The organism is Thermococcus waiotapuensis (assembly GCF_055384795.1).
In genome coordinates this window covers 168,338-279,612 of the sequence record NZ_AP042429.1, presented here as the reverse complement: position 1 = coordinate 279,612, position 111,275 = coordinate 168,338, and the positions used below count along the sequence as shown (strand labels likewise).

111 protein-coding genes, 1 tRNA gene, 2 rRNA genes and 2 pseudogenes (2 of these 116 running past the window's edge) are annotated in these 111,275 nt (G+C 54.0%); 55 read left to right on the top strand and 61 right to left on the bottom strand.

Annotated features, from left to right (window positions below; genetic code table 11):
• From ACZ47M_RS01470 to ACZ47M_RS01450, 5 genes are all read left to right on the top strand, one after another.
• On the top strand, positions 1–368 hold the 3' end of the coding sequence (locus tag ACZ47M_RS01470; RefSeq protein ID WP_315340832.1) for an aminotransferase class V-fold PLP-dependent enzyme. 814 nt of this gene lie to the left of the window's left edge; the window shows 368 of its 1,182 coding nt (coding positions 815–1,182); the start codon falls outside the window, past its left edge; its stop codon occupies positions 366–368.
• A gap of 90 nt (positions 369–458) precedes the next feature.
• Positions 459–1,118, top strand: coding sequence for a DUF257 family protein (locus ACZ47M_RS01465; RefSeq protein WP_315339460.1), 660 nt, complete (start codon positions 459–461; stop codon positions 1,116–1,118).
• The gene (locus ACZ47M_RS01460) at positions 1,115–1,798 is read left to right on the top strand and encodes a DUF257 family protein (protein WP_315339459.1); all 684 of its coding nucleotides are present in this window, start codon (positions 1,115–1,117) and stop codon (positions 1,796–1,798) included. Before ACZ47M_RS01465 ends, ACZ47M_RS01460 begins: the two co-directional genes overlap by 4 nt.
• Positions 1,799–1,803: 5 nt before the next feature.
• A complete protein-coding gene (gene pbp11 / locus ACZ47M_RS01455) occupies positions 1,804–2,124 on the top strand; it encodes a tRNA-binding protein Pbp11 (RefSeq protein ID WP_315339458.1) in 321 nt (106 codons plus the stop codon).
• A gap of 9 nt (positions 2,125–2,133) precedes the next feature.
• Complete coding sequence (locus tag ACZ47M_RS01450; RefSeq protein ID WP_315339456.1) at positions 2,134–2,976, top strand: TatD family hydrolase; 843 nt, start codon at positions 2,134–2,136, stop codon at positions 2,974–2,976.
• A gap of 118 nt (positions 2,977–3,094) precedes the next feature.
• On the opposite strand, the gene rtcA is transcribed toward ACZ47M_RS01450, so the two are convergent.
• The 3 genes from rtcA to ACZ47M_RS01435 all read right to left on the bottom strand — a co-directional run bounded on the left by rtcA (position 3,095) and on the right by ACZ47M_RS01435 (position 5,560).
• A complete protein-coding gene (gene rtcA / locus ACZ47M_RS01445; protein ID WP_394356282.1) occupies positions 3,095–4,123 on the bottom strand; it encodes an RNA 3'-terminal phosphate cyclase in 1,029 nt (342 codons plus the stop codon).
• Between the two features lie 61 nt (positions 4,124–4,184).
• On the bottom strand, positions 4,185–5,027 hold the full coding sequence (locus tag ACZ47M_RS01440) for a hypothetical protein (protein WP_315339455.1): 843 nt from the start codon (positions 5,025–5,027) through the stop codon (positions 4,185–4,187).
• Between the two features lie 20 nt (positions 5,028–5,047).
• Positions 5,048–5,560, bottom strand: a complete 513-nt coding sequence (locus ACZ47M_RS01435) for a metallophosphoesterase (protein WP_315340828.1) — start codon at positions 5,558–5,560, stop codon at positions 5,048–5,050.
• Positions 5,561–5,747: 187 nt separating this feature from the next.
• Here ACZ47M_RS01435 and ACZ47M_RS01430 point away from each other — a divergent pair, with 187 nt between their 5' ends.
• The 9 genes from ACZ47M_RS01430 (at position 5,748) to ACZ47M_RS01390 (ending at position 15,999) form a co-directional block, all read left to right on the top strand.
• Positions 5,748–6,239, top strand: coding sequence for a hypothetical protein (locus tag ACZ47M_RS01430; RefSeq protein ID WP_315339453.1), 492 nt, complete (start codon positions 5,748–5,750; stop codon positions 6,237–6,239).
• A gap of 5 nt (positions 6,240–6,244) precedes the next feature.
• Positions 6,245–9,853 (top strand): MCM2/3/5 family DNA replication licensing factor, encoded by a 3,609-nt coding sequence (locus tag ACZ47M_RS01425; RefSeq protein ID WP_315339452.1) that lies wholly within the window; start codon positions 6,245–6,247, stop codon positions 9,851–9,853.
• Positions 9,854–9,897: 44 nt separating this feature from the next.
• Positions 9,898–10,329, top strand: coding sequence for a translation initiation factor IF-2 subunit beta (locus ACZ47M_RS01420; protein ID WP_315339450.1), 432 nt, complete (start codon positions 9,898–9,900; stop codon positions 10,327–10,329).
• A gap of 117 nt (positions 10,330–10,446) precedes the next feature.
• A complete protein-coding gene (locus ACZ47M_RS01415) occupies positions 10,447–12,015 on the top strand; it encodes a carboxyl transferase domain-containing protein (protein ID WP_315339447.1) in 1,569 nt (522 codons plus the stop codon).
• A 10-nt stretch (positions 12,016–12,025) separates the two neighbouring features.
• Positions 12,026–12,394, top strand: a complete 369-nt coding sequence (locus tag ACZ47M_RS01410) for an OadG family protein (RefSeq protein WP_315339445.1) — start codon at positions 12,026–12,028, stop codon at positions 12,392–12,394.
• 2 nt (positions 12,395–12,396) lie between these two features.
• A complete protein-coding gene (locus ACZ47M_RS01405) occupies positions 12,397–12,852 on the top strand; it encodes an acetyl-CoA carboxylase biotin carboxyl carrier protein subunit (RefSeq protein WP_315339443.1) in 456 nt (151 codons plus the stop codon).
• 5 nt (positions 12,853–12,857) lie between these two features.
• Entirely contained in the window at positions 12,858–14,051 is a 1,194-nt protein-coding gene (locus ACZ47M_RS01400) for a sodium ion-translocating decarboxylase subunit beta (RefSeq protein WP_315339441.1), read from the top strand.
• A gap of 58 nt (positions 14,052–14,109) precedes the next feature.
• On the top strand, positions 14,110–14,952 hold the full coding sequence (locus ACZ47M_RS01395; RefSeq protein WP_315340826.1) for a CBS domain-containing protein: 843 nt from the start codon (positions 14,110–14,112) through the stop codon (positions 14,950–14,952).
• A gap of 36 nt (positions 14,953–14,988) precedes the next feature.
• A complete protein-coding gene (locus tag ACZ47M_RS01390; protein ID WP_315340824.1) occupies positions 14,989–15,999 on the top strand; it encodes a homoserine dehydrogenase in 1,011 nt (336 codons plus the stop codon).
• On the opposite strand, the gene ACZ47M_RS01385 is transcribed toward ACZ47M_RS01390, so the two are convergent.
• Positions 15,986–16,396 carry a hypothetical protein gene (locus tag ACZ47M_RS01385; RefSeq protein WP_315339439.1) on the bottom strand — a complete coding sequence of 137 codons (411 nt, stop codon included), beginning with the start codon at positions 16,394–16,396 and terminating at the stop codon, positions 15,986–15,988. The two genes, ACZ47M_RS01390 and ACZ47M_RS01385, sit on opposite strands and share 14 nt — an antisense overlap.
• Positions 16,397–16,453: 57 nt before the next feature.
• Here ACZ47M_RS01385 and ACZ47M_RS01380 point away from each other — a divergent pair, with 57 nt between their 5' ends.
• Entirely contained in the window at positions 16,454–16,978 is a 525-nt protein-coding gene (locus ACZ47M_RS01380; RefSeq protein ID WP_315339437.1) for an ASCH domain-containing protein, read from the top strand.
• On the opposite strand, the gene ACZ47M_RS01375 is transcribed toward ACZ47M_RS01380, so the two are convergent.
• The 8 genes from ACZ47M_RS01375 to ACZ47M_RS01340 form a co-directional block, all read right to left on the bottom strand.
• A complete protein-coding gene (locus tag ACZ47M_RS01375) occupies positions 16,969–17,649 on the bottom strand; it encodes a ZPR1 zinc finger domain-containing protein (protein ID WP_315339435.1) in 681 nt (226 codons plus the stop codon). The genes ACZ47M_RS01380 and ACZ47M_RS01375 overlap by 10 nt on opposite strands.
• Positions 17,650–17,721: 72 nt before the next feature.
• Positions 17,722–18,144, bottom strand: coding sequence for a cell division protein SepF (locus ACZ47M_RS01370; protein ID WP_315339433.1), 423 nt, complete (start codon positions 18,142–18,144; stop codon positions 17,722–17,724).
• Between the two features lie 96 nt (positions 18,145–18,240).
• Positions 18,241–19,071, bottom strand: a complete 831-nt coding sequence (gene rrp42 / locus ACZ47M_RS01365; protein ID WP_315339431.1) for an exosome complex protein Rrp42 — start codon at positions 19,069–19,071, stop codon at positions 18,241–18,243.
• On the bottom strand, positions 19,064–19,813 hold the full coding sequence (gene rrp41 / locus ACZ47M_RS01360) for an exosome complex exonuclease Rrp41 (protein WP_315339429.1): 750 nt from the start codon (positions 19,811–19,813) through the stop codon (positions 19,064–19,066). Before rrp41 ends, rrp42 begins: the two co-directional genes overlap by 8 nt.
• Entirely contained in the window at positions 19,810–20,574 is a 765-nt protein-coding gene (gene rrp4 / locus ACZ47M_RS01355) for an exosome complex RNA-binding protein Rrp4 (RefSeq protein ID WP_315339428.1), read from the bottom strand. The genes rrp41 and rrp4 overlap by 4 nt, the downstream gene beginning before the upstream one ends.
• Positions 20,571–21,281, bottom strand: coding sequence for a ribosome assembly factor SBDS (locus ACZ47M_RS01350; RefSeq protein WP_315339426.1), 711 nt, complete (start codon positions 21,279–21,281; stop codon positions 20,571–20,573). Before ACZ47M_RS01350 ends, rrp4 begins: the two co-directional genes overlap by 4 nt.
• Positions 21,282–21,292: 11 nt before the next feature.
• Positions 21,293–22,075, bottom strand: coding sequence for an archaeal proteasome endopeptidase complex subunit alpha (gene psmA / locus ACZ47M_RS01345; protein ID WP_315339424.1), 783 nt, complete (start codon positions 22,073–22,075; stop codon positions 21,293–21,295).
• Between the two features lie 56 nt (positions 22,076–22,131).
• Positions 22,132–22,359, bottom strand: coding sequence for a hypothetical protein (locus ACZ47M_RS01340; RefSeq protein ID WP_315339422.1), 228 nt, complete (start codon positions 22,357–22,359; stop codon positions 22,132–22,134).
• Positions 22,360–22,685: 326 nt separating this feature from the next.
• On the opposite strand from ACZ47M_RS01340, the gene ACZ47M_RS01335 reads away from it, so the two are divergent.
• On the top strand, positions 22,686–23,852 hold the full coding sequence (locus ACZ47M_RS01335) for an MFS transporter (protein WP_315339420.1): 1,167 nt from the start codon (positions 22,686–22,688) through the stop codon (positions 23,850–23,852).
• A gap of 11 nt (positions 23,853–23,863) precedes the next feature.
• Here ACZ47M_RS01335 and ACZ47M_RS01330 read toward each other — a convergent pair whose 3' ends face one another.
• Positions 23,864–24,448, bottom strand: a complete 585-nt coding sequence (locus ACZ47M_RS01330; protein WP_315340822.1) for an indolepyruvate oxidoreductase subunit beta — start codon at positions 24,446–24,448, stop codon at positions 23,864–23,866.
• Positions 24,449–24,531: 83 nt separating this feature from the next.
• Between ACZ47M_RS01330 and ACZ47M_RS01325 the strand changes: the two genes are divergently transcribed.
• On the top strand, positions 24,532–25,218 hold the full coding sequence (locus ACZ47M_RS01325; RefSeq protein WP_315339418.1) for a class I SAM-dependent methyltransferase: 687 nt from the start codon (positions 24,532–24,534) through the stop codon (positions 25,216–25,218).
• Between the two features lie 3 nt (positions 25,219–25,221).
• Here the strand turns inward: ACZ47M_RS01325 and lysS are convergent, their stop codons facing one another.
• Positions 25,222–26,802: a lysine--tRNA ligase gene (lysS, locus tag ACZ47M_RS01320; RefSeq protein WP_315340820.1), complete on the bottom strand. Its 1,581-nt coding sequence runs from the start codon at positions 26,800–26,802 to the stop codon at positions 25,222–25,224.
• A gap of 128 nt (positions 26,803–26,930) precedes the next feature.
• Between lysS and ACZ47M_RS01315 the strand changes: the two genes are divergently transcribed.
• Both ACZ47M_RS01315 and ACZ47M_RS01310 read left to right on the top strand, forming a co-directional pair.
• Entirely contained in the window at positions 26,931–27,803 is an 873-nt protein-coding gene (locus tag ACZ47M_RS01315) for a PhoI (RefSeq protein ID WP_315339416.1), read from the top strand.
• A 43-nt stretch (positions 27,804–27,846) separates the two neighbouring features.
• Positions 27,847–28,456, top strand: a pseudogene (locus ACZ47M_RS01310) (hypothetical protein).
• Here the strand turns inward: ACZ47M_RS01310 and ACZ47M_RS01305 are convergent.
• The 15 genes from ACZ47M_RS01305 to herA form a co-directional block, all read right to left on the bottom strand.
• The gene (locus ACZ47M_RS01305; RefSeq protein ID WP_315339414.1) at positions 28,450–29,016 is read right to left on the bottom strand and encodes a DUF366 family protein; all 567 of its coding nucleotides are present in this window, start codon (positions 29,014–29,016) and stop codon (positions 28,450–28,452) included. The pseudogene ACZ47M_RS01310 and the gene ACZ47M_RS01305 sit on opposite strands and share 7 nt — an antisense overlap.
• A 252-nt stretch (positions 29,017–29,268) precedes the next feature.
• Positions 29,269–32,298 (bottom strand): 23S ribosomal RNA (locus ACZ47M_RS01300).
• Positions 32,299–32,405: 107 nt separating this feature from the next.
• A tRNA-Ala gene (locus ACZ47M_RS01295) sits at positions 32,406–32,483 on the bottom strand.
• Positions 32,484–32,536: 53 nt separating this feature from the next.
• Positions 32,537–34,022, bottom strand: a 16S ribosomal RNA gene (locus tag ACZ47M_RS01290).
• The 16S and 23S rRNA genes sit together here with 1 tRNA gene alongside, the layout of an rRNA operon.
• A 376-nt stretch (positions 34,023–34,398) precedes the next feature.
• The gene (locus ACZ47M_RS01285) at positions 34,399–35,241 is read right to left on the bottom strand and encodes a ribose-phosphate diphosphokinase (RefSeq protein WP_315340818.1); all 843 of its coding nucleotides are present in this window, start codon (positions 35,239–35,241) and stop codon (positions 34,399–34,401) included.
• A gap of 67 nt (positions 35,242–35,308) precedes the next feature.
• Positions 35,309–36,010 (bottom strand): DUF1614 domain-containing protein, encoded by a 702-nt coding sequence (locus ACZ47M_RS01280; RefSeq protein ID WP_315339413.1) that lies wholly within the window; start codon positions 36,008–36,010, stop codon positions 35,309–35,311.
• Positions 36,007–36,363 (bottom strand): ASCH domain-containing protein, encoded by a 357-nt coding sequence (locus tag ACZ47M_RS01275; RefSeq protein WP_315340815.1) that lies wholly within the window; start codon positions 36,361–36,363, stop codon positions 36,007–36,009. Before ACZ47M_RS01275 ends, ACZ47M_RS01280 begins: the two co-directional genes overlap by 4 nt.
• A gap of 5 nt (positions 36,364–36,368) precedes the next feature.
• Positions 36,369–36,974: an archaeal proteasome endopeptidase complex subunit beta gene (gene psmB / locus ACZ47M_RS01270; protein ID WP_315339411.1), complete on the bottom strand. Its 606-nt coding sequence runs from the start codon at positions 36,972–36,974 to the stop codon at positions 36,369–36,371.
• Positions 36,975–37,028: 54 nt separating this feature from the next.
• On the bottom strand, positions 37,029–37,745 hold the full coding sequence (locus ACZ47M_RS01265; protein WP_315339409.1) for an ABC transporter ATP-binding protein: 717 nt from the start codon (positions 37,743–37,745) through the stop codon (positions 37,029–37,031).
• On the bottom strand, positions 37,742–38,752 hold the full coding sequence (locus ACZ47M_RS01260; RefSeq protein WP_315339407.1) for a FecCD family ABC transporter permease: 1,011 nt from the start codon (positions 38,750–38,752) through the stop codon (positions 37,742–37,744). The genes ACZ47M_RS01265 and ACZ47M_RS01260 overlap by 4 nt, the downstream gene beginning before the upstream one ends.
• Before the next feature lie 36 nt (positions 38,753–38,788).
• Entirely contained in the window at positions 38,789–40,117 is a 1,329-nt protein-coding gene (nurA, locus tag ACZ47M_RS01255; protein ID WP_315339405.1) for a DNA double-strand break repair nuclease NurA, read from the bottom strand.
• Entirely contained in the window at positions 40,117–42,768 is a 2,652-nt protein-coding gene (gene rad50, locus ACZ47M_RS01250; RefSeq protein ID WP_315339403.1) for a DNA double-strand break repair ATPase Rad50, read from the bottom strand. Before rad50 ends, nurA begins: the two co-directional genes overlap by 1 nt.
• The gene (gene mre11 / locus ACZ47M_RS01245; protein ID WP_315339401.1) at positions 42,765–44,123 is read right to left on the bottom strand and encodes a DNA double-strand break repair protein Mre11; all 1,359 of its coding nucleotides are present in this window, start codon (positions 44,121–44,123) and stop codon (positions 42,765–42,767) included. Before mre11 ends, rad50 begins: the two co-directional genes overlap by 4 nt.
• Positions 44,120–44,416, bottom strand: coding sequence for a hypothetical protein (locus ACZ47M_RS01240; protein ID WP_315339399.1), 297 nt, complete (start codon positions 44,414–44,416; stop codon positions 44,120–44,122). The genes mre11 and ACZ47M_RS01240 overlap by 4 nt, the downstream gene beginning before the upstream one ends.
• 16 nt (positions 44,417–44,432) lie before the next feature.
• Positions 44,433–46,202 carry a DNA double-strand break repair helicase HerA gene (gene herA, locus ACZ47M_RS01235; RefSeq protein WP_315339397.1) on the bottom strand — a complete coding sequence of 590 codons (1,770 nt, stop codon included), beginning with the start codon at positions 46,200–46,202 and terminating at the stop codon, positions 44,433–44,435.
• 186 nt (positions 46,203–46,388) lie between these two features.
• On the opposite strand from herA, the gene rimI reads away from it, so the two are divergent.
• Positions 46,389–46,889 (top strand): ribosomal protein S18-alanine N-acetyltransferase, encoded by a 501-nt coding sequence (gene rimI / locus ACZ47M_RS01230; RefSeq protein WP_315339396.1) that lies wholly within the window; start codon positions 46,389–46,391, stop codon positions 46,887–46,889.
• Complete coding sequence (gene endA, locus ACZ47M_RS01225) at positions 46,889–47,395, top strand: tRNA-intron lyase (RefSeq protein ID WP_010479192.1); 507 nt, start codon at positions 46,889–46,891, stop codon at positions 47,393–47,395. Before rimI ends, endA begins: the two co-directional genes overlap by 1 nt.
• Positions 47,396–48,007: 612 nt before the next feature.
• Here the strand turns inward: endA and ACZ47M_RS01220 are convergent.
• The 3 genes from ACZ47M_RS01220 to ACZ47M_RS01210 all read right to left on the bottom strand — a co-directional run bounded on the left by ACZ47M_RS01220 (position 48,008) and on the right by ACZ47M_RS01210 (position 50,660).
• A complete protein-coding gene (locus ACZ47M_RS01220; RefSeq protein ID WP_315339392.1) occupies positions 48,008–48,316 on the bottom strand; it encodes a hypothetical protein in 309 nt (102 codons plus the stop codon).
• Between the two features lie 9 nt (positions 48,317–48,325).
• Positions 48,326–49,213: a hypothetical protein gene (locus ACZ47M_RS01215; protein ID WP_315339390.1), complete on the bottom strand. Its 888-nt coding sequence runs from the start codon at positions 49,211–49,213 to the stop codon at positions 48,326–48,328.
• 259 nt (positions 49,214–49,472) lie between these two features.
• Positions 49,473–50,660: a glycine C-acetyltransferase gene (locus ACZ47M_RS01210; RefSeq protein WP_315340812.1), complete on the bottom strand. Its 1,188-nt coding sequence runs from the start codon at positions 50,658–50,660 to the stop codon at positions 49,473–49,475.
• Positions 50,661–50,854: 194 nt separating this feature from the next.
• Here ACZ47M_RS01210 and ACZ47M_RS01205 point away from each other — a divergent pair, with 194 nt between their 5' ends.
• Both ACZ47M_RS01205 and ACZ47M_RS01200 read left to right on the top strand, forming a co-directional pair.
• The gene (locus tag ACZ47M_RS01205; protein WP_394356255.1) at positions 50,855–53,659 is read left to right on the top strand and encodes an AAA family ATPase; all 2,805 of its coding nucleotides are present in this window, start codon (positions 50,855–50,857) and stop codon (positions 53,657–53,659) included.
• A 5-nt stretch (positions 53,660–53,664) separates the two neighbouring features.
• Positions 53,665–55,155, top strand: a complete 1,491-nt coding sequence (locus ACZ47M_RS01200) for a replication factor C large subunit (protein ID WP_315340810.1) — start codon at positions 53,665–53,667, stop codon at positions 55,153–55,155.
• Positions 55,156–55,253: 98 nt separating this feature from the next.
• On the opposite strand, the gene taw22 is transcribed toward ACZ47M_RS01200, so the two are convergent.
• Genes taw22 through moaA form a run of 4 tightly spaced genes read right to left on the bottom strand, consistent with a single transcriptional unit; the run spans position 55,254 to position 58,125 of the window.
• Positions 55,254–56,267, bottom strand: coding sequence for a tRNA (guanine(37)-N1)/4-demethylwyosine(37)-methyltransferase Taw22 (gene taw22 / locus ACZ47M_RS01195; RefSeq protein ID WP_315339387.1), 1,014 nt, complete (start codon positions 56,265–56,267; stop codon positions 55,254–55,256).
• Complete coding sequence (locus tag ACZ47M_RS01190; RefSeq protein WP_315339386.1) at positions 56,203–56,589, bottom strand: DUF835 domain-containing protein; 387 nt, start codon at positions 56,587–56,589, stop codon at positions 56,203–56,205. Before ACZ47M_RS01190 ends, taw22 begins: the two co-directional genes overlap by 65 nt.
• The gene (locus ACZ47M_RS01185; RefSeq protein ID WP_315339384.1) at positions 56,555–57,154 is read right to left on the bottom strand and encodes a hypothetical protein; all 600 of its coding nucleotides are present in this window, start codon (positions 57,152–57,154) and stop codon (positions 56,555–56,557) included. Before ACZ47M_RS01185 ends, ACZ47M_RS01190 begins: the two co-directional genes overlap by 35 nt.
• A gap of 47 nt (positions 57,155–57,201) precedes the next feature.
• Positions 57,202–58,125: a GTP 3',8-cyclase MoaA gene (gene moaA, locus ACZ47M_RS01180; protein ID WP_315340808.1), complete on the bottom strand. Its 924-nt coding sequence runs from the start codon at positions 58,123–58,125 to the stop codon at positions 57,202–57,204.
• Between the two features lie 135 nt (positions 58,126–58,260).
• On the opposite strand from moaA, the gene ACZ47M_RS01175 reads away from it, so the two are divergent.
• Together ACZ47M_RS01175 and ACZ47M_RS01170 are read left to right on the top strand one after the other, a co-directional pair.
• Positions 58,261–59,019 (top strand): hypothetical protein, encoded by a 759-nt coding sequence (locus ACZ47M_RS01175; RefSeq protein WP_315339383.1) that lies wholly within the window; start codon positions 58,261–58,263, stop codon positions 59,017–59,019.
• On the top strand, positions 58,985–60,400 hold the full coding sequence (locus tag ACZ47M_RS01170; RefSeq protein ID WP_315340805.1) for a ribonuclease FAU-1 family protein: 1,416 nt from the start codon (positions 58,985–58,987) through the stop codon (positions 60,398–60,400). The genes ACZ47M_RS01175 and ACZ47M_RS01170 overlap by 35 nt, the downstream gene beginning before the upstream one ends.
• Before the next feature lie 277 nt (positions 60,401–60,677).
• Here the strand turns inward: ACZ47M_RS01170 and radB are convergent, their stop codons facing one another.
• Positions 60,678–61,397, bottom strand: coding sequence for a DNA repair and recombination protein RadB (gene radB / locus ACZ47M_RS01165; protein ID WP_315339381.1), 720 nt, complete (start codon positions 61,395–61,397; stop codon positions 60,678–60,680).
• 9 nt (positions 61,398–61,406) lie between these two features.
• Positions 61,407–62,042 carry an MBL fold metallo-hydrolase gene (locus ACZ47M_RS01160; protein ID WP_315339379.1) on the bottom strand — a complete coding sequence of 212 codons (636 nt, stop codon included), beginning with the start codon at positions 62,040–62,042 and terminating at the stop codon, positions 61,407–61,409.
• 64 nt (positions 62,043–62,106) lie between these two features.
• On the opposite strand from ACZ47M_RS01160, the gene ACZ47M_RS01155 reads away from it, so the two are divergent.
• The 5 genes from ACZ47M_RS01155 to ACZ47M_RS01135 are packed head-to-tail and all read left to right on the top strand — an operon-like array spanning position 62,107 to position 65,885.
• Positions 62,107–63,273 (top strand): eCIS core domain-containing protein, encoded by a 1,167-nt coding sequence (locus ACZ47M_RS01155; protein ID WP_315339377.1) that lies wholly within the window; start codon positions 62,107–62,109, stop codon positions 63,271–63,273.
• Positions 63,230–64,384, top strand: coding sequence for a threonine synthase (gene thrC / locus ACZ47M_RS01150; protein ID WP_315339375.1), 1,155 nt, complete (start codon positions 63,230–63,232; stop codon positions 64,382–64,384). The genes ACZ47M_RS01155 and thrC overlap by 44 nt, the downstream gene beginning before the upstream one ends.
• A gap of 5 nt (positions 64,385–64,389) precedes the next feature.
• Entirely contained in the window at positions 64,390–65,181 is a 792-nt protein-coding gene (locus ACZ47M_RS01145) for a DODA-type extradiol aromatic ring-opening family dioxygenase (RefSeq protein WP_315340802.1), read from the top strand.
• Between the two features lie 33 nt (positions 65,182–65,214).
• Entirely contained in the window at positions 65,215–65,475 is a 261-nt protein-coding gene (locus ACZ47M_RS01140; protein WP_315339374.1) for a hypothetical protein, read from the top strand.
• Complete coding sequence (locus ACZ47M_RS01135) at positions 65,460–65,885, top strand: type II toxin-antitoxin system VapC family toxin (protein WP_315339372.1); 426 nt, start codon at positions 65,460–65,462, stop codon at positions 65,883–65,885. Before ACZ47M_RS01140 ends, ACZ47M_RS01135 begins: the two co-directional genes overlap by 16 nt.
• Before the next feature lie 3 nt (positions 65,886–65,888).
• Here the strand turns inward: ACZ47M_RS01135 and ACZ47M_RS01130 are convergent.
• Positions 65,889–66,065: pseudogene (locus ACZ47M_RS01130) on the bottom strand (alanyl-tRNA editing protein); the annotation flags it as partial.
• An 89-nt stretch (positions 66,066–66,154) separates the two neighbouring features.
• Between ACZ47M_RS01130 and ACZ47M_RS01125 the strand changes: the two are divergent.
• From ACZ47M_RS01125 to ACZ47M_RS01115, 3 genes are all read left to right on the top strand, one after another.
• Entirely contained in the window at positions 66,155–66,598 is a 444-nt protein-coding gene (locus ACZ47M_RS01125) for an aminoacyl-tRNA deacylase (protein ID WP_315339371.1), read from the top strand.
• Positions 66,599–66,785: 187 nt separating this feature from the next.
• Entirely contained in the window at positions 66,786–68,132 is a 1,347-nt protein-coding gene (locus ACZ47M_RS01120; protein WP_315339369.1) for a cyclic 2,3-diphosphoglycerate synthase, read from the top strand.
• A 126-nt stretch (positions 68,133–68,258) separates the two neighbouring features.
• A complete protein-coding gene (locus tag ACZ47M_RS01115) occupies positions 68,259–68,675 on the top strand; it encodes an EamA family transporter (protein WP_315339367.1) in 417 nt (138 codons plus the stop codon).
• A gap of 27 nt (positions 68,676–68,702) precedes the next feature.
• On the opposite strand, the gene ACZ47M_RS01110 is transcribed toward ACZ47M_RS01115, so the two are convergent.
• From ACZ47M_RS01110 to ACZ47M_RS01100, 3 genes are read right to left on the bottom strand one after another with little or no spacing between them, the layout of a single operon-like run.
• Complete coding sequence (locus ACZ47M_RS01110; RefSeq protein ID WP_315339364.1) at positions 68,703–69,083, bottom strand: DUF2283 domain-containing protein; 381 nt, start codon at positions 69,081–69,083, stop codon at positions 68,703–68,705.
• 45 nt (positions 69,084–69,128) lie between these two features.
• On the bottom strand, positions 69,129–69,542 hold the full coding sequence (locus ACZ47M_RS01105; RefSeq protein ID WP_315339362.1) for a secondary thiamine-phosphate synthase enzyme YjbQ: 414 nt from the start codon (positions 69,540–69,542) through the stop codon (positions 69,129–69,131).
• Positions 69,499–70,440, bottom strand: coding sequence for a thiamine-phosphate synthase family protein (locus tag ACZ47M_RS01100; protein ID WP_315340799.1), 942 nt, complete (start codon positions 70,438–70,440; stop codon positions 69,499–69,501). Before ACZ47M_RS01100 ends, ACZ47M_RS01105 begins: the two co-directional genes overlap by 44 nt.
• A gap of 118 nt (positions 70,441–70,558) precedes the next feature.
• Here ACZ47M_RS01100 and pyrB point away from each other — a divergent pair, with 118 nt between their 5' ends.
• From pyrB to ACZ47M_RS01070, 6 genes are all read left to right on the top strand, one after another.
• The gene (gene pyrB / locus ACZ47M_RS01095) at positions 70,559–71,485 is read left to right on the top strand and encodes an aspartate carbamoyltransferase (protein WP_315339360.1); all 927 of its coding nucleotides are present in this window, start codon (positions 70,559–70,561) and stop codon (positions 71,483–71,485) included.
• Positions 71,486–71,941 (top strand): aspartate carbamoyltransferase regulatory subunit, encoded by a 456-nt coding sequence (pyrI, locus tag ACZ47M_RS01090; protein WP_315339358.1) that lies wholly within the window; start codon positions 71,486–71,488, stop codon positions 71,939–71,941.
• Positions 71,942–71,978: 37 nt separating this feature from the next.
• Positions 71,979–72,785: a hypothetical protein gene (locus ACZ47M_RS01085; RefSeq protein ID WP_315339356.1), complete on the top strand. Its 807-nt coding sequence runs from the start codon at positions 71,979–71,981 to the stop codon at positions 72,783–72,785.
• Positions 72,782–73,360, top strand: a complete 579-nt coding sequence (locus tag ACZ47M_RS01080; protein WP_315339355.1) for an AAA family ATPase — start codon at positions 72,782–72,784, stop codon at positions 73,358–73,360. Before ACZ47M_RS01085 ends, ACZ47M_RS01080 begins: the two co-directional genes overlap by 4 nt.
• Before the next feature lie 78 nt (positions 73,361–73,438).
• Complete coding sequence (locus ACZ47M_RS01075) at positions 73,439–74,014, top strand: hypothetical protein (protein WP_315339353.1); 576 nt, start codon at positions 73,439–73,441, stop codon at positions 74,012–74,014.
• Between the two features lie 68 nt (positions 74,015–74,082).
• On the top strand, positions 74,083–75,138 hold the full coding sequence (locus ACZ47M_RS01070; protein ID WP_315339351.1) for a DUF835 domain-containing protein: 1,056 nt from the start codon (positions 74,083–74,085) through the stop codon (positions 75,136–75,138).
• 31 nt (positions 75,139–75,169) lie between these two features.
• Here the strand turns inward: ACZ47M_RS01070 and glmM are convergent, their stop codons facing one another.
• Both glmM and ACZ47M_RS01060 read right to left on the bottom strand, forming a co-directional pair.
• Complete coding sequence (gene glmM / locus ACZ47M_RS01065; protein ID WP_315339350.1) at positions 75,170–76,525, bottom strand: phosphoglucosamine mutase; 1,356 nt, start codon at positions 76,523–76,525, stop codon at positions 75,170–75,172.
• Between the two features lie 131 nt (positions 76,526–76,656).
• Positions 76,657–77,430, bottom strand: a complete 774-nt coding sequence (locus ACZ47M_RS01060; RefSeq protein ID WP_315339349.1) for a BtpA/SgcQ family protein — start codon at positions 77,428–77,430, stop codon at positions 76,657–76,659.
• Positions 77,431–77,520: 90 nt separating this feature from the next.
• Between ACZ47M_RS01060 and ACZ47M_RS01055 the strand changes: the two genes are divergently transcribed.
• Complete coding sequence (locus ACZ47M_RS01055; RefSeq protein ID WP_315339347.1) at positions 77,521–78,114, top strand: PH domain-containing protein; 594 nt, start codon at positions 77,521–77,523, stop codon at positions 78,112–78,114.
• A gap of 7 nt (positions 78,115–78,121) precedes the next feature.
• Here the strand turns inward: ACZ47M_RS01055 and ACZ47M_RS01050 are convergent, their stop codons facing one another.
• Positions 78,122–80,032, bottom strand: a complete 1,911-nt coding sequence (locus ACZ47M_RS01050) for a S16 family serine protease (RefSeq protein ID WP_315339345.1) — start codon at positions 80,030–80,032, stop codon at positions 78,122–78,124.
• 166 nt (positions 80,033–80,198) lie between these two features.
• Between ACZ47M_RS01050 and ACZ47M_RS01045 the strand changes: the two genes are divergently transcribed.
• The 3 genes from ACZ47M_RS01045 to ACZ47M_RS01035 are packed head-to-tail and all read left to right on the top strand — an operon-like array spanning position 80,199 to position 82,499.
• Positions 80,199–80,744, top strand: a complete 546-nt coding sequence (locus ACZ47M_RS01045) for a universal stress protein (protein ID WP_315339344.1) — start codon at positions 80,199–80,201, stop codon at positions 80,742–80,744.
• A gap of 9 nt (positions 80,745–80,753) precedes the next feature.
• Positions 80,754–82,040: an ArsB/NhaD family transporter gene (locus ACZ47M_RS01040; protein ID WP_315339343.1), complete on the top strand. Its 1,287-nt coding sequence runs from the start codon at positions 80,754–80,756 to the stop codon at positions 82,038–82,040.
• 9 nt (positions 82,041–82,049) lie between these two features.
• Positions 82,050–82,499 carry a universal stress protein gene (locus ACZ47M_RS01035; protein WP_315339342.1) on the top strand — a complete coding sequence of 150 codons (450 nt, stop codon included), beginning with the start codon at positions 82,050–82,052 and terminating at the stop codon, positions 82,497–82,499.
• Here ACZ47M_RS01035 and ACZ47M_RS01030 read toward each other — a convergent pair.
• Both ACZ47M_RS01030 and ACZ47M_RS01025 read right to left on the bottom strand, forming a co-directional pair.
• Positions 82,496–83,806, bottom strand: coding sequence for a TldD/PmbA family protein (locus ACZ47M_RS01030; protein WP_315339341.1), 1,311 nt, complete (start codon positions 83,804–83,806; stop codon positions 82,496–82,498). The two genes, ACZ47M_RS01035 and ACZ47M_RS01030, sit on opposite strands and share 4 nt — an antisense overlap.
• The gene (locus ACZ47M_RS01025; RefSeq protein ID WP_315339340.1) at positions 83,806–85,170 is read right to left on the bottom strand and encodes a TldD/PmbA family protein; all 1,365 of its coding nucleotides are present in this window, start codon (positions 85,168–85,170) and stop codon (positions 83,806–83,808) included. Before ACZ47M_RS01025 ends, ACZ47M_RS01030 begins: the two co-directional genes overlap by 1 nt.
• Before the next feature lie 180 nt (positions 85,171–85,350).
• Between ACZ47M_RS01025 and ACZ47M_RS01020 the strand changes: the two genes are divergently transcribed.
• Together ACZ47M_RS01020 and ACZ47M_RS01015 are read left to right on the top strand one after the other, a co-directional pair.
• Positions 85,351–87,681 carry an alpha-amylase family glycosyl hydrolase gene (locus ACZ47M_RS01020; RefSeq protein ID WP_315339338.1) on the top strand — a complete coding sequence of 777 codons (2,331 nt, stop codon included), beginning with the start codon at positions 85,351–85,353 and terminating at the stop codon, positions 87,679–87,681.
• A 39-nt stretch (positions 87,682–87,720) separates the two neighbouring features.
• The gene (locus tag ACZ47M_RS01015) at positions 87,721–88,356 is read left to right on the top strand and encodes a hypothetical protein (RefSeq protein ID WP_315339337.1); all 636 of its coding nucleotides are present in this window, start codon (positions 87,721–87,723) and stop codon (positions 88,354–88,356) included.
• A 118-nt stretch (positions 88,357–88,474) separates the two neighbouring features.
• Here ACZ47M_RS01015 and ACZ47M_RS01010 read toward each other — a convergent pair whose 3' ends face one another.
• The 4 genes from ACZ47M_RS01010 to ACZ47M_RS00995 are packed head-to-tail and all read right to left on the bottom strand — an operon-like array spanning position 88,475 to position 91,554.
• Positions 88,475–88,618 (bottom strand): hypothetical protein, encoded by a 144-nt coding sequence (locus ACZ47M_RS01010; protein WP_315339335.1) that lies wholly within the window; start codon positions 88,616–88,618, stop codon positions 88,475–88,477.
• On the bottom strand, positions 88,608–88,901 hold the full coding sequence (locus ACZ47M_RS01005; protein WP_315339333.1) for a DUF2103 domain-containing protein: 294 nt from the start codon (positions 88,899–88,901) through the stop codon (positions 88,608–88,610). Before ACZ47M_RS01005 ends, ACZ47M_RS01010 begins: the two co-directional genes overlap by 11 nt.
• A gap of 31 nt (positions 88,902–88,932) precedes the next feature.
• Positions 88,933–90,639 carry an archaeosine synthase subunit alpha gene (gene arcS, locus ACZ47M_RS01000; RefSeq protein ID WP_315339332.1) on the bottom strand — a complete coding sequence of 569 codons (1,707 nt, stop codon included), beginning with the start codon at positions 90,637–90,639 and terminating at the stop codon, positions 88,933–88,935.
• A gap of 9 nt (positions 90,640–90,648) precedes the next feature.
• Positions 90,649–91,554, bottom strand: coding sequence for a coiled-coil protein (locus tag ACZ47M_RS00995; protein ID WP_315339331.1), 906 nt, complete (start codon positions 91,552–91,554; stop codon positions 90,649–90,651).
• 148 nt (positions 91,555–91,702) lie between these two features.
• Between ACZ47M_RS00995 and ACZ47M_RS00990 the strand changes: the two genes are divergently transcribed.
• Positions 91,703–92,056, top strand: coding sequence for a cupin domain-containing protein (locus ACZ47M_RS00990; protein ID WP_315339330.1), 354 nt, complete (start codon positions 91,703–91,705; stop codon positions 92,054–92,056).
• A gap of 20 nt (positions 92,057–92,076) precedes the next feature.
• On the opposite strand, the gene ACZ47M_RS00985 is transcribed toward ACZ47M_RS00990, so the two are convergent.
• Entirely contained in the window at positions 92,077–93,351 is a 1,275-nt protein-coding gene (locus ACZ47M_RS00985) for a tRNA (N(6)-L-threonylcarbamoyladenosine(37)-C(2))-methylthiotransferase (RefSeq protein WP_315339328.1), read from the bottom strand.
• 48 nt (positions 93,352–93,399) lie between these two features.
• Positions 93,400–93,915 (bottom strand): CDP-2,3-bis-(O-geranylgeranyl)-sn-glycerol synthase, encoded by a 516-nt coding sequence (locus tag ACZ47M_RS00980; RefSeq protein ID WP_315340797.1) that lies wholly within the window; start codon positions 93,913–93,915, stop codon positions 93,400–93,402.
• Positions 93,916–94,013: 98 nt separating this feature from the next.
• Between ACZ47M_RS00980 and ttuA the strand changes: the two genes are divergently transcribed.
• Entirely contained in the window at positions 94,014–94,925 is a 912-nt protein-coding gene (gene ttuA / locus ACZ47M_RS00975; RefSeq protein ID WP_464883414.1) for a tRNA-5-methyluridine(54) 2-sulfurtransferase, read from the top strand.
• A 45-nt stretch (positions 94,926–94,970) separates the two neighbouring features.
• On the opposite strand, the gene ACZ47M_RS00970 is transcribed toward ttuA, so the two are convergent.
• From ACZ47M_RS00970 to ACZ47M_RS00960, 3 genes are all read right to left on the bottom strand, one after another.
• A complete protein-coding gene (locus ACZ47M_RS00970; RefSeq protein WP_315343607.1) occupies positions 94,971–96,929 on the bottom strand; it encodes an alpha-amylase/4-alpha-glucanotransferase domain-containing protein in 1,959 nt (652 codons plus the stop codon).
• Positions 96,930–97,010: 81 nt separating this feature from the next.
• Positions 97,011–97,637, bottom strand: coding sequence for a diacylglycerol/polyprenol kinase family protein (locus ACZ47M_RS00965; protein WP_315343610.1), 627 nt, complete (start codon positions 97,635–97,637; stop codon positions 97,011–97,013).
• Positions 97,615–98,304 carry an HAD family hydrolase gene (locus ACZ47M_RS00960; RefSeq protein ID WP_315343613.1) on the bottom strand — a complete coding sequence of 230 codons (690 nt, stop codon included), beginning with the start codon at positions 98,302–98,304 and terminating at the stop codon, positions 97,615–97,617. Before ACZ47M_RS00960 ends, ACZ47M_RS00965 begins: the two co-directional genes overlap by 23 nt.
• Before the next feature lie 69 nt (positions 98,305–98,373).
• Here ACZ47M_RS00960 and ACZ47M_RS00955 point away from each other — a divergent pair, with 69 nt between their 5' ends.
• From ACZ47M_RS00955 to mfnA, 3 genes are read left to right on the top strand one after another with little or no spacing between them, the layout of a single operon-like run.
• Positions 98,374–98,604, top strand: a complete 231-nt coding sequence (locus ACZ47M_RS00955) for a TIGR00304 family membrane protein (RefSeq protein ID WP_315343616.1) — start codon at positions 98,374–98,376, stop codon at positions 98,602–98,604.
• Positions 98,605–98,619: 15 nt separating this feature from the next.
• Positions 98,620–99,798 (top strand): cation:proton antiporter, encoded by a 1,179-nt coding sequence (locus tag ACZ47M_RS00950; protein ID WP_315343618.1) that lies wholly within the window; start codon positions 98,620–98,622, stop codon positions 99,796–99,798.
• Positions 99,799–99,831: 33 nt separating this feature from the next.
• Positions 99,832–100,992 (top strand): tyrosine decarboxylase MfnA, encoded by a 1,161-nt coding sequence (gene mfnA / locus ACZ47M_RS00945; RefSeq protein WP_315343621.1) that lies wholly within the window; start codon positions 99,832–99,834, stop codon positions 100,990–100,992.
• A gap of 66 nt (positions 100,993–101,058) precedes the next feature.
• Here mfnA and ACZ47M_RS00940 read toward each other — a convergent pair whose 3' ends face one another.
• Positions 101,059–101,916: a cation diffusion facilitator family transporter gene (locus ACZ47M_RS00940; protein ID WP_315343624.1), complete on the bottom strand. Its 858-nt coding sequence runs from the start codon at positions 101,914–101,916 to the stop codon at positions 101,059–101,061.
• Between the two features lie 275 nt (positions 101,917–102,191).
• Positions 102,192–102,788 (bottom strand): TasA family protein, encoded by a 597-nt coding sequence (locus tag ACZ47M_RS00935; RefSeq protein WP_464883403.1) that lies wholly within the window; start codon positions 102,786–102,788, stop codon positions 102,192–102,194.
• Positions 102,789–103,091: 303 nt separating this feature from the next.
• On the opposite strand from ACZ47M_RS00935, the gene ACZ47M_RS00930 reads away from it, so the two are divergent.
• Positions 103,092–104,327 (top strand): flippase, encoded by a 1,236-nt coding sequence (locus tag ACZ47M_RS00930; protein WP_315343305.1) that lies wholly within the window; start codon positions 103,092–103,094, stop codon positions 104,325–104,327.
• A 247-nt stretch (positions 104,328–104,574) separates the two neighbouring features.
• On the opposite strand, the gene ACZ47M_RS00925 is transcribed toward ACZ47M_RS00930, so the two are convergent.
• Positions 104,575–105,516 (bottom strand): glycosyltransferase family 2 protein, encoded by a 942-nt coding sequence (locus ACZ47M_RS00925; RefSeq protein WP_315343302.1) that lies wholly within the window; start codon positions 105,514–105,516, stop codon positions 104,575–104,577.
• A 65-nt stretch (positions 105,517–105,581) separates the two neighbouring features.
• Here ACZ47M_RS00925 and ACZ47M_RS00920 point away from each other — a divergent pair, with 65 nt between their 5' ends.
• Genes ACZ47M_RS00920 through ACZ47M_RS00910 form a run of 3 tightly spaced genes read left to right on the top strand, consistent with a single transcriptional unit; the run spans position 105,582 to position 108,336 of the window.
• Entirely contained in the window at positions 105,582–106,763 is a 1,182-nt protein-coding gene (locus tag ACZ47M_RS00920) for a CDP-glycerol glycerophosphotransferase family protein (RefSeq protein ID WP_315343299.1), read from the top strand.
• A 2-nt stretch (positions 106,764–106,765) separates the two neighbouring features.
• On the top strand, positions 106,766–107,455 hold the full coding sequence (locus ACZ47M_RS00915; protein WP_315343296.1) for an IspD/TarI family cytidylyltransferase: 690 nt from the start codon (positions 106,766–106,768) through the stop codon (positions 107,453–107,455).
• Entirely contained in the window at positions 107,452–108,336 is an 885-nt protein-coding gene (locus ACZ47M_RS00910; RefSeq protein ID WP_315343293.1) for a glycosyltransferase family 2 protein, read from the top strand. The genes ACZ47M_RS00915 and ACZ47M_RS00910 overlap by 4 nt, the downstream gene beginning before the upstream one ends.
• Positions 108,337–108,647: 311 nt before the next feature.
• Here the strand turns inward: ACZ47M_RS00910 and ACZ47M_RS00905 are convergent, their stop codons facing one another.
• Together ACZ47M_RS00905 and ACZ47M_RS00900 are read right to left on the bottom strand one after the other, a co-directional pair.
• A complete protein-coding gene (locus ACZ47M_RS00905; RefSeq protein WP_315343290.1) occupies positions 108,648–108,890 on the bottom strand; it encodes a hypothetical protein in 243 nt (80 codons plus the stop codon).
• On the bottom strand, positions 108,881–109,576 hold the full coding sequence (locus tag ACZ47M_RS00900) for a hypothetical protein (protein WP_315343287.1): 696 nt from the start codon (positions 109,574–109,576) through the stop codon (positions 108,881–108,883). Before ACZ47M_RS00900 ends, ACZ47M_RS00905 begins: the two co-directional genes overlap by 10 nt.
• 51 nt (positions 109,577–109,627) lie before the next feature.
• Here ACZ47M_RS00900 and ACZ47M_RS00895 point away from each other — a divergent pair, with 51 nt between their 5' ends.
• Positions 109,628–111,275, top strand: the 5' portion of a protein-coding gene (locus ACZ47M_RS00895) for an Ig-like domain-containing protein (RefSeq protein WP_315343285.1). It continues 146 nt past the right edge of the window; the window shows 1,648 of its 1,794 coding nt (coding positions 1–1,648); its start codon is at positions 109,628–109,630; its stop codon lies beyond the right edge, outside the window.

The window sequence follows — 111,275 nt, the reverse complement described above, 5'->3', positions numbered from 1 at the left end:
ATTTCGGTGGCGGGCCGCCGTATATCATCGCCGCGGCCTTCAGGGCCTCCCTGGAGCTTATAAACGAGGTGGGAATCGAGGAGATAGAGCGCCACAACCTGAGGCTCGCTGAGAGGGTAACGGACGAGGCCCTGAGTGCGGGGCTTGGTGTTTTTGGTGAAAACTCAGCGATAGTGACAGTAAAGACTGGCATGAGCTATGAAGGGGAGGAAGAAGTATACAGAAGGCTCTCCGGGAGGGGAATCGCTGTCAGCCACCGCGGCGTCTTGGGTCACCACGGGATAAGGGTCTCGCCGCACCTCTACAACACAGTGGAGGACGTTGAACTATTCCTGGAAGAGCTGTTCGGGGCCATGGGGGCTGGCTAGAAGGCAGGGGGCATCTGAATTTTCTGGCCCGACCTTTCCTCGAAACCCTTATATTATATTCATTGTTTCCAATTAATCAAGGTGGAAGCGATGGACGTGAGCGTTCACAGATTGATCGAGAGCATTAAGCCCGGTGAGACTGCCCTTCTCGAGTACCTGCCCTCCTACATCCCGGAGTTCACGCTCCTGAAGCTCATGGAATACTCGGAGGAGAAGAAAATCCCCCTCATAATCGACGACAACTTTGATACCCTCCCAATCATAGCGGCCCACATAGAAAACCTCGGGATCAAAGTGGACTTCAGCAGGGTTTACGTCGTAAAGACAGGGGGCAGGATAAATGTGGGCAACGTTGTTGCGAGGGTCCCCTTCCATCCTGACCTCCGGGTTTACATAGAAAACTATGGGAGAGCGGCCAGTAAGGTCTCCGAAAGGTTCAGTGATGCCATAAACCTGGTCCTCGGCCTTGAAAACTTCCTCAAACTCCCCTCAAGCCCTCTGGATATTTACTTGACCATTTGGATCCTTCAGAGATTCCTCGGAAACACCAGAAGGAGGGCATTCTACCTGCTTAACAGGAAAATATTGGAGTCCATCAGCCCCGTTGTCTACAGCGAGGTCAGAAGGGTGGCCAGCACGGTTGTCGAGATGGTTCCGTATCCTATGGGTGCAATACTCCGCTTTGTCAAGAGCACCAACGTGGACCTACTCGGGGAGGAGGTAAAAGTAGACATAGGTGGTGAGCTATGAGCCTTTCCGAGCTCTTTGGCCTTCTCGACGGAATGAAGTTCGGTAGCACCGTCATCGTGGAAAACAGCGCCCCCATCGGTGGGGAGGCATTCCTGGCAGTCCTCCTCAGGTACGCCCGGAAGAGGGAGATTCCAGTCCTTGTTGAGGACATCCTCGACGCGTTCCCTCTCTACGTCAAGCATCTTAACATGATGGGCATAAACCCCGATCTCTCAGGCGTCAGGGTTCTCAAGGTGGGCGGAGAGGAAACCGTTGGAAACGTGGTCAAAAGGGAACGCTTTAATATGGATCCCGACGTGTATGTAAAACACTATGAGGAGCTCTTCTCCTCAGCCACCCCTGAGGGGGAGTTCATAGATATTGTACTTGGCTTCGACAGGCTCCTCGTCTTCCAGGACAGCCCAAGGGGAACTGAAACCATCATGCAGGCCATGAAGTCCTTCATTACCAACAGAAAAAGAATCGCGTTCTACATAGTGGAGTCCGCGATTATGGAGAACCTCAGAACGAGACCTCTGCCAGTTCTCGAAGATTTAGCGACCTCTGTGCTGGAACTGAAACAAGAAGGGCGAACGCTGGTGGTAAACATCCGGAAGGATCCGTCGATGTTAAAAACGAACGTGAGTATCATAAAGCTTGATCTAAGGGAAGTTTTCCCGGGGAGCGAAACAACCCGGTGAGACCGATGGGGCTCCTGAATAGAGTATTCAGAAGAGCCAAAGACGAAAATCCCCTGGAGATAGTCTCCATAAAGCCAGTGGGAAAGTTCAGAGTAGAAAAAAGCCTAACCGTTTGGGGGAGGCAAGTTCTCATCGGTGAGGTTCTTGAGGGGGTTATTTACCCCGCTTACAAGGTCAAAGCAGGTAGAAGCGTTGCCCTCGTCTACCGCATCGAGAAGGAGCACAGGGAGGTCGAGTTTGCCGCTCCGGGGGATAGAGTAGCGCTCATCCTCGAAGGAGAGGTAAAAGTGAGAGAAAACGATGAAATTGAAGTTTACCAGTCGTGAGGTGATTGCATGATAATCTGGGACGACCACTTCCACGTTGACCCCTACCACGGGCTCTTTCTGGAGGCAGTCAAGGAGTTCCACCGCGCCGGGGGGACGCATCTCGTCGTTGTTTACAAGACGGCCCACGACTACGGCTTCGGTGGAATGAAAGCTGAGGACTTCATGAAGGCCATGGACCTTCACATTGAGCTCGTCGAAAAAATCAACAGGGAGACACCTGTGAAGGCCTACGCGGTCGTTGGCGTCCATCCTGCGGAGTTTGATTACCTGGCAAGAGAAAAGGGCCTCGAATACGCGAGAAACGAGGTCATAAAAGCTTTGGAATACGCCCAAAAGCTCTGCCTTGAGGGGAAAGCGATAGGCATAGGAGAGATAGGAAGGCCGCACTATGAGGTTCCCCCTGAAATCTGGGAGGCGAGCGTGGAGCTGATGAAGTATGGAATGGCGCTGGCGAAGGAAGCCGATTGCGCCGTTCAGCTCCACACTGAAAGCTTCGACGAAGCAAAATTCAGGGAGCTGGGAGAATACGTTAAAGAGGTTGGCATAAAGCCCTACGGGGTCATCAAGCACTTCTCGCCGCCGCTGGTGAAGGTGGCCGAAGAAGTAGGTGTGTTCCCGAGCGTAATAGCCAGCAGGAAGAACATCGAGGAAGCGATCAAACAGGGCAACCGCTTCATGATGGAGACCGACTACATAGACGACAAGCGCCGCCCGGGTGCGGTCTTAGGGCCAAAAACAGTTCCAAAGATCACGAAGGCCTTCCTCCAGAACGGCGTCTTCACAGAAGAGGACGTCTACAAAATCCACGTCGAGAACCCGGGAAAGGTTTACGGGGTCGAGCTAGAGTAGGGAGAGCTCGATGAAGGTTGGTTAAGCCCCCCATCACCTAATGCTTCATCCACCACCCGCACTCGGCCCGCCCGGACGGGCATATGAAAAAAGTCCAGATTGCAATGTTTGACACCCCTCAACCATCCACCCGCCTTATGACCCTCACAACGCCCCCTCTGCCCTCCCTCTCAACCTCGAAGACCTTTCCGAAGAACCTCTCCACAACCCAGACGTTGGTGAGGAGGTGGTTGGTTATTTCAGCAACCTTCACTTCCCCTCCGGCGAAGGCCAAAAACGGTATCAGCTGGTCGCCGAGGAATTTATCCACCGCCGCCCGTGTCTTCAGCTGGTCGAGGAGCTCATCCGCCGCTTCTCTGCCAACAACCTCTGCCGGTTTGCCCCGCTCCCCGAGGGCATCACCGCCGAGCCTGAGCCCATCCGTCTCGGCCCAGACAACTATCCCGCTCCCGGGGCCAAGGGAACCGCTCACCTCTGTCTCTATATCCACCGGGGCGTTGTAGTGCTCCTCAATCCTCTCCTTCGCGGCCTTAGCCTGCCTCTCCGCTACGTGGGCGGGCAAATTGGTCGCGTGGCTTATACCTGAGAAGCGCTCGATCTTTCCCCACTCAAAGGCAAAGAGCGGTTTCATCTCTTCCCACGGCTCAACTTTGCCAGCGACAGCCCCACCGCCCTTTGGGTAGTGCCCCCTTCTTTTGATTTCAAGCTCCGCCTTCACCCCCATCTTTCCGAGCGCAAAGAGGGTAACGTGCTTGAGATAATCCACCGGGGGGCTCCAGGGCACATCGGTTCCACCGGTTATTTCAAAGCTCCCCCCGATGAAGGCCATTGCGGGTAACAACGCCTGGAGAACCAGCGTTATACTGCCGGCCGTGCTTAGGGGAACGCGTATGTGCCTCGGCTTTGCCTCCCCCGGGATGAATTCGAGCTCGGTCGAACCGACCTGGGCGCCTTTGACCCTCGCGTTGCTGAGCTCTTTCAAAGCTAAAATCCCGTGGAGGTGCTGGGGCCTGAGGCCCGGGTTGGGCCTGTTGGCGCGAATCCGCGTTATTCTAACAGCCTTTCCGGTTATAACCGAGAGAGCAACGGCCGTTCGGAGTATCTGTCCCCCACCCTCGCCGTATGAACCATCTATCTCGACCCACACCACTACCACCCGGCGGATTTTACACCGATTGGTTAAAAAACCTCGCGAAAGCTGAGAAGAATCAATGCCTCCCGAGGTTAAGCTCAACGGCAAGTCCAAGGGCCTCCTCCAGAGGGAGGCCTCTCTTCTCTAACTTCTCGACCAGCTTCGCCAGTGCCTCAACGTTCCACAGGTTGAGCTTTTCGGGCGGGAACTCCCTGAATAGCCCCGGATCAACGGGAAACCCCAGTCTGCTGGAGAGTTCGGCGGCGAACTCCTCCGCACTCAGAGGGGGAAGCCTGAAGGTGACGGAAAATCCAATTGCAGAATACCTCCCAGCGTTCGCCGTCTCAACGATCAGGGGGTAATCCCTCTCCGGATCCCTCAGAATTCTAACTAAATCCCCCGGCTCCGGTTCCCTGAGGAGCCTGGCACCCGGAGGAATCAAACCTCCAATGTCGATGCCCCTGAGGTTTTCAACGAGAACGTCAACCCCCAGGGAAAGAACTTCTTCAAGGGAGAGCCCGCGCGTGGCGAGAGGTTCCGGTTCCTCAACTTCCTCGTTTGCTATCTTCCGATAGAGGGACTCGCTCACGAGGGTTAGCTGGTAGACAGTTTTGGCGTCCCCCAAATAGAGGACACCGTTGGAGAGCAGTTTAAGGCCAAGCCTCGCCAGAGAGGAGCTCAGTAAAGTCTCGGTTCTCGTTGTTATGGCCCCCTTGCCCTCAACGTTCTCAGTGCCCCTGCTCACGAGCCTGTAGTCTGCTGGAAAAAGCCCCCTCGCGCTGAAGAACTCCTCAAGTGTTTTCCTCGCAGTCTCCTCGTCTATAGCGTAGATCTTCACGAACTCAACGTTATCCCCCTCGTCAACGCCCACTAATACTACAGCATCATGCCTCTCTCTGGGGGTGAGGATGTCGTCCATACGCACCGCCCGAAAACCAATCAGAGGCCAATGGCCCCAAGGAGCTCCCCGGTGTCGAGGTTTATTATCTGGACTTCCCTTCTTCTTGTGTCGAGAAGGGCCACGCTTTTAACACCGGTGACGTAGCCGCAGACCTCGCCGGGGTTGATGAGTATCGTCCTGCCGGCTTCCCTGATTTCGTAGCGGTGTGTGTGGCCTACCACTACAACATCGTAGAGCCTGCTGTGGGCCAGGGCCTTAACCAGAACCTCGTTGGTTCCGTGGGTCACGGCTATCCTCATTCCATCGGCCTCTAGCTCTATAAGCTCGTCGTAAATCCCCAAAGCTTCGAAGAGACCCTTCCTTTCGCCATCGTTGTTGCCGAAAACCCCCCTGAGCGGCGCCTCCAGCTTTTTAAGCTCACCGGCAACGAAGGGAGCAACGAAGTCTCCGGCGTGTATGACGAGGTCAACCTTCTTTGAGTTGAAGAACTCGACCGCCTTCCTTATGGCGGGAAGGTTATCGTGAGTATCGCTCATTATCCCTATTAGCATGCTCTCACCCATGTTCCTGTGAACCCAACGGTTTATAGGCTTATCGTGCACCGCCCATGAGACTGTCAAAGGTGAATACATGAATACATTGGAAAAGGGAAAAGGGCTCCAAGAAAGGTACAGCGGGTCACCAAGGTGTACTCCCAAAGTTTATTAGACACCTGCCCAACCACGGTGAGGTGGTGGGATGTTCACGGGCCGGGCACTCATACCGGTGAAGGTGCTCAAACCCTTCGAAGAGAGAACTCCGGGGGACATAGCCCTCGTTGAGGACTGGAAAGCCAAGGTTTTGTGGGAAGCTGGCGTAGGGGAAGTTGTTGACGAGACGGATAAAATCATAGGCGAGATCGACAGGATCATAGCCCAGGAAAGGGAGAATGAGCCCCTAACGGCTATTCCCGAAGGCCTCTACGAGAGGGCGGAATTCTACATATACTACCTCGAGAACTACGTGAGGAAAAACCCAGGAGAGAGCATAGACATCCTCGGAGTTAAGATGACCAAGCTGGCCAACCTTAAGAGAAAGTACCGCTACCTAAAGGAACTGCGCTTCAAAAAGATACTCGAGGCCGTAAGGCTCAGACCAACCAGCCTGGAAGTCCTCGGTAGACTTTCTCCGGAGGAGAGGAGGATCTACCTGGAGTTCTCCAGGATAAGAAACGAGTGGCTCGGGGAGTGAGGGATATGGAGAGAGAGGACATGGTATCGAGGTTCTCTTCCTTCCTGAGGGAATACAAAGACGATGAAGGTAACCAGTTGTACATAAACAAGCTCCGGGACCTGCTCACGGTAATCCCCAGAAGATCGCTAACCATAGACTGGACTCACCTGAACTCCTTTGATCCCGAGCTTGGGGAAGAGCTCATCAACAACCCAGAAGAGGTGATAGCCAGCGCCGAGGACGCGATCCAGATAGTCCTGCGCGAAGACTTGATGTACGAGGGAGAGCTCAATGTTCACGCGAGGTTCTACAACCTGCCTCCAACACTGCTCGTCAAGGAACTCGGGAGCGAGCACATAAACAGGTTTATCCAGGTCGAGGGAATCATCACGCGCGTGAGCGAGGTAAAGCCCTTCGTCGAGAAGGCCGTCTTCGTCTGCAAGGACTGCGGCAACGAGATGGTCAGAATTCAAAGGCCCTACGACAACCTGGTAAAACCCGCAAAGTGCGACGCCTGCGGCTCAAGAAACGTGGACCTCGACGTGGAGAAAAGCCGCTTCATCAACTTCCAGAGCCTCCGCCTTCAGGACAGGCCCGAGAGCCTTAAGGGCGGCCAGATGCCCCGCTTCGTTGATGCAATACTCCTTGACGACCTCGTTGACACGGCTTTGCCCGGCGACAGGGTTCTTGTAACTGGAATTCTGAGGGTTATCCTCGAGCAGAAGGAGAAGAGACCCGTCTTCAAGAAAGTTCTCGAGGTGAACCACCTCGAACAGCTGAGCAAGGAGATAGAGGAGCTTGAGATTTCCCCGGAGGACGAGCAGAAGATTCGCGAGTTAGCCAAGAGGAAGGACGTCGTCGATGCCATAGTGGATTCCATTGCTCCAGCCATCTGGGGCCACAAGACAGTGAAGAAGGGAATAGCCTTAGCCCTGTTCGGCGGCGTTCAGAGGGTTCTGCCGGATGGGACGAAACTGAGGGGAGAGAGCCACGTTTTGCTTGTGGGTGATCCTGGTGTTGCTAAGTGCGTTGATTACGACACAGAGGTCGTTTTGGCCGATGAGAGCCTGAAGAAGATTGGAGACCTTGTTGAAGAAGCCGTCAAGAGGGCGGAAAAAGAAGGAACGCTCGGGAAAGTTGGCGATGGCGTCTACGCTCCCCTCGATCTCGAGCTATATGCCCTCGACGCGAAGACCCTGAAGGTAAGAAAGGTCAAGGCGAACGTAGCCTGGAAGAGAACAGCTCCAGGGAGAATGTTCAGGATAAAGACCGCCAGCGGCAGGGGGATTAAGGTAACACCGACTCATCCATTCTTCGTCTTTGAGAACGGACAGTTTAAGACGAGAAAAGCGGAGGAGCTTAGAAGGGGGGAGTTAATAGCAACACCAAGGAAAGAGAACGAGCCAAGAATAATACCTGAAACGGGAGACGAAAACCTTAGAGAACTCCTCGCCAACTCGGACATTTTCTGGGATAGGGTTGAAGAGATCGAAGAATACAGGCCAGAACACCCCTGGGTCTATGACCTTCAGGTTCCGAAGCACCACAACTTCATCGCCAACGACATCTTCGTCCACAACAGTCAACTCCTCCGCTACGTGGCCAACCTGGCACCGAGGGCTATTTACACGAGCGGAAAGAGCAGTTCCGCGGCCGGTCTTACGGCAGCCGCCGTGAGGGACGAGTTCACGGGCTCCTGGGTTCTGGAAGCCGGTGTTCTCGTCTTAGCGGATGGTGGGTTCGCCCTAATCGATGAGTTCGACAAAATGAGCGATAGAGATAGAAGCGCCATACACGAGGCTTTAGAACAGCAGAGCTACCACCACGATTTTGAAATAATGCTCGCGGACGGCAGGAAGGTGAAGATAGGCGAGCTGGTGGATGGGCTCATAGAGAAGAACCGCGATAGGGTGATACTCGGCAAGGACACCGAGATACTGCCAGTTGATGATATCGAGCTCCTTGCTTACGACCTTGAGAGAAAGGAGGTCGTGAAGGCCAAAGCCGACCGCGTGAGCAGGCACAGAGCCCCTGACAGGTTCATACGCCTAAGGTTCTCCAACGGCAGGGAGATAACGGTGACTCCAGAGCACCCCGTAATGGTCTGGGAAAACGGCAGAATAAAGGAAAAGCCGGCCGGGGAAATCTTCCCCGGGGATATAGCCTTAGGAGTTAGAGAGTACCCCATCGAGATACGGGCGGAATTCAGGAGCGTCTACAGGGACAGAAAGGAAGCGGAGGACTACCACGACTATCTATACTCCAAAGGCATTGTGGGGAGGGTAACGAGGATTGGAGCGAACTTCGCGGTAAAAGAAACGGAGAGAGCACTCCCAAAGGAGCTCGTAAGGCCACTCCTAAAGGCGTGCAGGGCCCTGAACGTAAGACTGACTTTAAAGGAACGCATGAGGCTCACCCAGCCCCTGGTGAGGGAGCGCCACATAAAGGCCATACTGGAAAAAATCGAAGGAAGAATAGCCGAGCTTGAAAGGATTGCCAGGGAAGAGCCCGTCAAGGCGCTGGAGTATATTCCAAAAAGCTGGATCTATCCAAGATCGGGAATAACTTACAACAGGTTCAGAAAGATGCTGGGCGAAGGAAACGGAGCAGCGGTGGGAATGATAAGGGACATTGCAGGCAGAATGACGAGATCAGCCAGGGAACACCTAAACGAGTTCTACGGCTGGTGGAAGGCCAACGTGAACTTCCTCAGGGTCAATAAGGTGGAGAGAATCCCAAACGACGGCTGGGAGTGGGTTTATGACATAACCGTCGAGCCCTACCACCTCTTCGTATCCCACGGGCTGGTTCTCCACAACACCATAAGCATCAGCAAGGCGGGCATCACCGCTACCCTCAACGCCAGAACGACCGTTATAGCGGCCGCTAACCCGAAGTTCGGAAGGTTCAACAGGATGAAGTCTCTTCCTGAACAGCTTGACCTCCCGCCAACGCTCCTTAGCCGTTTCGACCTCATATTCCTTCTCCTCGACGAACCAGACGAAAAGGTTGATGCGAGCATAGCGGAGCACATCCTCAGGGTCAGAAGGGGCGAGGCGGAGGTGGCAACGCCGAAGATACCCTACGATCTACTCAAGAAGTACATAGCCTACGCCAGGAAGAACGTCCACCCCGTCCTCAGCATGGAGGCCATGGAGGAGATCAAAAACTACTACGTCAGAATGAGGAGGGGCTTCAAGAGAAAAGGTGAGGAGGAGGATCTGCAGCCGATACCGATAACTGCAAGGCAGCTCGAGGCACTGATCAGGTTGAGCGAGGCCCACGCCAGGATGCGCTTGAGCGAGACGGTAACGAGAGAGGACGCGAAGGCGGCGATAGCAATCGTGGAAGAAATGCTGAGGACTATAGCGGTGGACGAAGAGGGAATGGTTGATGCCGCAATCTTGGAAATCGGAAAGAGCACGAAGAAGCTGAACAAGATAGAGAAGCTCCTCGACATCATAAAATCCGTAGAAGCGGAGGGAGAGTTCGGGGCCCCCGAGGACAAAGTCATTGAAGCCGCCAGACAGGCCGGGCTCGGAACTGAAGAGGATGTTAAAAAGCTCCTCAATGACCTGAAGAAGGAGGCAAGGATATACGAACCGAGGGCGGGATTCTACAGGGTGCTCTAACAAAGGTTATAAAGGCCGCCGGGGATGTAGGGTGGGGTGAGAGTATGAGCGAGAAGAAGATTGACTTTTACGATTTCGAAGGCCTGCTCGATAAAGCTTACGATGAACTCCCTGAGAACGTCAAGCACCACACTTCCCGTTTTGAGGTTCCTCCTGCGCAGGTCACCATATCCGGGAACAGGACGATAATCGAGAACTTTGTGGACATGGCGAAGGCTATGAACCGCGATCCGGATCACCTGCTCAAGTTTATACTGAGAGAGGTGGCAACGGCCGGAACGCTCGAGGGGAGAAGAGTGATCCTCCAGGGGCGCTTCACGCCCTATTTGATAGCCAACAAGATAAAGAAGTACCTCAAAGAGTACGTCATCTGCCCGGTCTGCGGAAGCCCCGACACGAAGATCATCAAAAAGGAACGCTTCCACTTCCTCAAGTGCGAGGCCTGCGGTGCGGAAACGCCAATACAGCACCTGTGAACTCCTTCGGTTTTCCCTTTCAATTGTATACATCCCCTCTTCTGTTCATCCAGCGGCTTTGAAAATCCTTTTAAACTTTACAAACTACAAGACTCAGCAAATTCAGGGGGAGTTCTCATGAGCATGGAGGAAAAGCTCAACGAACTGTACGAGAGGAAAAAGAAGGTTCTCGAAATGGGTGGCAAAGAGGCCGTTGAGAAGCAGCACTCCAACGGTAAACTTACCGCCCGCGAGAGGATTGAGAAGCTCCTCGACCCGGGAAGCTTCGTTGAAATAGGAATGTTTGTTAAGCACAGGGCCACCGAGTTTGGGATGGACAAGACAGAGCTTCCGGCGGACGGCGTCATAACAGGCTACGGGACCATCGACGGAAGGCTCGTCTTCGTCTACGCCCAGGACTTCACAGTTATGGGCGGCTCGCTCGGTGAGATGCACGCGGCAAAGATAAAGCGCGTCATGGAGCTGGCTTTAGAGGCCGGGGCACCGGTCATAGGCCTCAACGACTCCGGTGGTGCCAGGATTCAGGAGGGAGTCGACTCCCTCAAGGGCTACGGCGAAATCTTCAAGATGAACACTGTTCTAAGCGGCGTGGTTCCGCAGATTACAGCCATAATGGGCCCCTGCGCGGGTGGGGCCGTTTACAGCCCTGCCATAGGGGACTTCATCCTCATGGTGGACAACCCTGCCAGCTTCATGTTCATAACCGGCCCGCAGGTGGTTAAAGCTGTTACGGGCGTCGATGTTACGCCGATACAGCTCGGTGGGGCGATGATCCACGCCCAGCGCTCAGGCCAGGCCCACCTCATAGGAAAAAGTGACGAGGAGGTTCTGGCACTCATAAAGCGTCTCCTAAGCTACTTGCCTTCCAACAACATGGAGAAGCCGCCGAGGGTTAAGACGAACGACTTACCCTTCAGAAAGACCGAGAACCTCTACGGCATCGTCCCCGATGACCCGAACAAGGGCTACGACGTAAGGCAGGTAATCTACGAGATAGTTGACAGGGACGAGAACGGAAACCCGGACTTCCTCGAGATCCTCCCCTACTTCGCCCCAAACGCCGTTGTTGGCTTCGGAAGGATGAACGGGCAGACCGTTGGCATAGTGGCCAACAACCCGATACACCTGGCCGGAGTGCTCGACATAGACAGCTCGGACAAGATTGCGCGCTTCGTGAGAACCTGCGACGCCTTCAACGTCCCGATAGTCACTCTCGTCGACGTTCCCGGTTACCTGCCCGGAACAGACCAGGAGTACAGGGGGATCATAAGGCACGGGGCCAAGGTTCTCTACGCCTACGCCGAAGCGACAGTTCCAATGGTTACGGTCATCCTCAGGAAGGCCTACGGAGGGGCTTACCTGGCCATGGGAAGCAAGCACCTCGGTGCCGACTTCGTGTTTGCATGGCCCACAGCCGAGATAGCGGTCATGGGGCCGGACGGAGCGGCAAACATCATATTCAGGAAGGAGATAGCTCAGGCAGCGAATCCCGAGGAGGTTCGCCAGCAGAAGATTAAGGAGTACAGGGAAAAGTTCGCCAACCCATATGTGGCAGCTTCCCGCGGATACATAGACGATGTCATCGACCCGGCCGAGACCAGGGCGAAGATAATCATGTCGCTCGAAGCCTTGGAGAGCAAGCGCGCTAAACTGCCACCCAAGAAGCACGGCAACATACCGCTGTGAGGTGAAAGGAATGGATACCCAGGCCTTCATGGAGGGCTTCAACCTGACCATCATCGGCATCGCGGTGGTTTTCGCCATACTCGGGGTGCTCGCCCTTGCCCTCTATTTCGTGGGGTGGCTTGAGAGGAGGCTCGTTGAGAGGGAAAAACAGGTTACGCAACCCGCAGCTGCTCCTTCCGTCCCAGAAGAAAAACCGGCGATACCGCCGAGGGATCTCGCAGTTATTACGGCCGCGATTTTGGCTTATACCGCGGAAAAGGCGGCCCAGCTCAGACCCCTGCCATTTAAGAGGAAGGTTTCCGATTCCTGGCGCCTCTACGGCCTTCAGACTCAGATGGAGGATGTTGAGGACTTTAACTACGAGATCGGGAAGTGGTGAAAATGGCCAAGGTTAAAGTCATCGTCGATGGTGTTGAATACGAAGTTGAGGTCGAGGAACTCCCCGGAGGGAAGTTCAGGGTAAGCTTCGAGGACAAGGAATACACCGTCGAGGCCAGGGGGCTCGGGATAGACGTTGGAGCCCTAAGCGTCCCTGCCCAGGTCTCAGCGCCAGCGCTAACGCCAACTCCGGCTGTAACTCCTGCACCGGTTACTCCCGCGACACCTGCTCCGGCTCCGACTGGTGAGGGCGTCGTTACTGCACCGATGCCCGGAAAAATCCTCAGGGTACTCGTTAGTGAAGGCGAGCAGGTCAAAACCGGCCAGGGATTGCTCATCTTAGAGGCAATGAAGATGGAGAACGAAATACCGGCACCGAGGGACGGTATCGTTAGGAAAATCTTCGTGAAGGAAGGCAACACCGTGAACACTGGTGACCCGCTAATGGAATTAGGGTGATGTAAATGGCGACGTTCTTGGACTTCTTTAACACCCTCGGGCTCCTCCACCTCACAGTTGGGAACGTTATAATGATCATCGTTGGCTTAACACTGGTATATCTTGCCATAAGGCACGAGATGGAGCCCCTGCTCCTCCTGCCGATAGGCATAACAGCGGTGCTGGTGAACCTCCCATTGAGCGGCATAGCGAACTGGCCCGTGAACGTGAACCTCCCTGAGAACGTGAGCAGCAGCATCTTCGATACAATCACCTACATGGGCCAGCACTACGGGGAGCCGGGACTCTTTGACCTTATCTACTACCTGCTCGTCAAGACTGAGGTTATCCCCCTCCTGATATTCCTCGGCCTTGGAGCGATGACGGACTTCGGGCCCATGATAGCAGACCCGAAGACGGCTTTGCTAGGGGCGGCGGCCCAGCTCGGCGTTTTCGTTGCCATGCTGACGGCCCTGGCTTTGGGCTTCAATCTGAACCAGTCGGCCAGCATAGGCATCATCGGCGGCGCCGACGGGCCAACGACCATCTATCTAACCACAAAGCTCGCACCCGAGATACTGGCGGCGACTGCCGTCGCGGCTTACTCCTACATGAGTCTCGTCCCGTTGATACAGCCACCCATCATCAAGGCACTGACGACTCCCGAGGAGAGAAAGATAAGGATGGAGCAACTCAGGCTGGTCTCAAAGCGCGAGAAGATACTCTTCCCTGTGATTACAATGGTTCTCATAGGTCTTCTCGTTCCGAGCGCGGCGCCGCTTATGGGGATGTTCATGATAGGGAACCTCTTCAGGGAAAGCGGCGTCGTCCAGCGCCTGAGCAAAGCGGCACAGGAGGAGCTCATGAACATCGTCACCATCTTCCTCGGCCTTGGCATCGGCTCAACGATGAGGGCTGAAAGCTTCCTCACGGCCCAGACCCTCATGATACTTGGACTCGGCATCGTCGCCTTCGCAAGCGCAACGGCTGGAGGAGTGCTCTTCGGAAAGCTCATGATGAAGCTCAGTGGAGGCAAGATAAACCCGATGATAGGCGCTGCGGGAGTTTCAGCCGTTCCAATGAGCGCAAGGGTCGTTCAGAGGATAGCGAGCGAAGAAGATCCCGGCAACTTCATCCTCATGCACGCAATGGGACCAAACGTCGCGGGCGTTATAGGAACAGCGGTCGTTGCGGGTGTCTTCCTGGCCCTCCTGGGCTGACCTTTTTTTCCAAAAACTTAAATAGAAGGAAGCCGCGTTAGGTTGAGCGGTGGTGAAGATGAAAGTTGGAACACTGATGACAAAGGACCCGGTCGTCATCCAGCTCCCGGCGACGAGGGAATACGCCATCGGGCTCTTCAGAAAGCACAAAGTTCGCTCCTTCCCAGTTGTCGGAAAGGACGGCAAGCTGGTTGGAATAGTGAGCATAAAGAGGATCCTGCTCCACCCGGACGAGGACCAGCTGGCGATGCTGGTAAGGAGGAACCTGCCAGTAGTTAAGGCCACAGACGACCTCAAAAAAGCCGTCAAGGAAATGCTCGAGATGGACTACCGCAGGGTAGTCGTTGTGGACGACGAGAACAGGCCCGTTGGAATACTAACGGTTGGGGACATAGTGAGGCGTTATCTCGCGAAAAACGAAAACCTCAAAGAGGTCACCATAGAGCCGTACTACCAGAGAAACGCGGGCGTGGTGTGGAAGGGGACCCCGCTAAAAGCTGCCCTCAAGGCACTCCTGCTCTCCAACTCCATGGCGATACCGGTTATAGACGACGAAGGCCATCTCGTGGGCATGGTGGACGAGACGGACCTCCTCAAGGACAGCGAGGTAATCAGAATCATGAAGCAGACGGCTTTAGCCGCTCAGAGCGAAGAGGACTGGATACTTGAGAGTAACCCAACGCTCCTCTTTGAGAAAGCCGAACTCCAGCTTCCCAAGAAGCCGGTTGAGGGAATAATGAATCCAAACGTTATCGTTGCCACTCCGCACATGAGCGTCTACGACGTTGCACAGAAGATGGTGAAGTACAACATTGAGCAGTTGCCCGTCATCAGGGGCCAGGATGAGCTCGTGGGAATAGTCAGGGACATGGACATCATCAAAGTGATCCTCAACAAGTGATTTAACCCCCCTTCTCAATTCTTACCGGTGGTGCCTGTGGGGGAGGTTAGAGTTTCGCTCTTCGGTTTCGGAAACGTCGGAAAAGCCGTGGCAAGGGTTCTCGTCGAGAAACGAAATTTCTTCCTGGAAAAGTATGGGTTAAGCTTTAACGTGGTCAGCATATCGGACACGAGCGGGACGGTCTGGTTGCCAGAAGGGGTAGACCTCAGAGAGGCCCTTTTAGTAAAGGAGACCTTTGGAAGGCTTTCTTCCTGGGCGAACGACTACGAGGTCTACAATTTCACTCCCGTGGAAGCGGTGAAGGAGATTGACGCCGATATCGTTGTCGACGTGACCAACGAGGGGAACGCCCACGAGTGGCACCTCACCGCGCTCAGGGAGGGAAAGGCCGTCGTAACCAGCAACAAGCCGCCTCTGGCTTTTCACTACGCTGAACTTACGGGGGAAGCGGAGAGGAGAGACATTCCCTACCTCTTCGAGGCGACGGTGATGGCCGGGACGCCAATCATAGGACTTCTGCGCGAGAACCTCCTGGGGGATACAGTTGAAAGGATAGAAGCGGTTCTGAACGCGACGACGACTTTCATCCTTAGCAGGATGGAGATGGGGCTCGACTTCGAGGAGGCTTTAAAGCAGGCCCAATCCCTTGGAATAGCAGAAAGGGACCCAAGCGGAGATATCCTCGGCATAGACGCGGGCTACAAGGCAACTATACTCCACTGCGTCGCCTTCGGGCCAAAAACCTTCGACGAGGCGAGGGTAAAGGGTATAGCCGAGATAACTCTTGGAGAAGTCCAGAGAGCCAAGGCGAAGGGAAAAACAATAAGGCTGGTTGGGACCGTCGAGAGGGGAAGCATAACCGTCGAGCCGAAGGAGGTGCCGCTGGATAGTCCGCTGGCTGTGGAGAGCCACGAGAACGTTGCGGTGATATGGACTGACCTCCTCGGGAAACTGGTGATAAAAGGGGCCGGTGCGGGGCTGAAAGAAACCGCCAGCGGGGTCGTGAGCGACGTTATAAAGGCCGCTCTGACCCTCACGGGAGGGTGATCTTTTTGTTTTTCTCCCATATGATCAGTTCAATCTTCCCAAAGCGGTGATTAATGGCCTGAATTTTTAAAGTTCCGCAGGGAGTTTCTATCTCCTCTGCCTCAAAAAGGGGAAAGGGTCTCTTCAGGAGAACCTGCCCACTGGAGTCCTTTAGAATGACGGATGAGGTGGAGTAATCAGGGATAATGAAAAACGTTCTCCCACTGCACTCAAGTTTAGCTGCACGAAATCTGTTGGCCATAACAATAAAAACGGCCCCAGCAAAGACATTGGGCAGCGAGAACAAAGTGCCCCTCCCCACCACTTCAACCGCAAGCAGTACTACCGACAGAACCAAATAGGCCACACCAGCCTTCCAGAACAATTCGTCCCTGAGGGTGATTTTCTCGAGCTTCACAGCAGGGAGTTGCCATAACTCTTTTTAATCCTTTTTCGAGCCCGTGGTGGTGGAAGCATGGAGCACGTCATAGCGCTCCACCAGGTCTACGCCGAACTAATATTCAGGGGCCTAAAGACCGTCGAGATACGGAAGAGCCGTGCTTTTCAGGGAGGAGACCTGGTTTTCCTTTACGTCGCGAGGGGCAATCCCTATGAGCTTCGCGATACCCTCAGAAGGCTCGGCCTCCACGAGGAGCAAACGCTGACTAAGAAGGGAACTATAGCCGGGGGCTTCGAGGTGGGGGAGGTGATCAAGGCCGACCTGGATACCCTGTGGGAGATGACGAAGGAGACGAGCGGTTTAACCCTCGTTCACGGCGAGAACGGGAAGAAGTGGCTCGGGGAGTACATTAAGGACTACGGCTACGCCTTCACCATAGAAAGGCCCTTCCTCTTCAGGGAACCCGTGAACAGGGAAGAAATGAGAGAAAGATACGGCATCCATGTGGAAGGGATAATCCATCTCTCGAGGAGGACGAGAAAGGGGTGGGTGAAAAACTTGATAGAAGACCTTTTGACGAGAGAGGTGGTTTACCTCTGAGCGGCCTCTTCTCGGAGCTTTTCCTCGGAGGAATCCTCGCTCTCAAGCTCTTCCGGGTTGACCTTCACGTAGGGGCCGAGGCTGAGGGAGTCTATCTCCTCCTGCGTTAGAAGCCTGCTCCTGACCTTCTCGCCTATCAGCGCGCTGTTTCCGAGGGGGTCCATTATCCTGACGGTTAGCGGCCTCTTTCCGTCCTTAACGTCTTTGATGTAGTCCATGATCTCGTCCACCCTCTTAACAGCTTCCTCATCCCCTTCCTGCCGTCTGAATTCCCTCGCCATGAGGAGGGTCTCCCTAACCCTCTCAAGGATTCCTTCAACGTTGGTGACAAAGCCCTCTGCCGCTGGTCCCGGCTCTATCCTGACGCCTATCTCGTCCAGCTCAATGGTTCCGCTCTTGCTCCTCACGACGCGGGTGAATAAGTCTTTTTCCTCCTCGACCTTTACCGTGTAGAGCTTTGGCGGTCTGTCCTCAAGGATCATGACGTCGGCGTTTCTGTAGCCGCATTTTTCACAAATTATAGTGCTCTCCATGACTTTACCAAAGTAGGGGATCTCGTGAACGTGCTGTATGGCCTTCAAGGTGTTTTTCCCGCCGCAGATCGGACAGTCGCCAAGGCTTATAACCTGAACCTCGCCCACTTCCCCGTGAGATATGACTTTCTCACTCATATCGCCCACCGAGAAAAGAAGCAAAGGCCAGTTTATAAATAATTGGTACCCGCAAGGAAAATCAAAATGAGATCACTTGGCGAACCTTATATCCTCCGGGACGAGTAAAAGTTTTATTTCGTCCTTGCAGACCTTCGCCAGCTGGCCGCCAAGTGCCGTTGTCATCCCCTTGATCTGCTCGGCAACCTTTTCCAGTATATCGGGCTTGAGTTCAAGGGGACTCAGATCCACGAGGACAAGGTTACCGTTCTGGAGCTCCTCAGATATCTTTTCGAGGTCAGAGTAACTAGTTACTACAACCTTTTTGACGTACCTAACCTGGGGCTTTACGATCTCCCTGGCAAGGGTATCCTCCTCCAGAGGGATAATGGCTACTTCCCGGTGTACCTGAGAGGGTTCTTCCTTTTTCTTGGCTGACGGGGAAACCTCCTTAACTGGAACAGCTTTCTTGGGTTTATCCTTCTCCTTCTTTAAAACGCCGTCAAACAGGCCCATGGCTTTCACCCCAGTTTGACCATAATCAAGGCTAAAGCATTTAAGTGTTAACATTTATATTTCTTTCCCATTTGGAGCGGCAAAAATAAAAAGAGTTCACGCCTGGGGAAGCTTGAACCCCGTAACATTGAGCAGAATTTCGCGGATTTCTGAGGCCTTCTTGAAGGCGGTATCAACGGCGTACATGATCTCTTCAAGCTTAAAGGCACCACCTTCTCCCTTCTGAACTGCAGAGATGTGACCGGTCTCGTCAGTCGTTATAGTCAGCCTGCTGTCCATGACTGTCTCTTCCTCCAGGCTGGGGTCAACTATCAGAGAAGACCCTATCTTGGCGAAGGTTACAGGAACCGGAACGTGATTAACTGGCAGAGGCTCAAGCTCGCTCAGCTTTATCAGCTCTCCCGTTTCCGCGTTGTACTGAACCTTGGGGATTTTCGTTGTCATCAGGGCAGCCATTGCCGCCAACCCTGCCGCGTCGATCAGGTTCCCGTCGTGGTCGAGGACATGAACGTCGATGAAGAGGACATAAACGAGCTTTCCGGGCACTATAACCAGCTTGTCAAGGTCAATGGCGTTGCTCTCCCTTATTCCCCTGTCCACAATGCGGGCCAGCTCGACTGCCCTCTCATCGGGGGGGCCCGGTTCAAAGGTCGGTGAAGCGAGTGGAACAAGCTCCACGTTAGTCGTCATTACTCCCCTCTCGGGCAGATCCGGGAAGGGCTCCCCAAACTCGACCTTGACACCCACGAGCACCATCGTGTCCCCAAGCTTAACGAGTGCAGAGCCCTCCGCCTTTTCAATGAGGCCGGTCCGGATCTCTATGTTTCTGTAGTCTTCAAGACCCCTGCCATCGAGTCTTTTTCCTTCTTTGAGCAGACTGAGTATCCTGTCGCGCATGAGGCTGGCCATTATCTCGACGTCACTCATCCCCACCCACCTCCCCGGAGATCTTGAGGTACTTCTCCTTAAGCGCCTCGCGTTGCTTCTGATAAACGGCTTTGGCTCCCTTGATCGCGAGCCTGACTGCCTCAAGGAACTCGTCCTTGGTTAAGTACCCGTCCATCTGGAGCAGGGTTATGTCGTTCTTCATGGGCATTACGGCCACCGGGACGTCGGCCTCTCCGTAGTTGTCCTCCTCCTTGTTCGGATCAAGGACTATCTCACCGTCTATTTTTCCTGCAGCACAAGCTGCCACGAGGTCGCGCATGGGTATTCCGGCGTCAGCTAAGGCGAGAGATGCTGCCGTTATTCCGGCCACTCTGGTTCCGGCATCGGCTTGAAGAACTTCAATGAAAACGTCTATAACAGTCCTGGGGAACATCTCAAGTATCAGAGCCGGTTGGAGTGCACCGTGGATGACCTTGCTTATCTCAACGCTTCTCCTGTCAGGGCCGGGCTTCTTTCTCTCCTCAACGCTGAAGGGGGCCATATTGTAACGAACCCTCAAAATAGCCGTTTCAGGTCTCTGGAGGTGCTTTGGATGAATTTCCCTTGGACCGTAAACGGCAGCGATGATTTTGTTGTTCCCCCATTCAATGTAAGCCGAACCATCGGCGTTTTTTAGAACACCTACCTCCATGCGAATCTGCCTGAGTTCATACTTCTTCCTGCCGTCTATTCTTTTCCCGTTCTCGTCGATGAGCTTTAACCCCTCTGGCCTACCCATCATTGCTCTTCACCACCCTCTGTTTCACCAAGATCCGGAATCTCCCCTATTACTCCCCTTTCCTTGAGATCCTGAAGCCGGGAGAGGAGAAACTCCTTGACCCTGTCGGTTAACCCACTGGTGTGGCTTTCCCTGTTCACTTTGAGTATCGCCTCCACGGCCAGCTCCTCCAGTTCCCTGTTCGTTCCACTTACCCAGACCCAGCCGTTCTGGCCAACTATTATCCTCGTTCCGGTGAGTTTTTTGATCATGTTTATCATCGAGCCACCCTTTCCGATTACCCTGGGCACCTTAGAGGAGGTTATAGTCACCAGCTGACCTCCCCTGAGGGGACCCCCGTTGAAGGGCATTCCCTTAGTGGTCAGGTCGATCTGGTTCACCTCATCGAACGCCTTAACCTTGGCGTAGATTATGTCCCCGATGTCGAATATCTTCCTAAGGTCCGTCTTCAGCAGGTCTATCTTCTCTTCCACCGCGTCCTGAACGCGGAGAGTTGCCTGGTACGGAGCGCCTACGTCAACTGTCCAGGACGAGAACTTCACATCAACGATCTTTCCCAGAACGTTGTCCCCAACCTCAGGTATGTAAGGCCCCTCCAGGGGGATAACCTTTATTGTGTCGCCCCTGATATCAACGAGCCCCACAACGGTTGAATAGACCCTGTTACCTTCCCTGAACGTTCCCTTACCTGCCTGGAAGGCTCCCTGCGCAAGCAGGGTTCCAGGAACAACCAGCTCCCTTGGTTTTACAAAAACTCTCTTCATAGCCCCTTCCTCTCTAGCAGTTTAGTTAAAGCTTCGCCCTTAGTGAGGGCATTGAGTTTTTCGTAAAACTCCTCCTCGACTCCTCCAGGAATCTCTATTACGAACATCCAGGAGCCGTCGCTGCCCCATTCTTCGCGCTTTATAGTTCCAAACTTCCTGACTTCGCCGTAGGCCTTTCCGACGTAGTCGCTCGGTATCTTGACAGCTATAACCTTCACCTCAAGCTTTATCGGAAGGAGTGACCTTATTGCTTTGATCACCGCCGGAACCTGTTCCTCGGCATCCTTGAATATGTCAACGTGAACCCCCGCTTCCTCCATGGCCCTGAGGATTCTGTCCACCGGGTGGGGATAGCCAGTTCTGGGATCAACGGCGTGCCTGTGGATTATGGTTGCTATGTACCTCTTCTTGTCTTCCAGCATCTGCCTCCTCTGCTCTGCCGTCAGCTGAACCTCACCCTTCTGAAGGATTACCTTCGCAATCTCGTAGGGATCGCTGGTGCCAAATATCTTCTCCATCTCGTGCTCGCTGGCCTTGTCGCCCTTGTGGGCGTCCTTGAAAACGTAGGGAGTGGCAAGGATCTCCTCAATGGAAACGTCCTTGCCCTCCTTGAAGTCCCTCGCAAGGTATGGATCAACGAGTATCTCGAAGGTCTCGCCGTGGGTTTTAAGCCGGGCGATGACGGCTTTATCAACGCTTATGGGCATCGCCCGTCACCTCAGTAGTTCTGATCGAGTTCGGAGTAGTCCTCTTCCTTCATCTCGACCTCTTCTTCCTTGAGCTCCTCGAGGATGTCACCGAGGTACTTCCCAACGTCTTCGGTGGAGAGCTTCTTCCAGCGCTTGTCCCCGGTGGTTATGTAGGCTACCTCTATTCCCTCTGCACTCGGCTCTTCAAGGGTCTTCGCGAGGGCCATTATGGCGAGCTTTATGGCCCCTTCCATGTCGAGGTCGTCCCTGTAGTGCTCCTCGAAGATCGCCATCGCGGTGTTCCTTCCGCTGCCTATTGCCACTGCCTTCCACTCGAAGTAGGCACCGCTCGGGTCAGTTTCGTAGAGTTCGGGCTTGTCGTTGACGCCGGCCATCAGGAGGGCGGCGCCGAAGGGCCTCACCCCTCCGTACTGGGTGTGGGCCTGCTTCAGGTCGCAGATCTTCTTCACAAGAACGGTGAGCGGAACCGGTTCGCCGTAGGTGAGGCGGTAGATTTGAGCCTCCAGCCTGGCCCTGTCGACGAGAACCCTTGCGTCAGCTATTATACCGCTCGGTGCTACCGCTATGTGGTCGTCTACCTGGAAGATCTTCTCATAGCTACTGGGCTCGATGAGCCTGCTGGTTATCCTCTTCTCTACAGCCAAGACAACGCCGTCCTTCCACTTGACGCCGACGGCGGTAGCTCCGCGCTTCACTGCCTCCCTTGCGTAGTTCACCTGGAACAGCCTTCCATCGGGACTAAAAACCGCACTCGCCCTGTCGTAGCCAGCCTGCGGTGGTACAAACGCCATGTTCCATCACCTCTTCATCCATCTTTTAACCCAAACGAATTCGCCGCGAAGTGTAATTAAGCTTTTCCATCCCCTTCACTGAGGGCCAGCAGGACCATTCTATGAGCCGTTCTCCTCGCCAGCTCAAGGGGAACCAGTGCTATAGGAAAGAGCACCAGCCCGATCAGCAGTGAGAGCCTGCCAAAGGGCGCAAATATCAAAAGGGCAAAGGCCAGCAGGAGTATCAACAGACCTGAAAGCATGAGCTTCCGGTACTCCCTCTTCATTGTCTCAAGCTCAACCATTTTCCCACCCAAAAATGATTAACGGCAGGGAGTTTTAAGGGTTTGGAGGCGATATGATGGATCCTCCTCGACGGCTATCCAGCCAGCGGGGGCCACCTTTTAGCGGCCCCTAAGAGGCATCGGAAAGAGAGGGAAGGGGGCCCTTCTCGAGGGGATAAATCTGGCCATGAACGCCTTAAAAAGTGCCCTAAAACCATCCCCTTCAGAGAGACGTTCCGCACATCCACGTCATTCCCAGATGAAGAGGGGAAGGGGCTGGATCCAGGGGTGAGGGAATTGAAGATCCACTTCGATAAACTTATAAACGCTACGAGAGACGTTTGACCATGCTCTCCGGATACAGCAGGGACGCGAAGATAATCATAGCGGCCAACGCCGCCGGCCAGCTATTCCTCCAGTTCTCGGTGTTCATAATGCCGTTCTACCTGGGGGCGCTCGGCTATGACATGCGCGCGATGGGAAAGTTCTTCTCGGTCCAGACTTTCACGGGCGGCTTTTTCTTCCTCCTCGCCGGACAGATATCACTCAGGATTGGCTATAAAAAGACCCTCCTCCTGAGCGCGTTTCTCGGCCTCATCGGGAGGCTCCTCCAGGTGGCTGCCCTCAACACTCCAGTTCTCCTCCTCAGCTTCTTCCTGGTCGGGGTGAACATGGGGTTGAGGCAACCGAACTTCACAGCCCTCCTGAGCGAGGAGGTCGGGGAAGAAAAGAGGCACCACGCGTTCTCGATAAGCTTCGGACTGGGAACGATTTTCAATGCCATCGGGGTCCTCGTTGCAGGCTTTGCCCCGGGATTCTTTAAGGGTCTCGGCCTCTCCGAGGGGGTCGCCTACAGGCTCGTCATCTCGCTCACCATCCTACAGTTCGTCGTCGTAATCCCTGCCCTGCTCATGATAAGCGACGTTCCGGTCAGGAACTCGCGCATAAACTGGAACCGCCAGTTAGTGGCCAAGATACTCAAGTTCTCGATTCCGAGCGCGCTCATAGGCTTTGGGGCGGGAATAACGATACCCTACATGAGCATCTACTTCAACACGAGGTTCGGAGAAACCCTCGCCGCGATAAGCGGGATATTCTTCTTCCAGCAACTGGCGATGGGGCTTGGCTCCTTTGCTCTTCCGAGACTGGTGAACAAAATAGGCCCGGTCAACGTCATAACCTCATTCCAGAGCATAGCGGCCTTTCTCTTCGCGATATTTCCCTCAATAGAGACCTTCCTGCTGGCGGCTTTCCTCTACGTGCTCCGCTCGATACTGATGAACATCGTCGGGCCCATAAACGATTCCTTCATGGTGGGCTTCTTCTCAACCGAGGAGAAGGCAACCGCCGCAGGAATAATGCAGGCGTTCTCAACCTTCATGAGGGGTTGTGGAAACTACGTCGGCGGACTGCTCTTCGCCACCTCACTGAGCTACCCGTTCTATGTGACGGCCGTGCTCTACGTTACAGCGACGGCGATATTCTACGCATTCTTCATCAAACACAACAGGTGAGAAAAGAAAAACTACCTCCCAGCGAGCTCTATACCGCGCTCGAAGGCCCTGAAGTTGGTCTCCCAGAGCTTCCCGGGGAGTGTTCCCTTAATCCCCTCGTAGATGCTCTCCTTCTTAAGCGGGATCAGACCTTTGCCAAAGGCGTAGCCGAGCATGAGAACACCGAGCGTCCTCGGGTTTATCTTGTCAGCCTCCTCCTGGAAGTTGGCCATATGGACTGGGCAGATTTTTCCTATGGCTTTTTTTATCTCCTCAAGTTCAGGGTAGCGCTCCTTGCCGACGAGGGTCGTTGCAGTGTGGATTGGGTAAGCGTTGATTATGGCAACGCTCTTCTTTGAGAGGAAGCGCGCGTTTCTCAAAGCTTCCGCAGGCTCAAATGCGAGCATTAAGTCTGCTTCTCCTTCCCCTATGAGGGGCGAATAGACTTCCTCGCCGAAGCGGAGGTAGCTGAGGACACTCCCATAGCGCTGGCTCATTCCGAGAGTTTCGCCGATCCTGACGTTGTAGCCCTCGTGCATGGCGGCATTTCCCACTATCCTCGAGAGGGTCAAACCACCCTGGCCACCGACGCCGGTTATTATGAGGTTGAACTCCACTGGCACCACCGGGGAAAATTGGACGGGACAAATAAAAACCTAAGCCCGGGAAAATATTTAAACTCCGGAACCAACCCGGTAACATGTCCTTCGAGAAATACTACGAGGCGTTCAGGGCATACAGCGACATTTACTCGGACGAGTACAGGAGGAGGATTGAGACGCTCGAGCCCCTTCTGATGAAGCACATGCCCTCAAGGGGGAAGGTTTTAGACCTCGCCTGCGGGGCCGGCGGCTTCTCCTTTCTCCTCGAGGATCTCGGCTTTCAGGTCATTGGCCTGGACTCAAGCGAGGCCATGCTCGAGAGGGCCAGGAAGTTCGCCGCGGATAAGGGCTCAAAGGTCGAGTTCGTTAAGGGCAACGCCAAGGAGCTTCCATTTGAGAACAACAGCTTCGACTACGTGCTCTTCATAGAGGGCCTCGTCCACTTCGAACCGCGGGAGCTGAACCAGGTTTTCAAAGAGGTCGCGCGGGTTCTAAAGCCGGGCGGAAGGTTTATACTCCAGTTCACGGACCTCAGGGAACTCCTGCCGGTCTTAATTAACGGAACCGTCGTTGGGGCCGAGTACTGGATCAGCAGGGTCTTAACGGACGAAGAGGAGAAGACGGTTCTGATAGAGTTCCAGAGCGAGAAGGAGAGCTTCAGGGTGCGCTTCAACGTTTGGGGGAAAACGGCCGTTGAGATGCTCGCAAAGCTCTACTTCGGGCAGATCCACAGCGAGAACATCAACGAGCATACCTATTTCCAGGTCTATGTGCCGAAAAAATAAATATCAGGCCTCCATGCGGAGGCGCCCTATAACGAACTCTCTCTCCAGGGAAGCGAGGAACGGTGCGAGCCTCGGCCCACGGTCTTTTCCTATGAAGACGTTGTAAAGGACTTTGAACCACTTATCACTCGGAACACCCCGCTTTTTGGCTGCATCGAAGATAACGTTGTTGAGTTCATCCACAGTGAACTTCCCGTTCCTCTCAAGCCATTCCGCCACTTCGAGCATTGCCTCCCGGATTTCCGGCTCAAGCTCAATCTCGGGCGGCTTTTCAAGCAGGTGGAACTTCACGTCCTCGGGGGCGTACTTCTCGACCCAGTTTTTAGCCAAGCGAATGCGGAGCTTGATCTTCCGGACGTCCTCTTCGCTGAGCTCTTTCGGAACGTGCCCCTGCTCCTGAAGAACGCGGATTATGCCGTCCTCATTGAGGTGTGGCATCTGGACGAGCGTAACGAGGAAGCGGAAGGGTGCCTGGGCGGTCAGTCTCTCCGGAACCCTGGGCATTGACAGCTCGTAGGTTCTCCTGAGCTCCCCTTCCTCCTCGGGGTTCTTAGCCTTCTCGAGGCCGAAGTAGATGCGCTCAACCCTGTCGAACTCGTCGTAGAGGTTGAGAAGGCCCAAACCGAGGTCAATCTTAATCTCCTTGTTCGGCCTGGCCTTCGCGTATATGAAGCGGATTATTCCGGGCTCAAGAACCTCGTAGAGGTCGCTGAGGAGGATAACGTTACCCTTTGAACCGCTCATCTTGCCCCTCTGACCCTGTATCCCGACGAACTCGTACATGAGGGTTATCGGTGCCGGCCAGCCGAAGACCTTCTCAACTATTTCCTTTCCAGTGTCGTAGGAGCTTCCGGCGGCGAGATGATCCTTTCCAGCCGGCTCAAAGTCGACCCTGAAGTGGGCCCACCTCATCGGCCAGTCAACGCGCCAGCGGAGCTTAACGTTGCCCTCCCTTATGTCTGTCTCGCCCTCCCTCCCGCAGTGGGGACACCTGTAGGAAACCTTCCACTCCCCGTCCCAGGCTACGAATTCGGCCTCCTTCCTGCAGTGTGGGCAGTAGATCATGACCGGTTGCCAGTCCTCCCCGAGGGGCGGCTGTTTGGCCATCTCGTGGTACTTGTCGAGGATTGCCTTTATCTCCTCCCTCTTTTGAAGGGCGAGCCTCACCTCCTCCGCGTACTCGCCGCTCTTGTAGAGCTCGTAGGCGTGGAGGAAGTCCACCTCGATTCCAAGCCTGGAGATCTCTTCCTCAAAGAGGGCCATGAAGTGCTCGGCGTAACTGTTGTGGCACCCCCAGGGGTCGGGAACTTCGCGAACGGGCTTCGTGAGGTGTTCCTCCCACTCGGGCGGAACGTTCTTCGGGACCTTTCTGAAGCGGTCGTAGTCGTCCCACATGTGGATGTGGCGAACCCTCTTGCCCCTGTCGCGGAGGGCGTGGCCGACTATGTAAGCGGTAAAGAACTCCCTGAAATTGCCTATATGAACGTAACCGCTCGGAGTAATGCCGCTCTCGACGACGTACTCCTCCTTGTCACCCCTTTCGCGGATTATCTTCTCGGCCATGTGGTCAGCCCAGTGAACCATCCTCACCACCGCGCCTAGCTCTTCCAGGCTCCTTTTAAGCTTAAGCTTGTCCGGTTGCAACGGACCATAAAGAAAAGTTTATAAGCAGATATGGTAAAAACTACCGTAAAACGTAAGGAGGTATCCCCATGGAGGTTGAACTGAAGGGCATGCAGGCCTTCTTTCCAGCGTCGCTCGAGATACAGGAGGAGCTTCTGAAGGCGGGCTTTAAAGTCCCCCACGACAAGGAAACTGGAAGGAAAACGCCGATTCCGGTCGTGGTGAGCTCAAGGGGAGGAAAAAAGCTCAGGAGGGACAGGCTTCTCAAGGCGAAAGACTTTGAGGACGACGGGAAGTTCACTGTAGTGCCTGGGGAGAGGGCAATCATGGGGATGGAGCTTACAGAGAAGGGCTTCCTGATACTGAGGCCGAAGCCCCTCGAATACCATCTCGAAGATATCGGCTTCGTCTCGGTTCCTCCAAGGATATGGGGGACTTGGGCGAGCTTTTCGATACCGTTCCCGTTCTACGAAACGCTGGCAGACTTTTTGAGCGAGTTCAGAAGGGATGAGACTAAAAGCTTCTACCTCGCTTCCCGAGGGTCAGGGAGGAGGATAGAGGTCTACGCCTACAAGGGAAAGGCCAGAAAAGACCTCGGAATTCCCGTCTTCGGCTACGCCCTCGGCCTGCACGGCCTCACGCTCGCGGACGAATACCTCCGTGAGAAGGCCGAGGAAAACGGCGTTCCGGAGGAGAGGCTCCGCTACCTCAAACTGGGCCTGAGGAAGAGAAAGGAGACCAAAGCGGGCCTGAAAGTTGGAGTAGTTTGGGAGAACGGGAAGCCGAGCGAGATAACGCTGAAACTCTCAACAACCGAGCCGAGGGTGAAGATCCAGGGACTCTACGGCGAATTAATTGGAAAATCGCGCGGAGAACTTACGAGAACAGACGAGTGGTATGTTGTAGTCCACGCTGAGGACTTCGCGGGCGCGCTCCATAAGGTGATGAACGCTTTCGGGTAAAGATATATAACCCCAACCCCACTTTTATTTTGGTGAAATCGACATGATCAACACTCCCGGGGCGGTTACAATAGGCGTGCTCTCTATCATAGGCACCATCGCCTTCACAAAAAAAGCTTGGATCAGAATGGGCTTGGATCAACAGGAAGCTGATACACCTCAGCGTTGTGCCCGCGATACTGATGTTCTACTGGGGGCTTATACCCAGGTGGATTTTTGCCGGTGCGGCGTTTCTCATAAGCTTGATCCAGCTGCAGCCCCACCTGAGGAGAAGAGAACTGAGCTGGTACCAGATAAGGAACAACTACGGCGAGGTCTTCTTTGCTCTCTCAGCGTCCGCTATCTCGGCGATACTCCCGATTGAATACGCAACTGCAGTACTCCTCGCGATGGCGGTAAGCGACGGGGTTACCGGCATAATAAGGCACTACTACTTCAGAAAGAACGGGTTCAACGTGAAGCTCAAGAAACACTGGACCGGGAGCTTAGGCTACTTCGTCACGGCGGTGATAATAGCCTTCATTTTCCTCAGCGCGGGGACGGTTGAAAAAATAGGATGGGCGGCCATGCTGACCTTAGCAGAGTACCAGCGCTTGCTCGACGACAACCTGGCCGTTCCCCTCATGGGGGGTTTGCTCTTCCTCCTTTATTGAGCCCACCTCACTTTGAGGCTGTCCTTCTTCACCTTCTCGAACTCGGCAACGAGAGCTTTTCCAGTCCTCTCCATGAAGTCCTCGATATCCATGATGCCAAGCTCTTTGAGGCCGATGGCATCCACCCCGGCCGGGATCCCTTTGGCCTCGACGTTCATCCCGATGTGGATCTTGACGCTCACAGGAGAGACCGTGGCTATCGATATGCTGAGCTTCTTGCCGTTCACGTAGATGTCATCGCCCTTTCTGCTTGTTTTCACCCCGTATTGCTCAAGAACCTCGCAGAGTTTCGCTATGAAAAGCTTCTGAAGCGTCGAGGCAAAGAGCGCGTTAACAAGGTCAAAAACCTCGATTATGTAGTGCACCATGTCATCGCTTTTAATTTCCTTGCTCTGGCGGAGATCCTCGATGTCGATCATCTCCTCAACCCTGACATCGCACTTGCCGCGAAAAACTACGAGCGAGTTCCCGAGGATTCCGAAGTTCCTGTAGGCCCAGTGGCTCCGAATCGCTGAGCCATCGTAATCAATGCGCCCCTCTTTAACAACCAGCAACTCCATCTCAACCACCCCTTTCGAGAAGTTGCCCGAGCCCTTCAAAAGACTTTTACGTCCTCGATGTTCCAGCTGGCTATCGTCAGGATAGAACTCGCGGGACAAGGAAAAGGCGAAGCTCTTCTCCACGGTGTCGAGCAGGCGATCACAGGGGATACAACGGTTGAAGGGCTTTAATTCTTGCAGTTTAGTTCAACAGAAGAGACATGGGCTGAGTCGCGGGGGCCGTGCACAGGCGAGCTGGTCTATCAGACGTCCCGCCCGGGGCACTCGGGCTGTTGGGAGCGGCAGACTGAACGGGTCGGTTTCCCTTCCCGCTTACATCCCCGCCCCATCAAACGGGTCTTCTTCCCGAGCCCTCGTCCTGGGCAACTGACCGGTCGCCCAGGTCCAAGCGCCCAGGAGTGGCCGCCTTTTTTCGGGGGCCGCTTCGGCCTTAGATGCCTTCAGGCCTTATCGGCTACGGCGTAGCTGCCCGGCGTTGCCCTGTAGGACAACCGGTAGACCAGAGGCCGCGGCTCCCTGTTCCTCTCGTACTGGGGGAGCCTTCCCCTCAGGCGGCCAGCACCTCCGGTAGATAGCATCCGACCTGTCTCGCGACGGTCTAAACCCAGCTCACGTTCCCCTTTAATGGGTGAACACCCCCACCCTTGGCCCCTGCTGCAGGGCCAGGATGGGAAGAGCCGACAGCGAGGTAGCAAGCCTCGGGGTCGATATGGGCTCTCGCCCGAGACGACTCTGTTATCCCCAGGGTAGCTTTTCTGTCATCCCTGGCCCCCACCGGGGAGGCACAGGGGTTCGCTAGGCCACGCTTTCGCGGCTGGACCCGCCTCTGTTACGGGTCCAGTCAGGCCGGCTTTTGCCCTTGCACTCTACGGCGGATTCCTGACCCGCCTGAGCCGACCTTAGGGCACCCTCGATACCTTTTCGAGGGTGTGCCGCCCCAGCCAAACTGCCCACCTACCGCTGTCCCCGCTTCCGCGAGTTAGCCGTACGGCAGAGAGTGGGCGGTGTCTCATGGGCGGCTCCACCCGCCCCGGAGGGCGGGCTTCGACGCCTCCCGCCTACGCTGCGCACCCTCCGCCGTACGGCAACGGCAGGCTGCAGTAAAGCTCCATGGGGTCTTCGCTTCCCACCGGAGGTCCCAGGCATACGCGCCTGGCAGAGGTTTCGCCGGGCCCCAGCCGGGGACAGTGGGGACCTCGTTACGCCATTCATGCAGGTCGGCATTTAACCGACAAGGAATTTCGCTACCTTAAGAGGGTTATAGTTACCCCCGCCGTTTACCGGTGCTTCACCCGGTTGTACCCGGGCTTCACATACCGGCACTGGGCAGGCGTCGGCCCCAGTACAAACCCTTTCGGGCTAGCTGGGACCTGTGTTTTTACTAAACAGTCGGGCCCCCCTAGTCACTGCGACCTGCGGGTTACGCACCCGCAGGCACCCCTTCTCCCGAAGTTACGGGGCCAATTTGCCGAGTTCCCTCGGCTGGGTTTCCCCCGACACGCCTTAGGCTTCTCACCCAGGGGCACCAGTGTCGGTTCTCGGTACGGTCGCGGTGGATCGTTCCCGAGGGGCTTTTCACGGGCCCCAGAGATCGGCGGAACCCCCCTTACGGGAGGCCATTCGCGCTTTCACCCGGTTCTCGCCATTACGGCACTCCCCGGGCTTATACGCTTAGCCGGCCTTGTGGACCGGTCCGCCTACCCCGAGGCGTCACCCCTCGGGCTTGCGTTGCCGCACCTACCACCGCGGTACGGGAATATAAACCCGTTTCCCTTTCACCGGCGCCGAGTTACGGGCCGGCTTAGGACCGACTAACCCACGGCTGACGAACATTGCCGTGGAACCCTGGCCCCTACGGCGGCCGGGATTCCCACCCGGCTATGCTGCTACTCCCGGCAGGATCCGCGATACCGACGGGTCCACCGAACCTCACGGCCCGGCTTCCGCCCCATCGGCACGCCCGCCTACCCGATCACGGACCAATCGGTCCGTGCGCCGGGGTCTCGGCGGCCGGCTTAAGCCCCGTCCATTTTCGGGGCCCCTGACCTCGACGGGTGAGCTGTTACGCACTCTTTAAAGGATGGCTGCTTCTAAGCCTACCTCCCCGCTGTCTAAGGCCAGGGACACCCTTTGGAGTAACACTTAGCCGGCACTTTGGGGCCTTAACCCCGGTCTGGGTTGTTCCCCTCTCGGGTGACGGCTTACACCGCCCCCCTACTCCGGCCATCTACGGCGGCAGTGGGTTCGGAGTTTGACAGGGAGCCGGGGGATTTCTCCCCCTAAACTCCCAATCAGTGCTCTACCCCACCGCCTACCTCCGGCCGGGCTATCCTGAGGGATAATTCGGCGGGAACCAGCTATCTCCGGCCTCGATTGGCCTTTCACCCCTAGCCCGAGGTCACGGGAGCGAATTGCACGTCAGCACCCCTAGCGGGCCTCCATCCCTCTGTTGAGGGACTTCGCCCTACCCCGGGCTAGATCGACCGGCTTCGGGTCTCACCCGAGCGACTCCGGGCGCTTTCACACCCCGTCCCTCGCCCTTGCGGGCTGCGGACCTGTCGGTTTCCCTACGGTTTCGGGGCTAACCCCCTTAACCTCGCCGCTCGGGTGAACTCCCTGCCCCGTGCTCCAAGACGGACGGTGCAACCCCGGTCACCTCCCCTCGTACTCCACGGTCGCCCGTGTTTCCTTCGGGGAGGGTCAACCCTTTCGGGCCGCACCCTCCTATCGCCACCTGGTTTCAGGCTCTTTTCACCCCCCTCCCGGGGTGCTTTTCAGCTTTCCCTCACGGTACTAGTTCGCTATCGGTCTCGGGACGTATTTAGGGTTGGGAGCCGATGCCTCCCAGCTTCCCGCCGGATATCCGACCGACGGTACTCAGGGACACCCCAGGAGCTCGGGGACTTACGCCTACGGGGCTATCACCCTCTTCGGCGCCGCGTTCCAGCGGACTTCGGCTTCATCCCCAGGGCTCCTTCGGGGGCCCTACAACACCACATCCCCCGGACCTTTCGGCCCGGGGTTCAGTTTGCCCTGTGCCGTTTTCGGTCGCCCCTACTCACGGCATCGCTTTTGCTTTCTTTTCCTGCGGGTACTAAGATGTTTCAATTCCCCGCGTTCCCCCTCCCGACTGGGAGTGCGGCAAAAGCCGCGGGAAGTCCCATTCGGGAATCCCCGGTTCGACGGCTGCCTGCGCCTCGCCGGGGCTTATCGCAGCTTGCCACGCCCTTCGTCGGCGCCCCGAGCCGAGCCATCCACCAGGTGGCTTAGTTGCCACCGGGCGGGACGTTTCCTGGACCAGCTCGCCTATGCACGGCCCTCACCGTGACCCCTGTTCGGGGTCTCAGGCCCTTCCACCCCGAGCTTGGCTCGGGATGTGCACCTCTTCGTGGTGGACCGGCCGGGATTCGAACCCGGGGCCTCCGCCTTGCAAGGGCGGCGCTCATACCAGGCTGAGCTACCGGCCCACCCGTGGCAGGCCCGACATCCCTTAAACCCCCCGGACGGGATTTCCGGCGATAGGAGGTGATCGAGCCGTAGGTTCCCCTACGGCTACCTTGTTACGACTTCTCCCCCCTCACGGAGCCCGGGCTCGACCCGGCCTCCCCGAAGGGAGACCAAGCCTCACCCGGACCCCGCTCGGGTGGAGTGACGGGCGGTGTGTGCAAGGAGCAGGGACGTATTCGCCGCGCGATGATGACACGCGGGTACTAGGGATTCCAGCTTCATGCGGGCGAGTTGCAGCCCGCAATCCGAACTGGGGGCGGGTTTAGGGGATTCCCTTCCCCTTTCGGGGTCGGATCCCATTGTCCCGCCCATTGTAGCGCGCGTGTAGCCCGGGGGTTTCGGGGCATACTGACCTACCGTCGCCCGCTCCTTCCTCCGGCTTATCGCCGGCGGTCCCCCCAGAGTGCCTCCTCCCCAACGGGGAGGACTGGCAACTGGGGGCACGGGTCTCGCTCGTTACCACACTTAAGTGGACGCCTCACGGTACGAGCTGACGGCGGCCATGCACCTCCTCTCGGCGTGTCCGGCAAGACCTTCAGCCTGGCCTTCATCCTGCCGTCGCCCCCGGTGAGGTTCCCGGCGTTGAATCCAATTAAACCGCACGCTCCACCCCTTGTGGTGCTCCCCCGCCAATTCCTTTAAGTTTCAGCCTTGCGGCCGTACTCCCCAGGCGGCGGGCTTAACGGCTTCCCTCCGGCACCGGGCGAGCCCGAAGCTCACCCGACACCTAGCCCGCATCCTTTACAGCCAGGACTACCCGGGTATCTAATCCGGTTTGCTCCCCTGGCCTTCGTCCCTCACCGTCGGACCCGTTCCAGCGGAGCGCCTTCGCCACTGGCGGTCCCCCTGGGATTATAGGATTTCACCCCTACCCCAGGGGTACCCTCCGCCTCTCCCGGTCCCAAGGCCCGCAGTATCCCCAGCGAGCCCCACGGTTGAGCCGTGAGATTTCGCCAGGGACTTACGGGCCCGGCTACGGACGCTTTAGGCCCAATAATAGTGGCCACCACTCGGGCCGCCGGTATTACCGCGGCGGCTGCCACCGGCCTTGCCCAGCCCTTATTCCCGGAGCTCCTTACACTCCGGAAAAGCCGTGGCATTGCCACGGCACTGGGGGTCCCCCCGTCGCGGTTTCCCGCATTGCGGAGGTTTCGCGCCTGCTGCGCCCCGTAGGGCCTGGACCCTTGTCTCAGTGTCCATCTCCGGGCTCCCACTCTCATGGCCCGTACCGATCTTAGGCTTGGTGGGCCGTTACCCCACCAACTACCTAATCGGCCGCCGGCCCATCCTCGGGCGGACAGAGTCCCTTTCGGCCTGAGGACCTTCCAGTACCTCAGACCTATGGGGGATTAGCCCCAGTTTCCCGGGGTTATCCCCCTCCCGAGGGTAGGTTACCGACGTGTTACTGAGCCGTCCGCCGGTGCGCGCGAGGCGCCCCATGACTCGCATGGCTTAGTCGGACCCCCATAGCAGTGGCCTCCGGCAGGATCAACCGGAATTGAGCAAGGAGTACGGCCGGTGGGACTTCCCTTAGCGGGAAGTACCAAAATTCCCGTCCGGGGTTTGGTCGGGATGTCGGGCCTGCCTTACCCCCGAGGGTTCCGCCTTTCGGCGTTTCCTCGGGAGCGCACATTTTTGTGACCCGGGCTGGAGGGCGGGGTTCATGCTGGGTACTTTGCACCCGTTCCCCCCGACGCCGCCGTCTTGGCGCCCGGGTTTCGTCGCGCCCTGTTCGGGCGCTCCATCCAATGGGGGCAAACCCCTGTGATACAAAATTTTTGCAAAGTGAATGGGAGGGCCAGTTTTTGAAAATAAACAACTCAAAAATTGTGGGAAAGTCGCAAAAAATTTGACATCAAAATGTCAAAGCGAGAGCTAGAGAACCCTAATGATCTCCGGAACAACGCTGATTTTCGATACGGGGGTGGGTATGGTGTTGGTCACCGCAAGTTCGTCCACAGCATTACTCACCTTCTCCACAGCGCCTTCGGCAAAAACCCCGTGGGTAACACCAACGAAGATTTTCCTCGCCCCCAACTTTCTGAGGATTTCAGCCGCCATTATCATCGTCCCGCCGGTGCTTATTATGTCGTCCACTATCAGTACGTTCTTCCCCCTGACGTCTATTTCAACCGGTCTCATCTCCACCTGTGTTGGCGAAATTCTGCGCTTTTCAAAGTGGCCGTATTCAACCCCGAGTTCCTCGGCGACTCCCCTGGCCCTGGACAAAGCACCCTCGTCAGGGGAAAGAACTACGCCCTCCCCCAGCTTCTCTCCAAAGTAGTCTGCCATTGACTTAGCCGGAGAGACGCTGAAGGCTTTACCGGGGAAGAAATCAAGTGTTTTTGGATTGTGGATGTCCACGACGTAGAGCTCATCGTAGTAGAGACCAAGCGTTCTCATTACGGCCCTCACGCTTATGGGCTCCCCTTCCTTCGTTATCCTGTCCTGGCGGGAATAGGCCAAATAGGGAACAACCAGCTTCAACCTCTCAAAGCCCCTCTCCCGGAGGGCATCCCCTATCAGAAGGGCCTCAATCAGGTTTTCATTCTGAGGCTTGTAGGTGGACTGCACAACCGTTGCCTCCCTTCCAGAGAGGGGCACCCTGACGTACTTCTCCCCATCGGGGAAACGGCTTATCTCTATATCCTGCACCTCTGCTCCATAGTTGAGCAGCTCATCCTTAAGATGAAGGGCACCCGATCCCACTATTATCATGTTCATCACCTTTGCCGCAAACATGTAAAACTCCAACCTTTTTAAAGGTGACTCATTCAAGTAAATGTCAAACCAGGAGAACCGCTAGGATCCCCGCGAGGAAGATTCCATCAAAGGTTCCCGCACCGCCTATGCTGACCATCTGGGCCCCGAGGTTCTTGATCTTGCCCCAGTTCATCAGGTCAGCTCCTATCAGAACACCCATTGTTCCACTCGCGTAGGCTATCAGAGGCCTGTACTCCCCCCCAATTAGAACAGCAAGAGAAACCGCTATGAGCGGGGGTATGAGGGTTGGCAGGGCTATCCCCACCCCGGGGACGGGCCTGGCCACGATGTTGCTGACCAGGGAGGCTATGGCCATTGCAACGGCCATTCTAAGCAGGACAGAGTAAGCGCCCAATTGAGACAGCCTCACAACCTCGTAGGTGACGAGACTCAACGGAACCAGGGCCCCTCCAACGTTGATCGCTATAATGACTTTCTGCTCGGCCCAATCAAAGTAGGGGACGGGATAGGTGATCCCAAAGAACCTGACTTCCCTCACTCTTATAACCGGCACGTACGACCTCTCCTCTGCTATCGGGATGTTTATGAAGCTCCCGACGAGGGAAAAGAGGAAGAGCGAGTAAGCAACAGGTAATGGAAGCCCAAGCTTGTGAAAGGCCGCCGTCAAAATCTCAGAGAGGAGCGTAAAGAAGAGCAGGAGGAGAAGGAGGAATAAAAACACAAAGGGGATTGCTAAGGGTGGAAAGAGATAGCGGTACCTCATGGCCTGTTCACCGGCTCAACGTTTGCCCAAACCTGGGAGCCTCTTTTGATGTTGACTTTTACGGGCTCCTCAAACTTCTCCGGATTGTCAAACACCCAGGCGTAGAGCGGCTTTCCACCGGAGTACTCTCTGAGGAGGTCGTAATCAACGAGGTGTTTCTCTCTATGCCCGGCCAGTTCCTCTGGAGTGAAGGGGCCAACAACGTCAACTAATTCAGCTTTACCCAGGGCGTAGCCTTCACTGAGGATCAAGATTTCTCCCCGAACCCTGGTTCTGGACTTCCTGATCTCCCACCTTTTTCTGCCCTCGACGAGCCAGTCTGCAAAGGGGCGCCTGACTATGAGCCCCTTCATTATCATCACTCCTTGAACTCGACGAACTCCTCTTTCATGCCATCCTTGGTTATCGTAACGACCTGAACCTTCCTGTCCCCCGTGTAGACGTCCCTCTTTCCGGCCGTTCTTACGGCCCTTACTGCGAGTTCCTTGGCCTCTTCAACGCTCATGTCCTCTCTATAGCCGTCCTCGATTATGGCTATCGCAAAGGGGCTCCCTGAGCCCGTGGCAGTGTACTCGTCGAAGACGAGGCCTCCGAGGGCGTCCAAGCTGGCGAGCTCGGGCTCATCGACGTAGCCCCCGATGAGGATCTGAACCATGTAGGGGAACCACTTGCTCTCGTTGAGTATGTTGCTGAGCAGGTTGGCCATGGCCCTCGTCTTCATGGGCCTGTCCCACGTGAACTGGTAATAACGCGCCTCCGCCTCAAGCATTCTAGCTAAAGCCTGAACGTCGCCAACACTTCCTGCCGTTGTTATGACTATCCTATCGGTTATCGGGAGAATCTTCCTTATGTTGAGCGTTTCGACCATGTGGTCAAGGGAAGCCTGAGTGTCAGCGGCGAGAACAACGCCGTCTTTAACCTTTATCCCTACAGTGGTGGTGCCGGTTTTTTTCTCTCCCACCATAACCCCTCACCTCCGTAAGCGATAGAAGTTGGAGAATTTAAAGGTTTGGTGTGTTTAGAGGGACGGTACAACAGCGGTTCCGGAGTTGCCCCTAACGAACTCAAACTTGATCCCGTAAACCCTCTGAAGAACCTCGGGGGTTAACTCCTCAGTTGGCCCGAACCAGGTTATCTTCCCTTTCTTAAGTATGAGCACATCGTCAGCGTATCTGAGAGTTAAGTTCAGGTCGTGGAGAACCGCAACAACGATTCTTTCCCTGCCGAGGGACTTGACAAGGCCCATAACTTCGAAGGCGTTGTTCACGTCAAGGTGGCTGGTAGGCTCGTCGAGGAGGAGAACCCTTCCACCCTGTGCGAGGGCCCTGGCTATAAGGACCAGCTGGTACTCCCCGCCAGAAAGCTTGAGAACTGATTCGGATCTCTTTTCCCACATGCCGACTTCCTTCAGGGCCCTCTCCACGCTACCACCGGTGAAGTAAGTTCCCATCTCCACGAACTCTTCAACGGTGAAGTCGAACTCCGGAAGGGATGATTGTGGAACGTATGAAACGAGCTTCGCCCTCTCCCTGGGAGAAAGTGCAGTTATGTCCTTGCCGTCCAGTTCTATTCTTCCCTCGGGCTTCAGAATCCCGGCTATACACTTGAGTAATGTACTCTTGCCAGAACCGTTGGGGCCTATGACCGCTAAAAGCCTCCCCTCCCTGGCACTGAAATTGACACCATCGAGGGCTTTTTTCTCACCGTAAGAAAAAGATATCTCCACCCTCATCATGCCCTCAGCTCACCTCTCTTGTGCTTTATGAGGAGGTACAGGAAGAATCCTCCCCCGATGATTGAGGTCACTATCCCCACGGGAATTTCATTGGGTTTAGCAACGGTTCTCGCAATTATATCGGAGAAAACCATGAGAAAGCCACCAAAAACGGCGGCATTGGGGGTTAATCTTTTGTGATTGGGCCCCACGAGGAGTCTGACTATGTGTGGACTTATCAAACCAACGAACCCAATTATGCCTGCCGTTGCAACTGCCACGGCCGTCATGAGGGAGATAACGATTATCAAAAGCTTTCTGAATTTATCCACCTCAAGGCCAAGGGCACTCCCCTCCTCGCCCAAAAGCAGAAGATTGAGTTCTCTCCATTTCCACAGAAGAAAGCCGAGGCCAAAAGCGGTAACTACGGCCATCTCCTGTACTTTACTCCAATCGGAACCGTTGAAGCTCCCCATCAGCCACATGTAGGTTAAGTGAGCGGTTGAGCCAAGGGTGAGCACTAAGTAGGAGGTTATCGCTCCCGCCATGAAGCCAAAGGCTATCCCAGCTAAGAGGAGTGTATCAACCGGAACTCTACCGTCCACCTTCGAAACCCGGTAGACCAGGTACACGGATCCCAGGGCGAAGAGAAATGCTAACTCAGGGATATGGGAAGGGGCGTATATGAAGCCCAGAACTGCCCCAACCGAGGCACCACCGCTGATACCGATTATATAAGGGTCAGCCATGGGGTTTTTGAAAAGGGCCTGGGAAGCCACGCCGGCGGACGCCAGCGACATTCCAACGAGATACGCCAGAAGAGTTCGCGGAAGCCTCAGCTCCCATACTATGAAGAAATACTTGGGTTCCAATCCCCCTCCCAGACCCAGGGAATGTTTCAGGCCATAGAGCAGGCATCTGGAGACCTCCAGGGGACTTATTCTAACGGGCCCTATGTAGAGACTCAGGAACAGGGAAAGGAGCGACAAAACCGCGAGGCCAGTAAAAACGACTTTCGAGTCCCTCATGGGAATGGATTAAATGTCCATTCTTTAAACCTTTCGCTACTCCAGGGGGCTTCTACCATACTTCAGGAAGACCCTCAGCTCTGGCCTCTCGGCCTTTATGATGTTGAGTAAAGCCTTAAGCTCGGCCTCGAAGGCCTTCGTCTCTATCTTGACGCCCTCGTGAGCCTTCTGGAGCGGCCTGAAGTAGCCGTTGCTTTCATGCCAGAGGATTTCGCTCAAAAGCCCGTCGTTGATTTCCCTGTTGCTCTGGAGCAGATAAATTACCCCGCCTTTCATCGTCCTTATGTAGGCCATCGGGACACCGTTCTCGATGTAATGTTCAACCAGGGGAAAGGTCTCCCTCAGGAACCTGGGCATCCGGTGGCTTATTGCATTTCCACCCTGGGTTATGACGTAATAACCGGGAATCTCCTCGCCAAAGCGCTTTCTCAGGTAAGCGTCCAGGTAGGGGACGTCAACGATATCAATCCCAAGCTTTCCGGTCAGCCTTCTGTTGTAAAAGCTCTTGGCCACGTAAACTAAGCTGACCCTAAGGAGCTTCTCAAGGGAGTAGAGGTATTCGAGATAACTAAGAACCACGTGAACGGCATTGCGGGCATCGTCGAGGGAAAGCTCTCTCTCCTCTCCATACTCGTTTAAGAGCTCCTGGAGTATCTCCTCTGCGGTCTTCTCCCCTTTCAGGTACTGATCCAGTTTTCCGGAGATTCTAACGCTTCTCGGCGTAGTCCCTGCAAAGTCCCTGACTTTGTAGCCCTCTATGGCGGAGTAGAACTCCTCGAAATCAGCCAGTTTTTCATCGGCAAGGATAACACCGCCGTTGACCTTTCCCCTCTCCTGAAGCTGGTCTTCGAGTTCTTTGTAATGCTCATCAAGAAGGCGGACGAACTTTTCAATGAGCTCCTTGAGCTTCTCTTTACCGAGGGCGTTCTCTATGGTAGTCAAACCTTTCACGCTCTCGGGGTACACCGGTGGCCTCGTTAAGGAGCCCGTTAAAGTCCCGTCCATCATCACGTGGTCTACTTCACCAAGTTTGGTGGCAAGGTAGCCGAGCTTGTTCTCCAGGGTTTCCATCTGGAGCCTTATGATCTGGTCTGAAATACCCTGGTTGTAGAGCATGGCGTTGGTATAGACCAGCCTGTAGGCGGGCCCGTTGCCGAAGGCGTAGCTTGAAACGGAGTAGAATATCGTCCCGCTGAGCCTCTGCTTCCCCTGGCTACCGTCTACTGCGTACACCCTCGTTTTTCTCCTCTCCTTAGGCAAGGGCATCCACTGGATTTCAGCCAGCTTCCCCTCCGCCTCGCGGTAGCCCCTCTCGAGGAGGGCCTTTATTCTGTCCACGCTCCCCCTGTCAACGAGCCTGTACATCAGCCCACCCCCACTTCCCTCACGACTGAGACACCGTTCTCCAGGCTCACCCTGATGACCCTGTCGGCGGCGTCCTTGAGCTCTTCATCGTGGGAAACGACTATAACCTGGGGTATCTTCCTGAGGTAGCGCTGCATTATGTCAACGAGTCTTCTCCGCCTTTCGTCGTCCAGATACGGTGTGGGCTCATCGAGGATAAGGAGGCTTATCTCACCTGCTAAATAAAGCGACAAGGCAAGCCGAAAGGCCAGACCAAGGGCTATCCTTTCCCCACCGCTCAGGAAGCCGAGACCGTATTCCTTTCCGTTGTAAACAACGCCAAGCCTGACCCCCTTCTCCTCGGCCTTAACGGTGACGCCTGAATATTTTTCTTCAGTCAGCTCCTCAAAGATCTCGCTGGCGATTTCACCCACCTTCGCCAGAGCCCCTTCCTTCAGAAGGTTTTTGTATGCCTTGACCTTTTCCCTGAGCATCTGAACTCTCTCCCTGGCCTTCCTGAGGTTTTCAAGCTCACAGGCTTTCCTCTTTCTGAGTTCCTTCTCCTCCTTCAGCTTTTCCAGGTTGCCCCTCACCTCGTCCCTTTTCTCCTCTAAGGCCTTTAAACGGGCCTCAAGACCCGCGAGCTCCTTTGAGAGGTCCTTTGTTCTCACCCTCAGCTCCTCGTGCCTCCCCTTATCGTAGGATTTCTCGACTTCCTCAAGTTTTTCCTGGAGGGTCTGGAGGTTCTCCTCGGTTTTGGTTATCTCCGCTCTAACGGAGCCGAGCTTTAGGTTAAGGGCTTTAAGGGTCTCCTCCTCCTGTTTGAGCTCTTCTCTGGCAGTTTTCAGCCCAAGGTAACGGCTGTAATACGGCTCGAGCTCCCCCAGCCTGGAGTTGGCCTCCTCAACGCTCTCAAACCCAAGTTCTTTCAACCCATTGAGGAGGGCCCTCTTTTCAGCCTCAAGCCCGCTGATTTCTCTCTTAATGGCTTCAAGCTTCTTCCTTAAGGCGTCTCCTTTCTTCAGCTCGTCCTCAAGCTCCCTTATTTTACCCTCGATTTCGGAGAGCTTTGTCTTAAGCTCTTCACCCCTCCTGCTGGCCCCTTCAAGGCGCTCCATGTCGTACTCCTTCAGCTTCTCCTCGAGCTCCTTTATCTGTTCGAAGATTTCCCTGAGGGCAAAGAGCTCCTTCTCGCGTTTTAATGTCTTCTCTATCTCAACCAGCTCGGCCCTTAACTCCCTCTCCCTCTCGTCGAGGCCCTTCATTTCGCCCGATATCTCCCTGAGTTCTGCCGCGTATTTTTCGAGGAGTTCCGCTCTGTGCTCCTCGGTCAGCTCCCTGCCGCATACGGGGCACCTGCCCCTTGCCTTTTTGAGCTCCATTATGGCCTGGTTTCTCTCCCCGGCCAGGCTCTTCAGCTCTCCCCTTCTGGAGCCCAGCTCCTCGAGTTCCCTGCTTATCTCCTCCTTCCTCTCTTTAGCCTTCCTGATGTCCTCTTCCAGCTTTTCTATCTCCTCCTCACTCAGGGTGAGCCTTTTTCTGAGCCTTTCCAGGTTTGCAATCAATTCCCTTGCCTTCTGATATGTCGCAACATCATCTTCAAGCGCATCAAGCTCCTTCTGCAGTTTTTCTTTCTCCTCGACGAGCTTTTTCATTCTCTCCTCCTTGTCCCCGAGCTCACGGAGGCGCTCTTCGAGGTTCTCAACCTGCTGGGCGTAGCTGGCCAGAAGTTTCTCTATCCTGTTCATGCCATCGCCGAACCTCCTCAGAAAGTCCGATAGTTTCCTGTATTCCTCTGCCTTCGGCTCCACTTCATCGAGCTCCTTTACTTTCTCTCCGAGCTTTTCGATCCTCTTTTTAACGTCCTCAATCCTGCTCACGAGGCCCGATTCCCCTGCCCTGAGCTCCCTCAGGCGACCTTCTACCTCTTTCAGCCCGATCCTGATTTTTGATAGCTCTTCGGCTTTTCTCTCGAGCTCTTTCAGTTCTTCTTCGAGCTTATCAAGTTCCCCCCTGAGCACCGGAATCCTGGGCGAGAGCCCGTTTATCTCCCCGAGGATAGAGACCAGCTCTTTTTCCAGGTTCCCAATCAGTCCATCAATGTTTTCGGTGCTCTTGAGGTAGTCCTCCGTTGCCTTTATCCTCGCCTCTATCTCTTTCCTTACATCCAGGAGGTTCTCGTAGGCGTTCTCGTACCTGTCGAGCCCGAGTACCTGCCTGACTACCTTTTCCCTGCTCTCGTCGCTCTCAAGGATAGCGTCAATCTCGCCCTGGCGGATGTAGACGGCGTTCAGGAAGACATCGTAGGGGACGAGCTTCTCTACCCATTCGCGCACTTCTTTCTGCCCCGTCTCCAGGAGCTTCCAGGAGCCTCCATCGTAGTAGCGGAGGGACGCTATTCCCTTCGTTATCTCCCTGTGAAGCTGATACCTTACGTTCCCCTTCTCGAAGAAGACTGTAATTTCGGTTCCGCTTCCGCCTATGCGCGAGAAGTCGTCCTTTTTGAGCTCTTTTGGTTTGGTAGGCCAGTAGAGGCCAACCAGAATCGCATCCAGGAGGGAACTCTTGCCCGAGCCGTTCTGGCCGATTATCAGGTTTATCCCGCTCGAGAAGGTCACCTTTGTCAGGGCGTGCGACCTGAAGTCCTTTACTATGAGCTTTTCAATCTTCATCTCCCACCACCGAGCCACACCAGAAGGTTAGAACCTTTTGAAGGCCTTTCGGGAGTTTTCTTCTGCCCATTTTCCGACTTTTCGTTTTTTTCAGCCACCGTCTCTTTTTCTCCGTCAATTTCGAGGCCCTTCTCCTCGGTTTCGGTGGGCTTTTTCTCAGGTTTCTTAGCCTCTTTCTCATCCCACCCGCTGCCGAGGAAAAGGCTTACAACGTCCTCGATGTTTTCAACGCTCTTCTCCCCGGTCAGCGCTATGACCTTCAGCTCCACTGGAAGGAAGTACTCTTCCGGTTTAGGAACCTCACCGGAAGGCGTTTTCCAGCTGAGCTTTCTCTCGAACCGGGTTCTCACGTAAACGTAGCGCGCCTTAATCAGCTCGGTGAGCTTTGAGACGTCATAGGGCCTCTCCCAGCGGACGTCGAGCCTTACGAAAGCCTCCTCCGGTATCTTAACCGAGAGGTGTTTGAGTTCCCTCGCAACTGTATCCTCGTCCGCACTGATGCTAACATCCACAAACGGCCTTACTCCGAGCTCAACGAACCTGGGCTCCCAGTCCTCGACTATGTAGAAGCCCTTTTGGGTGCCGGTTACTGGCTTGAACGCCCTCCCATCCCAGCGGTATCTTATTTCATAGTCGCCGAAGTCCCAGCGCTGAAGCGAGCCTGGGTAGGCGAGCTTTCCTATGTCGTAGCTCGTCAGAAAAGCCCTGTGGATGTGACCGAGGGCGTAGTAAAGGTAGCCCTTTGGAAGGTCTGCGAGCTTTACCTCGTAGTAGTTCCTCTGACTCTCAGGCAGTTTCCCCATCATCTCCTCCACGAGCTCCCGAACTCCCTGGTGGAGCATGAGTATCGAGTCCCCTTCGGGGCGGAATATGTCCTTCGGGGGGTTCTTTTCGAGCCAGGCGGCGCTCATGTACTTCATGCCGTGTATTTCAATGGTTTTGCCTCCTTTCTCAAATATCCCCTTGACCAGCCATCCCTCCTCGGTCCTCTCGCTGGTCAGGTAATCGGTTTCAATCCTCTCACTCCTGACGCCAATGAGGTTCAGGAGGCCGAGCTCTTCCAGTAAGTGGTAAGCTGACACCCGTCTCTGGGTTCTGTCGTGGTTTCCTTCAATTGCAAAGACTGGGATTTTCTTCTCCTTTGCGAGTGAAAGTATGTCAATGGCCTGCTTAAGGGTCTCTGGACTTGGCCTGCTGGAGTGGAAGAGGTCTCCCGCGATGAGTATGAAGTCAACCTTTTCAGAGAGGGACTTCTCAATGGCTTCCTCAAAGGCCTTTGCGAACTCCTCGGCGCGGTAGGGCAGGCGATACTGCTCAAAGCCGAGGTGCACATCCGCGATGTGGGCGAACTTCATTCCATAACACCAACCCTCGAGCTTTTTACTTGACGTGGGACACTCCTTCCCACATCCATGCCATCAAAATCAGGGTCAAATTTCTTGGCCAGTGTATAATGATGGGCGCCGTCGAGAGCAAGGTTGAATCTCCCCACGGCTTGAATGGAGGCTTCAAAATCAAGTATCCCAACGGAGTACGGGAAAGCTTCGAGGAATACGTTATCCATGGGGAACATCGGCTTCACCGTTCCATGACCCTGTGCTGGGGCTCTACGGACGTGTGCTTTTCCCTTCTTCCACCCGTCCACCATCAGTCATCTCACGTTTTCAAAAGTCTATCTCAACGCCCTCTTCCCTGTAGAGCTCTTCCTTTTTCCTCTCTTCTTCCTCGCGCCTTTTCCTTGCGAGCCACCTCTCCACCGCGCCGATGTCCTCCCCTCCATAGTTGCCGCCGAGGGCCTTGAAGTCGTATATCCTGACCAGTGCGGGCAGGTTTATCGCCTGGCCGACTATAACGGCCTCCCCCTTCCCGAGGCCAGCTATGTCGGTCATCAGCTCCCCGCTAACCTGCTCGCTCGCCCTGATGACGTATTCCTGGTCTCTGGGGTTGACTATGCGCATTATTATCTTCGTGTTGGTCTGACTCAGAACGTCCTCGCTCAACCTGCTCGGCCTCTGGGAGACGAGCCCAAGGCCCACCCCGAACTTCCTGCCTTCCCTCGCAATCCGCCCGAGGATTCTGACCGCTCCCCCCCCTTCGCCGTGGGGCGCGAAGATGTGGGCCTCTTCAACGATGACCATTACCGGTTCCGCCAGGGCAGGGTACTCCCTCTCAACGCCCCTCAAGAACTCCTCAAGCTCTCCAATCTCTCCTGCAACGGAGGAGATGCTATCCGAGTAGGCCGTCCTGAGGTAGTCGAGCCTCTTCTTTGCCTTCTCGTAGTCCATCCTCGTCTCGAAGACCTTTTCGAGCAACTTGGCAACGACCAGCTTCATCTGGCCCTCGTCGAGTGGGCCGAGGTCGATGACATTAACCTTCCCGGGCTCTATTGACGCAACTATGTCCTCGCTTGAGAGCAGATGGCCATAGTTCCTGAGGAAGCGCGAAACCTTCATCGTCAGCCTCGTTATCGTTTCCTTCTCCGCGGACTTTATGTCCCCCAGATCCCTGTACTTGCCGGCGTGGGGGTCCCAGTATTCTCCGCCGCCCTCGCTTATCCACCTCTGGAGTAAATCGTGGACGAGCTTCACCGCCTCCCTGCCGCCAACGCCCTGGTTCTCGTGGAGCACGGTGTCCCACGCGCGTATAAGGTAGGACCTCTGTATGCTCGCGTTACTCTGTATCTCCATCAAATCGGCAAGCTCTTCGCCGTCCATGGCCTCTGGCCTTATCTTTGCCTCGATAGGGTTCACGTACCCCCTTCCCGTCCCGGGGAGGCTGAGCTTCGTGTAATCCCCGTGGGGGTCGAGGACTATCACGGTTCCGCCGAGCCCTTCAACCAGCTTCCAGAGCATTACCGAAACGGTGTTGCTCTTTCCCGCCCCAGTGACGGCCAAAATGGCGAAGTGCCTTGAGACGAGCTCGTTCACGTTAAGGTAAACCGGGACGTCCTCCCTTATTATCAGCCTGCCAACCTCAATGTAACCGTTCCCACCGTAGTAGATGGCCCTGAGGAGGTCGGAGCTGGCAAGGTAAACCCTGTTGCCATTGGGGACTGGAACCCTCGTGGGAACTACCTCAGCCCTCTCACTGTTTAACTTCACCTTCCCGAGGACGTGAACCGTAACTATTAAAGCCTCGTTCTCGCCTATGCTCTCGCCGTACTCCCTTATATCAAGCTCCAGGGAGGTGTAAGTGCTCTTTCCCTCGCTGAGGAGCCAGTTTATGTTCTTCAGACCTCTGATTGTCCCGATGACCCATTCAACGCTATCACTCCAGCGGCAGCCCCTGTCCTTGGCCTCTTTGCAGAGCCTTGCAACGACGAAGTCGCCGAATTTGAGGTCAACGTCAGGATGGGCATAGAACTGGAAGGAACTCACCATCGCTTCGCCCGTGACTATCCCAACGGGCCTGTCAGGGTCCTGGGCTATCTTCATGGTTTCCACCTGTCGAATGGATTCCACTTCGGTGGCTTTAAACTTTACTCCAGCCAGTAGAGCAAAGAAGGAGAAATCAGCCAGGAATCCGGTCATCATCCCACGGTCAGGTTCGAGAGTGCTCATCACGGGAGTCACCCATATAAGCCACCTTAACCTTTTAAGGTTTCGGGAGAAGGTGAAGCCATGAGCACCTCGGCCAGAGAAGTAACCAGAAGAATACCGCTGGCGATGGTCGTGATAAGACCGGTGAAGCTCTTTGACATCCCTGAAATAATGAGGATAGAGCGTGAATCCTTTAGCGAAGCCTACCCCAGGGGGCTTTTTCTCGTCTTCCTCGAGAACAATCCGGACACATTCCTGGTTGCGGAATACAACGGGAAGGTCATAGGTTATGTAATGGCCTACCTAAGGCCCGACCTCGAGGGCCACATAATGAGCATAGCCGTTGACCCAGCCTACAGGGGCAACGGTATAGGGTCCGCGCTTCTCACTGAGGCCATAGAGAGGCTAATACAGAAGGGGGCACGGTACATTGGCCTCGAGGTAAGGGTCAGCAACGAAAGGGCGATCGGACTTTACGAGCGCTTCGGCTTCAGGAAAGTGAAGAGGGTAATAGGCTACTACTCCGATGGCGAGGACGCTTATTACATGCTCCTTCCTGCGGAGGAATGGAGGGGAAGCTGATGATAGTCTTTTACCTCAGCGGGAACAGGGTCTTCTCAACGGATAAGAACGCAATAGACGGCCTCCACAACAACCGCCGCTATGGAAAGCTCGTCAACGGGAAGGTGTTTCTCTCACTCCTTGAGGCGGCTTACCTGATTGAGAGGGGCAAGATAGAGGTAAGGGATGGGAAAAAGACGCTGACCCTTGAGGAAGTCATGAAGCTTGGAAGGGAAGAAGACGAGCTGTTCGATGCCAAGTACCTGGTTTACAAGGATTTGAGGGACAGGGGCTACACGGTAAAGTCGGGTTTAAAGTTCGGCTCCCATTTCAGAGTCTATCGCGGAGGAACGGAGGAGCACTCCCGGTGGCTCGTCTGGGTCGTTCCCGAGAACAAGACGATAGCTCCCAACGACATAACCGCTCGGGGTAGGGTAGCCCACGGCGTCAGGAAGGAGATGATAATGGCGGTCGTTGACGATGACGGTGACGTTACGTACTACAAGGTCGAGTGGGTGAAGTTTTAGTAACCAGGGCTTTTTTGGGCCGTTTAAAGGACAGCGTCGTTAGCAGGTGGCTCCTCGTGAGGAAGAAGAAGGGGGGCGCAAACATACCGCTCCAGGCCAAAATCCCTCAGTAGCGGTTCGGGAAAGACTTCGCCTCGGAGGGTTTTCTAAATAACGTCAACACGATCACGAGTAGGAGGCTGTTGAGAGCACTTTTCTTATCTTTTCAATCCCTTCCCCGCAGGTGCCGGGATTTCTATCCAGTGGCGTGCCTTGAGTATTGGGTTCTCTTCATTTTTCATTAGAGAAGTAGCATCCAGCCGATGGTTCTAAGTAGTGGCCAACCAAGGAGGGAATCACTGAAAGAAAAACTCCCATCCCTAAAACCTCGAGAGCCTTGAGTAAGTTTCCGAGCGGTGTTTTGAGATTATACTCCCCAGCCCGACCGGAGTTCCGATACTTATACACTGTGGCAACGATCAGGAATATCGGCCCAACCACTAGCGGAATCACCACAGCGTATATAATGGTACTCCCCAAGGTATCCTCAATTCTCCCCCGCCAATTGGTTACTCCAGTCAAAGAGAGCTAGACAAGAAAGGAGTAAACAAAAAATCGGATGGTCGCATATGATCATCCCGCGCGCTTCAGGATGAACACTAGGATGAACTCTATAATGAAACCAAGGAGGACAAAGTATTCTCTTTTTATATTGGCAATAAACGCTAGACCAAGCCAGAGGATCGTAAAGAGACCTACTGCTGTGATTTCCATCTTTGAAACGCGTCCTTCAAGGTATCCACCCAGTATAACCATGAACACAATTCCGCCGTCCTCAATCCACGTTAAGGGTCGGCTAACTTCCCTTGGAATATTAAGCAGTGCCAGCAGGAAAAGGAAGAGGAAGTAAAGGGTGGGAAGTACAAGGCTCCAACGTTTCATAGTTTCACCTCATGGGTCTGGTATGTGGTAATCATTTTTAAAGGTGCTGGGGCCAATCCTGAGATACTTAAGGACGGGCCCGTAGACGTACATGGGTGGTGTCGGTGGTGTCCACTGCCAGTGCCATTCATTCTTCCAAGCCACCCACACCCAGAGGCAACTGTACTCATCAACAAATGAGGAGCCAAGAACCACTCCTGCAACGAATCCCGCTATGGCTGTTACTACAGCGAGTGGAGCACTTCCAGCATAAAACCCAATATATGCACCAACTGCAGTCGGACCAAGGCCTAGCAGTATGTCCGACATGCCCTGTGAAAAGTGTAAGTGAATCAAGCGATTGCCGTATATCTTCACGGTGTCCCATGGTTCAATTCCATAGTGCTCGTAATCTGGGTGAGGGTACTTTATCATGTAACCCTTGACAAAGTACACTCCGTCCCACCAGTAATGTTGCTGTGTGGTTAAGGTCATAATGTTACTTGACTCTTTGTTAATCCCTGGCTGTGATATTAGCTGCTTTGTTCTCAACCCAGGAGCTATCAGGTTTATTGGAGTCCTTGTGGAGTAAGTGCCTCCAGAAGTATCTTTGACACTCAGCAGGTACGAATCACCAATCTTGATGGATGTTATGTAAACGACGTCGATTACCTCGCTGGTAGTTGTGTTTTTGATGATTATCTTCGCTTCTCTGCCGTTAGTGTTGTAGTCGATTAATAAGTCGCCTAAAGTAAAGACCTGCCGGGTTGGTGTGTCCACAAGAAGCTTGGCTTGGAGGTCCTTCATGAACACTACCTTTGCGTGGGGATTTGGGTTAGACTTGGTATTGCCGCCGCGTTTCCTGCCGTCACTCCGACCATCAGCAGTCCGAGTAGGACTGCAAACAACGGCTTCCACTTCATAGGGTTCACCTCCGCAATGGCCATGCAATACTAACTATGCATCTTTTCCTTATAAATTTTTTCTTTCACCTTAAGTAAATGTTCTTTCTTTTTTTCTTTTGAGGTTAATTTATTCTGAGCCATGTTTTCCTCTTAGAATCAGTCAAAAGAAGAAGGAAAAGAAGTTGCATGACCATGCAACCTGAGTTAGGGGTTATGCCCGTTTGGGTATCCATTAATGGGCCGGAGAGAAGAGAAAAAGAAGGACAGGAATTTCACTTCAGGAACCCGGTCTTCTTTCCGAGGTCCTCGAAGGCATCAATTACATACTGCAGGTCTTCTTTTGTGTGGGCCGCCGAAGGCTCGAGCCTTATCCTGGCTGTCCCGAGCGGGACGGTCGGGTAGACTATCGCCTGGGCAAAGATGTTGTACTCCTCGTAGAGCCTCCTTGAGAACTCCTGGGCGCGCTTCTCGTCGTATAGCATAACCGGTGTAATCGGGTGCTTGGTGTTGCCGAGGTTGTAGCCGAGCTCCCTCAGCCCGTTCTGGAGGAAGTGGGTGTTGTCCCAGAGCCTCTTAACGAGCTCGTCGCTCCTCTGGAGAATCTCAACTGCCGCTATGGCAGCGGCAACGTCGGGCGGGTTCGGAGCGCTCGAGAAGAGGAAAGGCCTTGCCCTCTGGCGTAGGTAGTCAATGGCCTCTTCAGACCCAGCAACGTAGCCACCAATGACACCGAAGGCCTTACTCAGAGTTCCCATCTCGAAGTCAACCTTCTCGTGGAGCTTGAAGTGGTCTACTATACCCCTTCCGCTGTCACCTAAGACTCCTTCACCGTGGGCGTCGTCAATGTAAAGAATCGCATCGTACTGCTCGGCCAGCTCCGCCATCTCCGGGAGCCTGGCGAGGTCGCCGTCCATCGAGAAGACACCGTCGCTGACGATGATTTTCTTCTTCCTGTCCTTGTTCTCCTTGAGTCTTGCCTCGAGGTCCTCCATGTCGAGGTGCTTGTAAATAACTTTCGGCGCGCCACTTAGGCGCATTCCGTCGATGATGCTCGCGTGGTTCAGTTCTTCGCTTATGAAGACGCCGTCTTCCTCCTTCCTGAGGAGGGCGCTTATGGCCCCAAGGTTGGCGTTGTAACCGCTCTGGAAGAGTATAGCAGCTTCCCTCTTCTTGAACTTGGCGAGCTTCTCCTCGAGCTCAACGTGGAGGTCCATGGTTCCGGCTATGGTTCTTACAGCTCCTGCGCCGACGCCGTAGTCGAGGATGGCCCTTATGGCCGCGTATCTAATCTCCGGGGCAGCTGCTAAGCCGAGGTAGTTGTTGGAGCACATGTTGAGAACCTTCTTGCCATCAACAACCACCCACGGGCCCTGGGCGCTTTCGAGCTTCCTTATGGTCACGTAGAGCCCCTTATCCTTAAGCTCCTGGAGCTCTTCCCTAATCCAGTCGAGCTTCCCCATGAGAACCACCGGTGCTTGTTGGTCACCGAGGTATAAAAGTTTTGCACTGTCCTGTTCGGTGCAACCTGAAGAAGGCTATCAAACCCAGCGGAGAGCGCGCTCTTTGCAGAGGGCGTCGGTATCTGTTTGGGGTTCCGGGCCGTGGCAAAGGCTAAATACCTGAACCCCCATAGCCTTAAGGGAGGGTGGCAGTTATGTCGGAGGAAGTCAAGGAAGTTAAAATCCTTGAAAAGCCCTGGGTTGAGAAGTACCGCCCCGAGAGACTCGAGGATATAGTCGGTCAGGCTCACATCGTTAAAAGGCTCAAGCACTACGCCAAAACCGGTTCGATGCCGCACCTGCTCTTTGCCGGGCCGCCCGGCGTGGGGAAAACGAGTGCAGCCCTGGCCCTTGCGAGGGAGCTCTTCGGCGAAAACTGGCGCCACAACTTCTTGGAGCTTAATGCGAGCGATGAGCGCGGTATAAACGTCATCCGCGAGAAGGTGAAAGAATTTGCAAGGACGAAGCCGATAGGAGGGGCGAGCTTCAAGATAATCTTCCTTGATGAAGCCGATGCATTAACGCAAGACGCCCAGCAGGCCCTGAGAAGGACAATGGAGATGTTCTCGAACAACGTAAGATTTATCCTCAGCTGCGTCACGGGGGACACTAAGATATACACGCCCGACGAGAGGGAAATCAGGATAAGGGAATTCATGAGCCACTTCGAGAACGGGCTGGTTAAGGAGGTTAGCAACAGGCTCGGCAGGGACACCGTAATCGCGGCGGTCTCCTTCAACTCAAAGATAGTTGGCCACCCGGTTTACAGGCTGACCCTCGAGAGCGGGAGGATAATAGAGGCAACCGGCGACCACATGTTCCTCACTCCGGAGGGCTGGAGCCAGACCTACGACATCAAAGAGGGCTCCGAAGTCCTCGTGAGGCCGACCCTTGAGGGAACCCCCTACGAACCCGACCCAAGGCCGATAATAAACCTCCGGGAGTTCTACAGCTTCCTCGAAGAGATCGAGAAGGAGCACGGCCTCAAACCCCTCGGTGAGGCAAGAACCTTCAGGGAGCTTGTAACGAGGGACAAGGAGAAAATCCTGAGCAGGGCCCTTGAGCTTAAAGCCGAGATGGAGAACGATCTCACCAAGAGGGAAGCTGGGATACTGTTACTTCTCGAAGAGGGCTGGATATCGAGGGCTGAGCTGCAGGAGAAAGCGGGAATTTCGCGCGTCAGGCTCAACCAGATCCTCCAGAACCTTGAGAGGAAGGGCTACATCGAGAGGAAAGTCGAAGGCAAAAAACAGCTCGTCAGGAAGCTCCGCGACGGGAGGGCAGTTAGGAACGCGATGGACGTCAGGCGCATCCTTGAGGAGGAATTCGGGATAAAGATAAGCTACAGGACGGTTAAGAAGCTTCTCTCCGGCCAGATTGACGGAATCGCCTATGGGATTCTCAGGGAAGTCAGGGAGAAGTGGCTGGTGAGGTATGACGACGAGAAGGCTGGAATCCTCGCGAGGGTTCTCGGCTTCGCCCTTGGCGATGGGCACCTCACCAAAACCGGGGTCAGGGTCTGGTTCAACTCAACCAGAGAAGAGCTTGAGATGCTCGCAGAAGACCTCAGAAGGCTCGGCCTGAAGCTATCGGAGATAATAGAGCGCGATTCAAGCTCAGGAATCCACGGAAGGAGGGTCGAGGGAAGGATTCACATGCTCTACGTTGACAGCGTTGCCTTCCACGCACTGCTCCGCCTCTGGGGGGTCGAGGCTGGCAACAAGACGAAAAAAGGCTATGCCGTTCCGGAGTGGATTAAGAAGGGCAACCTCTTCGTGAAGAGGGAGTTCCTGCGCGGTCTCTTCGGTGCCGAGGGAACGAAACCGAAGGGAGAGCGCTACAACTTCAACGGCGTAAAGCTTGAGATGCGCGCTAAGAGGGAGAGCCTTGAGAGAACCACGGAGTTCTTCAACGACATCGCCGAACTGCTCAGGGAATTCGACGTGGATTCCAAAGTAATCGTGTCGCCCGCTGGAGATGGATTCGCGGTTCGCTTACTTGTCACACCAAACGATGCCAACTACCTCAACTTCCTTACGAGGGTCGGCTACGCCTATGCCAAAGATGCCTGCGCGAGGCTCGTTGGGGAGTACATCAGGATAAAGCTCGCCTACAGGGAGGTAATTCTTCCCGAGATAGCTGAAAAAGCCGTAGAGCTCGCAACAGCCACGAACCCGACCCAGGCCGCAAAGGTTCTTGGCGTTAAGAGGGACTTCGTTGTGAAGGGGCCCAAGGGCGTTCCAATCGGCATAACGAGGGACTTCATAACTTTCGAGGAGTTCGTGAGAGATAGAATCCTAAACGGCTACGTCGTGGAGCGGGTTGTAAAGAAAGAAGAACTCGGCTACCTCGATGTGTATGACGTTACCTGTGCGAAAGACCACAGCTTCATCTCGAACGGCCTCATCAGCCATAACTGCAACTACTCATCAAAGATCATCGAGCCGATACAGAGCAGGTGCGCCATCTTCCGCTTCAGACCGCTGAACGACGACGCCATAGCGGAGCGCATTAAATACATAGCCGAAAACGAAGGCCTTGAACTAACCGAGGAGGGGCTTCAGGCGATACTCTACGTGGCAGAAGGCGACCTGAGGAGAGCCATAAACGTCCTCCAGGCTGCCGCCGCCCTCGACACGAAGATAACCGACGAGAACGTCTTCCTCGTTGCAAGCAGGGCTAGGCCCGAGGATATACGTGAGATGATGCAGCTTGCCTTAGAGGGCAACTTCCTTAAGGCGAGGGACAAGCTGAGGGAGATCCTCCTGAAGCAGGGCCTCAGCGGGGAGGATGTGCTCATCCAGATGCACAGGGAGGTATTCAACCTGCCGATCCCAGAGGACAAAAAGGTCGCCTTGGCCGATAAAATAGGCGAGTACAACTTCAGACTCGTCGAAGGGGCCAACGAGATGATACAGCTTGAGGCCCTGCTCGCCCAGTTCACCATAATGGGCAAGTGATGGCCATGCCGCGGGAGATGCCCTGGGTCGAGAAGTACAGGCCCAGAAGGCTCAGCGAGATCGTCAACCAGGAGGAGGCAATAGAACAGGTCAGGGCCTGGGTCGAGGCGTGGCTCCACGGCAACCCCCCAAAGAAGAAGGCTTTGATCTTAGCGGGCCCGCCTGGGTGCGGGAAGACAACCACAGTCTATGCCCTGGCCAAGGAATACGGCTTCGAGGTAATCGAGCTCAACGCGAGCGACGAGCGAACCTATGAGAAGATAGAGCGCTACGTTCAGGCCGCCTACACGATGGACATCCTCGGAAAGAGCAGGAAGCTCATCTTCCTCGACGAGGCTGACAACATAGAGCCGAGTGGGGCCAAGGAGATAGCCGTGCTCATCGATAGAGCAAGAAATCCCATAGTAATGGCCGCCAACCACTACTGGGAGGTCCCGTGGGAGATAAGGGCCAAGGCCCAGATAGTCGAGTACAAGCGCCTCACCCAGGGGGACATAGTCAAGGCTTTAGCGAGAATACTCCACATGGAAAAGGTCACCCTCCCCAAGGAGGTTCTCTACGACATTGCGAAGCACGCCAACGGCGATCTGAGGGCTGCTATCAACGACCTCCAGACGGTTGTGACCGGAGGCGCTGAGGACGCCCAGGACGTCCTGGCTTACCGCGACACGGAGAAGAGCGTCTTCCAGGCTCTGGCGCAGGTCTTCGCCACTGACAACGCCAAGAAGGCCAAGCTTGCAGTCTTAGGAGTGGACATGTTCCCCGACGAGCTCCTCCAGTGGATAAGCGAGAACGTCCCTTACGCCTACTCCAGGCCTGAGGATATAGCGAGGGCGTATGAAGCACTAAGCAGGGCCGACATCTACCTCGGGAGGGCCCAGAGAACTGGAGTCTATTCCCTCTGGGCGTACGCAACGGATATGATGACGGCAGGAGTCGCCGTTGCTGGCCTCAAGAGGAAGGGCTTCGTGAAAATCTACCCGCCGAAGACGATAAAGCTCCTCACCGAGAGCAAGGAGGAAAGGACGCTCAGGGACTCAATAGTCAGGAAAGTAATGAAAGAGATGCACATGGCAAAGCTGGAGGCGCTGGAGACCCTCAACTACCTCAGGGCGATATTCGAGAACAACCCAGAGGCCGCGGCCCACTTCGTGGTCTACCTCGACCTTGATTTGAAGGAGGTCGAGTTTTTAGCGGGGGATTCTGAGAAGGCCAAGACGATATGGGCAAAAAGCATGAACATCGAGAAGAAGCTCAAGAGGGAAGAGGAAGAGGCCAGGGTCAGGGAAGCGGGGAAAGAGCCTGAAGAGGCCGAAACATCAGAGGAAGAGGTAAAAGAAGCCGAAGAGACGATAGAAGAAGCCCGGGAAGAGCCTGAGGAAGAAATAAGCGAGGAAGAGCTTGAGAAGGCAACGGAGGAAATTGAAGCGGTTGGCAAGAAAGAGGAAAAGAAGAAGGGCAAGCAGGCGACGCTCTTCGACTTTTTGAAGAAGTGATCTTCTTTCTCTTTTCCATTCGAGACGTCGTTTAAATCCCTCGGGGGCCACCTCAATCCAGGCATGTCTTCGAGGAGGAACTTCAGTGGAGCCAGAGATCATCCCAGAATCCTCACGTCCGCACAGACCTTAAAGACGTGTGGCTTAAAGTCGCTTACCTTTTTCACCCTGACTGCGCATTCTTTTCCCTGCTTCAGGCATTCCTTGAGTATTCTCTCCCTGAATCTCCCAATCTCTGACTCTTCCACGAAGTCATAGTAGTGGAGCCACGTCTCAGCCTTGCTCAGCGTTAGGGCCAGCGCATCAACGCCCCTCGGCGTCGGACTTATCACGCGGTCGTAGGTTGGAAGCCCCGGAAGAACCTCGAAGGCGTCCCCATGTATGAACTCTATCTCACCCTTCAAGCGTTTCCTGTTCAACTCGATGTTCTCAAGGCCGAGCTCGTAAGCTTCTCTGTTCAGCTCTAAGGCGGTGATTTTTACCTTCCGATAGCGGGCTATGACGAGCGCGTAGGGCAGAACTCCAGCAAAAGGCATCAGAATCCTTTCCCCGTCGCGAACGAGTTGGGCTAAGCGGTAGCGCTCTCCCTTCATCCTCGGGTTGAAGAAGGCCTTTGAGAGGTCCACTTTTATCTCGACGCCGTTTTCCCTGTGGACTGTTTCAAGCCTCTTTTCGCCCCAGATTATGGAGTAGTCCCTTATCCTGAAGGCCCCCTCGTGGAAGCCCTTCTTAGCGATGACCTTGAGGAACGGGTGAACCTTCAGCAGGCCCCAAACGATGTCATCAACGCGGTGTTCAAGCTCTGGCGGAATTTGAACCACCGCTATGTCCCCAACAACGTCATACCTCCTGAGGTGCCCCAGCTCTTCCTTTGTCAGCCTCTCCGCTAAAACGCTCTCAAGGTTCTTGTATATCTGCCTCTCAGGCCTGAGGGGGAGCTCAATGTCAAGAACCTCGTAGCCGAGGGAGTGAAGCCTATCATCCTCAAAAACGGGCAAAAGAACGAAATCACCCTCTATCTTTGGCCTTCTCTTCCCGTCGTAGAGGTTAAGCTTTTTCAGCTTCCCTTTCACCAGCTCCGCTTCCCCCTTCGGAACCCTCAGCGCCGGCACCCCTGCTTCCCTCCGGGTTCTCTTCCTTGGCTGGTTGAAGCACGCCGAAGAGCGCTATTTCCGCCCTTTCCTTCCCCGGTAGCGCATTTAAAATTCTTTCCATTAGCTCCTTCTCACCGATCGGTTCAAACTCCCTGGCCAGTACGGATTCCTGTTTCGGATCAAGAATCCCCCTGGGCAGGAAAAGGAGCATTAAAGAGTTGTTGATCACCACCGCGTCCTTAACTGAGAACAGGAACTTGGCAACGCCGGGAAAGTCGTTGTAAAGTGCCAGATACTCAACGCCCTCAAAGTAAACGCTTGCTGGACTTTTCGTTTCCAAAAATGCCAGTATCTCGCTCTGAAGCACGTGGAGCTTTCCTGGATCTACTGCCCCCCCCCATCTCGGCTCTGCTCAGCCAGATAAACCTGTCCGGCTTAACCCCAGATTTTTTAACCCACTGCTCGTAGGTGTTCCTGCTCACCACCAGAAGACCGGAAAGTCTCTTCAGGAGCATCAAAGTCATGGGGGAAGGGGCCTTGCTCAGCAGATAACCGCCCGTTATGGGGAACTTGCTCTCCCGATAGCCCTCCAGCTGATTGCTGGGTGCTGGCTGTGGGGACGAAGCACGCCTGAGGTTCAGAAAAATCACAAGGAATATCACCGCGTAAGACAATAGGTAGAACAGCGCCATAACCTCCCATATGCCCGTATTCAACAGAGACTCAACGATAACTCCAACAGATCCAGCGGCAAAAAGGCTCAAAGAAACAATCACCCTTTTGCTCAGGTCTCTCCAGACCCCCGAGAGACGGGAATAGTAATGCAAGGCACGGTAAATGCCGAGCAGAGAGCCCAGAAGTAAGACAATGCCCATAACTAACTCCGGGTAGTTAACGTCTCCCATGGCTTCCCCTGGAGAAAATTGGGATCCTTCCTAAAAAACGTTTTGCCTCACTTCCAGTAGGGCTCGCGCATGAGAACGGCCTTCTTGAGGAGCTCAACTATCTCCTCATCGCTCGCACCGTTCCTCATTGCGGTCAGGAAATCTATTAAGTCATCGTTTCTCAGGAGGCAGGTCTTGAACATGCCATTGGACGTAACCCTCAAGCGGGTGCAGTTGGCACAGAAGAGGGTATTATGCATCGCCCTCACAACCTCCACCTCGACAATGCCGTAATCTGTCGGAATGAAGTACTTCTTCCGCCTGTGCATACTTCTCTCGCGTGTCTCCACCGCTCTCTTCTCAAGCTCCCTCTCGACCGGCTGGAGCGGGTAGAAGTACTTCTTGAAGAAGGCAGTCCCCTCAACCTCCCTCGGAACCTCGAGTTCGATGAGCTGGAGTATTGTTCCAGTTTTGGCCGCGAAGTCTATCATATCCCAGATCTCGCCCTCGTTCAGGCCCTTCATGACCGTCATGTTGAGTTTTACCGGGCTGAGGTATTTTACCGCCTCCTCGATTCCTTCAAGAACAGTTTCCAGCATATCCACGCCCGTTATGCGCTTGTAAACGTCTCTCCTGAGGCTGTGGAGGGAGACGTTTACCCTGTCGAGGCCGGCTTTAGCCAGGGGTCTGGCGAGCTCCTTGAGCCTGCTCCCGTTGGTTGTCATGCTTAAGTCCACCACGTAGGGCTTTATGCGCCCCACTATTTCCAGTATGTCCTCCCTTACCGTGGGCTCGCCGCCGGTCAGCTTGACCTTGTTAATGCCAAGGCGCGAAGCGATTCTAACGAGCCTCTCGATTTCATCCGGGGTTAGCTCCAGCTTTGCGTTGAAGTGCTGGCCCTCCCCGTGGCAGAAAAAGCAGCGGAAGTTGCACTCCTGCGTGAGCGATATCCTGAGGTTCGTTACTGGCCTTCCAAAGCGGTCGTAGAGCACCATGGGAACACCACGGCGATTAATCCCTAAGTTTAAAAAAAGATTTTGGGTAAACAAGTCTGGTTAACACGGGTGGAGGAAAAGGTAAAGTAGGGGAAGGTGCAAGGTTTTACCGGCCCAACTGGAGGGAAACTTATGAAGGTCGAGAGGGTTCGTGAGGTTATGAACAGGATAGAGAGCCTCCACAGGGAGTTTGAATCCAAGTTTTCTCTCCTGTACGAGGAGAACAGCTACGAGGGACTTTATGAGCTCGTCAGGGGGCTTTACAGTCTCGTGAGTGAGAAAATGGATCTGGTGGGTGAGCTTTACAGGGAGATGGTTCCCATCGGGGAAGAGGTCGAACCCGTTGCGAAGGAGCTCCAGAAGAGCGAGCATCAGATGAAGTTCCGCCTTGAAGAGGTAATTGCATTACTCTCAAAGCCAGATGCGTATTCTGAGAGGACGAAGCTGAAAGCTGCCCTTGAGAGGCTCGTCCAATTCCACAGGATATACGACTACACCGTGAGGAGGGCCCTCCAGATCATGGGCAAGGAAGTGGAGAGCCTGGAGTTCGTCGAGAGGATTGGGGGAGAGAGCGAAAACCAGAAAAAGCCACCAACCAGTATAATCAGGAAACTCGAACAAATAGATGATCTGGAGAAAAAACTCCAGAGCCTCGTGAGGTTCACATACAGGCTTTACGCCCATCCCGCTGATGTCCACAAAGTTGAGGATGCCCTGAAAACCTGGCACAGAATGGGGCTCCTTTGGGTTGAGGAAAGAAACGTGGAAAAGCTCAGCGGCGTCAAAAACGCCGGTGAAATCCTGGAGGGACTCGCTCTCATTGGAGTAGTGGAAAGGAAGGAACGGGGGGGTGAAAGTGTCTACAGACACAGGAGTTTCAGTTCGGATTAGGGGCATATACAGCACGGCCCTGACGAAGCTCTTGTTGGACAGGGGTTTTAAGATAGCCCAGCCGAGCCAGAAAATAGCCGAAAGGCTTGGAATCGAGGAAACCTACGACGAGTTCAACGTTGACATCTACGACAAAAAGGACCACCATGGAGTCATCCTAACGGGGGAATCGGTCGAGGAGATAAAAAAAGTATTCGAGGAAGAGTTTATAGACGTCGTCTTTAGGCGTCTCCCCTACCAGCTCTACGGGATTTACAGGGGACTCGTTGTGAAAAGGGACGAGAAGTACGTCTACGTTGACATAGGAAGTGCAATAGGGACGATACCCATTGAGGAAGGCAAAAGGCTCCAGGAAGGGGATGAGGTTCTCGTCCAGGTCAAGAAGCACAACCTCCTCCCTCACCTCAGTCCTACCCTCACTGTTCCCGGGGATTACGCCGTTTTGATACCCAAACCACCGGGAAGCCAGAGGCACGTCAAGATATCCAGGAAGATAAAGGAAAGCTCCGAGAGGGAGAGACTGAGGATACTCGGGCTTAGCATTGACCTGGGCGAATGGGGAATCCTCTGGAGGACGGCCGCGGCCTACAAGGACTGGAACACGCTGAGGGACGAGATCGTAAGGCTTTCCAAACTTGCGGAGAAGCTCAAAAACGCCGACAGCTACTCTGCCCCGGAGCAGATAATCGAGGGCAGGAACATCTACGAAGTCGAGTTCGGTGGGGGGGCCAAGAAGAAGCTCGATAAGATAAGGAACAGAGTAATCCCAACCATAGACGGCCACCACCAGCTGAAGGCCTACGACCTGGAGTTCAGCTTTGCCGTTGAGATAGCCGAGGGAATTCTCGCCGAGGTTCCCAGTCAAAGGGCAAAAGTCAACCAGGGCTTTTGGAACGTCCTACTGAACCAGAAGGGGCCAAAAAAGGGCTGGCTCTTCTTCCTGGAGCACAGCAAGCCGGACGGCCAGAAGTTCAAGCTCGGGCCGGGGGAGGTTATGGAGGTCTCAATGAACCCGCTGAGGATAACCCTGAAGAGACACCTGAAGCCCGGAAAAGTCTACGACGGCCTCGACGTCCCGATAGAGTTCGGAGATTATGCAGTAACTGAGATAGAAGCCGGCAGGTGGTGGTTCGTCCACCGCTATTACAACAGAAACGGCGAACTCAAAGGCGAGTATTACAACATCAACACGCCCGTCGAGATATACCCCGATAGGGCCCGCTACATCGACCTCGAGGTGGACATCGTGAAGTGGCCCGACGGGAAGAAGGAGATCATAGACAAGGATAAGCTCAGGGAGCACTACGAGGACGGGGTAATAACCGAGAAGCTCTACCGCGCCGTGCTCAAGATAACCCAGGAGGTTTACGAGAGGGTTTAGGGCAACTTTGATGCCATCCTCTCAGTCTCTTTTTCAACCTTTTATCGTGGAGGAGATTTTGAAGTCTCCGAGCGCGCGTTTTGTGTTCCGTCACCTCTTCCCTGGACTGTTCAAGGCTGAGGAGACCATTCTCAGACCCTGCTCCTCCTCTTCGACCTCCGCCGGAGATCGGGCACACCAAAGCTGTTACTGCGTCATCGAGAAGGGCAAAGGAAGCTGAGTTGAGGAGGAAGAGCACATCTAAAAAGTCGTTGAGAGTCGAAGTTTCCGACGGATATCACAAAATCGATTCCAGGGAGGTTTTTGGGACTTCTTTCCTGCTCTCCCTTCCGGGTTCAACTGAGTCCTCTATCCCCTTCTCCGTTATCCTGAAATAAGCCATCAGCCCTTCAGGTCTAAACCGGTGCCTCTCAAGGACGGCAACCCTCCTCCCGGGGGTTGGCAGTCTGTCGAGGCGAAGGATGTCCTTACACCTGTAGCCAAGCGTCTGCTCGGCCACGGGCTTTGTCATACCCGTCTCGCTGTCAAAATGGACCTGATTGATTACCATCACGGGAATCGAGTTTTTCCTGGCTATCCAGAGGAGAACCTGGAGCTGCTTGTTCAGCTCAACGTTCAGGGAGCGCCAGTCTTCCTCTGCCCGGTAGTGTGCAGTTATGGAGTCAACCACGACGAGAGAAAAGCTCCCGTTGACGATCTTTTTCAGGGATCCTATGATTCTACGCTGTTCCTTGAAATCACCGGGATGAAAAAGCACGAAGCGCGAAAGCGCCTCCTCTGGGTTAAACCCCCTGAGCTCCGCTATCTGGGAAAGTCTCTCCGGAGAAAAACCTCCCTCGGTGTCAACGTAAGCCACCTTCCCCCCGCTCAAGATGCCAGCTTGAATAGCCAGAGTGGTTTTTCCGGAAGCATAGGGGCCATAGACCTGGCTCAGAATTCCCGGAGCAAAGCCTCCCCCGAGGAGTTCGTCAAGGGCCCTGGTTCCGGTGGAGAGCATGGGTCACACCTATACCACGAATTCCTCTCCTTGCTTGAGGACTTTGACAAAGGCAAAAATCCTGCGCCTCCTCAGTTCTTCAATCAGCTTTTCGGGAGAGGCACTGCTGTAAACCCCATAGTGCATTGGAATAACAACCTTCGGCCTTATGTCCTCGACTATCTGGACAGCCTCCCTCTCGTTGGCGGTTGAACGGCCGCTTATTGGAACCATCAGGATATCCACGCTTCCGCGGAGGTTCTGGAGTGCCGGAAAGGGGTAAGTGTCCCCGGTGTGGAAAACCTTTTTGTCCCCCTCTATGAGGTAGCCGAGGGGGTACTGGCTTGATGGGTGCTCCATGAATATCGCCGTTACTCTAACGCCGTTTCCAAGCTCTATTGTTTCCCCAGCCTGGATTTCCCTCACCTTTGTTACCCCATCGGCCACCGCCATCATGTAGACTGTCTTGGGGCCTATAACAGTGGCATCCCTGAGCCTGGAGAGGAGCTCAACCTTACCGTAGTGGTCGGTGTGCTCGTGGGTTATCAGTATGTAGTCGACGTCCCCGATCCCGTCGTCTTCAACCTCGGGGTAAGGGTCGATAAGTAGCCTGACCCCGTTCGTCTCTATCCAGAAGCATGCGTGACCGTGCCATATGATCTTCATCAGGTCTCACCACATCTTTTTTCGGGGAGGTGAACTTAAATATTTCCCCACCAAATTGAACCCGATGACATCAAAAAAGATCCTCGCAGCTGGACTGGTAGTGCTCATTGCCCTAAGCCTCTGGGCCGCAACGGAGCTAGAAAACCAGGACAGTGAGACTGTCCTCTCGGAGGTCTCAAAGATACTAAAGGCAGTAGAGGAGATCAGGGGCCTGCAGTTTGAGGAGCAGCCGGAAATAATAGTTCTCACAAAGAGGGAAGCAAGGGAGCTCTTCGAGCCAGGGAAGCCTGACATAGATAGGATGAGGCTGGAGGAAGATGTGTACAAGATGAGCCTCCTACTCCCACCGGACTACCCCTACGTTCAGGAGAAAGTTGAGCAGGACCTCGGGTGGATAGCCGCAACGGTGGGGGATAAGATATACATCATAAGGGAGAACTTTTTCGGGGACGTTAACACTGCCAGGAGGGTAATCGCCCACGAGTCGGTTCACGTTCTTCAGAAGCAATGGTTTGACGCCCCCTACGGGGGGCCAACCCTTGACACCACGAAGGCTATTCAGGCGGCGATAGAGGGGGATGCAGACCTGGTGGCTGACCTTTACTGCAACGAAACCGGAATACCCATTCACAAGATAACAGACCTCTACACGAGGGACCCAGTTGTGGGCCTTGGAGTATTCCCCTACGTTTTCGGCGATCGCTTCGTGGAGTACCTCTACAGGAAGGGGGGCTGGGGGCTGGTTAACTCAATGTATCAAAACCTCCCCAACACCACCAAGGCCGTTATGTTCCCCGAGCTTTACCTCGAAAACTGGACGCCGGTGGATGTCAGAGAGAACGTCGAAAAACTCCAAGAAAATCTCAGCGTAAAGTACTCGAGCAGTATGGGGGCCTATTACGTCTTTCTCCTTTACTGGAGCCACAATTACTCCAAGGACGTAGCCATGGACATGGCCCGGGCGTGGGAAGGGGACTGGCTCATCATGGGGGACTTAACCGAAAACGGAACCCTTGCCAGGGTACTGGTCTGGGAAGTCGTTTTTGAGGACGAAAGCCATGCCAACTCATTTGCCGGGCTGCTCAGGACGTTATCATCAAACAACACCTACGCCAGCTTTTCGATAAGGCAAAACGGTGAAACCGTGGTTTTAAAGAGTGTGAAAAACCTGCCGGAGGTTAAGGCCTATGAAAACAAAACCGAAGTTAATCTGCCCGATCTGTGGGGCTGAGTACAACGGGCCCGTGCAGAGGTGCGAATGCGGTGAACCGGTCGAGTTCGAACCCTTTAAAGGCGAACCTTACCTGGGAAAAACCGTCTGGGAGAGGTTTTACGACTTCTGGCCCGTTGAACCCGAGCTTGAGCTTTCCCTCGGGGAAGGGGACACGCCGCTGGTTAGATCAAAGCTCGGAAAGGAACTCGGAGTAAAGCTCTACCTCAAGAACGAGACCGTAAACCCGACCTGGAGCTTCAAGGACAGGGGAACGTTTTTGGCCATGAGCTACGCCCTCAAAGCCGATTATAAGGCCGTTGGAACAGTCTCCACCGGCAACATGGCGGCGAGCGTTTCTGCCTATGCCTCACGCTTTGGCTTAAACGCAAAAATCCTCGTCTCAGAAAAGACGGGCGACGAGAAGCTGAGGGCCGTTTCAGTTTACGGTGCCGACGTGATACGGGTGAAAGGAGACTATGGAAGGCTCTACTTTGATAGCCTGAAGCTCGGGGAAAGGCTCGGCGTCTACTTCATCAACTCCGACAACCCCTTCCGCGTCGAGGGATACAAGGGGATAGCCTTTGAAATAGCGGAGGAGGTAACACCTGACTACGTTCTAATCCCCACGAGTTCCGGCGGCCTCTTCAGGGGGATAGCGAAGGGCTTCCTTGAACTGAGGGAGAGCGGATTGATTGAGGAACTGCCAGTTCTCGTTGCGGTTCAAGCGGAAGGCTGTTCACCGATATGCAGGGCGTTCAAAGAAGGAAAAGGCAGATTAGAGCGCTTTGAAAATCCAAAGACGATAGCGCAGGCCATAGCGAACCCTTACCCGCCGAGCGGAAACGCGGTTCTAAGGCTCCTCCGCGAGTTCGGCTGGCCCTGCGTTTCCGTGGGCGACGAGGAAATAATCGGGGCCCAGAGGGAACTGGCCGGTGAGGGCCTTTTTGTTGAACCTGCGAGCGCAACCGGAATGGCGGCACTGGAAAAGCTCGGAGAGAGCGGCGTTATTCCCGAAGGGTCGAAAGTAGTTTCCATCCTCACGGGCTCCGGGCTGAAGGCCCTTTCCCACGTAGAGGGCGGAAAAATTGTGGAATGCCCAATTGATGAGCTCGAAAACTGCCTGAGGTGATGGAAATGCTCGTCGGGATAGGTTTGATGCCCCACGGCAACCCGGTTTTGGAACCGCCTGATGAGGAGACGAGAAAGCTGGCCAGGGTTTTGAACGACATCGGGGAGGCCTTTGGAGATGTCGACTCCTACGTGCTCGTCAGCCCCCACAACGTCAGGATGAGCGACCACCTCGGAGTAGTGATGGCGGAGAACCTAATCTCGTGGCTCGGCTTCGAGGGAAAAGAACTTCCGGGCGAGTGGAAAACCGACATTGAGCTGGCCGAGAAAATCTACAGGGCTGAAAAAGAGGCTGGAATTCCGATAGTTGACCTGAACTTCGCCAGCAGGAGCGGCCAATACTCGAGGTGGCCCCTCAGCTGGGGGGAGCTCATCCCGCTCCAGTTCCTTAGGAAAAAGCCCTTAGTCCTGATGACGCCGTCGAGGGGGATCGACAGGAAAACCCTCGTGAAGGCCGGAGAAATCCTAGGTAGAGTCCTCGAGGAAAGCGAAAAGAGGGTTGCCCTGATAATCAGCGCCGACCACGGGCATGCCCACGCCAAAAACGGCCCCTATGGTTACAGAGAGGAGAGCGAGGAGTACGACGAGCTTATCATGGAGCTCATCAACGAGGACCGCCTTGGGGAGCTTCTGGAAATTCCGGAAGAGCTGATAAACAACGCTCTGCCGGACAGCTACTGGGGGATGCTGATAATGCTGGGAGCGATGAGAGTGGGTAAGTTCGAGCTAAAAGGCTCTGCATACGCCTGTCCGACTTACTTTGGCATGGCCGGGGCGCTGTGGGTGAGAAAGTCTTAAATGTCAAAATTTCCAAATGCATCTGGTGATTGAATGTCAGCCATCAAGCATGTGCAGACCGAGTTAGATGAAGAACTCTATAACATGCTAAGGTTGATATCACTGAGGGAGGGTAAGAGCCTCAAGGAAGTCCTGCGGGAGGCAGTGGAGGCCTATGTCAAGATGAACGAGGAGAAAATCCGGGAAGAGGTTGAAAACGACCCTATATGGGAGGCCTTCGGCGTTGTGGAGCTCAAGGGCAGGAAAACCAGCCACGACGATGACTGGGGCGTGGTCGAATGGCGAAGCCGCTGAAGCCAGAGCTGATATACCTTGACACGAGTGCAATGATAGCCTTACTGGCGAGAGATGACCCCGAACACGAGAGGGCGGTGAGCTTTTTCAGGGAAGCCGTTTCAAGGGGTTCGCGCTTCGTCCTAGGGAGACCTACGTTAATGGAGTTCCTCAACGGAGTAAGCAAGCACGTTGGAAAGGACGTTGCCCTTGAGCAGTACAGGCTCTACACGTCGAGCAAGTTCATCTTCATCGAAAGGGAAACAGAGGGCGACTGGGAAAGAGCATGGGAGTTATTCTTCAAATACACCGACAAGAAAGGCCTGGACATGATAGACGCACTGGCCCTTGCCATGATGGAGCGCTTGAAAATAAGAAAGGCCTTCACCTTTGACAGCGACTTCACGGTTCTCTTCGAGACCGTTCCCTAATAAGCTTACCTCCGGCAGTCCCTTACTCCTCCTGAAGCGGACTTTCCGGATTTTTATCTCCCCAGTCGTCCGCGTGTGCTCTTCCTTGCAGGCGTTGACGTTCCAGCCCTCGATGACAACGACTCTGAGGGTCTTTACCTCCGGAGGAATCGAGAAGAGGTCATGCATATCCTCGCCGAAGGCTCCTCGGCCTATTGGCAACTGTGACACGTGCGGGGTCAGCATAGGCAAAGGTCTTATTAACGGTCGCGCCCAAAACGACCGGAGGAATGGAAATGGAAAAGATTGAGGAAATAGCAAGGGAACTGGGCGCCGAGATCCTTAAGATAGGACGGCCGGTGAAGACCGTTGAGCAGGCCACGGGGGAGACCGGGGCCTCGCCGAAGCAGGTGATAAAGTCTCTCGTGATAATAAGCGAGAGGGGGCCGTTGCTCGTCATAGTGGACGGGGAATCAAAGGTGGACATGGAAAAGCTGGAGAGGCTCTTCGGGAAGTGCCGCTTCGCGAAGCCAGAGGAGGTAAAGGAGCTCACAGGATACGAGGTTGGCGGAGTCCCTCCTGTTGGCGTTCCGCTCAGGACAATAGTTGACCCAAGGGTTCTCGAAAACGAGTACGTCATAGGTGGGGGCGGTTCGATAGACAGGCTGCTCCGGATAGAGCCCCGGAAAATCCTCGAGTACCAGAACGCGGAGGTTATGGAAGTCAGGAAATAGCGGTGCCCCGTTACTCACGCGCCGAGTAAATCGGAACTTTGATTATTCACCCTCTCGCTTGAATGTTTTTCAGTTCACCCGTTTTTGAACCGAATAAGCCCCAACAGAGTCTTGCATTGTTAAACAAAAACCGTTATAAATGCTAAAAACGATGCACCAATGCCTGACTACAATGGGGTGAACGAAAATGGCCGAGAAGAAAAAGAGGAGGGTTGTTATCCTGGGGGCCGCCGGCAGGGACTTCCACAACTTCAACGTGTTCTTCAGGAACAACCCGGACTACGAGGTGGTAGCCTTCACAGCCACCCAGATCCCGGACATCGAGGGAAGGGTTTATCCGCCCGAGCTCGCGGGGGAGCTTTACCCGAACGGAATCCCGATCCTGAGCGAGGACGACCTTGAGAAGATAATCAAGGAGCACAATGTAGATATCGTCGTCTTCGCCTACTCCGACGTCTCCCACGAGCACGTCATGCACCTGGCAAGCAGGGCCCACTCGGCTGGAGCCGACTTCTGGCTCCTCGGGCCGAAGAGCACGATGCTAAAGAGCACCAAGCCGGTTGTGGCCGTCACAGCCGTCAGAACAGGTTGCGGAAAGAGCCAGACCTCGAGGAAGGTCGCCCAGCTCCTCCAGGAGATGGGTTACAGGGTCGTCGCCATAAGGCACCCGATGCCCTATGGAGACCTCAGAAAGCAGGTCGTCCAGAGGTTTGCAAGCTTCGAAGACCTCGACAGGCACGAGTGCACGATCGAGGAGAGGGAAGAGTACGAGCCCTACATCGAGAGGGGAATGGTGGTTTATGCCGGCGTTGACTACGAGAAGATTCTCCGCGAGGCCGAGAAGGAGGCCGACATAATCCTCTGGGACGGCGGGAACAACGACTTCCCGTTCTACGAGCCGGACCTCTGGATAGTCGTTACCGACCCGCACAGGCCCGGGCACGAGCTCAAGTACCACCCGGGTGAGACCAACTTCAGGAGCGCTGACGTTATCATAATCAACAAGATAGACACAGCCAACCGCGACGACATCCAGAGGGTAAGAGAAAGCATTGAACAGATCAACCCGAACGCCATCGTCATAGATGGAGCCTCACCGCTCTACGTCGATAAGCCAGAGCTCATCAAGGGCAAGCGCGTCCTCGTTGTTGAGGATGGCCCAACCCTCACCCACGGCGGCATGAAGTACGGTGCCGGATACATCGCCGCCAAGAAGTTCGGAGCGAAGGAGATAATCGACCCGAGGCCCTACGCGGTCGGCTCAATCGTCGAGACCTACAGGAAATACAACCACCTCGACGTTATCCTGCCTGCAATGGGCTACGGGGCCAAGCAGATCAAGGAGCTCGAGGAGACCATCAACAGGGCGGATGCAGACGTCGTTATCATGGGCACCCCCGTTGACCTCAGGCGCTTCATGAAACTCAACAAGCCGGCCGTTCGCGTCAAGTACGAGCTCGAGGAGATCGGCCAGCCCAAGCTCAGGGATGTGCTCAAGGAGTGGGTCGAGAGGTGTGAGAAGCTCAGGAAGTGAGCTTCCCTTCTTTTCTCCCTTTCGAAATCTTTTTATTGGGAAGAGGCTAACTTCCCCTGCCCGGGGTGCCGCCGAGGGCGGAGCCTATGAACTCTGGCGGGCTATTAACCTCTCTGAGGGGTAGGAATGAAAGATTACATAACCTACGCAGTCCTGTCTGCTTTCTTTGCTTCGCTTATCCCGATATTCGGAAGGCTGGGCCTTAAGAACGTCGATTCTACTTTAGCAACCGCGGTGAGGGCCGTTATAATGGCGGTTTTCCTGGTGGGTGTCGCGCTCATTAGAGGCTCGATAAACGTGGGCGAAATCGACGGCAGGGCACTCCTTCTGATAATCCTCTCCGGGCTTGCCGGGGCGCTCTCGTGGCTGTTCTACTTCATGGCCATAAAGAACGGAAGGGTTCCCGCGGTTATCGCCATAGACAAGACCAGCGTCGCCCTCTCGATATTCCTCTCGTGGCTCGTCCTCGGGGACAAGATGGACATGAAAACGGCACTCGGGGCGCTCCTGATAGTCATCGGAGCTATCTTAGTGTCTCTGTGAGCCGGTTCGAATTTCTCCACCTGGGGCTCAAACGGTGATTGAAGAAGTAAGCTTCGGAATGCCAGAGTTGGCCACCTCAAGTACCTTATCCCCCTTCTGCTCCTTTCTACGATGGAGGACAACGACGGAAAGCTTCAGCTTTACCCACTCTTCATTAGCTATTATCTCCGCGTGAAGGCCCTTAATGTTCCTAAGCACATGCCTGTCAACGCCAAACTTCTTTGAGGCTCCCAGCAGCTCAAATCCAACCACACCGAGCTTATCCTCACCCGGCAACACGCCGAAATCCAGGATGAGGTCGTCTCCAACCATGATTGACTTATACTCCCTGCCCGGGACGCTGACGAACAGCGAATCAACGGCGAGGTCATAATCAATGGGCCTGAGCCTCTTTTCAACCTCGACCATCGTCCACCACCTTAATCCTTTTGCTCGAAGGCTGAGGCTGACTCCTCACTCTCCAATCACCTGCACTACAACCCTTCTGTGCCTCGGCCTGACGTCCAGCTCGACGAAGAATACCTGCTGCCAGGTTCCCCTCACCAGGCGGCCGTCAACGACCGGGAAGCATTCGCTTGCCCCTAAGATGGTGGCACGAAGATGGCTGTGGGCGTTGTCATATATCCCCCCGTGGAGGTAGCCTTTTCCCGCAGGAACAAGCTCCTTCAGAGCCATCTTAAAGTCCTCCAGGAGGCCGGGCTCGTGCTCTATCGTCACCACCGCGCCCGTTGCCCCGGGCACAAATACAAGAACCTGCCCGTTTTCTATTCTGCTCTCCTCAACGGCCCTCTCGACCTCTCCCGTTATGTTAACGAGGTCAATCTCACCCCTCGTTGAGAAGCGAAGCTCCTTCGTGAAGACCCTCATTACCCCCACCCCCAAGAACCTGCAGGAGGCGTTCAACCTTATCAACTACTTCAAAGGGGTCCCTGCCGAAGATATAGACCACGGGCTCAACACCGTGGCCGCCTTCGTCGATAACAACATCGTACATCTCACTCGAGAAGGGGCTGGCTATCTTTTTCATGGCTTCCCTTTCCTCAAGTCCGGCAGTGCTCACCCTGGCGAGCTTAAATCCAAAAAGCTTTAGGGCCCTCTCAACGTCGTCACCATAGCGGATGTTGAGGACGCTCCTGACCTCGGGCCTTAATTTCCCGACCCGGACAAGGATACCCGCCGTAAACCGGCTTGCCCCGAATTCTGGAGGCAGGGCGTAGGGTTTCCCCTTCGCAAGGGTTATCCTGCCGGGAACTGCCGCAACATCCTCCGGGCCAGAGGGCGACTGCACCGAGTAAGCGAAGTTGCTCCTAACCTCGGGGATTAGCCCGCCAAAATCCTGGAGGGAGATTAAACGTCTCAAAGCGAGCGAAAGCTTCTCCAGCACTTCCCCCTTTCCGGAGGTAGAATATATCGTGTGGCAGGCCTCCTCGCTGATCCCGGCGTACTCGGCGTAAAACCTGCAGAGAAAGCCGCTCTGGAAGAGCTCAACCAATCGCCTGGAAACGAGAACTGTAGCCCCTTCCCTGGTGCCCCCGTAGAGGATGAACCTCCCGGCTTCCTCGGCTATCTCGTCTATCCTGCTGGCAAGCTCATCCGGCAGTTTCTTATACCTGCCAGAGAGGTATTTACTCACCATCGTCTGGGTAACCCCGAGGTAGTCAGCGATTTCAGCCTGCCTGAGGTTCCCCCTGTAAAGAACCTCGGCAATCTTCGCCCGCAGGTAGGGCATTATTACCTCAGCGAGATAAACCGCTGGAGTCCTCATAACCACCACCGGTGGGGTTGCTACCGGGCCGCGGCCTAAATGGATTGCGGTCGCTCTTAACCATAAAAATGTCAAAAAACGTTTAAAAACCCACCGCTTTTACACTGGAAGGGCTCTTATGGACTGGAAAGGGCGCGACGTGATAAGCATACGGGACTTCTCCAAGGAGGACATCGAGTTTGTTTTGGGGGTCGCCGAAAGGCTTGAAGAGGAGCTAAAGGAGAAGGGTCCCCTGGACTACGCGCGCGGCAAAATCCTGGCGACGCTCTTCTTCGAGCCGTCGACGAGGACGAGGCTTAGCTTCGAGAGCGCCATGCACAGGCTCGGGGGCTCGGTTATCGGGTTCTCCTCCACGTTGGGCACGAGCGTCATGAAGGGGGAGAGCCTGGCGGACACCATAAAGACCGTTGAGCAGTACAGCGACGTTATAGTGATAAGACATCCCATGGAGGGTGCCGCGAGGTTAGCGGCCGAACTCGCGGAGATTCCCGTCATAAACGCCGGCGACGGGAGCAACCAGCACCCGACCCAAACCCTGCTCGACTTATACACTATAAAGCGCACCTTTGGGAGGATTGACGGCCTAAAAATCGGCCTGCTCGGGGATCTTAAGTACGGAAGGACAGTCCACAGCTTGGCGGAAGCTTTAGCCTTCTACGACGTCGAGCTCTACCTCATCTCACCCGAACTCCTCAGGATGCCAAAACACATCGTTGAGGAGCTCCGCGAGAAAGGTGTTAAGGTTCACGAGACGGCAGACCTTGAAGGAACAATCCCTGAGCTGGACGTCCTCTACGTGACGAGAATCCAGAAGGAGCGCTTCCCGGACGAGGAAGAGTATCTGAAGGTCAAGGGAAGCTACCAGGTGAACTGCGAGCTATTGAAAAACGCCAAAGAGGGCATGAAGGTAATGCACCCGCTCCCGAGGGTTGATGAGATTCACCCGGAGGTGGATAAGAGCGAACACGCCCTCTACTTCAGGCAGGTTTTCTCTGGCATTCCTGTGAGGATGGCCCTTCTCGGACTGACGCTGGGGGTGCTCTGAATGTCCGAGCTCAAGGTTGAGATAATACCAGATGGAACCATCATAGACCACATCCCCGTTGGAAAGTGGCTGAAGGTCGTGGAGATCCTGGGCTTAACCAGGCCAAACGGTGGGACCCTCCTCATCGCCTCGAACGTCCCGAGCAAGAAGCTCGGAAGGAAGGACATCGTTAAGGTTGAGGGACGCTACCTGAGCGAGGAGGAGGTCAACAAGATAGCACTCGTGGCACCGTCCGCCACCGTCAACATCGTAAAGGACTACAAGATCGTCGAGAAGTTCAAAGTGGCGATCCCTGATGAGATAGTTGGAATCCTGAAGTGCCCCAACCCGAACTGCGTCAGCAACCACGAGTACACAAAGCCGAGGTTCAGGGTCGAGAGCAGGGAGCCACTGAAGCTCCGCTGCCACTACTGCGAGAGGACGATCGAGTGGGATGAGATACTCGGCAACCTCTGAGGAAGGCTTTTAACTTATTCTTCCACCCTTTTCTGCTATGCTCGCAGTGGAGGAAATTCAAGAACTCATCAGGCAGATTAGGGAGGAGCACGGCTTTCCGGACAGCCCCTTCAGGATAGACGAGGTTCGCTACGATGAAGGGGGCGACAAGCTCTTCATAATAACCCACGACAGGACTGATAAGAGCGCCCTCATCGGCAACGGCCTGGTCATTGGAAAGCTCAGGGAGAGGCTCGGGGTAAATCAGGTAACGGTCTACTCGAACCTCGACCTCGAGGTAAAGAAAAAGAAGCTGGAGGAGGCCGAGAAGCTCATAAAGGGCACGGAGCTGGAGTTTTTACTCCCAATAATCGAGGCGGAAAAGCGCTTTCCACCGAGAAAATGGCCGGAGGTTAAGGGGGACGTTAAAACGCTCGTCTTCCTCAGTTTCAACGCTAAAGCCTTAATAGGCTTTGCAGAAAGGTTGAACCTGCCCTATAAAGCCGTTGGATTAAAGTACACCTTCCCCGAGCTCCAATACGGGCCCATAGAGGGAGAACCGGGGGAACTCCTCTTCCCCAGCGAAGGGAAGCTCGTGGAACTCGCAAAGGAAAGGGGGGCAGAGTTAGTTCTCGCGGACTTTCCCTTCGGTCTGAGGTGGAGGGACGGGATAGCGCTCCTCAACCCCTTCCGCTTCCTGCACATCGGCTTCTTTGAGCTCAAATACCTCTTCGGCTTTAAGCTCCCCACGGTTATAGACTACGACGCTTTAGTCCGCTTTATAGCCGAGCTAACTTACGAGGGCCTCATGGAGTCAACGGACGGGGCGGAGATAATATGGCACTACTGGAGGCGTAGAAAATGATAGTCGGAGTAGTTGGGAAAATCGCCGCAGGAAAAACAACCGTTGCAGAGTTCTTTGAGGAAAAAGGCTTCTGCAGGGTCTCCTGCAGCGACCCGCTGATAGACCTGCTGACCCGCAACGTCTCTGACTACTCGTGGATCCCAGAGCTACCTGAGAAGGCCGAGCCGACGCGGGAAAAGCTCATAGAGTTCGGGAAGTACCTCAAGGACAGGTACGGAGGGGACGTGCTCATCAGGCTCGCCGTTGATAAAAAGAGGCACTGCAGGAACATCGTCATAGATGGAGTCCGCTCAAAGGAGGAGATAGAGGCCATAAAGAGGCTGGGGGGAAAGGTAATCTACGTCGAAGCCAGGCCGGAAATAAGGTTCGAGAGGCTAATGGGGAGAAAGGCGAGCAAGGACAGGACTATCAGGAGCTTCGAGGACTTCAAAGCAATGGACGAAGCCGAGGAGAGGCTCTACCGCACGAGCGAGCTGAAGGGCCTCGCGGATTACGTCATTGTAAACGAGGGCACCCTGGAGGAGCTGATGAGAGAGGTCGAGGGAATAATAAAAGACATCGCGGGGAAGGTTTAAAGGGAGCTCGGCGAAAGGAAAGGCGGAAAGCCCAAGCCTGGAGAGCACTCCGGTTAAAAATCTTAGGAGTTGAGCAAAATGAACCTCCTCGTCATTGCCCCCTGCCTCCTCAGCCCCTTCTATGTCTACCGCGGGCCGAAGGAGAAGGAGTACGAAACGGCGAGAAGGCTGAGGGAGCTGATAGGGAAGCTTGACGGTGAATGGCAGGTTTTGGCGTATCCGTGCCCGGAATACGAGTTAATCGGCTGGCCGAGGGCACCTGCGAGCAGGGAAGTCTACGAGAAGCTGGGCATGCGGGAGAGGGCGAAGGTAATAGCGGACTTCGTTGGGAGGGTCCTCACCGAAGAAAAGCCAGAAAGGGTAGTCTTCGTCGGCGTTAAAGGCTCGCCAACCTGCGGCGTCTTCCACGCCAGCTCAAGCGACCCGGAGAGCTATCCATACCGGGCCATGCAGGAGTTCTTCTACCTGGGCAAGGAGGAAAGGTTAAAGCGCTCGAAGGAGCTCGTGGAGAGGCAGGGTTTTAAGCTCAGGCCTTTGCCCGGGATACTCTTCGAGGTTCTAATGGCGAGGTTCCCGGAGGCGGTTTACGTGGAATTCGATAAAGAGGATATCGAAGGGAGCCTTAAGGGGCTCGCAAACGTCATTACATTATGACTCAAAGCAGGTGCGATAGTTGCAGAAAGCTTATAGGAAGTTTCCCGCATAACAACAAGGGGAACAAAATGAATGAGATACTCCTTCGCACTGGCCAGGCCCTGAGCCTCGGTGCAAAGCTCTTCACCGCGGCTTATCTGTGGCACTCCTATCAGAGGTCACGCAGAAAGTCAGCCCAGATTTTCTCAGTTGCGTTCCTCGCGGCATCCCTCCAGGTTCTCGGCGATTTCATTGGAATCGAAACACTCAACGCCACTATGGTGGCCCTCTTCGCTTCACTCCTCTTCTACGGGAGCCTCAAACTCCTCGATGAGGAGGGGCTTTCATTTACGATCAGCCGCGGCTATTACGTTTCCCTGACTCCACTAATCCTCACCCTCTACATGCTCACCGCGGAGCGCTCGACTTCCCCCAACTGGCTCGCCACGGTTGGCGTCGCATACGCGGTTTCTGGCCTCTTCATCCTCCTCTCGGGTTTTCTGCTCCTTGGCCTGAGAAACCTCTACGGCAACTCTCTGAAGTACCTCGGGATCCTGCTGATTGTGTACGGGGCACACGAGATGGACTATCCCCTGCTCCGGCCGGTTGACTGGTTTGCACCCTTTGGGTTCTCGCTGAGCGCCATTCTGACCCTTCTTATAGCTTACTCCTTTGTGAGGCTCGCTGGAGGGGAAGAGTTCCTGAAGCTCCCCCAGGAACGTTCAAAGCCACTCAAAGAAATCAAGCCCGGACTTGCTCTGCTGTCTCCGGAGGAGTACAAAAAGCTCTTACCCGCGATCAAAGACCTCCCCATCTTGGCATTCACAAGGAACCCCCGGGAGGCCCCCGAGAACTGGACCGTTTACACCATAAGCCAGATAGAGCGCGAACGCACGGTATCCCCCACAAACCTCCCCAGGATCACGGAAATCGTGAACAGGTATTTAAAAGCCGGAAACGGTGGTGTGGCCCTCATTGACGGCATTGAGTATATCCACATTTACAACGGATTTGAAGCAACTGCCAAGTGGCTGAGCACCCTCGGGGACATCGCCTATGTTAACAACGGAAGTGTGATCGTGGTGACCGAGAAGGAGACCTGGGATGAGAGGGAGTGGAACCTTCTCATGAGATTGGTAACCTGACCCTCCGCCCCAGAAGGGGATTTAGAAAAAACTAAATTTGGATGTCCCCAATGGCCTTCTTCACGAGCTTTTCCGCCCTCTCCATAAGCTCTCTGGCTTTCTCCTCCGTGTGTGCCTCGAGGGTTACCCTCATTATCGGCTCAGTCCCGCTCGGTCTGAAGAGAATCCACCACTCGTCGTTCTCTATTCTGATTCCATCGATGTCTATGAGGCGCTTATAGTCGAAGGTCTTGAGGGCCTCTCTCCCTATGATTTCCATCGCTTTAGCCTTCTTTTCGTTGGGGCAGGGGATTTTTGCCCTCAAAGTCACGTAGCGCGGAACATCCCTGGCGAGCTCGCTTAGCGGGCCGAGTTTATCGATCATCTCCATGACGAGCACCCCCGCAAAGATTCCGTCAGGGGTTAGGTTCCACTGGGGGATTATCCACGTCCCGCTCGGCTCGCCCCCAAAAATCCCTCCGTGCCTGGCAAGTTCATCCGCAACCGCAACGTCGCCGACGCGGGCCCTGATGACCTCACTGCCCAAGGGTTTAACATAATCATCCAGAGCAAAGCCGGCGTCAACCGTTGTGATGACTTTTCCCTTCCCGAACTTCCTCAGCATGTAGCCGGCCATAAGCGAAAGCATAACTTCATACTCAACGAAGTTGCCCTCGTCGTCAACAACTCCAATCCTGTCTGCGTCCCCATCGTGGGCTATACCAACGTCAGCCCCCATAGCTTTCACGGTCTTCGCCAGGGCTGAGAGGCTCTCTGCGTTCGGCTCAAGCTCGCGAACGAAGAATCCACTCGGGTGGGAGTTGAGCGAGATGACTTTATTTCCAAGCTCGCGCTGGAGGTAGGGGCTCAGAACTGAACCGGCCCCGTTGCCCGTGTCGAGGACAACGGTGTAGGAGTTCTTAAGCCTGACCATCTCGAGGGCCCTTTTGATGTACTCCCCCTTTGGATCCGTCTTTCTAACGCTTCCGATTTCGTTCCAGGCCGCTTTTTTGAAGTTTTCCGAATCAACTATCGCCTCAAGCTGGGCTTCCATCTCGGGAGTGTAAGCCATCCCGTTCGGCTGCCAGACCTTTATGCCGTTGTATTCGGGTGGATTGTGGGAGGCAGTTATCGTTACACCCGCGTCTGCACCGTATAACCTTATCGCGAAGCCCGTCAAAGGCGTTGGGGCCAAACCGATGTCTATAACGTCAACTCCCGTGCTGAGAAGTCCGCTTATCAGGGCGTTCTTCAGCATCTCACCGCTCGTCCTCGTGTCCTTTCCAACGACGACCGTTCCTCCATCGAGATAAGTTCCAAGGGCCTTTCCGACCCTCAGGGCCAGCTCGGGAGTGAGTCTTTCGTTTACGACCTCCCTGATGCCGCTGGTTCCGAAGTACTTCCCCATGATGACCACCCGCGATGGTTATGTCCGGTGGTAAGGATGGGGCAGATATAACCTTTTCCCTCAAACTGGCTTTCCTTGCCCGAGAAGAATGCACTCTTCCCACAGAAAAGAAAGGGGTTGACGGGGAAGCTTCATCCCCGAAGTTCTTTCGCCAGCTCGGCCAGTTTCCTTGCCCTTTCAGGGGAAACTTCGTTTTCGACCTTCCCATCCCGCTTGATCCAAGTGCCGACTATGAAGCCGTCCGCGTGCTTCCAAAGCTCCGAAAGGTTGTCATAGGTTGTTCCAGAGCCGACCAGAACCGGGACTGGAGAGATCCTCTTCGCCAGGGCAAGCCTCTCGATGTCAACCGGTTTCCCTGTAGCTTTTCCGCTTATCACAACGGCATCCGCCAACCCCCTCTCGACGGTGTCCCTGAGCGAGTCCTCGAAGTTGTCGAAATGAACAGCATGCTTTACGTGCACATCCGCGAAGACCTTGATTTTGCTAGGAAGAAGCCTTCTCAGCTTTGCGAGCCCGGGGGCAATGCCCTCTATGATCCCCTGGTCAGTGTAAGCCACGCCGCTGAGCACGTTCACCCTTATGAAATCCGCCTTTATTGCGTAAGCTATCGAGTAAGCGGCGATGCCGTCGTTGCGGAGGACGTTTATTCCCAGCGGAAGGGAAACCTCGTCGCGGATTTCCTTAGCAACAGCGGTGAAGGCCGCAACAGTGGTTTTGTCAACGTACTTCTGGAACGGAACGTCGCCGAAGTTTTCGACCATTATCGCGTCGAAGCCGGCTTCTTCAATTGCTTTTGCGTCCCTGAGGGCGGCCTCAATTACCCCATCGAGGTCGTCGTAGAGGTAGGAACCCGGGAGGGGTTTGAGGTGAACCATCCCTATGAGGGGCTTTTTCCCGAAGTCCATGACACCACCTTAGATATCAGAGAGTTTGGCGTTAAGAGGTTTCTGGCGGGGAAAAGTTGACATACTTGGTCATCTAAACTTCATAAGGTGATGGAAACGGAAAAGGAGGAAACCCAAAAGCTGCCCAAGCCAGTTCTCAGGCATCTCGAGCCAGATGAAAGGGTTCTTTTTTCAATCAAGAAAAAGATAAGCCTGGAAAAGCCAAAGTGGCTCCTTGTAACTGACAGGAGGATAATCTACCTCGACGAGAAGGTTCTCGGAAGGTACGACTTGAAGGCGCTCCCCTATCAGAAACTGGAGCAGGTAACCGTGAGGCTGGGTATAATGTCGTCCGAGTTCATAATAGAAGGGGAGGAGAACATAAAGCTCAGGCTTGGCTGGATGAACAGAGAGGAGGCAAGTAAGGCGATAAACGCGATTAAAGACGCCCTCAATGCCATAGCAATTGAACCCGTTTCGATAGAGGTGAAAAAGGGATTAACAGGCGAGACGTGGGTTCTGAAGAAGCCGAAGGAGCTCTTAACGAGAACCATGCCCGCTTACCAGCCAGTCCGGCCGGTCGCGAGAGAAGAGAAGGAAGATCCCCTTGAGAAGCTCAAGAAACTGAAGGAGCTCTACGACATGGGCGCCATAAGCCAGGAAGAGTACGAGGAGAAAAGGAAAAAGCTGCTGGAAGAAGTATAGAGAAAAGCTACCTGCGCCTTTTAATTACCAGCGGGAGCAGGGAGAAGGCAACAACTGCTACAGGGCCGCAGATGCCAGTCGAAGTCTCTTTTGACTGGGGAGCGGAAGATGAAGCGGTTGAAACCGTCGATGGCTCGAAGGGATTAGCTGGGAGTTCATTCTTTTCGCTGGGGTTCATCAGGAAGACTCCCGCGCTTTCCTTGGCGTACTGGTAGAATGTCATCGCGTTCGTTATGTCCTCAGTGGTGTTGCCCCTCTCGTAGCTCTCGGCAAACTCGTAGTAGGCTATAGCTATCAGCGGGTAAATGCCACTCATCTGGGCAAGACCTATAGCCGTTCTCGCGGCCTCTTTCATCTCCTGCAGTTTCTCCTGGAGAACCGTCATGTCGTCGATAGCTAATGTGTCCAGGAACACCTCCCCGCGGACTCTGGCTTCCATAGCGGTGAATATGGCCGCAGAGTACTTGCCGTCATCGTAGTACTCCTCTGCCTCCTCTATCGTGGACGTGAGGTCGTTACCGAGGACATCACCGTACATTGACTCTATGTAGGTGGCTATCAAGCTGGACTCATCTATGTAGTTCCTGGCCGTGGCCCTCAGGGATTCCCTCTCAATGACCTCGCCGCCGGCAAAGCGCTCCCCCAGTTCAGCCCAGAACCTGGCGGTTTGGATTCTCTCGTAAGAGTAGGCGGCCTCACCGACTGAGTCCCAGTAGTCGGAGTTGTAGTAGTACCTCCAGGCGTCCTGGAGGCTCCTCTTGGCCTCTTCAACCCTTTCCTCGGCGGCCGCCACTGCCTGAAGCATCGTATAACCTCTTATAGTTAGGTTAGAAACGAACGCCTCCGTGGAATTCAACTCCCCCTGAACGCGGTTGAGGAGGGAAGCTACCTCCTCTGGCCTGGAAACCTCCACGTACCACTGAACCTGTCTTATGATTATTCTCGCCTGAAAGTCCCTGCTGAGGGCGCTGTAATACATGCCGGAATCTATGTCCCTCCTGGCCCCGTCTATAATTCCCTTTGCCTGGTCGAGGGCCTGCTTGAGGGCAGTGTACGTGGAGTAATCAACGTTGCTGTTCCTGAGCTCTTCAAGGACTTTATTGTAGTAATCGGTCGTGTTCTGATAGTCCTGCTGGGCATCGTCCTTAAGGAAGGACGTGTCTATGACAACGGTGGGGGAAACCTCAGGCTTAGGAAGTCTGTGGCCGGTGAAGTAGTAGACAGCATCGTATATGTCAGCCACCTCCTTAACCTCAAGGCCCCAGCGCTCCTTAGCGTACTCCACAACGTCGACCTTCTCGCTCGTTGTTGTTATCTGAATAACCCCTCCTACGCTCCTATTCTGGGTCTCCTGAACCACCTGAATCCTCTGGCCCTGGGGGATGAGGAAGAGCTTTGAACCCGCGGAAGCGGCGGCCGATGCCTTCTCGAGTATGCCCCCCACTGGACCGATTGTGCCGTCAGGGTTTATCATGCCCGTCATCATGACGTCGTTTCTCACGCTCCAGCCTTCCAGGGCCGCTATTATGCCAACTGTCATAGTGGCGCCGGCGGATGGGCCGCCGATGATTGGCGTGTCAGCTTTCACCTGAATGAAGACATCGTATCCGCTCATGTTCTTTCCAGTAACTCTGCCCGCTATCTGGGTAGCCAGTCTTGCACTCGCCTGCATATCCACTTGAGCCAAAGGCCAGGTTTCGAGGTAAACGTGCCCGCTTCCCGGGGCAACTGTTATGACAAAGGTCGTTGCAACGCCGACCAGATTGCCCTCTGGTGTTTTTGCAACGGCCGGGGCCTTCAGGACCACCGTATTACCCCCGCTGGGACACTGAGCGGCCACTGGAGACGGCACCAGGAAGAGACTTCCGAGAACGATAAATGCCAACAGGAAACTAATCAGGGCCCTTCTTGAGTCCATTAGACCACCCCGAAGGAAATATCCAGGGGAAACTTAAAGGTTTCCATCAGCGCAACGGGTCATTTTCAACGTTTCCTCTACTCCCCAAATCCTCCGAGCAAAGTGCCTTCAAATGAACGATAACTTTAAAACTTAACGACCTAAAGCAGGCACCGAGGCGAAGGATATGGGCCTGTTCAGCGAGCTGATAGACAGAAAGTTCAGAAACATGGCTGAGAGACGCTACCGGGACATCCTGGAGGAATACCGGGAGTTCTTCCTGAGCGAGGAAGAGATGGTAATACCCGAGATAAACTCCATCCTCTTAGTTCTGGATCGGTATTCGGAGAAACCGGAAAAGGAGGTTTACGAGACCATATCAGCCTATCCCCATGCGGAGGTCTGCGTAATCTACACCATCGATGAAACCGTCGCCAGGCTTATATCGGCGACCCTCGGCGAAGAGGAAGCCAGGAAGTTCAGGGAAGTTGAAAGGGAACAAGGCGAAAAGCTGCTGAAAGAGGTAGAGGCCTCACTGAAGGAATTCGGCTTCGTAGTTAAGTCCAGACTCCTGTTCGGGGACAAAGGGGAGGTGGTTATAAACAGGGAGGATAAGTACGACCTCTTCGTCGTCTCCAGAAAATACGGTGGGGAAACGTCCAAAACCTCTCCGGTGAGTCCGCTCGTCATAAAGATAGTGCAGCACGTGGAGAAGCCAATAATGATGTACTGAGGTGAGAGTATGACAGTTAGCGGACAGGAGCTTTTTGCACTCGTGGTCTTCATAGGAGCCTACGCGGCGATAATGTCGGAAAAGATACACAGAACGGTAGCCGCCATGGTGGGAGCCTCCCTAATACTGATCGCCAAAACGGTTCCATGGGAAAAACTTCCCGAGTACCTCGACCTCGACACCATACTCCTCCTGGCGGGGATGATGGTAATCGTGAACATATCCCGGGAAAGCGGTCTCTTTGAGTACATAGCAATAAAGACGGCAAAGCTCTCAAAGGGTAGCCCCATGAAAGTTCTCCTGCTTTTCGCGGTCGTTACAGCGGGTGTAAGCGCTTTTCTCGACAACGTTACCACCGTCCTCCTCTTGACTCCCATGCTTCTCTATATAACCAGGCAGATGGAGATAAACCCAGTGCCGTTTTTATTAGCTGAGATCTTCGCATCAAACATAGGCGGAACGGCCACACTCATAGGAGACCCCCCGAACATTATGATAGCCTCTGCAGCAGGACTTAGCTTTAACGACTTCCTGGTCAACATGGCTCCGATAGCTTTCCTCAACCTCTTCATCACCGTGGGGATTATCTACCTGGCCTACAGAAGTGCCATGAAAGCCCATAAGGAGCGTGAGGAGAGGATAAAACTGACCATAATGAGCCTCAACGAAGGCGACGCCATAAGGGACAGAAGTTTGTTCAAGAAGTCCCTGACAATAATAGGGCTGGTAATCTTGGGGTTCTTTTTCCACGACAAACTTGGAGTCGAGCCGGCTGTGATAGCCCTCACGGGGGCTTCAGTACTGCTCCTCTGGAGCAGGGCATCACCCGAGGAAGCACTGGAGAAGGTCGAATGGGCAACGCTGTTCTTCTTTGGAGGGCTCTTCATCATAGTTGGCGCACTGGTGGAGACCGGGGCAATAGCCCAGGTAGCCAGCTGGATGATGGGACACATACACAGCGAAGGTGAAGCCATAGCCATAATAACCTGGTTCTCGGCCATATCAAGCGCCGTCGTGGACAACATACCTCTTACCGCCACGCTAATACCGATAATAAAAGCGATGGGCGGAACTCTCAACGTCTATCCGCTCTGGTGGGCCCTCTCTCTGGGGGCGTGCCTGGGAGGAAACGGCACAGCGATAGGGGCAAGTGCCAACGTTGTCGTCATAGGAATGGCCCACAGGGAGGGAATAAGAATAACCTTCGGGGATTTCCTCAAGATCGGGATGACAATAATGATACTCACCGTTGCCGCGGGGATGGGAATAATATGGGTGAGGTACGTTGGACTGTGAGGTGGTAGCATGAGAATACTGGTTTTGGTAGATGGCTCGAAGTGGAGCCAGAAAGCCGCCCTCCAGGCTTTTTCAATAGCGAAGAGGAAGAAGGCAAAGGTAATCCTATACTCTGTCCTCGACAGAAGGGAAGCAAGAGCCATAGCGGTTCAGCTCAGCATGAGAAGGGGCAACATAGAGGAGCTTCAAAAGTTTGAGGAGACGGTGTGGGAGGAAATGAAGAAGAGCATCCACGAGATAACCACTGCATTGCTCGGCGTGGCGAGGGAAGAGGGCGTAAACTGCTCCATAAAGGTAAGGGAAGGAAACGCAAAGGAAGAAGTACTGAGAGAGGCCAACAGTGGAGAATACACTCTAGTGGTCATGGGAGCCTTTGGAAAGAGCGGAAAGACGAGGATAGGCTCCCTGCTGGAAGAGGTCATAGGGAAGATAAATCCCCCGGTTATAGTAGTTCGTTAAACTACCTTTCCGTGGGTAACGAGACCTGGAACGTAGGCCGGGCCAATCCTCTCCCCCTTTTTCCCAGCTGCTTCCGCTTTTTTCAGGATTTCAAAGACGTTCCCAACGAACATGTTGCCCTTTATGGGAATCTTTTCCTCACCTTCAACCCGGTAGCCCAGTTCAACCGTGAGTGCGAAGTCCCCGCTTACGGGATTGGCGGTGTGCTCACCGAAGACCCTCGAAATTATAACCCCCTCAAACTCCTCCTCGCCGTAGTCTCCAGGTTCGACGACCACGTTGCTGAACCCTATTTGGGGTACCGTTCTAAAGTCCCGGACAGCGTTTCCAGTGCTGGAATATCCCATAAGGGAAGCGAACGTGTGATCAAGAACAAAGCCCCTCAGGATGCCTTTCTCAACCAGGGGCGTCCTCTGGCCCGGGCTACCTTCCCCATCAAAGGAGTAACTCCCAACGCCCCCCGGAACCGTCGGGTCGTCGAAAATCGAAAGGATATCCGAAGATACTTCCTCTCCCGGTCTGGAGAACCTTGAGCGGCCGTTGTAGACGTTATCCCCCCGGAGGTTTTCAAGGAAGATGGAGAGAACCGAGAGGAAAGCACTCGGCTCTAAGAAAACCTCTCCTTCATAGGGTTTTCCCGGTTCAGCGTTGTAGTTATCTTCCGCAAGGGACAACGCCTTCTCCAGGATATCATACCTCTCTTCCCAGCCCTTCAGACTGCGATAACTCTGGCCGTAGTAGCCACTTCCGCTCTTCAACCCCTTCTTAACGACGTAGGAGGATATGCTGAAGCCCGTGCTCTTCTCCATCAGTTCAACCCCATTGGAGTTCAGGACACCGTAGTGAACAAAGCCCATGCTCAGGGAACCCGAAAATGTATAGGAACCACCAAGTTCAGCTTTTTTCTCAGCCATAATAGAAGAAAAGTGTCTGGCAAGCTCGTAGGCTTCTTCAAAGGGAATTTCCTCAATTTCGGGGTCGTAGATGTCACCAACTTTTTCAACTTTTCCCGGAGAGGGAAATCCACTGAAGGGGACGTTTCCAACTTCAGCGAGCTTTATGGCCCTTTTAACAAGGTCTTCAAGGGTGTCACTGGTGTGGCTAAGGCCGGACACGTATGAAAAGCCCATCTTGCCCTTCAGGCCGATCCTGAGCCCTATACCAGAGGAGAACTTTCTCTGGGCCTTCTCCAGGGTTTCACGTTCTATGCCAAACGAACCAACCCTGCCCCTCTCCCAGTAGATCTCCCACTCAACGTCTTCCCGTTCCAGGATTCTGACCAGCTTTTCAATGTAATCGGGAATCACTACTTCAACCCCCCAACGGTTGCCTTCGTCAAAACGTGAGGCCCGCCGTCATCCACCGGAACCCACTGACCCTTGCCGCAGTAACCGGGGAACTCCACCCTAACGTCGCGCCCAACGGCCATCACATTCCTGAGAACGTCCAGGATTCCCCCGGAGAGAGAAACATCGCGGAGATGCTTCGTTATCCTTCCGTTCTCGACCAGATAGCCCTCCTTGGCGCCAAAGGTGAAGGTGCCGCTGGCTATGTCCACCTCTCCTCCCTTGTCCCCTATCATGTAGAGCCCGTTCCTGAGTTCTTCCACCATTTCATCAAATGACCAGTCCCCGGGCTCAACGTAGGTGTTGCTCATCCTCACGAGGGGCTGGTGAGCGTAGCTCTGGGCCCTTCCGTGACCGTTGGGTTCGAGCCCCAAAACAGCGGAAGTTTCCCTGTCGGTGAGGTACTCCCTGAGAATGCCGTCCTTTATGATCTCAACCCTCTTAGCTTTGACTCCCTCGTCGTCGTAGGGGTAAGAGCCGAACTTTCCGGGCAAAGTTGGATCATCGACGACAGTTAATCCATCAACGGCTATCTTTTCCCCAAGCTTTCCGGCCAGGATGCTCTCACCGTTTTTAACGGAGTCGGCCTCTACTGCATGCCCTAGGGCCTCGTGGATGAAAACTCCCGTGAGTTCGGGATCCATGAGAACTTTAAATTCCCCCGAAGGCGGCGAAGCCGCTTTTAGAAGCTCCATCGCCTTTCCGGCAACGAAAGGTCCCCAGTGGCTTAAATCGACTTCTTCAACCATTTCAAAACCCCCGACCCCCCCGAAGACCTTCCAGTACTGCTGCATCTCCCCGGCCGAGTGAGCGGTTGCAGAAATTGACAGCCTCACACGGGAGACAACAGTTCGAATCTCGCTTCCAAGGGAATTTATGAAAACCTGCTCATTAACAGAATCGTCATAGTGCACGCTCCGGTTTTTTATGCTGTCCCCCTCAAGGGAAGAACCAGCCCCCCTCACGAGGGAGAGCTTATCCTCTAAGTCAACTTCCGAAACCTTTTTCCTCCCGAGCATCTCGACGTCATCCCTCACCGGGTCGCCAAGGTATATTCTGGAGCTCCCACCTGAAAGGCTGGCTATCTTTATCGCTATTTTTATAACCTCCTCAGCCCTCGAAAGGTCGTTGGCCGATGAAAAACCCCATGAAGATTTAAACGCCCTGACCCCTATGCCCATCTCAACGTTTGACGAGAGCTCTTCAAGTCTGTCGTTCTGAAGGGATATGGAAGTTAAACCAGAGCGGCTTATTCTTATGTCGAAGTACTCAACGTGGTACCTCTCGGCCAGCCTCTCAGCTATTCTAAGGAGCCTCTCCTCCATCCAACCACCCCGGAGAAACCACGAAGGGGACTCAAAAGAGAGCCTTAATAAACATTGCGTGGGTCTCCACACTGGCAATGCCGCCCATGTCACAAAGGCCACCGATCCAGAACTTATCGTTGAGTGGCTCGGGGACTAAAGTTTTTAGGCATTCGGTTTTATCACTCCCGGTGATTGTTGTTGAGAAGGCTGTGGGTTCTACTCCTCATCCTCCTGCTCCCCCAGGCGGGAGCAACGAGCTTCCATGTTCCGGAGAGGAGCGTTATTTACCAGGTTATGGTCGACAGGTTCTACGACGGGAACGCAAGCAACAACGGACCGTTTTATGATCCGAGCCATTCCAATTACAGGATGTACTGGGGCGGTGACCTGGAAGGACTCATCGAAAAGCTCGACTACATAAAGAGCCTCGGAATAACCGAGATATGGATATCACCAATCAACGACAACATCAACACCCTAGCCTACGGTTCCGCCCCCTATCACGGCTACTGGCCCAGGGACTTCAAAAGAATAGAGGAGCACTTCGGAACATGGGAGACGTTCAGGAAGCTCGTTGAAGAAGCTGAAAAGAGGGGAATGTGCATAATAGTTGACTACGTCCCCAACCATTCGAACCCTACCAGTGATGGCGAGTTTGGAAAGCTTTACGACAATGGAACTCTCATTACCAACTACCTCTACGACGCGGAGAAGGCCGTTATAAACCCCTACACGGGTAGCAGGGAGTACATCTACCATCACAACGGGGGCATAAGCGAGTGGTACGGGTTCCAGCTCAAATACGCTAACCTCTACGACCTGGCTGATTTCAACCAGCACAACCCCTTCGTGGACAGCTACCTGAAGGAAGGGGCAGAACTCTTCCTTAAGGCAGGTGCCTGCGGCTTCAGGATTGACGCCGTGAAGCACATGGATCTGGGCTGGTTAGAAACCTTCTATCTCTACCTCTACTCCCGCTCCAGCGTTCCGCTCTTCATCTACGGGGAATACTATAACCTGGATCCAAGCAGAACCGACGACCTCTACTTCTTCTACCAGTACTCAAACGTTACTTCACTCCTCAGCATTCCAGTAAGGGGTAAAATAGCGAACACGTTCGCCTATGGTGGAAGCTTCGAAAGCCTGGCCCGCGACCTGGAAGAATACTACTCAACCTTCGTCTATCCGAACAAGGCCGTAAACTTCCTCGACAACCACGACCTCGTCAGGTTTCTCAACATGAACCCCGACAAAAACCGCTTCCACATGGCACTCGCACTCACCATGACTCTCCCCGGGATACCCGTAATCTACTACGGTGATGAGAGCTACCTCGTCAGCAAGGACGGCAAAGGCGACCCCTACAACAGACCTATGATGGTCTTCAACAACACAACGGAGGCGGCGAGGATAATAAGAACCCTGGCAGAGCTCAGGAAGCGGAACGATGCCCTCGCCTACGGGGACTTCAGAACCATTCACGCGGAGTACTCCCTGTGGGTCTTCAGGAGGGACTTCGGGAACCACAGCCTCGTGGTTGTGCTCAACGAAGGGGATGACAAAAACTTAAGCCTGGCGCTCGACTGGGGAGATGGAACCTACACGGACGTGATAAACGGAATCAACATGACCGTAAAAGATGGAAACGCCATCCTTCACGCTCCCAAGGACAGCGTTCTCGTGTTCCACAGGGAAGGCGTTCAGAAAAAGCCACTGATAGGCTCAATAACGCCCTATTCAGCCCAGCCCGGAAACCTGGTGGCGCTGGCCGGAGCGTCCTTTGGAAGGACGGGCAGGGTAATAGTGGGTGGAAAGGAGGCACAGATCATCAACTGGAGCGATGACCTGATAATCTTCAGGGTTCCAGAAGTTGAAACCGGCTCCCCATGGGCTGACGTTTACATAAAGACCAACTATGGGGAGAGCAACCGCGTGAAACTCCGCTATTATAGAAAAGACGTTATACCCGTCCTGGTGGCCGTAAAAGGGAGCGACCTCCAGGGATATCTCTGGATAAGGGGCAACGCACCGGAGCTTGCCGAACCCATGCCCCTGATAAAGTCCTCAACTGGCTACTACTTCACGGTTGTTCCACTACCCGAAGGTGTTCCCTTCGAGGTAGAGATCCTGGACGGCCTCCCGTGGGAGGGGCTGGTATCTACCGGAAAAGTTTACCACGGGGTGGCCAACTGGACGACCCTGCTCGAGCCAGGACCGCTTCCAAGGCCAACAACCACTACCACCTCAACCACAACGACAACTACAACGACGAGCACATCGACCACAACAACTACCACCCACACGACCACCTCAACTTCACTCTCTTCCACTACAACGACCAGCAAAATCACCACGTCAAGCTCTTCGACGACTACCACAACTACCTCTGAGACAACCACCAGTAGTTCCAGCAGCCCAAGCTCAAGTTCGAGTTCAAGCACCACTACTACCGGCCAGAAGGGTGGAATCTGCGGCCCAAGCTCGGTTCTTCTTATGGCCTTTCTGCCCCTCCTCAAGAGGAGGGGTTAGCCTTTTAATTTCCCCTCCAATACAACTTCGGGTGAGAGAATGCCCTACCTGGTGATCGAGCACCTTGAAGAGATAGGCGAGTGGGTTCTCCTGGAGTACAGCCACGCGGCCGAGTGGTGGGGGGATAGGCTGATATTCACCAACGTCCGCGAGGAGGAGAGGGAGAGATTGGCCAAGCTCGGAAGCGTTTTAGCTGAAAGCGTAACAAGGTTTCCCTTCGATAGGTCAAAGCTCATAATCCTCGACCCCTTCGCGGAGGAAGAGCTGAAGCCGGAGGAGGTCGGGGAGGACAGCATAATCGTCATTGGGGGAATCCTCGGCGACTTCGAGTTCACGGGGAAGACCAAGAAGTTCATAACCGAGAGGATCGAAGGCGCCAAAGCGAGACACATCGGGAGCGTGCAGTTCTCCATAGACGGCTCGGCGATAGTGGCGAAGCTCATCGCGGAGGGGAAGAGACTTGAGGAAATCGAGTACGAGCTGAACCCCACGATAAAGCTCGACGAGTTCAGCGAGATAACGCTCCACTATGCAGTACCAAAGCTGAACGGGAAGCTTCTCCTCACGCCGGGACTGGTAGAGCTCCAGAGGAGGGAGCTGGGCTACACTGAGGGGGAGGAGATAAGCGACGAGGAACTAATCGAGTTCTTTGAGGGGAAAAGGGAGCTGGGATGAGCCCGCTGGAGACTCACGGGCGCCCGCGCACCTCAAATAACCCTCTCCCCAGCGCCCCCTCACAATTCCCAGTCCTTTTCTCTTCCCCTCAAACTTCTCGGGTATGTAGCATAAAATTTCAATCCCCAACGATTCCCGCCTTCCAGAGGAGCCTTAGAACGTCGCTCGACCTCTCAGTGAAGTGCCCTCCACGGAAGGCCTTTGAGACAACGACGACACTGTCCTTGAGGGTTTCGCATGGTTGCTGTATCTCATTTTTCATTCCCAAAAAGCACCTCAATTTCCTCCCAAACCCTCGCCCTGTCGGCCCTATCAACGACCAGAAATACCTCCTGAACGCTCCCATCGCTCTTGGCGACGAGCTTTAGGCCGGTCCGGGTTTCCCTAGTCACCTTTATCTCGAAGCCCCGAGAATCGCTCGCATATATCCTGCCCGGGATGACCTTCTTGACCCCCGGAATCCGGGCTATCTCTTCGAGCGGCCTCTCGAGCCCCTTGAGAAAGTGGTGCTCCCTTTTGACGCCTTTGCGGAGGTGCCTTGGCATGGTAAAGGAAGGCAGAAAAGGTTTTTAGGCGTTACGCCCTCTTCCTGACCTTAACCGCGACGCCCTTCTTGGCCCTGACCATCTCCTCTCCGCTGAGAACGGCCTTCCCCACGCCGACAACCTTCCCGTCCCTCACAATCCCAACTACGTCATCTGGCCTTATCCTCTCATCGGCCTCGTTCACGCCAACGGCAAAAACATCCCCGCGGAGCTCGAAGTCTATCTTCACCCAGTAGGCCTTAAGCCTGTCGTAAATCCTCTGCATTCCAAAGGGCGTGACGCTTATGACCCCATCCTCAAAGGTTCCTGTCTGCTGGTCATCAACAAAGAGGCGGAGCATCTTAGAGCCCTTGACCTGGCCGTTTTCTGGAAGAACGGCCTCCCCAGCTCCTGCGCCGAAATAAAAGTCGAAGACCTTCCTTATGTCCTCGAAGTAGCGGTAGGCTCTGTCCTCCTTGGTTCCCTCAAGCGGGAACTCCTTCAGGGTTTCGGTTAGAGAGCCCAGGCTCTCCTTACTCGTCGTGCCGTTCTTCACTTCCGTGAATATTATCTCCCTCCCGGTCATCTCAGAGGCGAGCCTGGCTATCTCGACGTAGGCCTCATCGAGGTGCGCTATAATGGGAACGTCCTTCGAGTACTTTTCGAGGGTTTCAGCAAGCAGTTCAGCGGCCGGCTTTATCTCCTCTTCGCCCCAGTGGCCGGTGACGACAATGTCGTATTTAGCTAACCACTCCCACTCCCTCGGGACGACGCCGAAGGGAGAGGTTAGGACAAGCTCGTGGACTTTGCTTGTTCCGGAGCCTAAAGCCTCCTTCATAGCTTTCCTGTAGAGGGTGTGGGAACGAGAGAGGGAGTAGGGCTTTTTAGCCGAGCACGGGAAGAGCAGGACTAACTCGGTGTTTTTAGGCGGAACGAAGCGCTCCTTAACGCGGGAGTGCCAGCGCTTAACTTCCGGTCTCCTGATCGAGGCGTCACTTATGAAGTAGACCGTCTCCTTCTGGATCGGCGTGTACTTTTCGAGGTAGTCGGAGTGCTCCAGATCCGCTATGCGGAGTATCCCGGCGTGATACTGAGTTGGGAAGTAGTTTTCCACCAGGTAACGGAGTTTCCCCTCTTCGAGGGCCTTTCTGACCTCAAGGATGGTCTTCCTCGCGAAGTCGAGGGAGTTTGGCTCATCGCTCCAGAGGAGGGGGCTGAACTGGGTGAAGCCTTTGCCTTCGAAATCGTAGAGCTTCAGCGAGCGCGTATCGAAGGCGTCAACGCCGAGGTAAACGGCCAGGGGATAGAAGAAAGGCTCCAAATCGGTTATTATCATGACGTTGGGAAACCTCTCGCGGAGCTGGCGCAGGATTCTTACGAAGTAGCGGTACTCCTTGATTAGGATCTTAGAGTTGCCGAGATAAACTGCCTCAAAGCCGTGTCTCTTTATTATCTTAAAGAACTCCCCCAGGTACTCGGTTCTCCTCAGGGCTGGCAGGTAAAAGGCGTTGAAGCCCCCATAGTTTACGCTCCAGAGCCTTCCGATGGCCTTCTCTATAATCTCTCCGGGTGTGTAGAAGCCGAGGGGTATCGACGGGGCCAGGTTGAAGTCGTAATTCCCTGGCCCATCCGGGTGGAAGAAGGAGTTGAAGGGGGAGAGAGTGAAGTCTACCCCTGCCAGGGCAGGCGTCCTGAATGAATAATCTCCTACGCGAACTAACCCAAGCCTTCCCGGGCCTTCGTGTTTGAGGACTTCCATAGCGAGGCCTCAGACGAGGTTGTACCTCTGGAGGAGCAGGAGCTCGTCGAGCGTAAGCTTCTCACCGCGCTTGAACTTCTCAAGGGCCTCGACCGCCCTGTCAAAGTTGCTGTCCTTCTTGGCCCTCATCTGGGCGACGAGCTTGTAGGCTATGAGCTCCTTGTGCTTCTCGTCGTACTCCTGTATCTTCCTCTCAATCTCCCTGAGCTGTTCCCTGATTTCGCGAACCTTCTCGCGCAGTTCGACTACCTTCTGGTGGTACTCATCGGCCTCCTTCTTTATTTCGTCGGCCTGGTTGAATGCCTGTATCATCTGCTCGTGGAACTGCTGGCTCTGGTTTGCCAGCTTCTGTATCTCAAGGCTTATCGCCTTCCTTGCCTTCTTAAGCTGGTTCACCTTCTTCCTCGTCTCAACGAGTTTCTTGTGGAAGCGGTCAGCCTGCTGGATTATCTCAAGCTCGGTTGCGAGAACCTGTATCTGATCAACGATCTGCTTTTCCCTCTCAGGGGTGATGTTGGGGTTGGTCTGGAGCTCCCACTCAAGCTTCTCAATTTTTTCCTGTATCTTTTCCGCGGGCATCTTCAGTCTTCTGAGCTGGTTGTACTCATCCCTCTTTGTTCTGTACTCGAGTATCTCCTGATAGAGGATGTCGAGCTGTGCGTTGATCTCCTCCCGGTTCTTCTTGAGCTGCTTTATCTGCTCATTGATTTCATCCCTCTTGGCCTGGTATTCTCTGGCCTTCTGCCTGAGCTGTTGCACTTCCTTGTTCTTCTCGTCCCTTTTCTGAACCCAGTCCTGAAGTTCTTTTTCAAGCGCATCGAGTTTGGCCCGGATTTCATTTCTTTCCTTCTCCAGGGCCTCCAATTCTCTCTTGATGCTCTTTATCTCTTCTGGGTCTACTTTGACCGTTGGCATCGCTCTTACCCCTCTCCTCTTTTTAGAACAGCTCTCTCAAATCAGCTTTCTAGTGAGGGATTGAAGAAGCAAATAAAAACTTTTTGGATTCGGGGTGGGGGTTCGATTGGTTTAAATACACAGAACCCGAATACCCTGTGGTGATACCATGTTCGTCGGCCACTATAAGGACGTTCCCGAGGAGGAGACGGGTTTTGAGGGAGTAACCATCAGGTGGCTGGTTTACCCGAAGCTGGGGGCCAGGAACTTTGCCATGAGGTACTTTGTCATGAGGAAGGGCTCGGAGATACCGATACACCAGCACGACTGGGAGCACGAGATATTCATAGTCAGAGGGGAGGGGATGATCACAAACGGGAAGGAGGAGCACCACGTTAAGGCCGGGGACTTCCTCTACCTCCCGCCCAACGAGCCCCACGGTTACAAAGCCACGGGAGAAACCCTGGAATTCCTCTGCATTATCCCGGCGAAAAAAGAAGCCGTCCCGGAGAAGAAGTGGTGATAATTTACCCTTTCGCTCTTTTATTCATGTCCGCCCAGGAGGTATGTGGCGCTCGCCTTGGTGACCTTGACCTCAACCAACTCCCCCGGCTCACCGGAGTCGAGGATTATCTCCTTGTAGTTGAAGGTTCTCCCCTCAACACCGCCCTTCTCTCCAGGACCGTGGACGAGAACCTCAACTTTCTTACCGAGGTAGGACTGGTTTATCTCGTAGGCTATCCCGAGCCTGAGCCTGTGAAGAACCCTGGAGCGCTCCTTCACCTTCCAGCCCGGCAACTGCTTCCACTTTGCCGCTATCGTTCCGGGCCTCGGTGAATAGCGGGAGACGTTTATTTTGTCAGGCCTCACACGCTTCACGAGCTCGAGGGTGTTCTCAAAGGCCTCGTCAGTCTCGCCGGGAAAGCCGACTATTATGTCCGTGTTGAGGTTCAAACCCGGAACCTTTCTCCTGAACTCCTCGACTATTTCTTCAAACTCCTCGACGGTGTAGTTCCGGCCCATTCTCCTTAAAACCCCGTTGTCGCCGCTCTGAACCGGGAGATGAAGGAACTTGTAGACCTTCCCGCTCTGGTAGGCATCGATGAGCTCGTCGAGTATCCTTATTACATGGTTCGGGTTCATCATGCCGACCCTGACGCGGAAGTTGCCCTCGATGGCCGTTATCTCTTCGAGGAGTTTGGCTAAGTTAGTGCCTATATCAAAGCCATAGCAGCCTGTGTCCTCGCTGGAGAGCTGTATCTCCTTGTAACCCCTGTTCAGAGCCTCTTTCACCCACTTAACGATGAGTTCTGGCTTATAGCTCTTCAAAACGCCCCTCGCAAAGCGGGTTGAGCAGTAGGTGCAGGCGTTGAGACAGCCCTCGCTTATCGGAACCACGAAAACAACACCGGACTTCCAGAGACGGGGAAGTTCAAGCTTATCTAAATTCCTCTCGCGCCAGCTCTCAACGCTGACGAACTTTTCTCCCCTCTCTGCTCCCTCCACGGCCTCGGCTATTCTGTCTATGCTCTTAACGCCGAGGATTCCAGAAACGCGGGGGTCTATGGCGGAGGGATTGACGTGGGGAAGGCAACCGGTGACGATTACCTTCTTCCCGGAGTCAAGGAGCTCCTTTATGCGCTTCTTCATGTGCTTCTCGGTGGGGTCCTTCACGGCGCAGGTGTTCACCACAACGTAATCGGCATCCTCGGGAGTTTCAGCGAGGTCATAGCCTGCCCTAACAAGTATGGCCTCCATTATCTCTCCGTCCGCCTTGTTCCTGGTACAGCCGTAGGTCTCAATGTGAACCCTGACCATCGGACGGACTTGGGAAGGGGGTTTTAAAAAGTTGAGTGGGCGAAAGTGTTACCAGGGGACGCTCTTCCAGCCCATCCTGTAGGCGAAATAGTTGGCGGACCAGTGGATGAAGGGCGTGAGGATCAGGAGGGCAAGCATCTGGCCGGAAGAGATTGTCTTAACCGGATAAGCAAAGGCCAGGGCACTTATCAGGAACCCCAGCTGGTCGAGGCCAATGGCGGGATAACCCCTCGGGAGGTCCAAGCGTCGCTTTATGAAGCTCCCCACGAGGTCGCCGATGAGGGCACCAAAGGAGAGAAGAAATGCCAGCAGGAGGGCGGTTTTAAAGGGGCCGTAAAAGCCGGGAGTTATGAAGTACTGGATTGCACCGACGAGCGTTCCAGTTGCAAGGCCGCCAAAAAAGCCCCTCCAGGTCTTCCCATCCCCGAATATCCTCCTCCCATCCCGCCAGGTCCTTCCCCCGTCCATCGGCCTTCCCCCGCCGAGCACCACGGGAGAGGCATTGGCAAAGTAAGCCGGGAGTATGTACCAGAACGCCCAGAGGAGAGATGAAAGCCAGCCCATTGATTCCACCGGGGAAGGTTGGAGAGGGCTTTAAAAAGGCTTCTGGTAGAAGTCTTTTAAACCTGGCTGAGGACTTCAACGCGGTGGGCGAAATGCCGATGAGGTGCAAGTTCTGCGATAGACCAGCCTTCATAAAGCTTCACTACCCAAAAATGTACCTTTGCGAGGAGCATTTCAAGGAATATTTCGAGAGAAAGGTGAAAAGGACGATAGAGCGCTATGGGATGCTCAAGCCGGACGACAAGGTTTTGGTCGTCGTCTCCGGTGGAAAGGACTCGGCAGTCACAGCTCACGTCCTCAAGAAGTTCGGTTACAACATCGAATGCCTCCACATAAACCTTGGAATAGGCGAGTACAGCGAAACGAGCGAAATCTACGCCAAAAAGCAGTGCGAGATTATAGGTGCTCCCCTCCACATCGTCCGCGTGAGGGAGCTTTTGGGCCATGGAATCGGCGAGGTAAGGACTAGGAGGCCGACCTGCTCCTACTGCGGACTAACCAAGCGCTACATCTTCAACAAGTTCGCCTACGACAACGGCTTTGACGTCGTTGCCACAGGTCATAACCTCGACGACGAGGCGAGCTTCATCTTCAACAACATCATGAACTGGAACACGCAGTATTTGGCGAAGCAGGGGCCCGTGACGCCTTCGGAGTTCAACGGCAAGCTGGTGAAGAAGGTCAAACCCCTCTACGAGGTCACCGAGAGGGAGGTTGTTGCCTACGCTTTAGCTAACGGCATAGAGTACAAGATGGAGGAGTGCCCGCACGCGGGGGGAGCAACAACGCTCGAATGGAAGGCTATTCTAAACGAGATGGAGGAGAAGAGGCCGGGAACGAAGATAAACTTCGTCAAGGGCTATCTGAGGAAGAAGGGCCTCTTCGAGGCCGAGCTGGAGGAAGAGTTTAAGGAGTGCAAAGTCTGCAGAATGCCGTCGAGCGGAGAGGTCTGCTCCTTCTGCGGGTTCTGGGGGCTGGAGAAGCCGGTCGATTTCAGGGTTAAGAAATAGCGGAAGGCACGAAATTATGAAAGCGAGGGAGTAAATATAAAACGATCAAAGCTCCCTGAACCTCAGCCTGAAGCGGAGCTCCCCTTCCACCGGGAAGAGAAGCGTGTAGCTGACGCCCTGCTGGATGAAGTCCCAGCCGCTCTCGCTCTGGCTGAGGGTCTTTATCGGATACTTCCAGACCCTCGCCTTCTTGTCGAGCTCTATTCTAACCCTCCCGATACCGTAGGGGTCGTTGACCTCAAAGCTCTCCGCCTCGAATTCAGCCGGCTCTTCCATGACGCTGTGAACTGCCAGGTTTAGCTCGACGCCGAAGAGGGTCCTCGCATCGCTTCTCACTGTATAATCAACTACGAAGCCATCTTCCATAACGTGGAAGGTCTTCTCAACTTTAGCAGGCTTTCCTGAGACTGTTCCGTCCCTTTCGAGGGTTATCCCGTCCTCGAAGAGGCTGAAGTCGTAGGCTCCACTAATGAAGTCGCCAAGCTCCACGTAGCGGTTCAGCCTGTACCCATCGAGGGTCGTCTCTGGTTCAATGAAGTGGTCCTGGAGGATGGCCCTGAGGTGGCTATCATAGGCCAGTTCGCGCCTTATCCTGTCGGGAATCTGCTTTCCAAGCTCGTGTATGCTGGCAACGCCATCGCCGCTTCCCTCTTCCGGAGTAGCCGACTCGGGAGCCTCATGGTAGTGCTCCCACCTTCTGGCTATAACGTCGTTGTAGTTGACGGCCTTTCTCTTTGAGCTGAACTCGAAGAGCGCTCCACCGTAGGCAGGCTTGAAGACGGCGTAGAAGTTTCTGTTCTCCAGGAAGACCTCGTCCCTGCCGTCGAAGTCTATGTCCCTGACGAAGTTCCCGGTGGAAACGAAGCTATTGGCCTTTATGATGTTCTCCCACACCGCCCTCCTCAAGTGCGGGAGGTAAACGCCGCCGAAGACGCCGTGCCAGTAGGCGTCGTTGCACTGGGCCTTGAGGAGGAACTTCCTTGCCTCCGGGTTGTCCCCAACGGCTTTGCTCACCATAAGCATTCTCTTGTGCATGTAGTTGCTCTCCGGGTACTTGAAGAAGAAGTTCTTCCAGATTCCCCCCCTCACGAAAACGCGGTACTTCTCGAACCTGTTCTCCTTCTTGAGCTCCTCAACGAACTCGACGAAGAGCTTCGCCTGCTTTGCTGGCAGAGACCACTCGCTCATCTCGAAGTAGGATGCGATTGGCAGGTAGACGAGGCCCCTCGGCTTGAACTTTGAAAGGTACTCGGAGTAAAGCATTAGGTTTATCCTCTCGTCGCTTGAAACCTTCTCAAAGAACTCCCTGAGCCAGCCCTTCCCGTAAACCCAGTCGTAGGTTCCCGGCCAGACGCCGAACTTCTCGCCGTCGTCGTGGAATACAGCTACTTTGCTCTCGTCCCCGTCGTCAAGGCCGTGGAGGTACTCCAGCGTCTTATCGACCGGGCGGAAGGGGATGAGATATCGGAGCTTCTCGTCTATCGGGAAGACCGTTATAACCTCTCCGCCGTCCTCGGTGTAGTAGGGCCAGAAGAGTTCTTCCTTAGCTAAACCAGCGCTCATGAAGTGATAGTCGTCAACTATGACGTACTCTATGCCAGCCGCGCGGAGGCTCTTTACCAGCTCTGGCTGCCATACCCTCTCCGTCAGCCAGACACCCTTAGCCTCGTAGCCGAGCTTCTTCGCGAAATCTTTCAGCAGGTTTATCTGCTCTATCCTGTCCTCTTTGGGAATTGAAGCTAAGACCGGCTCGTAGAAACCTGCCACGACTATTTCCAGCTGGTCCTTCTTCACAAGCGAGCGGAGAAGGTCGAGGTGCTCTGGCCTGTTCTCCGATATCCACTCCAGCAGCGGGCCCGAGTAGTGAACGGCAACCTTCATGTTGGGGTAGTTCTCCAGCGTCTCCATGAAGGGCCTGTATGACCTTTCGTAAGCGCTCTCCATCACCCACCCGAAGTTCCCCAGCGGCTGGTGGTTGTGTATCCCGAATATGAAGTTCACCATCACGACCACCCGTCGAATGTTATCACTGAAGGTGATACTGAAGTCTCTGGTATAAATACCTTTTGCCCACCAGAGCACGTATCAGAGGAGGGTGAGAAGGTAGAGAACCACCGCAATCGCCAGCTGGTTTGAGAAGTTGTCGTCGGGGGGAAGCTCATAGAACTCGGCTATTGTACCTGCCAAAGAGCCTATTAACGCCGCGGTTAGCCCCATTAGGGGAGCTATTACAATTACTCCGGAGAGAAAATAAGCCAGACTCCCCTCAAGGCTCTTTCCGTTGGAGAAGCGGTGTTTTCCAAAGCTTTTCCCTACTATAGCCGCCAGGGCATCACCTATCGTTGCAACGGTTATTGAGGCTATGGCTATCTCCTCGGAAAAGAAGTACACTATAACGAGGGAAGCCACTGAAAAGTATATATGAGCCCCTATGCCGTTCCTCTCGTGAGACCGCTCGATCTCCTTAATGTGTTTCTCAATAACCTCCACGCCGCTGACCATTTCCGGCCTTATTATCTTGAGCCTAACCTTTATCCTGTCACTCAGCCCCTCAATGATTCTGAAGGGTTCAAGAACCACAAACAGGACAAAAGCAAGGGCCACAAAAGTGAGGGTTAACTCCCTACCGAAGAGCACGTAAAAAGCGGGAACGGTGAGTCCCGTCAGATGAAGGGCCTTTCTCTTGACCTCAGTTTTTATTCCATCCGGCATTCCTTATCACCTCAAGGGCCTCGAAAAGGTCATGAACAACGTAGTCGGCGTTTTTGGATGGCCTGCCTTTGAAGTAGCCCCTCCTAACAAGTATGCCAACGGCGCCTATGGCCTTTGCGCCCGCCATGTCCGTTTCGTCTCTGTCACCTACGACGTACACCTCATCGTCCCCGAACTTAGAGACAGCCAGCTTAAAGTTGTGGGGGGTTAGCTTTGAGTAGCCCGTCTCCTCGCTGATTATAACGTCGTCAAAGAAGCCTTCAATGCCCAGCATCTTGAGCTTCTTCCTCTGCCACTCCGAGGAGGAGTCTGTTATCAGAACCACTCTGGCGCCCATCTTTCGAAGACCCTCCAGGAAGGGGAGGGCGTCTGGATAGAGCCTCAGCCGGGAGAAGAACTCTTTCTCGACCAGGGACGTTATTTCCTCAACCTCTTTGCTCTGGATATCGGGATAAATCTTCATAAGGACCTCTCGGATGACATCGCTCATGTCCATTTTATGGTAGCGATCGAAGCTCTCCAGCTTTCTGTACTCCCTGAAAAGAAAGTACCTGATAAGCCTGAACCTCCGTCGCCTTAGAGCATACATAATAACCTTGAGAAGAGTTTTCCTGCCAGCCCCCCAGGTGTTGCAGAGTGTATCGTCGAGGTCAACTATCACAAGCAAGCTATCACCGCTGAGTGTTGGGCAGGACTCTTAAAAAAGTTTAAAAAGAGTTCCCCAAATGGGGGGACGATGAAGGGGGAAATAATCATACTGGCCGGGATAGCACTCATCTTCATGGGCTTTCTCCTGGTGTTCATAGGAACGCTTGTATCGTCCTTAGGCGGAGAAACGGAAGTCGAGGGCGGGGGAGTCATAATGATAGGCCCCGTGCCGATAGTCTTCGGTACTGGAAGGGGAGCAACAATAGCCACGATCCTGGCGGTCGTTCTCATGGTTCTGTGGATCGTTGGAGCCTCATAGCCAGGAGGGGATGACGTGGACTTCCTGATGGCGCTGGCCATTCTTCTCGTCGTTGCAAAAAGCTTAGAATGGAGCTTCGAGAAATTCGACGTTCACCCCATAATACCCCACGTCCTCACTGGAATAATCCTCGGTCCTTTCCTTTTGGGCATCATAGGGCCGAGTGAGGAACTCAATGTTCTCGCCGAGTTCGGGCTGATAATGATGATGCTCTACACGGGGCTGACCAGCAACTTCTCGGCCATAGCCCAGAACACGAAAAAGGCCACGGCAGTTGCCGCGCTTGGAGTCCTGGCATCGTTCCTCCTGGGCTTTCTGACCGTCAAAATGTTCGGAAAGCCGCTCTCAGCGGCCATATTCGTCGGGGTGACCCTCGGGAACACCGCCATAGAGATCACGAGCGGAGTAATCGTCAGGGAAAGGGTCAAACGTGAGGTCTCTTCAATACTCATGGGGGCCGCCTTCGCCGACGACATAATTGCCGTCTACCTAATAGGAATAATCACCGCGATAGCCAGAGGAAGCCTTGACGCCGCTTTCTTCGGGATACTAACTGTTAAAATCTTCGTCTTCATAGGTTTGACCCTCCTGATATCGGAACGCGTCTTCAAAAAGGCCGAATGGTTTGGGGTCGTGGTCAGGAATTTGGACGTCTTCTTCACCTTTGCCCTCATACTCACCTTCCTCCTGGCGATAATAGCGGAGAAGGCTGGCCTAAACCAGATAATAGGGGCCTACCTTGCGGGCCTGACGATAAGCAGGCTCCGCGAAAGGAAGGATCCAACGGTAGTGACCAGGATAAAGCTCAACGAACTCATAGAAGACCTGGAAGTCGTCCTCACGGAGTTCTTCATGCCCCTGTTCTTCATCTACGTAGGGCTCATGTTCAACCCCCCGCTCAAGGAGGTCAGCCTGGCCCTGATAGTGGCCCTCTACCTTGCCGCAGTCCTCGGAAAGTTCCTTGGTTGCGGTCTCGGGGCGAGGGTCTCCGGCCTCAGCTGGGAAGACTCAGCCCTGATAGGCATAGGGATGGGCGGCAGGGGGAGCCTCGAGCTTGCAATACTAACCTTCGGCCTCCGCACGGGCATAATCGACCAGGGGCTCTTCGCCAGCGTCATAATCGTCTCAATGCTGACGGCCCTCACAACGCCAGCGTTCTTCAAAACTTACGCTGAAATCCGAGCAAAAGCTTAAATCCCCAGACCAAAATTAGACGCCGGTGGGAGAATGAGGTTTCCGAAGGAAGGGGCGAGCGAGGAAGAAGTCCTCCGGGAACTGGAGAGGAAAACATCGGAAGACCTGACTTTTGATTCCGGCAGGATTTTAGGTTCCATGTGCACCTATCCTCACCCGTTGGCCGTTAAAGTTGTTCAGCGCTACATAGACAGAAACTTGGGCGACCCGGGGCTTCATGTGGGGAGCCAGAAAATAGAAAAGGAAGCGGTTGACATGCTGGCAAGCCTCCTCGGGCTTGAAGGGGGTTATGGGAATATAGTTTCCGGCGGAACTGAGGCGAACATTTTAGCCGTAAGGGCCTTCAGGAATCTGGCCAGCGTTGAGAAACCGGAGCTCATTCTCCCGGAGAGCGCGCACTTCTCCTTTATCAAGGCAGGAGAGATGCTCGGGGTAAAGCTCGTCTGGGCGAAGCTGAGGGAGGACTACTCCGTCGATGTTAAGGATGTTGAGAGCAAAATCACGGACAACACGGTAGGAATCGTTGGAATAGCTGGAACCACAGGCTTGGGCGTTGTGGATGATATCCCTGCCTTAAGCGACCTCGCTTTGGACTACGGCATTCCCTTGCACGTGGATGCAGCTTTTGGGGGCTTCGTGATACCTTTCGCCAAAGCCCTTGGCTACGATATCCCCGACTTCGACTTCAGGCTCAAGGGGGTAAAGAGCATAACGATAGACCCCCACAAGATGGGGATGGTTCCAATCCCGGCCGGGGGGATAATCTTCCGCGAAAAGAAGTACATTGACGCCATAAGTGTCCTGGCCCCTTACTTAGCAGGCGGGAGGATATGGCAGGCGACCATAACAGGAACAAGGCCCGGAGCCAGCGCTTTGGCAGTCTGGGCAATGATAAAGCACCTCGGCTTTGAGGGGTACAGGGAAGTTGTTAAGCAAGCAATGGAGCTGAGCAGGTGGTTCGCGGCCGAGCTGAAGAAAATCCCGGGAGTTTACCTCATCCGTGAGCCGGTGCTCAACATAGTCTCCTTTGGAGCCGATAAACTGGAAAAAGTCGAGGAGGAGCTGAAGAAGCGGAAGTGGGGCATAAGCGCCCACAGGGGCTACATCAGGGTCGTTATGATGCCCCACGTGAGGAGGGAGCACCTGGAGGAGTTTTTGAGGGATCTGAGGGAGATCGTCTCCCGTATGCTCTGAAAATTTCGTTCCCCCATCATTATCTTTGCCAGTTCTGGCCTTTCCCCTTGCGTGCACAAATGTCATTCAGTGACACCCATATATGTCCACGTGGACGAAGACCCTGTCAACCTCGGGGAGCTCCTCTACCAGCTTCTTAACCTTGTGGCTGACATCGTGGGCCTCCTTCAGCGTCAGCTCCGGCGGCACCTCGATGTGGAGCTCCACGTGGAGCCTGTTCCCGACGTAGTGGGCCCGTAAATCGTGAACGCCGAGGACGTTTGGGACGCTGAGGGCGCGCTTCTTTATCTCCTCGCAGACCTCAAAGGAGGGAGCTTGGCCGGTTAAGTAACCGATGTTCTGGAGGAGTATATCCAATGAAACCTTCAGGAGGAAGACCGCCACCACGAGCCCTGCCAGCGCGTCGCCGTATCTGAATCCGAGCTTCTGTGCAGTCAACCCAACCAGAACCGCCAGGCTGCTCAGGGAGTCGCTCCTGTGGTGGTAGGCGTCCGCTATTAGAATCTGGCTGTTAAGTTTTCTGCCGACGTAAACGGAGTAGCGGAACATGACCTCCTTGGTGAGGATAGAGAGGAGGGTAACTCCGAGCATGAGGGAGTTAACCTCTACCACCTCTCCCCTCAGGAGCCTATAGACGGAGTCGCGCCCTATCTCGTAGGCAACAATGAGGAGCGCCTCCCCTATAAGGAAAGCAACCAGCGGCTCGAAGCGGGAGTGACCGAAGGGATGGCTCCGGTCAGGGGGTTTGGAAGATATCCTTATTCCCGCGTAGCCGATGACGCTCGTTATCACATCGCTCAGGGAATGGATGCCGTCGGAAATGATGGCAATGCTGGAATAGATGAACCCGATGGCCAGTTTGAGAAGGGAGAGGAGGACGTTTCCCACTATAGAAAGCCAGATGGGTTTGTAAACCTCTTCCAAATTACCACCTCCACGCCTCGGCGTCATGATGACGCCCAACCTTATTAGGTTTTCCAATTTTATTAGAGTACCCCAACGAGATAAAAATAAGGGCGCGGTCAGTCCGTCACTCCCTCATCACGCCTCAGGCAAGGCTGAACTCATCATCCCAGAGGAACTCAAAAAAGAGGTTAAAAAGGTATGCTCAGCGATCACCTTTCCATCCTCACCGGTCGGTTCGCCCATCACTCATCATCGCGTTAACCGCTTCCCTTAGGGGTTTAATAGGCTTCTCCTCACTGGCTCGCGATGATCATAATGTTAATCTTTGATGTGTCGGTGAGGCAGTCATTGCCAGCCGAGGGAGAAAGTTGAACAGTTAAGGTTACCTTCAGGACACCATTTTTCGGAAGTGAGCCCGAGAAGATCTGAAGTTCGCTCATATTGAGCTCTCCCAGGCTCTTTCCGATGTAGTCGCTGAGGACTTTCTCATCGTCACCCTGTGAGACGCGGAAGTCCGTGATAATCAAATATCTGCTGAGCTCGCCGGTATCAGGGGTTTTATCGACCAGGGCCTCAGCCTTGCTGAGGGCACCGTTCTCGGTGTCGGTGATGTTGAAGACCATGACCACGGAGGAGACCGGGTAGTCCCCGCGGTTTTTGATGTAGAATTCGGCAGTCCTCTCTTCCCCTGGCTTAAGGTTGTCAAAGGAGAAGAGCTTGTAGTCATCGTAGAACCTTTCCCCGTCCTTGCTTATGCCGATGTCGAAGTCTCCGGTGGAGAGCTGGTTTCCCTCGGACCTGGCCACGTCGCTGAAGTACGAAACCCCGAACTTGACGCCGGCCAGGAACATTAAGAGACCGAGCATCCCAACAACTATAGCCCGTTTCATTTTAATCACCTCCGATAGTTATCGACTGAAATTTAAGAGGGAAGCTTATAAAGTTTTCTATCAAAAATGGTTATCAGCAAACCCAAGAAGAGTTACAAAATCAGATAAAACAACCTGAAAAGAGGACTAAACCATCACAGGGAGCACAGAGTGGCCCTCTAACACTGGAATCGAGGATATGGAGCTTTATCATGGACTAGAGGTGTGGGACAAAGAACCCCGAACTTAGGAAAAGCCCCGTCGGTGGGCATGCCAAGATACGGAGGATTAAGTTTTTAATTCCCCCGTTTTACCAAGAAGCTGATGACCGAGAGTTTAAAGTTGAAGCTGATAAAAAACGCAGGCTGGCTTTTCGGTGCTGAGATGATTTCAAAACTTCTCTCTTATGGAGTAATTTTCATTCTCAGCAGAAGCCTCGGGCCGGAGGGGGTTGGGCAGTATTCTTTCATCTTCTACTACGTGGGTCTTCTTGGAGTGTTCTCCGACCTTGGTGTCGGTTACTACTTTATGCGCGAAGTCGCAAGGGACAGGAATAAGGCGGAAGAACTTTTGCCTGACGTTTTGGGGTTTAAGATAGCTCTAGCCCTGTTAAATTTCCTTATAATCGTTGCACTGACGATGCCCCTCCCAAGGCCAGGTTGGATGAAGATCCTCATCATTTTGACCGGGACAGAAGCTATGTTTAATTGGATCTCCTACGTGTTCGTGAATACCATGTACGCCCACGAGGTCACCAAATACGAGGCACTGGCCAGGACAATTGAGAGAATCTGGGCATTCTTCGTTGGTGGTGCAGTTCTTTACACCTCTCGCTCCCTCCCGCCCTTCATCGTAGCCATTCTTACTGGATACGTCATAAGGGAAGCCCTGAGGGTACACTGGGGTTCCAGGTTTGTTAAGGCCATCAAAATCCGTTTTAAGCCCGAAGTCTGGGCGTCCCTCCTTAAGAAATCATACCCCTTCTGGCTGATTGGGTTGTTCACCCTCATCTACTACAGCACGGACATGGTGATGTTGAGCCTAATGAAGGGGGACTACGAGACGGGGATTTACAGGGCGGCGCATACTCTGGTGGATGTCTCACTCCTAGTTCCGGGCATAGTCATCTCAACGACGATGCCGTCCATGGCGAGGCTGTGGGTGGAAGACAGAAAGACTCTCAGCGTTCTCTTCAGAAAGAGTTTTCAACTGCTCTTAGTAATTGGCATCTTCGGAGCCGTTGGCTATTACATCTTCGCTCGCCTTGGGATAATCATTGCTTTCGGGGAAGATTTTCTCCCGAGTGTTCCTGTTCTAAGGGTTCTCGCCTTTGCCATGCCCTTTATGTTCCTGAACTCCCTCTTCGGTAGCTTCATGAACGCGACCGGGAGGGAGCTCACCTTCACGAAGATAACGGGGTTTACTGCCTTGCTCAATGTGGTACTAAACTACATCCTAATACTTCACCACGGGGCCAGCGGGGCGGCAGCGGCGACTGTGGTGAGTCAGTTGTTCGTTACCCTTGGGAGCTATGTTTATATCACCAGCGAGAGCAGATAGAATAAGATTTTAGGGAGCCTTAATATAACAACTATCGTCGGTGATAATACCAACGACCTAAGAGAAAGCCCACTAAAATGTTTAAGCTATCATTCTCTATTTTAAACGTATTGTGCTTCCTGAGCTGATTGTAGCAACATTAGTGTTCCTAAAAGACGGAATTTTTGACAAATCTTTAACCCCTGCGAATGATTTTCATATAAGAGTGTCGAACCATCTTCATATCACCTCTATGAACTAAGGATATTCACTTCGTAACCCTCCGTATGAACCATTTCACGGGAATAACACTATCAACGGCTATGCTCCATAACCAGAGGACGTCACCGCTCGCCCTCCCTAATATCAGGTAGGGGAAAATCACTCTGGAATACTTTAACATGTATAGGAACTTGTGTTTCCTGTCAACAAAATCTAAATGGCTCAATATACTGCCAGGGTACTGGTGTTTTTTAATTAACGAAATCTCTTTCGTTTTGCCAAGTTTCTCCAGTTGCAAGAACAACAACCTGTAATTGTTTTCAATCTGACTAAACCTCTCTTTCGACAATATGTTTTTATTCGCAACCACACTGCTACCCATTCTGTTGTTGATGAACCCGATGTAATCGTCGACGAAGACCTTATCAATAACGGACAGATAAAAGAGGTAGAAGTAACTGTCCTCAGAGTACACGTACGGTGTATATCTGATATTGTACTCGTCAAGTATCTTCCTTTTCAGGACGGCGTTGCCCATACCAAACCTGAACTTACCTTTTAGCCCGTCAAAACGTGAATAAACGCCGCGGGTGTAAATAAAGTCTCTCGTAGAGCCATTACTCCTGATCACCCTGTAACTTGAAACGTATGCATCCACGCCATCATTCTCAAGGTGGTTAACGGCGTTCTCCAGCATCTTCTCATTAATCCAGTCATCACTATCGAGGAACAGTATGTAATCGCCAGACGCGCGTTCGAGGCCGATGTTACGGGTTAATGGGAATGGCCTGTCTGGTTCGAAAATGCCAATTATTCTATCGTCCTGTTCCATGAACCGTTGAATTATCTCCTTACTGTTGTCGGTAGAGTAATCGTCAATGATTATTAACTCCCAGTCATCATACGTTTGGTTCAGAACACTGGTAATGGATTTTTCCAACCATTTCCCCTTGTTTTTGTTGGGCATTATGACGCTGACCTTAACCATGACTCCCCCACTATAACTACCCGAGAAGATTTTAAAACTTTACAGTGATAACTCATTCGATAAAAATGAACCACGTCAAACTCCAACTTCTGGCATCTAGAGTACTCTCACTCGCGAACACCATCCCTAAAGACGAAAACAGGATAGTCTTCTATTCAACACCAGACGTTTCTGACAACGCCCTCGCACTCTTCAAGTATGTTTACAACATCAACGATGGGTACACCTTAGTGTGGCTCCTCAACAGCCCCGACTCCCGCGTTGTCCCCGCCCTACGGGAGAAGTATCCGGAAGTTAGAACCGTGCCCCTTTACTCGGCCCGAGGCCTCAAGGAACTAGTCAGGGCAAAGTTCGTTGTGACAACGGATGTCCTACCCGTGACCCCACATTTCGGCCAGAGGGTAATTCAACTCTGGCACGGCCTGCCTGGTAAAAAGACGGGCCACGAACACCCCCTCGGAATAAAAGACCTCTACCTCTACATGGACCGCTGGACGACCGATTTTGTGACAACTTCTGAACTGGTCGTTGGGGCCTTTGTGAGGCAGTTCATGATAAACCCAAGAAAGTTCAGGATCCTCGGCCAGCCGAGGAACGACGGTATTTTCACCAACCTGAGACTCTCCAGGGAACTCCTTTCGGGGATACTAAACATCGACGTTGAAGGGTACGACCACGTGCTCTTTTATGCCCCCACTTACAGGTACACGAGTTACCTCAAGGACTTCGAGGCGAGTGTGGGGGTGGTCAAAAGTCTCCTTAACAAGAGGTTCACCGAATTTTTGCAAAGGATTAACGCACTGCTGGTTATCAAACCGCACAAACTTGTGGCGGACGCGGTCGCCCCGGAAATTGAAAACAGCGGGAACATTAGATTACTCACAGACGAACCTCTGGTGGAGCGTTTCCTCACTATAAACGACGTTATGGGAGCGTTTGATGTACTCATCACAGACTATTCGAGCATTTATGAAGACTACCTCCTCCTGGAGAGGCCCGTTGTTTTTTACCTGCCCGACAGGGTAGAACTGGAGAGGAAGAGCGGATTTTTGTTACCCTACGAGTTTTTTGCGCCGGGGGCCAAACCGGAGGACGTTGAAGGGCTGATCAACGCGCTGGCGGGGTATATTGATGACCCTTCTCTTGACTCGGAGTGGAGAAAAACTGTTAAAAATCTCCTCTACGAGGTAGGAAGTGATGACAAATCATCTGAGAGGGTTTACAAGAGACTGATCCGGGAGGAATGACGATGACAACGCTTATTTTGCTCGCTGGAGGAATCGGAAAGCGTGCAAATCTCGGAATTCCAAAACAATACTACACACTGGAAGGCAAGATGATAATAGAGCACACGCTGGAAAACATCTCTGGTGTTCGGGAGATAGATTCGATTGTACTCGTCTCCAATCCGGATTTTATTGAAATCGCAGAAGAACTGAGGCAGACGTATCCCAAAATCTCCAGAATAGCCCTAGGGGGAGCAACCAGAAACGAGTCCCTGCTGAACGGATTTATAGAAGTCAAAGAGACCGAGAAAAAGGTCATCGTACACGACGCTGTTAGGCCGTTTACTCCCAGGTGGATTTTTGAGAGGATCATTTCAGAACTCGATGAAAAAGACGTCGTTACAACCGTGAATCCCATAACAGGGAACCTCATAGAATTGGATGGTGAGAAGGTAAAGAGGATTTATGACCGCTCAAAATACGTGATGGGAGAAGCACCAACTGGTTACAGGTATAATGCTCTCAAAAAAACGCTCGAACTCGCAGTGAATGGGGGCTACCTCAACACCATACCCCACGACATCCTCCTGGCGATGATGGCAGGTTTTGAAGTCCACACCCTCAACTGCAACTGCTTCAACCTCAAGATAACGTTCAAAGAGGACATGGAGATAGCCAAAGCCCTGATAAGGGTCATGAGGGAGGGCCGGTGAGGCCGAGGGTATCCGTTGTGATCCCTACTTACAACAGAGATACCCTTCTAAGACGGGCGATAGAGAGCGTGTTAAAACAGAGTTTCGATGATTTTGAGGTTCTAGTCATCGACGGTGCCCGGAGCGGATCAACACGGGAGCTCGTCCGTTCCCTCGGTGATGGAAGGATTAGATACATCCCACAGAGGGGAAAGGGGATAGCCAACGCCCGCAACCTCGGCGTCTTAAAATCAAGGGGGGAGTTCATAGCGTTTCTCGACGATGATGACCGCTGGAGAGAGGACAAACTGAAGCGTCAGTTGGAACTCTTCCGGGAGTTACCTGAAAGTTATGGTCTTATATACACTGCCTTTACATACTACTATCTGGAGAAGAATCGAGTTCTCGGGATAAAACATCCAAAGGCGAGTGGGAACGTGTACAAATACCTGCTCAAAGACAACATAACGGGCACATCCACAATAATGGTCAAGCGTGACTGCTTCAAAAAGGCCGGTCTTTTCAGAGAGAGTTTTGTCACCTGTGAGGACTGGGATATGTGGCTCAGAATATCGAAAATTTGCCTTTTCGGGGCCATAGATGAGCCACTTGTTGATTACTCAATTCATTCGGGCCAGTTTTCGTTTGCAAAATATTTAGAGGGCAGATATAGGATGATAGAGGAGCATGAAGACATAAGGCATAATCCCAGGGTTCTCAGTTATCACCTGCTCCAGATAGGTCTTCTGAAGGTTTTGGGTGGGGACAAAACTGGAGCGAAAGAGATACTTGCAGCCTTCAGGCTCAACCCGGTAATGGGAGACAACTTTTTGGATATCCTCGGCTCTCTCTTTGACGTGAGAACGAGAATATACATCCTCAAGTTCCTTGGAAGACTCTGAATCTCGGTTTTCTTTGGAGTGCTAAAGGCCGTAAGCGCTGTCTCAGAATTTCTAAATTTCTCCACTGTCCACAGAAGCAAGTATTACGCGAACCAGAGACCATCCCAAGGCAATCCTGAACTCGGACGTTACCTTCATAACTTCCAGAACCCAAAAGATGACCCCCTCGACCTCAAGTACATTAAAGCTGGAGCAAGTCACTCCTGCCAAGCCCTAAAGATTATCAGTTAAAGGCGCAGTTCTTCCGAGCACTACAAAAAGTTGTGTATCTTAGAGGATATTCCATTTTCGTCAGATTCCCTAGCCAGCATCTAACCGCTGAGGATCTCGTAAACTTTCATGGCAACAACCACTAGAAAAACGAGCAGAAGGAAATAAGCGGAGTACTTGAGGCCCTCTTTCGTCTCCTCCGGGAGATAGAACTCACCAACGTCCAGGGTTATCAGGATGCCTATGAGGGTCACCGTGAGGAAAACTTCCGTGGAAGGGGAGAGAACAGCCGAAATAACGATCCAGACGCTGAGAAAAATCATAAGATACTCCCTCACAGCCATTTCTCAACACCGCCGGCCCTTTTCAGGAGGAGCCTGAGATACCCTTTAACTTCACCAATCTCCTCAACGGTGAGAACCTCGCCGGCACCGGCCGCCAGGGCAACTAAAACGGCTGAGAGCACCGCATCAGCATAGGGGAACTCCCTGCAGGGGCTTTTAACGTAAATCTCTACATTCTCGCCTTCTTCAAAGACCTTGGGAGCTGAAAGGCCGAATCTGTCCAGGACGCCCGAAACGGCTGAGGAAGCATAGCCCACACCTGAGCCAATGATCTCCAGATCCTCAATAAGCCTCCACCCTGGAACGGGTGACAGGAGCAGGCCCGGTTCAGGTTCGGAATAAAGAACCCTTCCCTCAAAGAGCCTGCCGAGGTTGGGCTTCCCTTTGGGGGAAACGGGGATGAAAATCCCACCGTGGGGGAGGTTCTCATAGGGAGGGATCACGAAAACCTTTCCCTTGAGTCCAACGTCGGAGGCAAGGTTTGAAAAGAAAGCACAGGAAGAAGAGCTCAAAACGTCCCCGGTCTCAAGGGGGAGACACTTCCATCCGGGGAGGGAAAAGGCAACTATGCCGATGATTATAGAACCTATCCCGAGGTTCACCATGGCCTGATTGCTCAAAGAGCCCCCCAGGTACCAGAGGACTGTCCCCAGTGCCGTCAGGATTCCACCCGATAAGCGCCCCATTTTAACCGAACCTCGATTTGGGGGAAAGCTTAAAAAGATTTTCGTGCTCAAGTGGGCGGGAGTGAAATGAGACCATGGAACATTACAAAATTTCTGACGGTTGCCATTATCGTTCTGCTAATCCTCCCTCCCGCGGGAGCCAGGGGAGTTGAGAAGCCGGTTCCCCATGATGAGTTTTTCTATCAGTATTTCTCCCAAACCCTCAAGAAGTTCGCGTACTCCCTGAGATACGCCTACTACGAGGGAAACGACTATGGCCTGACTCTGGCAGAGAACACAAGTAGCGAACTCCTCCAGATAATGATGGAAGGTAGGATTTATCAGGAGAAGGGGGTAAAGGCGAAAGTCTTCGAGGTTCTGCCCCCGTTTTACAACTTCTCCGTTGAGCTCGTGAGCCTGGATAAGCTTTTGCTCAGCTTCCAGGAGAACAATCAAAGTCCTGCCCTTGCAATGGGTGTTATAGACACAATCACGAGGATGGAAGTGTACCTCGGGGAGATAAAGTCGATAGAGCTCTACAATGAGACAGAGATACTGAGGTTTGACACAAGAGAAATCGAGAAATACCTGAACGAGATCAGAACTGCCGCCGAAAAAGCCTTAAACCAGACCCAAAACCTGAGCGAAATCCTCAATCTGACACTCTACGTCACCAATAAGAACCCGATAGTAAACCAGAGTGTGACCTTCTTCGGTACGGCGCCATTAAACGAGAGCGTTGAGATAATAATAGGGGACAAGAACGGTCTCGAAAGGGGAATTGTAGTCCCAGTGTCGCGGTACTTCTTCGCCCTTTCCTATCGCTTCACGAACCCCGGCAAATACTTCGTGAAGGCCGTCCAGGGGAACCTGAGCACGGAGTGGCTGGAAATCGATGTAAGAAAAATACCAACGTACTTCCTGATCACCTCCCCGACCTCAGCAATAATTAACACGGCCCTTACCCTCAAAGCCGTCCTCGTGGATTACTACTCAAATCCCCTCCCTGAAAGAGAAATAACTGTGAATGGAACTCCTTTCATAACTGATTCAAACGGGACTATAGCCCTTGACCTGAAAAGTTCAAGAGAGGCCAGCTTTCGTATCACTCTGGAGTTTCGGGGAGACGAGTTCCACGAGGGCACGAGCAAGGTGGTGACAGTGGAGTTCACGAGAATACCAACGACCATAACGATAACCGGTCCTGGCACCGTCGAAGCCGGCAAAACCTTTGAAATCAGGGGTTCGATTAGTCCAGCGATAAACTCGACCGTTGAAATCTACGTTAATGATCAGCCCTACGCGATAGTTAACTCCACCAACGGCCTCTTTTCCCTAAGCATGGCACACGAAACCGCTGAAACCCTGAAGATATACGCAGTCTTCAACGGCACCGAGCTCTATCTTCCATCCAAATCGAACGTCCTCCTAGTGTCTGTGGTACCTCCGGAGGACAACCTTCTAAGATACTTAGCAGTCATCCTAATAGTCGCTGGCATCGTTACCTACTCCCAAAGGGACAGGCTCCTCAGGGGAAGGACTCGCCAGGGAGAACCCGAAGGAACCGAAGCCCTTCCCGGGATATCCCTTGAAACTCCCGCCAAGCCGGAAATCCCCGAAGACGTCGGCAAGGCATATTCCCTCGTAAGGGAGCTCCTGCTCAGAAGAAGGGGAATACCAAAGAACCTGACACCCAGGGAAGTCCTGGAAAAGCTGAGGG

Coding starts and splice junctions, on each gene's coding strand:
- ACZ47M_RS01145 (WP_315340802.1), top strand. CDS start 64,390: ATGCTCGTCGGGATAGGTTTGATGCCCCACGGCAACCCGGTTTTGGAA.
- ACZ47M_RS00900 (WP_315343287.1), bottom strand. CDS start 109,576: ATGGGGCGCTTATCGGGTGGAATCCTGACGGCACTGGGGACAGTCCTC.
- ACZ47M_RS01280 (WP_315339413.1), bottom strand. CDS start 36,010: ATGAGGTACCGCTATCTCTTTCCACCCTTAGCAATCCCCTTTGTGTTT.
- ACZ47M_RS01100 (WP_315340799.1), bottom strand. CDS start 70,440: ATGAGGACTCCAGCGGTTTATCTCGCTGAGGTAATAATGCCCTACCTG.
- ACZ47M_RS01460 (WP_315339459.1), top strand. CDS start 1,115: ATGAGCCTTTCCGAGCTCTTTGGCCTTCTCGACGGAATGAAGTTCGGT.
- endA (WP_010479192.1), top strand. CDS start 46,889: ATGATAGTCTTTTACCTCAGCGGGAACAGGGTCTTCTCAACGGATAAG.
- ACZ47M_RS01125 (WP_315339371.1), top strand. CDS start 66,155: ATGGAAATGGAAAAGATTGAGGAAATAGCAAGGGAACTGGGCGCCGAG.
- ACZ47M_RS01405 (WP_315339443.1), top strand. CDS start 12,397: ATGGCCAAGGTTAAAGTCATCGTCGATGGTGTTGAATACGAAGTTGAG.
- ACZ47M_RS01010 (WP_315339335.1), bottom strand. CDS start 88,618: ATGAAAAATGAGATACAGCAACCATGCGAAACCCTCAAGGACAGTGTC.
- ACZ47M_RS01005 (WP_315339333.1), bottom strand. CDS start 88,901: ATGCCAAGGCACCTCCGCAAAGGCGTCAAAAGGGAGCACCACTTTCTC.
- ACZ47M_RS01040 (WP_315339343.1), top strand. CDS start 80,754: ATGACAGTTAGCGGACAGGAGCTTTTTGCACTCGTGGTCTTCATAGGA.
- ACZ47M_RS01185 (WP_315339384.1), bottom strand. CDS start 57,154: ATGGGAGACGTTAACTACCCGGAGTTAGTTATGGGCATTGTCTTACTT.
- glmM (WP_315339350.1), bottom strand. CDS start 76,525: ATGGGGAAGTACTTCGGAACCAGCGGCATCAGGGAGGTCGTAAACGAA.
- ACZ47M_RS01420 (WP_315339450.1), top strand. CDS start 9,898: ATGAGCGAGAAGAAGATTGACTTTTACGATTTCGAAGGCCTGCTCGAT.
- thrC (WP_315339375.1), top strand. CDS start 63,230: ATGAAAACAAAACCGAAGTTAATCTGCCCGATCTGTGGGGCTGAGTAC.
- ACZ47M_RS01375 (WP_315339435.1), bottom strand. CDS start 17,649: ATGAGTGAGAAAGTCATATCTCACGGGGAAGTGGGCGAGGTTCAGGTT.
- ACZ47M_RS01115 (WP_315339367.1), top strand. CDS start 68,259: ATGAAAGATTACATAACCTACGCAGTCCTGTCTGCTTTCTTTGCTTCG.
- ACZ47M_RS01335 (WP_315339420.1), top strand. CDS start 22,686: ATGCTCTCCGGATACAGCAGGGACGCGAAGATAATCATAGCGGCCAAC.
- ACZ47M_RS01240 (WP_315339399.1), bottom strand. CDS start 44,416: ATGGTGGACGGGTGGAAGAAGGGAAAAGCACACGTCCGTAGAGCCCCA.
- ACZ47M_RS01450 (WP_315339456.1), top strand. CDS start 2,134: ATGATAATCTGGGACGACCACTTCCACGTTGACCCCTACCACGGGCTC.
- ACZ47M_RS01410 (WP_315339445.1), top strand. CDS start 12,026: ATGGATACCCAGGCCTTCATGGAGGGCTTCAACCTGACCATCATCGGC.
- rrp4 (WP_315339428.1), bottom strand. CDS start 20,574: ATGAAGAGAGTTTTTGTAAAACCAAGGGAGCTGGTTGTTCCTGGAACC.
- ACZ47M_RS01305 (WP_315339414.1), bottom strand. CDS start 29,016: ATGGAGTTGCTGGTTGTTAAAGAGGGGCGCATTGATTACGATGGCTCA.
- ACZ47M_RS01430 (WP_315339453.1), top strand. CDS start 5,748: ATGTTCACGGGCCGGGCACTCATACCGGTGAAGGTGCTCAAACCCTTC.
- ACZ47M_RS01220 (WP_315339392.1), bottom strand. CDS start 48,316: ATGAAACGTTGGAGCCTTGTACTTCCCACCCTTTACTTCCTCTTCCTT.
- ACZ47M_RS00980 (WP_315340797.1), bottom strand. CDS start 93,915: ATGGGCTGGCTTTCATCTCTCCTCTGGGCGTTCTGGTACATACTCCCG.
- ACZ47M_RS01015 (WP_315339337.1), top strand. CDS start 87,721: ATGCCCTACCTGGTGATCGAGCACCTTGAAGAGATAGGCGAGTGGGTT.
- rimI (WP_315339396.1), top strand. CDS start 46,389: ATGAGCACCTCGGCCAGAGAAGTAACCAGAAGAATACCGCTGGCGATG.
- ACZ47M_RS01325 (WP_315339418.1), top strand. CDS start 24,532: ATGTCCTTCGAGAAATACTACGAGGCGTTCAGGGCATACAGCGACATT.
- ACZ47M_RS00990 (WP_315339330.1), top strand. CDS start 91,703: ATGTTCGTCGGCCACTATAAGGACGTTCCCGAGGAGGAGACGGGTTTT.
- ACZ47M_RS01155 (WP_315339377.1), top strand. CDS start 62,107: ATGACATCAAAAAAGATCCTCGCAGCTGGACTGGTAGTGCTCATTGCC.
- ACZ47M_RS00985 (WP_315339328.1), bottom strand. CDS start 93,351: ATGGTCAGGGTTCACATTGAGACCTACGGCTGTACCAGGAACAAGGCG.
- ACZ47M_RS01260 (WP_315339407.1), bottom strand. CDS start 38,752: ATGAGGGACTCGAAAGTCGTTTTTACTGGCCTCGCGGTTTTGTCGCTC.
- ACZ47M_RS01055 (WP_315339347.1), top strand. CDS start 77,521: ATGGAAACGGAAAAGGAGGAAACCCAAAAGCTGCCCAAGCCAGTTCTC.
- ACZ47M_RS01175 (WP_315339383.1), top strand. CDS start 58,261: ATGAAGGTCGAGAGGGTTCGTGAGGTTATGAACAGGATAGAGAGCCTC.
- radB (WP_315339381.1), bottom strand. CDS start 61,397: ATGCTCTCCACCGGAACCAGGGCCCTTGACGAACTCCTCGGGGGAGGC.
- ACZ47M_RS01265 (WP_315339409.1), bottom strand. CDS start 37,745: ATGATGAGGGTGGAGATATCTTTTTCTTACGGTGAGAAAAAAGCCCTC.
- lysS (WP_315340820.1), bottom strand. CDS start 26,802: ATGGTTCACTGGGCTGACCACATGGCCGAGAAGATAATCCGCGAAAGG.
- ACZ47M_RS01440 (WP_315339455.1), bottom strand. CDS start 5,027: ATGGACGACATCCTCACCCCCAGAGAGAGGCATGATGCTGTAGTATTA.
- ACZ47M_RS00935 (WP_464883403.1), bottom strand. CDS start 102,788: ATGAAACGGGCTATAGTTGTTGGGATGCTCGGTCTCTTAATGTTCCTG.
- psmA (WP_315339424.1), bottom strand. CDS start 22,075: ATGGCGTTTGTACCACCGCAGGCTGGCTACGACAGGGCGAGTGCGGTT.
- herA (WP_315339397.1), bottom strand. CDS start 46,202: ATGAAGATAGCCCAGGACCCTGACAGGCCCGTTGGGATAGTCACGGGC.
- ACZ47M_RS01060 (WP_315339349.1), bottom strand. CDS start 77,430: ATGGACTTCGGGAAAAAGCCCCTCATAGGGATGGTTCACCTCAAACCC.
- pyrB (WP_315339360.1), top strand. CDS start 70,559: ATGGACTGGAAAGGGCGCGACGTGATAAGCATACGGGACTTCTCCAAG.
- ACZ47M_RS01315 (WP_315339416.1), top strand. CDS start 26,931: ATGGAGGTTGAACTGAAGGGCATGCAGGCCTTCTTTCCAGCGTCGCTC.
- ACZ47M_RS01465 (WP_315339460.1), top strand. CDS start 459: ATGGACGTGAGCGTTCACAGATTGATCGAGAGCATTAAGCCCGGTGAG.
- ACZ47M_RS01140 (WP_315339374.1), top strand. CDS start 65,215: ATGTCAGCCATCAAGCATGTGCAGACCGAGTTAGATGAAGAACTCTAT.
- ACZ47M_RS01275 (WP_315340815.1), bottom strand. CDS start 36,363: ATGAAGGGGCTCATAGTCAGGCGCCCCTTTGCAGACTGGCTCGTCGAG.
- ACZ47M_RS00970 (WP_315343607.1), bottom strand. CDS start 96,929: ATGGTGAACTTCATATTCGGGATACACAACCACCAGCCGCTGGGGAAC.
- ACZ47M_RS01045 (WP_315339344.1), top strand. CDS start 80,199: ATGGGCCTGTTCAGCGAGCTGATAGACAGAAAGTTCAGAAACATGGCT.
- ACZ47M_RS01380 (WP_315339437.1), top strand. CDS start 16,454: ATGGAGCACGTCATAGCGCTCCACCAGGTCTACGCCGAACTAATATTC.
- ACZ47M_RS01285 (WP_315340818.1), bottom strand. CDS start 35,241: ATGATAATAGTGGGATCGGGTGCCCTTCATCTTAAGGATGAGCTGCTC.
- ACZ47M_RS01210 (WP_315340812.1), bottom strand. CDS start 50,660: ATGGGGAAGCTCGACTGGATTAGGGAAGAGCTCCAGGAGCTTAAGGAT.
- ACZ47M_RS01415 (WP_315339447.1), top strand. CDS start 10,447: ATGAGCATGGAGGAAAAGCTCAACGAACTGTACGAGAGGAAAAAGAAG.
- ACZ47M_RS01350 (WP_315339426.1), bottom strand. CDS start 21,281: ATGCCCATAAGCGTTGATAAAGCCGTCATCGCCCGGCTTAAAACCCAC.
- ACZ47M_RS01025 (WP_315339340.1), bottom strand. CDS start 85,170: ATGGAGGAGAGGCTCCTTAGAATAGCTGAGAGGCTGGCCGAGAGGTAC.
- nurA (WP_315339405.1), bottom strand. CDS start 40,117: ATGTACAGGCTCGTTGACAGGGGGAGCGTGGACAGAATAAAGGCCCTC.
- ACZ47M_RS01435 (WP_315340828.1), bottom strand. CDS start 5,560: ATGCTAATAGGGATAATGAGCGATACTCACGATAACCTTCCCGCCATA.
- ACZ47M_RS01205 (WP_394356255.1), top strand. CDS start 50,855: ATGTCGGAGGAAGTCAAGGAAGTTAAAATCCTTGAAAAGCCCTGGGTT.
- ACZ47M_RS01395 (WP_315340826.1), top strand. CDS start 14,110: ATGAAAGTTGGAACACTGATGACAAAGGACCCGGTCGTCATCCAGCTC.
- rad50 (WP_315339403.1), bottom strand. CDS start 42,768: ATGAAGATTGAAAAGCTCATAGTAAAGGACTTCAGGTCGCACGCCCTG.
- ACZ47M_RS00965 (WP_315343610.1), bottom strand. CDS start 97,637: ATGCCGGATGGAATAAAAACTGAGGTCAAGAGAAAGGCCCTTCATCTG.
- ACZ47M_RS01120 (WP_315339369.1), top strand. CDS start 66,786: ATGGCCGAGAAGAAAAAGAGGAGGGTTGTTATCCTGGGGGCCGCCGGC.
- mfnA (WP_315343621.1), top strand. CDS start 99,832: ATGAGGTTTCCGAAGGAAGGGGCGAGCGAGGAAGAAGTCCTCCGGGAA.
- ACZ47M_RS01160 (WP_315339379.1), bottom strand. CDS start 62,042: ATGAAGATCATATGGCACGGTCACGCATGCTTCTGGATAGAGACGAAC.
- ACZ47M_RS00955 (WP_315343616.1), top strand. CDS start 98,374: ATGAAGGGGGAAATAATCATACTGGCCGGGATAGCACTCATCTTCATG.
- ACZ47M_RS01105 (WP_315339362.1), bottom strand. CDS start 69,542: ATGAGGGTCTTCACGAAGGAGCTTCGCTTCTCAACGAGGGGTGAGATT.
- ACZ47M_RS01135 (WP_315339372.1), top strand. CDS start 65,460: ATGGCGAAGCCGCTGAAGCCAGAGCTGATATACCTTGACACGAGTGCA.
- ACZ47M_RS01425 (WP_315339452.1), top strand. CDS start 6,245: ATGGAGAGAGAGGACATGGTATCGAGGTTCTCTTCCTTCCTGAGGGAA.
- rrp42 (WP_315339431.1), bottom strand. CDS start 19,071: ATGAGTGACGTCGAGATAATGGCCAGCCTCATGCGCGACAGGATACTC.
- psmB (WP_315339411.1), bottom strand. CDS start 36,974: ATGGTGGGAGAGAAAAAAACCGGCACCACCACTGTAGGGATAAAGGTT.
- ACZ47M_RS01080 (WP_315339355.1), top strand. CDS start 72,782: ATGATAGTCGGAGTAGTTGGGAAAATCGCCGCAGGAAAAACAACCGTT.
- ACZ47M_RS00920 (WP_315343299.1), top strand. CDS start 105,582: ATGAACCACGTCAAACTCCAACTTCTGGCATCTAGAGTACTCTCACTC.
- ACZ47M_RS01035 (WP_315339342.1), top strand. CDS start 82,050: ATGAGAATACTGGTTTTGGTAGATGGCTCGAAGTGGAGCCAGAAAGCC.
- ACZ47M_RS01085 (WP_315339356.1), top strand. CDS start 71,979: ATGCTCGCAGTGGAGGAAATTCAAGAACTCATCAGGCAGATTAGGGAG.
- ACZ47M_RS00915 (WP_315343296.1), top strand. CDS start 106,766: ATGACAACGCTTATTTTGCTCGCTGGAGGAATCGGAAAGCGTGCAAAT.
- arcS (WP_315339332.1), bottom strand. CDS start 90,639: ATGGAAGTCCTCAAACACGAAGGCCCGGGAAGGCTTGGGTTAGTTCGC.
- ACZ47M_RS01070 (WP_315339351.1), top strand. CDS start 74,083: ATGAATGAGATACTCCTTCGCACTGGCCAGGCCCTGAGCCTCGGTGCA.
- rrp41 (WP_315339429.1), bottom strand. CDS start 19,813: ATGATGGGTAGGCCAGAGGGGTTAAAGCTCATCGACGAGAACGGGAAA.
- mre11 (WP_315339401.1), bottom strand. CDS start 44,123: ATGAAGTTCGCCCACATCGCGGATGTGCACCTCGGCTTTGAGCAGTAT.
- ACZ47M_RS01200 (WP_315340810.1), top strand. CDS start 53,665: ATGCCGCGGGAGATGCCCTGGGTCGAGAAGTACAGGCCCAGAAGGCTC.
- pyrI (WP_315339358.1), top strand. CDS start 71,486: ATGTCCGAGCTCAAGGTTGAGATAATACCAGATGGAACCATCATAGAC.
- ttuA (WP_464883414.1), top strand. CDS start 94,014: ATGAGGTGCAAGTTCTGCGATAGACCAGCCTTCATAAAGCTTCACTAC.
- ACZ47M_RS00995 (WP_315339331.1), bottom strand. CDS start 91,554: ATGCCAACGGTCAAAGTAGACCCAGAAGAGATAAAGAGCATCAAGAGA.
- ACZ47M_RS01050 (WP_315339345.1), bottom strand. CDS start 80,032: ATGGACTCAAGAAGGGCCCTGATTAGTTTCCTGTTGGCATTTATCGTT.
- ACZ47M_RS01370 (WP_315339433.1), bottom strand. CDS start 18,144: ATGGGCCTGTTTGACGGCGTTTTAAAGAAGGAGAAGGATAAACCCAAG.
- ACZ47M_RS01340 (WP_315339422.1), bottom strand. CDS start 22,359: ATGGTTGAGCTTGAGACAATGAAGAGGGAGTACCGGAAGCTCATGCTT.
- ACZ47M_RS01110 (WP_315339364.1), bottom strand. CDS start 69,083: ATGGTCGAGGTTGAAAAGAGGCTCAGGCCCATTGATTATGACCTCGCC.
- pbp11 (WP_315339458.1), top strand. CDS start 1,804: ATGGGGCTCCTGAATAGAGTATTCAGAAGAGCCAAAGACGAAAATCCC.
- ACZ47M_RS00925 (WP_315343302.1), bottom strand. CDS start 105,516: ATGGTTAAGGTCAGCGTCATAATGCCCAACAAAAACAAGGGGAAATGG.
- ACZ47M_RS00905 (WP_315343290.1), bottom strand. CDS start 108,890: ATGGCTGTGAGGGAGTATCTTATGATTTTTCTCAGCGTCTGGATCGTT.
- ACZ47M_RS01400 (WP_315339441.1), top strand. CDS start 12,858: ATGGCGACGTTCTTGGACTTCTTTAACACCCTCGGGCTCCTCCACCTC.
- ACZ47M_RS00930 (WP_315343305.1), top strand. CDS start 103,092: ATGACCGAGAGTTTAAAGTTGAAGCTGATAAAAAACGCAGGCTGGCTT.
- ACZ47M_RS01075 (WP_315339353.1), top strand. CDS start 73,439: ATGAACCTCCTCGTCATTGCCCCCTGCCTCCTCAGCCCCTTCTATGTC.